Annotated in this window: 90 protein-coding genes and 2 tRNA genes (1 of these 92 running past the window's edge); 59 read left to right on the top strand and 33 right to left on the bottom strand. The window is 51.3% G+C overall.

Translation table 11 applies throughout. From position 1 onward, the window contains the following. The 6 genes from DEV76_RS02675 to DEV76_RS26250 form a co-directional block, all read left to right on the top strand. Positions 1-1237, top strand: the 3' portion of a protein-coding gene (locus tag DEV76_RS02675) for a TolC family protein (RefSeq protein WP_109694803.1). 128 nt of this gene lie to the left of the window's left edge; only the last 1237 of its 1365 coding nucleotides appear in the window; the start codon falls outside the window, past its left edge; the stop codon is at positions 1235-1237. 33 nt (positions 1238-1270) lie between these two features. Beyond that, positions 1271-2380 (top strand): efflux RND transporter periplasmic adaptor subunit, encoded by a 1110-nt coding sequence (locus tag DEV76_RS02670; RefSeq protein WP_109694801.1) that lies wholly within the window; start codon positions 1271-1273, stop codon positions 2378-2380. A gap of 25 nt (positions 2381-2405) precedes the next feature. Then, on the top strand, positions 2406-5951 hold the full coding sequence (locus DEV76_RS02665; protein ID WP_109694800.1) for an efflux RND transporter permease subunit: 3546 nt from the start codon (positions 2406-2408) through the stop codon (positions 5949-5951). 128 nt (positions 5952-6079) lie between these two features. Further along, complete coding sequence (locus DEV76_RS02660; RefSeq protein ID WP_198651920.1) at positions 6080-7177, top strand: SGNH/GDSL hydrolase family protein; 1098 nt, start codon at positions 6080-6082, stop codon at positions 7175-7177. Between the two features lie 42 nt (positions 7178-7219). Next, positions 7220-8005 (top strand): TIGR00266 family protein, encoded by a 786-nt coding sequence (locus DEV76_RS02655; protein ID WP_198651919.1) that lies wholly within the window; start codon positions 7220-7222, stop codon positions 8003-8005. Between the two features lie 716 nt (positions 8006-8721). Then, positions 8722-10083 carry a 2'-5' RNA ligase family protein gene (locus tag DEV76_RS26250; protein ID WP_262509818.1) on the top strand — a complete coding sequence of 454 codons (1362 nt, stop codon included), beginning with the start codon at positions 8722-8724 and terminating at the stop codon, positions 10081-10083. A gap of 318 nt (positions 10084-10401) precedes the next feature. Here the strand turns inward: DEV76_RS26250 and DEV76_RS02640 are convergent, their stop codons facing one another. From DEV76_RS02640 to DEV76_RS02625, 4 genes are all read right to left on the bottom strand, one after another. Then, positions 10402-11376 (bottom strand): FecR family protein, encoded by a 975-nt coding sequence (locus DEV76_RS02640; protein WP_109694795.1) that lies wholly within the window; start codon positions 11374-11376, stop codon positions 10402-10404. A gap of 64 nt (positions 11377-11440) precedes the next feature. Continuing rightward, positions 11441-12058, bottom strand: coding sequence for an RNA polymerase sigma factor (locus DEV76_RS02635; RefSeq protein WP_109694793.1), 618 nt, complete (start codon positions 12056-12058; stop codon positions 11441-11443). 16 nt (positions 12059-12074) lie between these two features. Continuing rightward, on the bottom strand, positions 12075-12836 hold the full coding sequence (locus DEV76_RS02630; RefSeq protein ID WP_157962685.1) for a head GIN domain-containing protein: 762 nt from the start codon (positions 12834-12836) through the stop codon (positions 12075-12077). A gap of 157 nt (positions 12837-12993) precedes the next feature. Next, positions 12994-13311 carry a carboxypeptidase-like regulatory domain-containing protein gene (locus DEV76_RS02625; protein WP_109694789.1) on the bottom strand — a complete coding sequence of 106 codons (318 nt, stop codon included), beginning with the start codon at positions 13309-13311 and terminating at the stop codon, positions 12994-12996. 538 nt (positions 13312-13849) lie between these two features. Between DEV76_RS02625 and DEV76_RS02620 the strand changes: the two genes are divergently transcribed. Together DEV76_RS02620 and DEV76_RS02615 are read left to right on the top strand one after the other, a co-directional pair. After that, positions 13850-15697, top strand: a complete 1848-nt coding sequence (locus DEV76_RS02620; protein ID WP_109694788.1) for a 2-oxoacid:acceptor oxidoreductase subunit alpha — start codon at positions 13850-13852, stop codon at positions 15695-15697. Positions 15698-15785: 88 nt separating this feature from the next. Next, positions 15786-16382, top strand: a complete 597-nt coding sequence (locus DEV76_RS02615) for a DUF6134 family protein (protein ID WP_157962684.1) — start codon at positions 15786-15788, stop codon at positions 16380-16382. Between the two features lie 535 nt (positions 16383-16917). Here the strand turns inward: DEV76_RS02615 and DEV76_RS02610 are convergent. The 7 genes from DEV76_RS02610 to gldA form a co-directional block, all read right to left on the bottom strand. After that, positions 16918-18108: a Gfo/Idh/MocA family protein gene (locus tag DEV76_RS02610; RefSeq protein ID WP_109694786.1), complete on the bottom strand. Its 1191-nt coding sequence runs from the start codon at positions 18106-18108 to the stop codon at positions 16918-16920. Positions 18109-18131: 23 nt separating this feature from the next. Beyond that, on the bottom strand, positions 18132-19319 hold the full coding sequence (locus tag DEV76_RS02605; RefSeq protein WP_232826855.1) for a nucleoside permease: 1188 nt from the start codon (positions 19317-19319) through the stop codon (positions 18132-18134). Between the two features lie 70 nt (positions 19320-19389). After that, on the bottom strand, positions 19390-20034 hold the full coding sequence (gene nth / locus DEV76_RS02600) for an endonuclease III (RefSeq protein ID WP_109694784.1): 645 nt from the start codon (positions 20032-20034) through the stop codon (positions 19390-19392). Positions 20035-20052: 18 nt separating this feature from the next. Next, positions 20053-20196 carry a hypothetical protein gene (locus DEV76_RS02595; protein ID WP_157962683.1) on the bottom strand — a complete coding sequence of 48 codons (144 nt, stop codon included), beginning with the start codon at positions 20194-20196 and terminating at the stop codon, positions 20053-20055. Positions 20197-20432: 236 nt separating this feature from the next. After that, positions 20433-20756: an FtsB family cell division protein gene (locus DEV76_RS02590; RefSeq protein WP_109694782.1), complete on the bottom strand. Its 324-nt coding sequence runs from the start codon at positions 20754-20756 to the stop codon at positions 20433-20435. Positions 20757-20850: 94 nt separating this feature from the next. Further along, positions 20851-22143, bottom strand: a complete 1293-nt coding sequence (eno, locus tag DEV76_RS02585) for a phosphopyruvate hydratase (protein ID WP_109694781.1) — start codon at positions 22141-22143, stop codon at positions 20851-20853. Between the two features lie 51 nt (positions 22144-22194). Beyond that, entirely contained in the window at positions 22195-23097 is a 903-nt protein-coding gene (gldA, locus tag DEV76_RS02580) for a gliding motility-associated ABC transporter ATP-binding subunit GldA (RefSeq protein WP_109694780.1), read from the bottom strand. Positions 23098-23427: 330 nt separating this feature from the next. On the opposite strand from gldA, the gene DEV76_RS02575 reads away from it, so the two are divergent. From DEV76_RS02575 to DEV76_RS02550, 6 genes are all read left to right on the top strand, one after another. After that, positions 23428-24090 (top strand): intermediate filament family protein, encoded by a 663-nt coding sequence (locus DEV76_RS02575; RefSeq protein ID WP_157962682.1) that lies wholly within the window; start codon positions 23428-23430, stop codon positions 24088-24090. Between the two features lie 6 nt (positions 24091-24096). Continuing rightward, a complete protein-coding gene (locus DEV76_RS02570; protein WP_109694778.1) occupies positions 24097-25083 on the top strand; it encodes a PspA/IM30 family protein in 987 nt (328 codons plus the stop codon). Positions 25084-25146: 63 nt separating this feature from the next. Next, on the top strand, positions 25147-26913 hold the full coding sequence (locus DEV76_RS02565; RefSeq protein WP_109694777.1) for an OmpA family protein: 1767 nt from the start codon (positions 25147-25149) through the stop codon (positions 26911-26913). Positions 26914-26976: 63 nt separating this feature from the next. Beyond that, a complete protein-coding gene (locus DEV76_RS02560) occupies positions 26977-27759 on the top strand; it encodes an ABC transporter permease (protein WP_109694776.1) in 783 nt (260 codons plus the stop codon). Continuing rightward, complete coding sequence (locus DEV76_RS02555) at positions 27759-28562, top strand: ABC transporter ATP-binding protein (RefSeq protein ID WP_109694775.1); 804 nt, start codon at positions 27759-27761, stop codon at positions 28560-28562. Before DEV76_RS02560 ends, DEV76_RS02555 begins: the two co-directional genes overlap by 1 nt. Positions 28563-28643: 81 nt before the next feature. Next, positions 28644-29462, top strand: a complete 819-nt coding sequence (locus DEV76_RS02550) for a hypothetical protein (RefSeq protein ID WP_109694774.1) — start codon at positions 28644-28646, stop codon at positions 29460-29462. Positions 29463-29517: 55 nt separating this feature from the next. Here DEV76_RS02550 and DEV76_RS02545 read toward each other — a convergent pair whose 3' ends face one another. Beyond that, positions 29518-29925 carry a DUF4332 domain-containing protein gene (locus DEV76_RS02545; protein ID WP_109694773.1) on the bottom strand — a complete coding sequence of 136 codons (408 nt, stop codon included), beginning with the start codon at positions 29923-29925 and terminating at the stop codon, positions 29518-29520. A gap of 121 nt (positions 29926-30046) precedes the next feature. Between DEV76_RS02545 and DEV76_RS02540 the strand changes: the two genes are divergently transcribed. Both DEV76_RS02540 and bcp read left to right on the top strand, forming a co-directional pair. After that, on the top strand, positions 30047-31744 hold the full coding sequence (locus DEV76_RS02540; protein ID WP_157962681.1) for a M23 family metallopeptidase: 1698 nt from the start codon (positions 30047-30049) through the stop codon (positions 31742-31744). Positions 31745-31751: 7 nt separating this feature from the next. Next, positions 31752-33116: a thioredoxin-dependent thiol peroxidase gene (bcp, locus tag DEV76_RS02535; protein ID WP_109694771.1), complete on the top strand. Its 1365-nt coding sequence runs from the start codon at positions 31752-31754 to the stop codon at positions 33114-33116. Between the two features lie 172 nt (positions 33117-33288). On the opposite strand, the gene DEV76_RS02530 is transcribed toward bcp, so the two are convergent. Further along, positions 33289-34839 carry an SUMF1/EgtB/PvdO family nonheme iron enzyme gene (locus DEV76_RS02530; protein ID WP_109694769.1) on the bottom strand — a complete coding sequence of 517 codons (1551 nt, stop codon included), beginning with the start codon at positions 34837-34839 and terminating at the stop codon, positions 33289-33291. Positions 34840-35011: 172 nt separating this feature from the next. Here DEV76_RS02530 and porU point away from each other — a divergent pair, with 172 nt between their 5' ends. The 7 genes from porU to DEV76_RS02495 all read left to right on the top strand — a co-directional run bounded on the left by porU (position 35012) and on the right by DEV76_RS02495 (position 44824). Next, on the top strand, positions 35012-38380 hold the full coding sequence (gene porU, locus DEV76_RS02525) for a type IX secretion system sortase PorU (RefSeq protein WP_109694767.1): 3369 nt from the start codon (positions 35012-35014) through the stop codon (positions 38378-38380). Between the two features lie 117 nt (positions 38381-38497). Further along, positions 38498-39667, top strand: coding sequence for a type IX secretion system outer membrane channel protein PorV (porV, locus tag DEV76_RS02520; RefSeq protein WP_157962680.1), 1170 nt, complete (start codon positions 38498-38500; stop codon positions 39665-39667). Between the two features lie 95 nt (positions 39668-39762). Beyond that, positions 39763-40245 (top strand): 2-C-methyl-D-erythritol 2,4-cyclodiphosphate synthase, encoded by a 483-nt coding sequence (ispF, locus tag DEV76_RS02515; RefSeq protein WP_109694763.1) that lies wholly within the window; start codon positions 39763-39765, stop codon positions 40243-40245. Between the two features lie 31 nt (positions 40246-40276). Then, a complete protein-coding gene (dut, locus tag DEV76_RS02510; protein ID WP_198651918.1) occupies positions 40277-40720 on the top strand; it encodes a dUTP diphosphatase in 444 nt (147 codons plus the stop codon). A gap of 2 nt (positions 40721-40722) precedes the next feature. Next, positions 40723-42465, top strand: coding sequence for a tetratricopeptide repeat protein (locus tag DEV76_RS02505; protein WP_109694761.1), 1743 nt, complete (start codon positions 40723-40725; stop codon positions 42463-42465). A 32-nt stretch (positions 42466-42497) separates the two neighbouring features. Next, positions 42498-43331 carry a DUF4292 domain-containing protein gene (locus DEV76_RS02500; RefSeq protein ID WP_157962679.1) on the top strand — a complete coding sequence of 278 codons (834 nt, stop codon included), beginning with the start codon at positions 42498-42500 and terminating at the stop codon, positions 43329-43331. Between the two features lie 50 nt (positions 43332-43381). Further along, positions 43382-44824 carry a murein hydrolase activator EnvC family protein gene (locus tag DEV76_RS02495; RefSeq protein WP_109694757.1) on the top strand — a complete coding sequence of 481 codons (1443 nt, stop codon included), beginning with the start codon at positions 43382-43384 and terminating at the stop codon, positions 44822-44824. Positions 44825-44896: 72 nt separating this feature from the next. Here DEV76_RS02495 and bshA read toward each other — a convergent pair whose 3' ends face one another. Then, positions 44897-46036: an N-acetyl-alpha-D-glucosaminyl L-malate synthase BshA gene (bshA, locus tag DEV76_RS02490; protein ID WP_109694755.1), complete on the bottom strand. Its 1140-nt coding sequence runs from the start codon at positions 46034-46036 to the stop codon at positions 44897-44899. A gap of 80 nt (positions 46037-46116) precedes the next feature. Here bshA and DEV76_RS02485 point away from each other — a divergent pair, with 80 nt between their 5' ends. The 3 genes from DEV76_RS02485 to DEV76_RS02475 all read left to right on the top strand — a co-directional run bounded on the left by DEV76_RS02485 (position 46117) and on the right by DEV76_RS02475 (position 48904). Then, positions 46117-47490: a M20/M25/M40 family metallo-hydrolase gene (locus tag DEV76_RS02485; RefSeq protein WP_198651917.1), complete on the top strand. Its 1374-nt coding sequence runs from the start codon at positions 46117-46119 to the stop codon at positions 47488-47490. Between the two features lie 8 nt (positions 47491-47498). After that, on the top strand, positions 47499-47894 hold the full coding sequence (locus DEV76_RS02480; protein ID WP_109694753.1) for a hypothetical protein: 396 nt from the start codon (positions 47499-47501) through the stop codon (positions 47892-47894). 233 nt (positions 47895-48127) lie between these two features. After that, the gene (locus DEV76_RS02475; RefSeq protein WP_109694751.1) at positions 48128-48904 is read left to right on the top strand and encodes a hypothetical protein; all 777 of its coding nucleotides are present in this window, start codon (positions 48128-48130) and stop codon (positions 48902-48904) included. 527 nt (positions 48905-49431) lie between these two features. Here DEV76_RS02475 and DEV76_RS02470 read toward each other — a convergent pair. Further along, the gene (locus tag DEV76_RS02470; protein WP_109694749.1) at positions 49432-50142 is read right to left on the bottom strand and encodes an SAM-dependent methyltransferase; all 711 of its coding nucleotides are present in this window, start codon (positions 50140-50142) and stop codon (positions 49432-49434) included. A 33-nt stretch (positions 50143-50175) separates the two neighbouring features. Beyond that, positions 50176-50955, bottom strand: a complete 780-nt coding sequence (locus tag DEV76_RS02465) for an EI24 domain-containing protein (protein ID WP_109694747.1) — start codon at positions 50953-50955, stop codon at positions 50176-50178. Between the two features lie 92 nt (positions 50956-51047). Between DEV76_RS02465 and DEV76_RS02460 the strand changes: the two genes are divergently transcribed. Then, a complete protein-coding gene (locus tag DEV76_RS02460) occupies positions 51048-51659 on the top strand; it encodes a DNA-3-methyladenine glycosylase (protein WP_109694744.1) in 612 nt (203 codons plus the stop codon). An 82-nt stretch (positions 51660-51741) separates the two neighbouring features. On the opposite strand, the gene DEV76_RS02455 is transcribed toward DEV76_RS02460, so the two are convergent. The 3 genes from DEV76_RS02455 to DEV76_RS02445 form a co-directional block, all read right to left on the bottom strand. Continuing rightward, positions 51742-52758: a PorP/SprF family type IX secretion system membrane protein gene (locus tag DEV76_RS02455; protein ID WP_109694742.1), complete on the bottom strand. Its 1017-nt coding sequence runs from the start codon at positions 52756-52758 to the stop codon at positions 51742-51744. 195 nt (positions 52759-52953) lie between these two features. Beyond that, entirely contained in the window at positions 52954-53607 is a 654-nt protein-coding gene (gene upp / locus DEV76_RS02450; protein ID WP_109694740.1) for a uracil phosphoribosyltransferase, read from the bottom strand. 169 nt (positions 53608-53776) lie between these two features. Continuing rightward, positions 53777-54490, bottom strand: coding sequence for a carboxypeptidase-like regulatory domain-containing protein (locus tag DEV76_RS02445; RefSeq protein WP_109694738.1), 714 nt, complete (start codon positions 54488-54490; stop codon positions 53777-53779). Positions 54491-54583: 93 nt separating this feature from the next. Here DEV76_RS02445 and DEV76_RS02440 point away from each other — a divergent pair, with 93 nt between their 5' ends. After that, entirely contained in the window at positions 54584-55672 is a 1089-nt protein-coding gene (locus DEV76_RS02440) for an anhydro-N-acetylmuramic acid kinase (protein WP_109694736.1), read from the top strand. Here DEV76_RS02440 and ade read toward each other — a convergent pair. Continuing rightward, positions 55669-57309 carry an adenine deaminase gene (ade, locus tag DEV76_RS02435; protein ID WP_109694734.1) on the bottom strand — a complete coding sequence of 547 codons (1641 nt, stop codon included), beginning with the start codon at positions 57307-57309 and terminating at the stop codon, positions 55669-55671. The two genes, DEV76_RS02440 and ade, sit on opposite strands and share 4 nt — an antisense overlap. Before the next feature lie 106 nt (positions 57310-57415). Here ade and DEV76_RS02430 point away from each other — a divergent pair, with 106 nt between their 5' ends. Next, a complete protein-coding gene (locus DEV76_RS02430) occupies positions 57416-58138 on the top strand; it encodes a LolA family protein (protein ID WP_109694732.1) in 723 nt (240 codons plus the stop codon). A gap of 70 nt (positions 58139-58208) precedes the next feature. Here the strand turns inward: DEV76_RS02430 and DEV76_RS02425 are convergent, their stop codons facing one another. Next, positions 58209-59213: a helix-turn-helix transcriptional regulator gene (locus DEV76_RS02425; RefSeq protein ID WP_157962678.1), complete on the bottom strand. Its 1005-nt coding sequence runs from the start codon at positions 59211-59213 to the stop codon at positions 58209-58211. A gap of 97 nt (positions 59214-59310) precedes the next feature. On the opposite strand from DEV76_RS02425, the gene DEV76_RS02420 reads away from it, so the two are divergent. Further along, positions 59311-59898, top strand: a complete 588-nt coding sequence (locus DEV76_RS02420) for a hypothetical protein (RefSeq protein WP_157962677.1) — start codon at positions 59311-59313, stop codon at positions 59896-59898. Between the two features lie 709 nt (positions 59899-60607). Beyond that, positions 60608-61243 carry a peroxiredoxin gene (locus DEV76_RS02410; protein WP_109694725.1) on the top strand — a complete coding sequence of 212 codons (636 nt, stop codon included), beginning with the start codon at positions 60608-60610 and terminating at the stop codon, positions 61241-61243. A 267-nt stretch (positions 61244-61510) separates the two neighbouring features. Here DEV76_RS02410 and DEV76_RS02405 read toward each other — a convergent pair whose 3' ends face one another. The 4 genes from DEV76_RS02405 to rlmN form a co-directional block, all read right to left on the bottom strand. Further along, positions 61511-63088, bottom strand: coding sequence for a S41 family peptidase (locus DEV76_RS02405; RefSeq protein WP_109694723.1), 1578 nt, complete (start codon positions 63086-63088; stop codon positions 61511-61513). Positions 63089-63182: 94 nt separating this feature from the next. After that, entirely contained in the window at positions 63183-63917 is a 735-nt protein-coding gene (locus DEV76_RS02400; protein ID WP_109694721.1) for an RluA family pseudouridine synthase, read from the bottom strand. 12 nt (positions 63918-63929) lie between these two features. After that, positions 63930-65549, bottom strand: a complete 1620-nt coding sequence (locus DEV76_RS26150) for a pseudouridine synthase (RefSeq protein ID WP_109694719.1) — start codon at positions 65547-65549, stop codon at positions 63930-63932. Positions 65550-65584: 35 nt separating this feature from the next. Beyond that, positions 65585-66625 carry a 23S rRNA (adenine(2503)-C(2))-methyltransferase RlmN gene (rlmN, locus tag DEV76_RS02390; RefSeq protein WP_109694717.1) on the bottom strand — a complete coding sequence of 347 codons (1041 nt, stop codon included), beginning with the start codon at positions 66623-66625 and terminating at the stop codon, positions 65585-65587. 106 nt (positions 66626-66731) lie between these two features. On the opposite strand from rlmN, the gene DEV76_RS02385 reads away from it, so the two are divergent. Together DEV76_RS02385 and DEV76_RS02380 are read left to right on the top strand one after the other, a co-directional pair. Continuing rightward, positions 66732-67931, top strand: a complete 1200-nt coding sequence (locus DEV76_RS02385; protein WP_109694715.1) for an acetyl-CoA C-acyltransferase — start codon at positions 66732-66734, stop codon at positions 67929-67931. Positions 67932-68005: 74 nt separating this feature from the next. Beyond that, positions 68006-68905: a DMT family transporter gene (locus DEV76_RS02380; RefSeq protein WP_109694713.1), complete on the top strand. Its 900-nt coding sequence runs from the start codon at positions 68006-68008 to the stop codon at positions 68903-68905. 58 nt (positions 68906-68963) lie between these two features. Here the strand turns inward: DEV76_RS02380 and DEV76_RS02375 are convergent, their stop codons facing one another. Then, positions 68964-69545: an RNA polymerase sigma factor gene (locus DEV76_RS02375; protein ID WP_198651916.1), complete on the bottom strand. Its 582-nt coding sequence runs from the start codon at positions 69543-69545 to the stop codon at positions 68964-68966. 198 nt (positions 69546-69743) lie between these two features. Here DEV76_RS02375 and uvrA (DEV76_RS02370) point away from each other — a divergent pair, with 198 nt between their 5' ends. Beyond that, positions 69744-72569, top strand: a complete 2826-nt coding sequence (gene uvrA, locus DEV76_RS02370; protein ID WP_232826854.1) for an excinuclease ABC subunit UvrA — start codon at positions 69744-69746, stop codon at positions 72567-72569. 302 nt (positions 72570-72871) lie between these two features. Here the strand turns inward: uvrA (DEV76_RS02370) and DEV76_RS02365 are convergent, their stop codons facing one another. Beyond that, positions 72872-73321, bottom strand: coding sequence for a DUF4293 domain-containing protein (locus tag DEV76_RS02365; protein WP_109694707.1), 450 nt, complete (start codon positions 73319-73321; stop codon positions 72872-72874). Positions 73322-73436: 115 nt separating this feature from the next. Here DEV76_RS02365 and DEV76_RS02360 point away from each other — a divergent pair, with 115 nt between their 5' ends. The 15 genes from DEV76_RS02360 to DEV76_RS02285 all read left to right on the top strand — a co-directional run bounded on the left by DEV76_RS02360 (position 73437) and on the right by DEV76_RS02285 (position 91015). Continuing rightward, entirely contained in the window at positions 73437-75743 is a 2307-nt protein-coding gene (locus tag DEV76_RS02360; RefSeq protein WP_109694705.1) for an NADP-dependent malic enzyme, read from the top strand. A gap of 87 nt (positions 75744-75830) precedes the next feature. After that, positions 75831-76262: a DUF2059 domain-containing protein gene (locus tag DEV76_RS02355; RefSeq protein ID WP_109694703.1), complete on the top strand. Its 432-nt coding sequence runs from the start codon at positions 75831-75833 to the stop codon at positions 76260-76262. A 33-nt stretch (positions 76263-76295) separates the two neighbouring features. Beyond that, complete coding sequence (locus DEV76_RS02350) at positions 76296-77327, top strand: hypothetical protein (RefSeq protein WP_109694701.1); 1032 nt, start codon at positions 76296-76298, stop codon at positions 77325-77327. 83 nt (positions 77328-77410) lie between these two features. After that, positions 77411-78112 (top strand): MlaE family ABC transporter permease, encoded by a 702-nt coding sequence (locus DEV76_RS02345; protein ID WP_232826853.1) that lies wholly within the window; start codon positions 77411-77413, stop codon positions 78110-78112. A gap of 24 nt (positions 78113-78136) precedes the next feature. After that, the gene (locus tag DEV76_RS02340) at positions 78137-78952 is read left to right on the top strand and encodes an ABC transporter ATP-binding protein (RefSeq protein ID WP_109694697.1); all 816 of its coding nucleotides are present in this window, start codon (positions 78137-78139) and stop codon (positions 78950-78952) included. A gap of 94 nt (positions 78953-79046) precedes the next feature. Continuing rightward, on the top strand, positions 79047-79928 hold the full coding sequence (gene sucD / locus DEV76_RS02335; RefSeq protein ID WP_109694695.1) for a succinate--CoA ligase subunit alpha: 882 nt from the start codon (positions 79047-79049) through the stop codon (positions 79926-79928). Positions 79929-80015: 87 nt separating this feature from the next. Further along, positions 80016-81041, top strand: a complete 1026-nt coding sequence (locus tag DEV76_RS02330) for an NAD(P)/FAD-dependent oxidoreductase (RefSeq protein WP_109694693.1) — start codon at positions 80016-80018, stop codon at positions 81039-81041. Positions 81042-81097: 56 nt separating this feature from the next. Continuing rightward, complete coding sequence (gene aspS, locus DEV76_RS02325) at positions 81098-82849, top strand: aspartate--tRNA ligase (RefSeq protein WP_109694691.1); 1752 nt, start codon at positions 81098-81100, stop codon at positions 82847-82849. A 25-nt stretch (positions 82850-82874) separates the two neighbouring features. After that, entirely contained in the window at positions 82875-83276 is a 402-nt protein-coding gene (locus tag DEV76_RS02320; protein ID WP_109694689.1) for a hypothetical protein, read from the top strand. 160 nt (positions 83277-83436) lie between these two features. Then, positions 83437-83946, top strand: a complete 510-nt coding sequence (locus DEV76_RS02315; protein WP_109694687.1) for a glucosaminidase domain-containing protein — start codon at positions 83437-83439, stop codon at positions 83944-83946. 50 nt (positions 83947-83996) lie between these two features. Beyond that, complete coding sequence (locus DEV76_RS02310; RefSeq protein WP_109694685.1) at positions 83997-85370, top strand: SGNH/GDSL hydrolase family protein; 1374 nt, start codon at positions 83997-83999, stop codon at positions 85368-85370. Beyond that, positions 85360-86556, top strand: a complete 1197-nt coding sequence (locus DEV76_RS02305) for a GDSL-type esterase/lipase family protein (protein WP_198651915.1) — start codon at positions 85360-85362, stop codon at positions 86554-86556. Before DEV76_RS02310 ends, DEV76_RS02305 begins: the two co-directional genes overlap by 11 nt. A gap of 3 nt (positions 86557-86559) precedes the next feature. Next, positions 86560-88044 (top strand): MBOAT family O-acyltransferase, encoded by a 1485-nt coding sequence (locus tag DEV76_RS02300; protein WP_109694682.1) that lies wholly within the window; start codon positions 86560-86562, stop codon positions 88042-88044. Positions 88045-88169: 125 nt separating this feature from the next. Further along, entirely contained in the window at positions 88170-89432 is a 1263-nt protein-coding gene (gene fabF, locus DEV76_RS02295; RefSeq protein ID WP_109694680.1) for a beta-ketoacyl-ACP synthase II, read from the top strand. Between the two features lie 563 nt (positions 89433-89995). Further along, a complete protein-coding gene (locus DEV76_RS02285) occupies positions 89996-91015 on the top strand; it encodes a hypothetical protein (RefSeq protein WP_157962676.1) in 1020 nt (339 codons plus the stop codon). 299 nt (positions 91016-91314) lie between these two features. On the opposite strand, the gene DEV76_RS02280 is transcribed toward DEV76_RS02285, so the two are convergent. Further along, positions 91315-92178 carry a hypothetical protein gene (locus DEV76_RS02280; protein ID WP_109694674.1) on the bottom strand — a complete coding sequence of 288 codons (864 nt, stop codon included), beginning with the start codon at positions 92176-92178 and terminating at the stop codon, positions 91315-91317. Between the two features lie 440 nt (positions 92179-92618). Between DEV76_RS02280 and uvrA (DEV76_RS02275) the strand changes: the two genes are divergently transcribed. The 3 genes from uvrA (DEV76_RS02275) to DEV76_RS02265 are packed head-to-tail and all read left to right on the top strand — an operon-like array spanning position 92619 to position 96676. Next, complete coding sequence (gene uvrA, locus DEV76_RS02275) at positions 92619-95498, top strand: excinuclease ABC subunit UvrA (protein ID WP_109694672.1); 2880 nt, start codon at positions 92619-92621, stop codon at positions 95496-95498. A 25-nt stretch (positions 95499-95523) separates the two neighbouring features. Further along, positions 95524-95994: a DUF6452 family protein gene (locus DEV76_RS02270; RefSeq protein ID WP_157962675.1), complete on the top strand. Its 471-nt coding sequence runs from the start codon at positions 95524-95526 to the stop codon at positions 95992-95994. Continuing rightward, entirely contained in the window at positions 95966-96676 is a 711-nt protein-coding gene (locus DEV76_RS02265) for a DUF6048 family protein (RefSeq protein ID WP_109694668.1), read from the top strand. Before DEV76_RS02270 ends, DEV76_RS02265 begins: the two co-directional genes overlap by 29 nt. A gap of 127 nt (positions 96677-96803) precedes the next feature. Here DEV76_RS02265 and DEV76_RS26070 read toward each other — a convergent pair whose 3' ends face one another. Beyond that, positions 96804-97964, bottom strand: a complete 1161-nt coding sequence (locus DEV76_RS26070) for an SMI1/KNR4 family protein (protein ID WP_198651914.1) — start codon at positions 97962-97964, stop codon at positions 96804-96806. A 25-nt stretch (positions 97965-97989) separates the two neighbouring features. Beyond that, positions 97990-98466, bottom strand: coding sequence for a GNAT family N-acetyltransferase (locus DEV76_RS02250; protein WP_232826852.1), 477 nt, complete (start codon positions 98464-98466; stop codon positions 97990-97992). A gap of 99 nt (positions 98467-98565) precedes the next feature. Between DEV76_RS02250 and DEV76_RS02245 the strand changes: the two genes are divergently transcribed. The 3 genes from DEV76_RS02245 to pbpC are packed head-to-tail and all read left to right on the top strand — an operon-like array spanning position 98566 to position 108060. Then, the gene (locus DEV76_RS02245; RefSeq protein WP_232826851.1) at positions 98566-100023 is read left to right on the top strand and encodes an ATP-binding cassette domain-containing protein; all 1458 of its coding nucleotides are present in this window, start codon (positions 98566-98568) and stop codon (positions 100021-100023) included. A 39-nt stretch (positions 100024-100062) separates the two neighbouring features. Beyond that, on the top strand, positions 100063-105612 hold the full coding sequence (locus DEV76_RS02240) for an alpha-2-macroglobulin family protein (protein ID WP_109694662.1): 5550 nt from the start codon (positions 100063-100065) through the stop codon (positions 105610-105612). Between the two features lie 57 nt (positions 105613-105669). Next, on the top strand, positions 105670-108060 hold the full coding sequence (gene pbpC / locus DEV76_RS02235) for a penicillin-binding protein 1C (RefSeq protein ID WP_109694659.1): 2391 nt from the start codon (positions 105670-105672) through the stop codon (positions 108058-108060). On the opposite strand, the gene DEV76_RS02230 is transcribed toward pbpC, so the two are convergent. Further along, complete coding sequence (locus tag DEV76_RS02230) at positions 108054-109313, bottom strand: replication-associated recombination protein A (protein WP_109694657.1); 1260 nt, start codon at positions 109311-109313, stop codon at positions 108054-108056. The genes pbpC and DEV76_RS02230 overlap by 7 nt on opposite strands. A gap of 10 nt (positions 109314-109323) precedes the next feature. After that, a complete protein-coding gene (locus DEV76_RS02225; protein WP_157962674.1) occupies positions 109324-109794 on the bottom strand; it encodes a hypothetical protein in 471 nt (156 codons plus the stop codon). 166 nt (positions 109795-109960) lie between these two features. Here DEV76_RS02225 and DEV76_RS02220 point away from each other — a divergent pair, with 166 nt between their 5' ends. Together DEV76_RS02220 and DEV76_RS02215 are read left to right on the top strand one after the other, a co-directional pair. Then, positions 109961-111997, top strand: coding sequence for a M13 family metallopeptidase (locus DEV76_RS02220; RefSeq protein ID WP_232826850.1), 2037 nt, complete (start codon positions 109961-109963; stop codon positions 111995-111997). A gap of 503 nt (positions 111998-112500) precedes the next feature. Then, positions 112501-114306, top strand: coding sequence for an alpha-L-fucosidase (locus tag DEV76_RS02215; RefSeq protein ID WP_109694650.1), 1806 nt, complete (start codon positions 112501-112503; stop codon positions 114304-114306). Here DEV76_RS02215 and DEV76_RS02210 read toward each other — a convergent pair whose 3' ends face one another. After that, the gene (locus tag DEV76_RS02210) at positions 114307-114951 is read right to left on the bottom strand and encodes a LysE family translocator (protein ID WP_109694648.1); all 645 of its coding nucleotides are present in this window, start codon (positions 114949-114951) and stop codon (positions 114307-114309) included. It abuts the gene before it with no gap. Positions 114952-115042: 91 nt separating this feature from the next. Between DEV76_RS02210 and DEV76_RS02205 the strand changes: the two genes are divergently transcribed. Continuing rightward, positions 115043-115131 (top strand) — tRNA-Ser (locus tag DEV76_RS02205). Positions 115132-115171: 40 nt separating this feature from the next. Beyond that, a tRNA-Pro gene (locus tag DEV76_RS02200) sits at positions 115172-115246 on the top strand. Positions 115247-115343 lie beyond the last annotated feature (97 nt).

Below are 115343 nucleotides of genomic sequence, written 5' to 3'. Positions count from 1 at the left end.
TTATGCGCTCTCCCATCAGTACGACATTCGTAATGCAAAGCTGGACGAACTAAACCAGCTCGCGGTTAACCGCGAAGTGAGCGGCCTCGCCCTGCCGCAGGTAAGCGGTACGGGGATGTTCCAGCATAATCCTGTTATCCAGAAGCAGCTGGTAGATATCAGCAACTTCGATCCCAGCGCCCCCAAGGGAACAACAGTTCCTATCGCATTCGGACTGGCCTATAATGTATTAGGCCAGGTGGATGTGAACCAGACCCTCTTCGACCCCAGTGTGCTGGTAGCACTGCAGGCCCGTAAAACCCTCGAAACACTGGCCCGTAAAGGCGTAGAGTATTCCGAGATGGAAGTAAAGGCTGCGGTTTACAAGGCGTATTTCAACGTAGTGGCTGCTGATAAGGCCCTCGTTATCCTGGACTCCAACCAGGTACGCCTGAAATCCATGCTGGAAGAAACACGGGAGATCTACAAAAACGGTCTCGTAGAAAAGCTGGATGTGGACCGCCTCGTAGTGCAGGTTAATAACCTGGAATCGCAGGTAACGCGCCTCCGGGAAATCCGCGAAGTAGGTATTGCCGCCCTGAAGTTCCAGATCGGTATGCCGGTGAAACAGTCCCTTCAGCTGACGGATACGCTGGGTAACAATTCACTGAAGGCTGATATTCAGGGTCAGGATGGTTTCAGCTATCAGAACCGTATCGAATATCAGCTGCTGGAAACCCAGCGCCAGGCTAATGAGTATAACCTGAAAAGGTACCGCCTGTCTGCCTGGCCATCACTCTACCTCTTTGGTCAGGGTGGTGCTTCGCGCGCTTCGGGTAAGTTTGACTATTTCTCCTCTCAGAGCTGGTATGGCTATGTGTCTTACGGCCTGAATCTTAAAGTGCCCATCTTTACCGGCTTCCAACGCCTTCGTAAAGTAGATCAGGCACTTATAGCCGTGAAAAAGAACGATATCGATCTCGAAAAACTCCGTGGCTCCATTGACCTGGATCAGGCTAATTCCGCCACCAGTTTGCGTAACAACCTTTCCACACTCAGCAACGAAGAAGAAAACATGCAGCTGGCGAAGGAAGTATTTGAAACAACCATGATTAAGTACCGCGAAGGCGTAGGCTCCAGCGTGGAAATGATCAATGCCGAATCGGCCCTGCTGGTTGCACAGAATAACTACTTCTCCGCCCTCTTCAATGTAATTGTGGCAAGAGTAGATTACCTGAAAGCATTCGGAAAACTCTAACCTTCAACTTTATCTCCCAAAAATCAACATAAAATGAATAAAAGATATTTCGTTCTTCCGCTGATCTCCCTGATGATTGCCTGCGGCGGCGGAGAAGAAAAGAAACCTGAGAAACTCGCGCGCCTCAAGCAGGAGAAAGCCAAACTGGACGCGGAGATCAAAATCCTTGAAAAGGAAATGAAAGCCGGTGATTCCACTGCGGTTAAAACCAAGACAGTGACTATTGCCGATGTGCAAACTTCAGTTTTCGAACATTTCATCGATATCCAGGGAGATGTGGACGCACGTGAAAACGTACAGGTGTCTGCACAGTCGCCCGGCATCATCAAAGCTATCCTCGTCCGTGAAGGGCAAACTGTCAGCAAAGGCCAGACATTGGCTCAGGTAGACGATCAGGTGATGCGGTCTAACCTCGCCCAGCTTCAGACACAGCTGGACCTCGCTACCACCCTCTACAACAAACAGGCTAACCTGTGGCGTCAGAAGATCGGTTCCGAAGTACAGTATCTCACCGCCAAATCCCAAAAGGAATCGCTGGAAAAGAGCATTGCTACTATGAGAGATCAGATCAACCTCACCCGGATCATTTCTCCCATCAACGGTACCGTAGATCAGGTGATTGCCAAGATCGGTGATGCCGCCTCTCCAGGGATGCCAGCCTTCCGCGTAGTGAATGTATCTAACCTCCGTGTAGTGGCCAATGTGGCGGAAGCTTTCGCCGGGAAAGTGACAACTGGAGACGAAGTAGAAGTGACTTTCCCCGATATTCAAAAAACCTTCCGCACTAAAATCGGTTTTGCATCCCGCACGATTGATCCTCTCAGCCGTACCATTCGCGTTGAGATCCCCGTATCCGGTAACAAGGATCTGCATCCCAATATGCTGGCTCAGATCCGCATTGTAGACTATCGTGCCAATAATGCGGTGGTTATACCGGTAAACGTTATCCAGTACTCACTGGGTAAACCTTACGTACTGACCGTAAAAGGTTCGGGCGATAAAATGCAGGCCTCACGCTCTTACATCGAACTGGGAAGGACTTATAACGATAAAGCTGAAATCAAAACCGGCCTTAATACCGGGGAAAAGATTATTACCACCGGCTTCCAGGGCCTGAACGACAACGACTTTATCAAGCTGTAACCGGCCAACTTTAAAAAATTAACCGATGAAGGACTTAGAAAAAGAATTCCGGCCGACCAGTTGGGCGATCGACAACAAGGTGAGCATTTATGTGATCACCCTGATCCTCACGATCACCGGTATCCTCACATACAGGAGCCTGCCGAAGGAGCAATTCCCCGAGGTAGTGTTCCCCCAGTATTATATTTCCACAATCAACGATGGTACTTCCCCAGAAGACATGGAAACCCTCGTGACCAAGCCCCTCGAGAAAAAACTTAAGTCTATCTCCGGCGTGCGCAAAATCACGAGCACCTCCATCCAGGACTTCTCTGCTGTTATCGTAGAGTTCAACCCGGATGAAGATCTGCTGGAAGCTGGTATTCAGGTGCGGGAGAAAGTGGATGCTGCCAAGAAGGATCTGCCTAAAGATCTCACTGAAGATCCGATGATCACCAAAATGGAGATCTCCGAAGTGCCTATCATGAACGTAAACATGTCGGGCGATTTCGATCTGCAGACACTGAAAAAGTATGCGGATGAAATGCAGGACAGGATCGAAGGTCTTACAGAAATTACCCGTGTAGACATTGTAGGTGCCCTCGAACGTGAGATCCAGATTAATCTGGACAAATACAAAATGGATGCGGCAAGGATCAGCTTCGGCGATGTGATTATGGCTGTGCAGGGAGAGAATAAAACTGTGTCCGGTGGTCTCGTGCGGATAGACGGTATGAAACGTACGCTGGCGATCAAAGGAGAGTATAAAGATCCCAACTTGATCCGCAACATCGTGGTGCGTGGTACTTCCGGTGCGGTAGTTTACCTCCGCGATATCGCAGAAGTGGTAGATTCCCATAAGGAACAGGACAGCTATGCCCGTCTCGACGGTAAAAGTGTGGTAACCCTCAACGTAATCAAGCGTAGTGGCGAAAACCTCATCGATGCGTCTGATAAAATCTTCCAGATCGTGGAAGATGCGAAACAGGACCTCCTCCCTAAAGATCTGGAAGTGACCATTACGGCAGACCAGAGCGAGTCTACCCGTATCACGCTGCACGACCTGATCAATACCATTATTATTGGTTTCATCCTTGTTACCGTAGTACTAATGTTCTTCATGGGGGCTGTGAACGCCTTGTTCGTAGCAGCCTCAGTGCCGCTGTCGATGTTCATTGCTTTCCTTTTCATGCCGGTAATGGGATTCACCCTCAATATGATGGTGCTGTTCTCCTTCCTGCTGGCGCTGGGGATTGTGGTGGATGATGCCATTGTGGTTATTGAAAACGTACACCGTATCTTCTATGAACGGAAAGATCTCGGTATCGTTAAAGCCGCCAAGATAGCTGCCGGGGAAGTGTTCCTTCCGGTATTCTCAGGTACTATGACGGTATTGGCGCCATTCTTCCCGCTGTTGTTCTGGCCGGGCATTATCGGTAAATTCATGTTCTTCCTGCCGGCGACGCTGATCGTTACCCTGATGGCGTCCCTGTTCGTAGCATATATTATCAACCCTGTATTTGCGGTGGATTTCATGGATCGTCATGAAGGCGATGCACATCCCAAGCCGAAATGGGACCGTAAATACACCATCCTGACCCTCGTTTTCGGTGCAGCCGCACTGATCGGGTATATTGGCAGCATGGGTGCGGGTAACCTGGTTGTTTTCATCTGGCTGCTGATCACCATCGAGCGCTTCTGGCTGGGCGTAGTAGCACGGAAATTCCAGACAAACATCTGGCCCCGTGTTCAGAACCGCTACCGCCGTATCCTGGAATGGTGTATCGTAGGGTGGAGACCTGTAAAGATTCTTTTCGCTACATTCGGTTTGCTCGTGTTTAGCATCGTGCTTACTGGTATCCGTAACCCGAAAGTGATCTTCTTCCCGACCGCAGATCCGAACTTTATTTTTGCATACCTGGAATTACCAAACGGTACTGATGAGAAGACGACGGATTCCGTGACCAACATCGTTGAGCAACGGATCGTCAAAGTAGTGGGCAAAAACAATCCGCTGGTTAAATCCATCATCTCCAACGTAGCGAAAAGTGCTACCGATCCTTCCCAGATGGATGGAGGTACTTATCCCCATAAAGGAAAGGTAACCGTGGCGTTCGTTGAATTCTCCAAACGTAACGGACAATCTACCCTCGAATATCTGGATAAGATCCGTGATGCCGTAAAAGGCATCCCTGGTGCAGATATTACCGTGGAACAGGAGCAGGGTGGCCCCCCTACAGGGAAGCCCATCAATATCGAAATCTCCGGTGATGAATTTGAGCAGCTTGCTTTGACTTCAGATAAACTGAAACGTTATCTTGACAGCTTACAGATCGGTGGTGTGGAAGAACTGAAAAGCGATTTCCAGAGCAATAAGCCGGAAATCGTGGTAAATATCGACCGCGAACGTGCTAACCGCGAAGGCATCACTACAGATCAGATCGGTACCGCTCTGCGTATCGCACTGTCTGGCTACGCGCCCACCAAATTCCGCGACGCGGATGATGAGTACGATATTACCGTTCGCCTCCAGGAAGATCAGCGCAACAACATCAACACCCTGATGAACCTGAACCTTACTTACCGCGACATGAATATGGGTGGTGCTATCAGGCAGGTACCTCTGAGCGCAGTGGCTGATATCCGCTACAGTAATACCTATGCAGGTATCAAGCATAAAGATGAGAAACGTGTGGTGACGCTTTACTCCAACATCCTCACCGGTTTCAACGCGAATGAGGTAGTGGCAGAAATCACCTCGGCAGTACAGGAATTCAATCCGCCGGATGGTATCACGGTGAAGATGACTGGTGAACAGGAAGACCAGGCAGAAACCATGAACTTCCTGCTGCTTGCAATGGGCGGAGCGGTAGGCCTCATCTTCCTGATCATGGTTACGCAGTTCAACTCGGTTGGCCGTGCCTTTGTGATCTTCCTTGAGATCCTCTTCTCCATCATCGGCGTATTCCTTGGTTTCGCCATCTTCGGTATGGATATCTCCATCGTAATGACCGGTGTAGGTATTATGGCCCTCGCAGGGATCGTAGCCAGGAATGGTATCGTACTGGTGGAATTCATCGACCTGCTCGTAATACAGGGCGTGCCCTTTAACGAGGCGGTGGTAGAAGGTGGTCGTACCCGTATGACCCCTGTAATCCTTACCGCCATCGCTGCCATCCTTGGTCTTATCCCGCTGGCAGTAGGCCTCAATATCGACTTCTGGAAGATGTTTGACGAGTTTAACCCTCACCTTTACTTCGGTGGCGATAACGTGGCTTTCTGGGGCCCGCTCGCATGGACGATGGTGTTTGGCCTGATCTTCGCCACTTTCCTGACGCTGGTTCTCGTACCCGTGATGTACGCTATGAACAAGCGCTGCATCGATGTTCTCGACCTTTACAAATTACCCCGTGCGCTGAAATATGTTCCTTTCCTCGTGCTGATTCTCAAAATGTTCCTGAAAAGGGAAACTGTGAAAAAACTGCACCAGCCGGACTATATTTCTCCACGCCCATATCATTTCTTCAACCATCCGGAAGATGCGCATGCAGAAAAGCATGTAAAGCCAACGGATAAGGTTTCGATGAATTAAGAAACTGTTTTTATCAGAGCAAACAGTGTAACAGTTGTAGGTTAACTAGTACCGTCCCGATTCTTCGGGACGGTTTTTTTTATGCCCGGGTCTTCCTTTCCCGGAGGCTTATGCTTATTTTTCGAATTATGAAGAACTGGATGATTGCCCTGCTGCTGGCAGGCACTACTTTTACCTGGGCCCACGGCCAGGATAATACACGGTACACGGATGCGCGCCAATTCCAGATTGTCGGGAAAGGGCTGCCCACCAGCCCGGTGTATCAGCGTTTCGATTCCCTGCTTGATAAGGAACTGACTCCCGCTGTGAAGCATCTTTCCAAGCATAGTTCGGGAATAGCCGTATTGTTTGAAACGAACAGTACGTACATCAAAGCCAAATGGACGCTGGCGAACGGATTGTTCTATAACAACATTGTTCCTATTTGCCACAGTGGTCTTGATTTATACGCCTGGAACAACGGGAAATGGCAGTGGGCCGGAGTAGGAAGGCCGGGTGATAAGGAAACCGCTAATGCCGGCACGCTCGTGAGTAATATGGACGGAGCCATGCGGCAGTACATGTTGTACCTGCCTACCTATAACGAACTTACTTCGCTGGAAATAGGCGTGGCGCCGGAAGCGCAGCTGGGAAGGCCCGCCAGTCCTAAGATTGATACCACACACCGCATCGTGATATACGGGTCCAGTATCCTGCAGGGTGCATCGGCCAGCAGGGCCGGAATGGTTTACTCTTCCATCCTGCAGCGCAAAACCGGCTGGGATGTGGTAAACCTCGGTTTTAGCGGGAATGGAAAGATGGAGTTCCCGGTAGCGGAGCTGCTCGCAAAAATGCCTGCGTCTGTATTTGTGCTGGATTGTATCCCCAACCCTTCCCCGAAAGAAATTAAGGAAAGAGCCTATCCCTTCATAAAGCACCTGCTTGATAAGCGCCCGGAAGTACCCATCCTGCTGGTGGAAACCGTTATACGCGAAAACGGATATTTTGACCGGAAGATAGATCAGGATTCGAAAGATAAGAACGCAGCTATCAGGGAGGCTTACACGAAACTGAAATCGGAAGGATACAAACAACTGTATTACCTGCCTGCTACTAACCTGATCGGGAGCGATCATGAAGGTACTATTGACGGTGTGCATCTGACCGATCTGGGCTACCTCAGGCAGCTGGAAGCGATGTGGCCGCAGCTGAAAAAGCTGATGAAAAAAAGCCTTCCCATAAGGTAAATGTGATGTAATTTGCGGGAAGACAAAAACGCCAATAAACCTATGCTGAACAATCACGAGATCGATTACAAAATACACGGGGAGGAAATGCAGATCGTAGAGATCGAGCTGGACCCCAATGAGAGCGCTGTGGCCGAGAGCGGCAGTTTCATGATGATGGATCAGGAGATTAAAATGGAGACCCTTTTCGGGGACGGCTCCGGTGCAAAGCAGGGCATCTTCGGAAAGCTCATGTCTGCCGGTAAGCGCCTGATCACAGGGGAGAGCCTGTTTATCACCTGTTTTACGAATACCGGCCACGGCAAGAAGCGGGTGAGCTTTGCTTCACCATATCCGGGCAAAATTATCCCGATGGATCTCCGGTTACTGGGAGGGAAGATTATTTGTCAGAAAGACGCATTTCTCTGTGCAGCGAAAGGAGTGAACGTAGGGATCGAATTTCAGCGCAGGCTGGGAACCGGCATCTTTGGCGGCGAAGGCTTCATTATGCAGAAGCTGGAGGGCGACGGGCTGGCCTTTGTGCATGCAGGCGGGTATGTGATCGAAAAGGAGCTGGCTCCGGGCGAGGTGCTGAAGGTGGATACCGGTTGTATCGTAGCTTATACCCAGCAGGTGGATTTTGATGTTGAGTTCGTACGCGGGGTAAAGAACATGGTTTTCGGTGGTGAAGGGCTGTTCTTTGCGGTGCTGAGAGGACCTGGAAAAGTATGGCTGCAGAGCCTGCCGATCAGTCGCCTGGCAAGCCGTGTACTGGCTTACGGTACCGGTGCGCGGAAGGAAGAGGGGAGCATCCTGGGAGGGATCGGTAACCTGCTTGATGGAGATTGATAATCAATTCGTTAATATGGGCGCCTGTGGGGAAGGGGAAACCTTTTACCGGCAGGCGCCTTTTTTAGGCAATACATTTCGAAGTTAAAATCCTTCCGTTTATACCATTTTTGCAAAAAATTAACGAATGGATTGGTAGTATTGTACTAATATTGCCCGGAGGCTTGACCGGATACACCGGATTTTTTGTATATTACAAAGGAAACATAAAGCGTTTGGCACTGTGTGGGTGCCAATTCAGTGAATACTCACTGGCGCATTAAAAGACAATTTATCCTAGGTGCTATGAATAAGAATTGAAAAACTTACTCATTAAATGAATTCAGGTGTATCTCAAGGCAAAAACAATTACCAGGTCTTATATCGGTAGCCCTATAAGCGGTTTGGATGAAATCCAGTTAACCATTTGCCAGAACTACCATTAATATCCTGTCGAGACGGACGTGAGGATTAATTTGAAAATATCCGCGATAAAAGTTATCACGCAATGCGGCGCTAAATTATCTTTGCGATTCCCGAATTACAAACAGAGAAAATTATTAGCATTAAACGGAAGCCGGTATATATTGAACATAATCAATCATCCTGACGTTATGCAGGTTACGCGCCGGCAGCTGAAAGAATAAAATTTTAATCATTTTTAGTTAAACAAGTAGGTGAATTTCATTTTCATGAAATCATTGAAAAATTGCTTCAAACACGCTTAATTAAGTAAGATGAATTTTGAGAGAAACGAACGCCCCCGAAAGTATTCTCCTGGCTACAACAGAGATCCACAAGAACCCAACCAAGACCAGGACGGCGGTTATTCCAAGAAACCCGAATTTGGCAAAGACGAAGAACGTCCTTACAACAACCGATTTGAAGGCGGCTATCGTCCCCGTAACGAAGGCAGCAGTGGCTACACTCCCCGTAGCGAAGGCGGTGCAGGCGGAGGTTACACTCCCCGCAACGAAGGCGGTACAGGTGGTGGTTACACTCCCCGTGGTGAAAGCAATTTCAACCGCGAAGGTACCTTTAACCGTGAAGGTGGCGGATTTCCTCCCCGCAGCGAAGGCGGTGGCGGCGGATACCGTGACCGTGACTTCAATCGCGACCGTGGCGAAGGCGGCGGTGGCGGAGGATTCAATCGCGGCGGCGGCGGTGGATATGACCGTGGCGGCGGAGGATACGACCGTGGTGGAAGCGGCGGCGGCGGATATGACCGCGGCGGTGGCGGATACGGCGGCGGCAACCGTGGCGGAGGCTATGGTGGTGGCGGCGGCGGTTACGACCGTGGTGGTGGTGGATATGACCGCGGTGGCGGAGGCGGTGGCTACGATCGTGGCGGTGGAGGCGGTGGCTTCAACCGTGGCGGCGGAGGCGGCGGCTTCAATCGTGGCGGTGGAGGCGGTGGCTTCAACCGTGGCGGTGGCGGCGGTGGATATGACCGTGGCGGCGGCGGTGGATATGGCGGTCGTCCCCAGGGCGGCGGCGGTCGTCCCCAGGGTGGTTTCAGAGGCGGTGCCCGTCCCCCCAAACCCGATAACAAGATTTACTTCATCGCCTTACTCCCTACTGCTGAAGTAGGTAAGGAGATCATCAAGATAAAACAGGAATTTGCCGAACAGTACGGCCCGATGTACGCACTGAAAGTACTCCCGCACATTACCCTGCAGGTACCCTTCACTGCCGATCCCAGCCTCGAAAGAGCTTTCTGCGAAGAACTTACTGAGTTTGCAAAAACACAGGCACCCTTCGAAGTAGGTCTCAACGGCTTCGGTACATTCCCGAATAAACAAAACCGCGTCCTCTTCATCAACGTAGAGAAATCAGAAACAATGAGCGCCATGCACCGCCAGCTGATTAACTTCCTCCGGAAGGAATTCGGCTTCAGCACCATGCTTGCACGTACCGGTTTCACCCCTCACGTTACCGTGGCCTTCAAAGACCTCGACGACGCTACTTTCGAAAAAGCCTGGCCCGAATACGAAAACAAAGAGTATCAGGCTTCCTTCAAAGTAAACAACCTGTACTTCCTCCGCCACAACGGCAAATCCTGGGAAGTACTCCAGAAATGCAAACTCGGCGGCGTTTAATTAACGGCCCCCGTCAATAAAAAGAATCCGGTCCTCATGGGCCGGATTTTTTTTGTGCCCTGGCAGGTCATCTCATGTATTCACATTTACCACCGGTATACTGCTGCCTGTTACCCAACCATGGTTTCGAATAAGTTACTGTCGCCACTCTGTTTACTTTCGCCTTCTCCTGTTTTTCCCAGGCGGAATGATTGGCCAGCCTCATTTTGACGTTCACATACCCATTCCCTAAAGCCCTCTATCCTTACGCTAACAAAAAATCCGGACCAATATGGCCCGGATCGTTTTGGTTTCCAGTTGTGTATGCTTATGGCAAGGTTATGGCCGGACTACGTAAATGCCTTTACTCTCTTCCACGATTTTCACGCCGGTTGTCTGCGAGATCACTTTCATCATGGTGTCAAGCCCCGGATTGGAGAAAGAAGCGTTGTATTCGATGCCGGAAAGTGAACTGTCTTCGATCCGGATCTCGATGCCGAAGTATTCTTCCATGGCGGAGAATGTGGAGGCCAGGCTGGAGCGGCGGAATACCAGCTTGTTATCTTTCCAGGAAGTAAAGTTAGGATCGGCTTCTGTAATGGCTTCCGGATCTTCGTTTGCTTTCACAACGGCGGAATGGCCGGCGGTTAATACAAGGGCGTCTCCCTTTTTCTCCTGATTGGAGAAGGCCACTTTACCCGTTATCACATTGAGGCGCACGGGTTGTGCATCGTAAGCTTTGATCCCGAAAGAGGTGCCCAGTACCTTCGTTTGCGAAGCACCCGCATGCACGATAAAAGGATGTGCTTCGTTTGGCGCCACATCGAAAAAGGCTTCTCCTTCGAGGGTGATATCGCGGTTGTTTTGAGCAAAGCGTTCGTTATAACGGAGGGTGGAGTTGCGGTTGAGGTACACCTTGCTGCCGTCGGGAAGCGTGAATGTCTGCTTCTCGCTGGTGGCAGCGAGGGTAACGGTGTCGCTGCTGCGGGTAAGGAAGAATGCGATGCCTGAAGCAAGGATGGCGGCTACGCCTGCGGCGGCGAGCCATCGCCCCCGGCCACGGTGCACCACTTCCATAGGCGCCGGTTCAGCGATCTTTTGGGAGAAGCGCTCCCAGTTGGCGGCGGTATCCGGCTCGGGCATTTCATCCCAGGCTTCTGCCGTCAGGTCCCAGGTATCTTTCAGCGCGTCGTAATACGCCTGGTTGGCAGGAGACTCCTGCAGCCAGGCGGCCAGCTCGCGCTTTTCGGCCCCGGAGATCGTACCCTCGATATCCCGGGCGATCAGTGTATCCATATTTTCGTTGCTCAACATGCTAGTTCTTTTTCTGATAGGAAATTCTTCATGACAATGGTGTGTTAGGTGTAGGGAAGCATCGTCATTCCAAATATTCCCTGAGGGAGTGCCGCAGCTTTTTAAGGGCGGTGATCATCTGGTTCTCCACTGTTTTGACCGATATCTGCATTGCCAGCGCAATTTCCTTATAACTCAGTTCCTCGTACCGGCTCAGCATAAACACCTCCCTGCATTTTTCCGGCAGGGCATCCACCGCCTGGCGGATGCGGGTCTGTGTTTCGGCAAGGTGAACCACAGGAGCTGTGGCCTGTTGTTCTTCCGCCGCGGGCCCTATTTCTACAGGCGGGCCACCCCGGCGTTTGTGCTTGTCAATATGATCGAGGGCCATGTTAACCGCGGCGCGGTGAAGGTAGGCCTTGAAGTAGACTTCCCCCAGCTGATCGCGCCGGTTCCAGACCTTGATGAACACCTCCTGTGCCAGGTCTTCCGCCGTTGCCATGTCGGGTACCAGGCGGTAAATCGACTTGCATACAAGTGGAAAATAAGTCTGGAAGAGGGCTTTCATAAACTGTTGCTCATCTTCCCGTAATAGTTGCAATAAACGGTCGTTGTCGGACATGCTGCAAAAATAACCAGTTTGGGCTTTCGCAAACAGCCTGTCCGGACGAACGGCGGTTGACAGTATAGCGGTTACTTTCATTTGATCCTTTCGGGTACTACTGCTTGATGACTTTTCCTGATCCGGTTACATTCACGGTAAGTGCAGGGGGATTGCCCCAGTAGCGGATGTTACCGCTTCCGCTGATGCGTGCGTTCAGGCGGTCGGCCACGGAAATAGACTGGTTGCCGGAGCCGCTGATGCGTACATCGGCATTCAGGGATTTTACATTTTCGGCACTCACATCGCCACTGCCATTGATTTCGGAGAAGTAATCCCGTGTTTTACCTTCTACGTTTACGTTGCCGGAACCGTTTACATAGAGGCGCACTTCATTGGCGTCTACCTTCAGCCGGGCGTTGCCGCTACCGTTCAGTTCAGTGATAAACTGGTTGGTCCGGATAGTATCGGGGGCAGTTACGCCGCCGGATCCGGAAAAGACGATTTTGCGATACTGTTCGCTCTGGATATGGACAATGATCTGTTTATGTCTTCTGAGGTTGAGCCCGTTGCGCATTTTGATGCGGAGGGTGGTGCCGGCCACATAGGTTTCCACGTAGCGCATTACATTGTCTTCCGCTTCGATGGTGAGGGGGATGGCGGGGCCCTGTTTAACGATTACATCCATGGAACCGTCGATGGTCACATCTTCAAAGCGGCCTACAGACCTTTCTTCGGAGATCATGCGGCCTGAGCCGTTTACATTTTCGCGGCTGCAACCGGTAAGGATGAAGCCGAAGATTGCCAGGAGGCAGAGGATGAGGGAAGCGCTGAGGCTGCCGATGGTGAGTACTGATTCGTTTTTTGCCGTCATTTTCATTACTGTCATTTTTTTTAGGGGTAATTCCGCAATGGTGGCGGATGTAATTATGACGGCGAACAGGGAGCCTACCCCCAGAAGGGCTGAAAAAAAATAAGCCGGCCGCCTGAGTAAGGCGGACCGGCTTGATTAACCCCTATGAAAACCAACTATTTACTTATTGTGCAAGTTTGATTTCGCCAAGGTCGGTAGATTTACCGTCCTCAACCTTTACGTCGGTGATGGTAGCATCCTTGAAAGGTTCTTTAGCGTCAATTACCACGGTGTAAGTGCCGGCTTTAGCTTCTGCGAAAGAGAAAGCACCATCAGCAATGGGAGCTTTCAGTGTGTCTGTTCCGGAAACTGCCCAGGCTTCAGTAGCACCATCTGCAGGAACTACTTTACCACCGATGGAACCGCCTGCGATACCTTTGAAGGCGAATGCGCCGAATGCAACGGCCGCAACTGCTAACAAACTCATTTTTGCTCTTTTCATAGCATACAATTTTTAAGGTTTAATAATAAAGAATGGTTTAAGTAATAATCGATTCTATAAGCAAATCTTTTAGTGCTGAAATACTGTGTGCTGTTGAGTTTTTTGCAATTACCATGCCACTTGATCAAAATTCGCCTCTTTAACAATTCTTTATAAATCCTTTAACAGTATGGGTTTGCGGCGAATTAAAATACTACTTATTTACGTAGTGTCGTAGACGTTAGTTCAGTTATTTCCCACCCTGTAAAGGGTTTCAACGGAATGTTTACTGTTGTTTACCGTCTTTTTCTCACGCCGGATAAAATAACAAATACCTTGCCGGAAAAACTGCCGTAGCGGTTTTGGAATGCCCCATTCCATTTAGTTATGGGTAAAGTCTACTTGTTTTGTGTACTTTTAAAGCCGGAAATTACAGGGGAATTACCCGTCTATTCTGTAATTTTACAGATTAGTAAAAAGCCTGCAGGAACCGGACTGGCACCCGGGCAGCAGGCCAACGTATTTGTCCATTATATATATTATCATAAAGCAAACATCAATGTCCGATAGAACGATTCAACAGATAGAGGATGTAGTGATAAAATTCGCGGGCGACAGCGGCGATGGTATGCAGCTGACCGGAACGCAGTTCTCCAATAATACGGCCCTGATCGGGAACGACCTCAGTACCTTCCCGGACTTCCCGGCAGAGATCCGTGCCCCGCAGGGTACACTCCCCGGGGTGAGCGGCTTCCAGCTGCACTTCTCATCTAACCGCATCTTTACCCCCGGCGATGCCTGCGATGTACTCGTAGCCATGAACGCTGCTGCCCTTAAAGCCAACCTGAAAGGACTGAAGAAAGGCGGTATCATCATTGCCAACACCGATGGCTTTGATGCCAAGAACCTCCGCCTCGCCAATTATCCCGATGGCATCAATCCCCTGGAAGACGGGTCCCTCGTCAATTACCAGCTCCATACCATGGACGTCACTAAAATGACCCGGGAAGCCCTCAAGGAAAGCACCCTCGGTATGAAAGAGAAAGACCGCGCCAAAAACATGTTTGTGCTCGGTTTCCTCTACTGGCTCTATGACCGCGACATGCAGAGCACCCTCAACTTCCTCAACGACAAATTTGGTAAGAAGCCCGATATCCTCGACAGCAACGTGAAAGTACTGCAGGCTGGGTATCACTTCGCAGAAACCGTAGAAGCCTTCGCCTCCAGGTTCAGAGTGGAGAAAGCCCGCATGGAACCCGGTACCTACCGCAGTATCACCGGCAACACCGCCCTGTCTTACGGCCTCGTGGCGGCAGGACAGCAATCCGGTCTGCCTCTTTTCCTCGGTACCTACCCCATCACTCCTGCGTCAGACATCCTGCATGAACTGAGCCGCTACAAGAACTTCGGCATCCGCACCTTCCAGGCGGAAGATGAGATTGCCGGTATTGCCTCTGCCATTGGAGCATCTTATGGCGGGCATATGGGTATTACCACCACCTCCGGACCCGGCGTTGCCCTGAAGGGTGAAGCCATGGGACTGGCCGTAATGCTGGAAATTCCCCTGCTGATCATTGATATTCAACGTGGCGGCCCCTCAACCGGGTTGCCTACCAAAACGGAACAGTCTGACCTCCTGCAGGCTTATTACGGCCGTAACGGCGAATGCCCTATGCCCGTAGTTGCTGCAGCCACCCCGTCCGACTGCTTTAATATGGCGTTTGAAGCCTTCCGTATTTCCGTACAGCACATGACGCCTGTAATCCTCCTCAGCGATGGTTATATCGCCAACGGCGCAGAGCCATGGCGCTTCCCCAAACAGGCCGATCTGCCTAAGATTGAAGTGAAATTCAAGAAAGGCCTGGCGGAAGACGAAGAAACCTTCCTGCCTTACCAGCGGGATGAGAACCTGGTGCGCCCCTGGGCGGTGCCCGGTACACCCGGACTTGAGCACCGTATCGGCGGTCTGGAAAAGCAGAACATCACCGGTAACGTAAGCTATGATCCTGAAAACCACCAGCTCATGGTGAAGATCCGTCAGGAGAAAGTAGATAAGATCGCTGATCATATTCCGCTGCAGGATATCGAAGTAGGACCGGAAAAAGGTAAAGTACTCGTGCTGGGCTGGGGTTCCACCTTTGGCGCCATCAAAAGTGCTGTACTGGAACTGCTGGCAGAAGGGCATGAAGTGGCGCACGCACACATCAGGTACCTGCGCCCATTCCCCCGCAATCTCGAAGAGATCCTTCACAGCTACGACCATGTGCTGATCCCCGAGATCAACAATGGCCAGCTCATCAAGATCATCCGCGAGCAATTCCTCATCCCCGCCAAAGGTTACAATAAGGTAATGGGCGTGCCCATTACCAAAGGCGAACTGGTGGAAAAGATCCGCGAATTACTGTAAGTAGATATAGTCATGATAAAAAAGGGCGGTTGCTGCGAAAAGCGGTAACCGCCTTTTTCGTATATTGTTTTACGTAACCCTTTCCGCTATGAACCTGAGCCTCCCGTTTAACCGAATAAAGATCCTTGCGCTGGTGCCGGTATTTTACCTGACTACCGCGTTCCAAAGTCCTCATTCACAGATATATGACATCTACTTTGGCAATAATGCCAATCCCATCGGCACCCTCACCGTTAAACAGGCAAAAACCGCTGAGGGGAGAACCAACTCCATGTCCAGCAGGATACAATCTAAGCTGATGGCCCGGATGGAAGTGGATATTACCTCCGTTTTCCGGAATAATGTGCTGCATGAATCGAGGGCGGAACGTAAGGGCGAGTTACTTACTTCAGTAAGGCAGTCGGGAAAAAAATATGTGGTGGTACATAAAGGGGAAACCAGAACCCTTGATCTGTCAGGGATTATTTTTAGTGTAGGTGACCTTTACTTCACGGAGCCGGAAGGAGTACATTCCGTTTTCAGCGAAACGCTGGCAAGGGAACTGGTGATCCGCCACCTCGGGAACCATCTGTATGAGCTGCAGCTGCCGGAAGGTAAAAGGAATGTATACCATTACAGCAAAGGGAAATGTACGGAAGTGGAGGTGAACCACTCCTTGGGTAAGGCCCGTTTTGTTTTGAGATGAATGTGGCCATTTTATCGTCATCATGCTCATTTTGAATAACCTCCAGATATCCTCCTGCTATCCTTCAGTGGCGCTCAGTGATTGTACAGGTTTGAGGGTGTTGGACTGAAGGATCGGCCGGTTAAGATATCCTCCTTCTTTACAGCTTTAAAAATTACCATTTACTTATCGTTTACTGTTGTCTTACTTAAGGTTTACTTTATGGTAGCTGAAAGTATATTCTTTCTATGTTTATAGTATACATACTTGTATATAAGCCGCTACAGCACTGCATTTGTTCCCTGTTAATATGCATTTACCCTGCTTTACCCCTACTTTAACCCTGCAGTAACCCATAAGTACCCCTGAAGTCAACGTGAAGTTGGGCTGGGTTTGTCTCGTCCTGAAATTGCGCTGAAGGTTCCTGAATGAGCCCTGCATCTGCCAATCTGTGAGACTTCTTCCTTCTTATCAGAATAGGATTGGCCGGATAGGCCGAAATAAAAAGCCGTCCCGGGTAGATGTGGGACGGCTTCTCTTTGTAGAGCTATCTGGCTTACAGTACTTTTTCGATGATCTGACCGGTTTTCTTGTCTTTCAGAATCAGTTTCTGACTGCCGAAGTGGGTCATTTCTTCTTTAATGAGGTAGAACTGGTCGTTGTAGCTGGTAAGTGCTTTTTCTTTCTGCACACCTTCCTGTCCGCGCCAAACGGGGAGTTTCACGGGTTCCCATTGTTTGGAAGTGGAGGAGCGGTAGGCGGCATCGAGGATGGCGTTTACCACGTATCCGTCGTAGAATGTTTCCTGGGGCGCTTTACCAGCTTCCAGGGCATTGAACATATCTGCGAACATGTGGTTGTAGCCCAGCTCGTTCAGCTCATCGCCCACGGGGAAGAGCCATCCGGAATTGCTTTCTGCTTTTTCTGCCACATAATCAGCTCCCTTGCCGGTGGTGAACATATCGAAACCGGTACGGAGGAAGCTGTTGAGCCAGATGGTGCCTTCTGAACCCATTACTTCGTCGCGGAGATCGAGGCCGCCGCGGAAGGTCCAGCTCACTTCGAACTGGCCAATGGCGCCGTTTTCGTATTTCACGAGGCCGATGGCATGGTCTTCCGCTTCGATGGGTTTCACCTGCGTATCGGCCCAGCACATTACTTCAACGGGCTTAATGTCTTTCCCGATGAAGCTGCGGGCAATTTCCACGCAATGACATCCGAGGTCGAGCATACAGCCGCCACCTGCCTGTTCCTTATCCCAGAACCATTCTGAGTGGGGGCCGGGATGCGTTTCGCGGGATTTAGCCCAGAGGATTTTACCCAGTGCTCCGGCTTTTACGCTCTGGAGCGCTTTAAGGAATTTGGGCGTATACACCAGATCTTCGAGGTAACCGTTGAAGATGCCTGCTTTTTCCACTGCTTCCATCATGCGTTGCGCCTCTTCGGCATTACGGCCGAGGGGCTTGGTACACATCACGGCTTTTTTAGCCTTACAACAGGCCAGCACAGCGGCTTCATGAAGATTGTTGGGAAGAGAGATGCAAACCATATCCACATCAGGATGGTTGATCGCTTCTTCCATGTCGGTTGTCCAGTGGTCGCATTTGTAATCTTCCGCGAACTTCTTCGCGCTTTCTTCGCGGCGGGAATAGATACTTACGATCTTATCCCGGCTTCTTTGTCCCTGTAGAGAATCTGCATAGAATCGTCCGATAAAACCGGACCCCAGCATTGCAATTTTCGCCATAGTATGATTGATTTATACGTTTATCAGATAGTTTTTTTATCCCTGAAGGCAATGATGAAATAAATAAGTACGGCTGCAGCGATATAAACCGGTACCATCCAGATGTGGCTCCAGTCGCGCTGGCCGTTGGTTACATAATGATCGGCCACCATTCCCGAGAAGAGAGTTCCGATCACCATACCAAGGCCATAGGTGGCGAAAGTAAACAGTCCCTGTGCGGCACTCTTGATCTTTTCACCGGCTTTCTTTTCCGTATAGAGGTAACCGGTAACAAAGAAGAAATCGTAACAGATACCGTGCAGGATAATGCCGGCATACAGCATCCAGAGGTTGGAGTCGTTGTCGCCATTGGCGAAGAAGATATAGCGGATGATCCAGGCCGCCATACCGAGGATGAGCATCTTTTTAACACCGATCCTGTTCAGTAATAAAGGGATGGCGAGGATGAAGACGGCTTCGGATATCTGACCGTAGATCATTTTACCGGCCGCATTTTCCATCCCGGCTTCGTTCAGGAACAGATTGGCGAACCCATAGTAGAAGCTCAGCGGGATGCAGATGAGTACCGCGGCGATGAAGAACACGGCGTAAGACCGGTCTTTAAATAATACAACGGCTTCTGCCCCCAGCGCCTGAGAGGCAGTCATGGAAGTATTTTTTGCAGGCGGCGGCGTATCCGGCAGGGTAAAGCTGAATAGCCCCAGCAGGGTGGATGCACCGGCTGCAATGATAAAGATGAAATGCGTTTTCTCCACACCAAGGTAGCTGATGAGGATGCCTGAAAGGATCCAGCCAACGGTGCCGAACATGCGGATGAGGGGGAATTGCTTGGTGGGATCCTGCATCTGGGTGAATGCCACGGAATTGCTCAGGGCAATTGTGGGCATATATAATAAGGAATAGAAGAGGACGATACCGATGAAAACGGTGTTCGAGGTGGTAGTGGTAGCCAGCAGGAGGCATCCTGCTCCCAGGAGGTGCAGCACCCCCATGATCTTTTGCGCCGAAAAATAGCGGTCTGCGATCATGCCCACAAAAAAGGGCGAAATCATGGTAGCAACGGCCAGGGCCATGTAGGCGTAGCTGATTTGCTGACCGGAAGATTGAAGGTTGGTAGCCATGTAACTGTTCATGGACACATACCATGCTCCCCAGATAAAGTATTCTAGGAACATCATGAAGGATAGCTGAAAGCCTTTACTAGTATTCACGTGGAGAATTTTTAAATTATTTTAATTTCTCCAATATAGAAAAAAGTATTTCTCCCTGCAATCCGTTTTTTTATGATTTCATCAACTTCTGATAATATTTGCACACTTTCCTCAGTCCGCATTCCCCGCATTTGGGATTACGGGCGATGCAGATGTAGCGGCCATGGAGGATGAGCCAGTGGTGGGCGATATGAACTTTATCTTCCGGGATATATTTCAGGAGCTGCAGTTCTGTCTGGAGCGGGGTTTTTGCATTGGTGGTGAGGCCCAGGCGTTCGGAAACGCGGAACACGTGTGTGTCTACCGCCATATTGGGTTGCTGGTAAATAACGCTGGTGATAACGTTGGCGGTTTTGCGCCCTACCCCGGGGAGTTTAACGAGTTCGGGCACGGTGGATGGGATTTCGCCGTGGAAATCATCCATGACCATATTGGCCATGCCGATGAGGTGTTTCGTTTTGTTGTTGGGATAGCTGATACTCCGGATGAGGGGAAAGAGCTCATCGAAGGTGGCCTTACTGAGTGCCGGGATGTCCGGATACTGCTGGAATATGGCGGGAGTGGTGAGATTGACCCGCTTATCGGTACACTGGGCAGACAGGATTACGGCAACCAGCAGTTGATACGGATTGTCGTAAAGCAGTTCTGTTTCTGCATCGGGCGCATGGTGTTCAAAGTAATCGATTACGTACTGGAATCGTTCTTTTTTCGTCATGCCCGCAAAATAATAAAACTAGCGGTCTTTAGCGGCGTCTTGCGCGTAATCGAAGATGGCGGTAAGTGAAGACGTGCGGGGGCTGTACCGGATGGTATCCAGCGCCTGGTGTGTTTGCAGATGCAATTGCTTTTCTTCACGCACCAAATCTTGCTCTGGCATATGCATGGTTTTTTGTGTAGGATCGGTTAATGCGCCTTGACGGGCAGAAAAAGGCAGGGTAGAATTGCTCATGCGTTTGATGGTTGTGTTAGTTGTTAAATGGATTAAACAAATCCCGGTCACGAAATTCAGATACAGATAGATAACGGAGAATGGCTGGACAGTATTGTTAAACTAGGCTATTTTTTTGATTTTAGCAAGTTTTTAACAAATGAAGTGGGGTGATATTCAGGCGGTTAACGTTTTGCGTCGGGAGGAGTGGGTACAACGTAGATATCTTCATCATCTTTTTTCATCATGTATTGCTCGCGGGCAAACTTCTCGAGTTTATCGGGGCTGGAGAACAGGTCCTGGTGGTTCTGCCTGTCCTGTTCGATTTCTTTGAGATAGAAGGCTTTCTGATCTTCCAGCTGGTTTACTTCGCGGTAAAGCTGGAACTGGTAAAGGACGTTATTACGGTCGAGGAAGATGAGCCAGCCTCCGAAAAGGATACAGCTGATGATGTATTTGTTCCGTGCCCAGCGGGGGAATTTAAACCCTTTCTTCTTCGTCGTCTCCATAATCGCACCAGTTTACTTATAAAATCCGGGCACTGAAGACAGTGCCCGGAATGAATTGTATGTGACCACTAATTAAACGCAGTGGAAAGAATAATTATTTCTTACCAAATTTAATGGAATTTTTCGGATAAATGGCGCTGCTGTCCAGCAGTTCCTCGATGCGGAGGAGCTGATTGTACTTGGCCATACGGTCTGTACGGGAAGCGGAACCGGTTTTGATCTGACCGCAGTTCAATGCCACTGCCAGGTCGGCGATGGTAGTGTCTTCGGTTTCGCCGGAACGGTGGCTCATGATGGAAGTGTAACCAGCTTTCTGCGCCATGGATACAGCGTTGATGGTTTCGGTGATGGTACCGATCTGGTTTACTTTCACGAGGATGGAGTTAGCGATATCCTGATCGATACCCTGTTTCAGACGTTTCACGTTGGTAACGAACAGATCGTCGCCTACCAGCTGAACGTTAGAACCGATAGACTGGGTAAGTTTTTTCCAGCCGTTCCAATCGTCTTCAGCCATACCGTCTTCGATAGAAACGATGGGGTATTTCTTGCTCCATTCAGCCCAGTAAGCTACCATTTCGTCGGAGGAGATTACTTTCTGGGAGGATTTGTAGAATTTGTAGGTGTTGTCTGCCTCATTGTACATTTCGCTGGAAGCGGCATCGAGCGCGATGGCGATCTGGGAGCCGGGTTTGTAACCAGCGGCTTCGATAGCCTGGAGTACGGTTTCGATAGCTTCTTCGTTAGACTGGATTTCGGGAGCGAAACCGCCTTCGTCGCCAACGTTAGTGCTGTAACCTTTTTTCTTCAGTACGTTTTTGAGGTGGTGGAACACTTCCACGCCCCAGCGGAGGCCGTCGGAGAAAGTATCTGCACCAACGGGAACGATCATGAACTCCTGGAAGTCGATCTTATTGTCGGCATGTGCGCCACCGTTAATGATATTCATCAGGGGCAGCGGCAGGGTGGTGCCGTTAACGCCGCCGAGGTAGCGGAAGAGGGGAAGGCCGTAAGCTTCTGCAGCTGCTTTGGCTACTGCCATAGAAACAGCGAGGGTGGCGTTGGCGCCCAGTTTGGCTTTATTATCGGTACCGTCCAGTTCGATCAGCAGTTTGTCGATACCGGCCTGGTCGGAAATGTCCCATCCAATCAGCTCGTCAGCGATCACTTCATTGACGTTTTTTACCGCTTTGAGAACACCTTTGCCCATGTAGGCACCTTTGTCGCCATCACGCAGCTCAACGGCCTCGTGTTTCCCGGTAGATGCACCTGAGGGTACGGCTGCGCGGCCGAGGTGACCGTCTTCCGTAGTTACGTCTACTTCTACCGTGGGATTGCCGCGGGAGTCTAAAATCTGTCTGGCATGGATCTCTGAAATGATACTCATGGGTAAAATTTTTATTGTTTAAATGCTAGAAAAGGTGACCGATTCTTACCACTAGTTTGTCAGTTCCCTGAACACGTCTTCGAGCGACAGTGAATTGCTCTGCAAAGAAAGGATGTTCCTGTTATTTATCAAAGCGAATTGCAGGAGGTTTTTCCTTACTGTTTCGGGTTCTGTCGTGTAAAGGCGCCAGGTATTCCCTTCCGCCGGGGTTACTTTCTGAACGCCGGGGAGGTTTTCAAGCTCTGCGGGGGTGGTTTCTTCCGCAAAGGCTACCTGTATAAACCCGGAGGCTCCCTGCCGGAGGGTGCTGATAGCGCTGTCGGCAATTATATGCCCTTTATTGATAATGATCGCGCGGCTGCAGAGGGCTTCCACTTCCTGCATAATGTGGGTGGAGAGCATCACCGTCTTGTTTTCTCCCAGTTCCCGTATCAGTTGGCGGATATCGGCCAGCTGATTGGGATCGAGGCCGGAGGTGGGCTCGTCGAGGATGAGTACTTCCGGGTTATGCAGGAGGGCCTGTGCAAGTCCTACCCGTTGCTTATAGCCTTTGGAGAGGGTGCCGATCTTTTTATGACGTTCGGGAGTGAGGCCTGTACGGGCAATCATTTCATCGATCCGGGCGGATGTGCCTTTACCCATTTGATGCATGCCGGCGGCAAACTCGAGGAACTCACGGATGTACATGTCAGGATACAAAGGATTGGCTTCCGGGAGGTACCCCACACGGCGGCGTACTTCCAGCGGAGCAGTGGCCACGTCATACCCGCATACAGATGCGCTGCCCCCCGTTGGCGGCAGATATCCCGTAATAATCTTCATGGTGGTGGATTTTCCTGCGCCGTTAGGCCCCAGGAAGCCGACGATCTCACCCTTTTGCAGGCTGAAAGATATACCGTCCACCGCTTTTTGCTCTCCATACTGCTTCAGCAGCTGCGATACGTTGATTGACATGCGTCGTTTTTGCGGTGACTAAATTAGGTTAAAAATATAGTAAACCGCTAATCCGCAGGCATCCTGCTTATAAATTTTCAAATCCGGAGCCCTCCGTGTTTTCGGATTTTCGTTAAGAAGGCTTCCAGATTATTGTTTATCAAAGCAGAACGCGCTTCCAAACAGGCCTGATATTTTGCATATGACGAAAAATGTGTAATTTTACGTCTTCAATAACACACCGATGTAGAATATAATTTCTGCGACATACCTTCTCAATTAAATATATAGATTTACACTCAACTGTGTAGATTGGTATTCAGCCGACTTTCTTAAACCCATCACCTGTCAATGTCGAACTTTCTAAAGAAGGCATTGGGTCTTTTCGTGGAATTTGAACCCAATGAACCTTTGCAAACGGGCAGCTCTCCCGCACGGGATGCACTTGCCCAAAAATTCCCCCTGTCCAGTCCGAAACAGGCTGCCGCCGGTATATCGGATGAGGAGCTGGATAAGTTTGAAAAGCACTTCACAAGCCTATTCGAGTCATCTAACCTGCCCGGTCCGGATTACTTCGAGTTCTGGCGCATGATGGAAACGCTGGAAGCCCACGTGCCTGACGAAAAAGCGCGTATCGCTGCTGTATTCGCCACGCTCAGCATCCAGGGCCTGTCACGTGAAAAGCTGCTCGAAACTGCCGCGCTTTACCAGGCCATGGTAGAAAAGGACAGGAATGAATTCCTGAAAGCTGCCGAAGACAAAGCATCCCGCGAAGTGGAAGGCCGCAAAAAGGAAATAACGGACATGGAAAAGCAGATCGCCGACCATTCCAGCGAAATCCAACGCCTCTCAGCAGAAATCACGAAAGCTCAGACTGGTATGAAAGCACTACAGGCACAGGTGGCCGAACAGGAACAGAAGATCGCTGCCAGCAGGCAGGGGTACGATATTGCCTGCCAGGCCATGATCACCAAGATTCAAACAGACATTCAAAAAATCCAAACATCCCTCTAACCGATTATGGAAACAAACATCTTCCCCGCCGCGGGCAATGAAAAATTAAAATCATACTGGCAACGGCCAGGCGGCAAATTTGGCATCATGATAGGCCTCGGCCTCCTCATCGCCGCAGGATATTTCATCATCCCTATCCTTGCCGCCGTGGTATGGAGCACGATCAACTTCGGTATTGCGCTGGTAGTACTCGGTGTGTTCCTCTATTGCGTTACCCACCGCAAACTCCGCCTCAGCTTCTTCTATTTCTATGAATGGCTGATGAAGAAACTCGTAGGTGTGGTAATCGAACTCGACCCCTTCATTATCGCGGAAGACTATATCGGCGATATGGAAGAACAGCGGGAGAAACTGTATAAACAGTCTATAGACGTGGACGCGCAGAAAGAGCGCATCGACCTGAAGATCGGTGAGAAAGAGAAAGATATGGCACAGCTCATGAGCCGCGCCAAAGCCGCACAGACCAACAACATGATTCCCGAGCTGGGTAATGCCACCCGCCACATTGCGCGGATCAAGGAATACATCCAGCAGCTGACCCCCATCCGCGATAACCTGGCCCGCATCGGTGACTACCTCACCAAAGTGCATAAGAATAGCGGGTACATGATCGAAGATGCGCGTAACGAACTTGAGCTGAAAAAGGATCTGTATAAATCCGTATCGTCCGGCAACAAGGCGCTGACCTCTGCCCTGAAGATCTTCAACGGTGATCCGGAAAAGAAGCTGATGGTGGAACAGTCGATGGAATACCTGAAGGAAGACATCGCCACAAAACTTTCGAGCATGAAAAAGGCCATCAACTATTCTACAGATTTTATGCGCTCCATTGACCTGGATAACGCTACCTATGAGCTGCAGGGCCTCCAGATGCTGGAATCTTTTGATCCGGACAAGGAATTCCGCCTCGACGTATCGAAGTGGGAGCCTTCCACTACGCCGCGTACGCCCGGCACGCTGCCTAACGACAGCTACAATAATCTGTTAAGCTAACCGCATAACCCAAGTCAAATCTCATATTCCGAACAAACATCAAAAATTAAAACAATCCCAACTATGGCAATTAAAGTTAAACCTGGTGGTAAAGTAGTAGGTATCCTTATCCTCCTCGGCGGACTGTACGCCGGTAAAGTATTATGGTGGGACAAGCGCCCGCAGGAAGCAAAGGCTTCCACAGAAATCGGTAAAGTAAGTCTCCCCGATGCGCCAGAGGCTTCGCTGAGCGGTAACGCAGCCAAGCTGGAGCTGCCTTCCACAGATGAATCTGCCAACGGCGGTACCCGCATCATCTGGAAGATCATGGCCTGGAACTCGCAATTCCCGCTCATGTATGCCAACGGCGGCCCTAAAACAACGAAGAACTCCCTGATCGATAAAGCTTCACTTCAGGTGGAGGTAGTGCGTCAGGACGATTGCAACAAATCCATCGCTGATATGGTGAAGTTTGCACAGGATTACAAATCAGATCCCAACACGCCCGGTGTGTTCGCATCTTTCATGGGCGATGGTATGCCGATGTTCTTTGCCGCACTGTCGAAAGAACTGGAGCCGCTGGGTCCCGAATATCAGCCTGTCGCTTTTTACTCCATGGGTAAAAGCTATGGTGAAGATAAACTGATGGGCCCCGCAGAATGGAAGCTCAATCCTAAAGCGGCTCTCGGTAAAACCGTTGCCTGTGTGCTCCGCGACGGGGACATGAACATCCTCGTGAAATGGGCCGGTGATAACGGTCTCCGTGTGAACCCGGACGAAACTTCCTTCGACCGTAACGCCATCAACCTCATTGCTGCCAACGACTTCCTGGATGCTGCCAACAAGTACATCGCAGGTTATGCCGAAACGCGCAAGTTCGTGGAAAATGGTAAGAAGGTTGCGAAAGACACAACAGTAGGGGTAGACGGTGTTGCCACCTGGACGCCCGGCGACGTGAATATCGCCCAGAAGAAAGGCGGCCTGATCAATATCGCTACCACCCGTGAGTATGCTGCCCAGATGCCGAACATCACGATCACCATCAAGAAGTTCGCCAACGACCACCGTACGGATATAGAGAACCTCATCATGGCGCTTGCTCAAGCCGGCGACCAGGTACGCTCTTTCAACGATGCCAAAGCGTTCGCTGCTAACGTATCTGCCAAAGTGTACAATGAGCAGGACGGTGCTTACTGGCTGAAGTATTACAACGGCGTGGAAGAAAAAGATGCGCAGGGTACTACCCTCCACCTCGGTGGTTCCATGGCCTACAACCTGGCAGACGCTGCCAATATGTTTGGCCTGGGCGACGATAAGCTGGACCGCTACAAGGTAGTATACGGTACTTTCGGCGACATCCTCGTGAAAATGTATCCTGAGCTGGTACCCAGCTACCCGGTATACAACAAGGTGATCGACAAATCGTTCCTCGCCAGCGTGGTAAGCAACCATCCCGAACTGCTGACAGGTGCAGCCATTAAGGTGCAGTATGCCGATACGATTACTTCCGAGGTTTCTTCCAAATCCGTACAGGTGCAGTTTGAGACCGGCAGCGCTGTGATCCGTGCTGAATCCTATGCTGTGCTGGACGATATCCTGAAGAGTGCCGTGGTGGCTGAAGGGCTGAAGCTGGGCGTATATGGCCATACCGACAATGTGGGTAATGACGAAGCCAACGTGAAGCTTTCTAACGAGCGTGCTGCTTCCGTAGTGGCTTACCTGCAGGGTAAAGGGCTTTCCGCTGCCCGCCTGGAGTCTAAAGGCTACGGTGCTTCCCGTCCTGAAGCGAGCAATGCTACTGCCGAAGGCCGTGCGAAGAACCGCCGTGTTCAGATCGTACTGGGTAAATAATTGCTGTATCCCCGGGGTGGCTTGCCATTCCGGGGATTTTCTTATCCCTTAAACCGGAAACCATTGAATAAAATCAAATCCATATTCGAGCCACTGCGCACCATTAACCCGCGCACGATGCTGTTGCTGATTGTTGCGGAAGCAGCGGTGGCACTCATTGCCTGGCAGCTGTCGGGCGGCGGGCTCATACCTACGCCGGATAAAGTGGTGGGTGCTATAGGACGGATATTTACCATGCCCGACTTTATCGATAACCTTTTCGCCAGTCTTACGCTTACCGTGAAAGGGATGGTTATTTCCATCCTCATCGCGCTGGTGATCAGTTATCTGTCGATCGTGCCGTTTTTTCAGCCCATAGCAAGGTTTATAGTCAAATGCCGGTACCTCACGCTCACGGGGCTCATCTTCCTGTTTACGCTGCTTACGCAAAACGGGCATCAGCTGAAGATCAGCCTGCTCATATTCGGTATCGTTCCTTTCTTCGTGACCTCGCTGTTATCGGTGATCGAAGGGATTAACAAGCAGGAATATGAACTGTGTACCACCCTGCGCATGAACAGCTGGAAGACCCTGTGGGAGGTGATTATCATCGGCCGGCTGGATCAGGTGTTTGAAGTGATGCGTCAGAACTTTGCCATCGCCTGGCTCATGATCACATCTGTGGAAGGCCTTAGCATGAGTGAAGGGGGGCTGGGCGTGATGCTCATAAAAGCCAATAAATATGTGCAGCTGGACGTGGTGTTCGGTTTGCTCGTCATCATTTTCATACTGGGTATGGCCTTCGATTACATCCTGGGCCAGTTCCGCCACTGGTTATTTCCTTACACCAAATTGCAAACACGATAATGAACGCATATACAAAAAGCCATGTACTGCTGAGTGCGGAGAACATTCATTTGCAGTATGGTGAAAAGGTCATTCTCCGCGACATCAATTTCCAGATACGGAATGTACACCGTGAAGGCGTGCATCAGGGGCAGGTAGTTGCGCTGATAGGGCGCAGCGGGCTGGGTAAAACCCAGTTGTTTAAAGTGCTGTCAGGGCTCGTGCCTCCTACACAGGGAACAGTACGGATAGGGGCCGACCAGCATCCCGTGAAAGCAGGTCAGGTAGGTATTGTGCCCCAGAACTACATCCTGTTCCAGCACCGCACCGTTTACCAGAACCTCCGGATTGGGCTCGATCATTCCGGAGTGGCACTGAGTGAGGCGGAGAAGAAACGCATTATTGAAGATTATGCGAACACGTTTGAACTGATCGACCATCTGAAGAAATATCCGGCTCAGTTAAGCGGCGGCCAGCGCCAGCGCGTGAGCATCATCCAGCAGGTACTTACCGGCAACCGGTTTATCCTGTTAGACGAGCCTTTTTCCGGGCTTGATATCCTGATGATCGATAAGGTGATCGAACTGCTGCTGAAAGTTTCCACTTTGCATGAAGATAATACCCTCATTGTGGTGAGCCACGATATTGAGAATGCCGCAGCCGTGTCGGACACAGTGTGGCTGATGGGGACGGAAGAAGGTAAAGTGGGGGCTACCATCCGGAAGGAGTACGACCTCTGCGAAATGGGCCTCGCCTGGAAGCCCGATATCCGGACCGATCCGAAGTTCGTAGGGCTGATAGATGAGATACGGAAGGGATTATAAGTATTTGATTAAGAGAGCTGGATATCCGGACCTCTTTTTATTTTAAAACTTTATCTTGCGTCCTGTTAATCACTTATATCTATGAAAAGGTTTTTTTTATTATTGTTTGCAATCAGCCCGATTATTGCAAAAGGACAGGCTCCAACTACACAATGGGAAGGGCAAGGCCGTTTTAAAGACTGGTATCTGAGCGGAGGCACTGGGCCTGCTACAGAAATTGGAGTAATAACTCCTGGCACGAATCCCATTGCAGGGATTATCGGATTTAACAGGACCACTAATACTTATATTCCGTTATCGTTGTCAGGCGGGGTCGGTTCAAATTCTACACAGATTTATCTTTCCGAAACGGGCATGGCCATAGGCTATGGAGGCGCTACTTTCCCGGGAAAACTTTATGTTTATGATCTCATCAACGGTAAATCCACGATCGCCCTGCAATCAGCCAGCAATACCCGTTTCTGGATTCAGGAGGAAAGCAGTATTATGAGGATTGGCGGACGGGGTACGGCTGCGCCAGCTTCGGGGGCGATCAATGTAACCAGTACCGGTTTGGTTGGTATTGGTACGCTCGCCCCGCAATCGGAACTCTCCGTCAACGGCACCATCACCTCTAAAAAAGTAAAGGTACTCAGCACCGGATGGGCGGATTATGTATTCAGGAGCGATTACCGGTTGCCTTCCTTGCAGGAGGTAGAAAAACATATCCGGGAAAATGGCCACCTGAAGGATATACCTTCAGAAAAAGAAGTTGAGAAAGAAGGGGTTGAACTGGGAGAGATGAACAAGAAACTATTGGCGAAAGTAGAAGAGCTAACCTTGTACCTGATCGAACAGAACAAGAAGCTGGAGGCGCTGGAGAAGTGGAAGGCAGAGCAGGAAGCGAAAGCTGGTAAATAAATTAAAAAGGGCGGGGAAAGTTCCCCGCCCTTTTCGTTGACGTTGGTTTGAGATTTTAATAAGCGACGGCAGGCTCCAGGTCGCGGGCCTGGTCAATCATGCTCTGGATTTCTGAGAGCGAAGGGGGCCGGCCACTGAGATTTTTCAGCTGGTTCAGTTCAGTTACCTTGGCGTAAAGGTTTTCTGCATTACGGTTGCGCAGCTCTTTAACGGTATCTACGCCGGCTGCTTCTAGCAGCTCGGCAAACTGGTCGCCCACGCCGTTCAGGCGCATAAGGTCTGCATGGTTCACCCATGTGAGGATGAGTGTTTCGGGGATTCCGGTAGATTCTGCAATGCGGGAACGGCCGCTTTTAAGGCTGCCATCCTGCAGCAATTTAGACACGGTATCGATGCCAATGCCTTTCAGTTTTCCTGCGTAGTTGGGCCCTATGCCCTGGATCTCTTGTATCGGGTAGCTCATATGCGGATGTTTTGGTGAATGGAAATTAAGGAAAAGTGCAGAGCTGTTGACAAAAAATATGTTAATTCGCTGTCAATCATGGAAGATGGCTGTCTGTCACTTCTTTAACCATTACATTTGCATGATGAAAAGATCGATCGCACTTTTGCTATTGCTCCCGCAGCTTGTGCAGGCGCAGTCGCTGCCGGAGAAGCATTACCCGAAAGGCTATTTCAGAAACCCGTTGAATATTCCCATGGAGCTGGCCGGTAATTTCGGTGAATTACGGCCCAATCACTTCCATTCCGGGCTGGATTTAAAGACGCAACAGCGCGAGAATCTTCCCGTACACGCGGCTGCCGAGGGCTATGTGAGCCGTGTGGGCGTTTCGCACACCGGTTTCGGAAATGTGCTTTACATCACCCACCCCAACGGATATACCACCGTATACGCCCACCTGAATAAGTTTACCCCCCTGCTCGAGGAATACCTCGAACGGAAGCAATACGAGCAGGAATCATGGGCTGTGAGCCTGGATATCCCCGCTAATCTTTTCCCGGTTAAAAAGGGCGATTTCATAGCCTGGAGCGGTAATACTGGCGGCTCTGCCGGTCCGCACCTCCACTTCGAGATCCGCGATACACAAACGGAAAAGCCCCTGAACGGGATGCTTTTCGGTTTCAATATCCCCGATACCCGCGACCCGGAGATTTCCCGCGTGGTGGTGTACGACCGCAACCGCAGCATTTTTGAACAAACACCGGTGGTAGTACCCGTAAAACGTACGAAGGAAGGTGGTTTTGTAGCCGCTAAACCCCTCGTTCAGGTAGCTACCGATAAAGTAAGCCTGGGCATCAGCGCCCTCGACCGCCAGAGCAATTCTGCCAACCCCAATGGCATCTACGAAGCCATGCTCATCCGCGACGGGGCGGTAGATATGGGCTTCCAGCTGGATAATATCGGATACGACGAAACGCGGTACCTCAACGCGCACATCGACTATAAAATGAAAAAAGGCGGCGGCCCGTATGTGCAACTGCTATTTGCCCTCCCGGGGAATCAGCTGGGCATTTATCACGACGTGGAAGGCGATGGTACGATCGACCTGTCTGACGGGCAGCCTCACCCTGTAACTCTCCGGGTAACGGACGCATACGGTAACAAATCTGATGTAAAGCTCACGCTGCAGCAAAGCGGCAGTAAGGCTGCAGAAGCGGCCTGCGCCAACAGGATGTTCCCTGAATCCATGAATATATTCGAGAACAACCAGGTGGAGTTTAGTCTGGATGAAGGGCTGCTGTACGACCAGATCTGTTTCCGGTATTCTGAGATCGCTTCTGCCGGCGGGTATTCCAATATCTTCAGGCTGCATTCCGCACTGGTACCGCTGCATACGGGTTTCAACCTCCGTATTAAGCCATCGAGGCCCGTTCCGGCACATCTGCGCGACAGGCTGGTGCTGCACAGGCAGGGATTTGGGGAAAGTGTAATGGCGGTTACGGCAGAAGAAGACGGCTGGTACCGCGGTACCTCGCGGGATCTGGGAGATTTTCAACTGCTGGCAGATACCACAGCACCTAAAATCACGCCGCTTGGGGGAATTAAACAGGGCGCAAATCTTGGCGGGGCAGGCCGTATTGCATTCAGTATGAGCGACGGGAGCGGGATAAAATCCTACCGTGCGGAACTGGATGGAAAATGGTTACGCTTTTCGCGAAAAAGTAACGTAGTTTCTTATAATTTTGATAAGCATTGCCCTCCCGGGACGCATACCCTTACGCTCACCGTGACGGACATCGCGAACAACTCATCCACATATACATTGACGTTTAAACGCTAGTTAAACCATGACGCATCTGCAACCTGGGGCAAGCGCCCCCGACTTTTCCGCCGTGGACCAGCATGGTAATACCATATCGCTGGCCGATTTCAGAGGAAAGAAAGTCATCCTCTATTTTTATCCCCACGACATGACGCCAGGCTGCACAACCCAGGCCTGCAATCTTCGTGATCATCACACACAGCTTCTGAACAGAGGCTATGCGGTGATCGGTGTAAGTGAGGATGACGAAAAAAGCCATAAGAAGTTTAGCGACAAGTACGACCTGCCGTTCCCCATTCTCGTGGATACCAGCCACGAAATCCTGAATGCCTATGGCGTTTGGGGAGAGAAGACATTTATGGGCCGTACTTACGACGGAACCCACCGCACCACATTCCTCATCGATGAAAACGGCATCCTTGCCAACGTAATCGAAAAGCCCGACACCGGAGACCATGCCCGCGAGATTATTGCACTGTGGGAAGGGAATACCGATGGCTGGGAAGATGTGAAGCCCGCTGAGAAGGAAGAACCTGCTCCGGCTCCTGCTGAAGTGGCTGCACCTGCCGCCGCAACGGAAACCGCTGAGCCTGCTCCTGCAGCTCCCGCTCCCGCAAGGAAAGTGGTTAAGAAAAAAGCTGCGGCTCCTGCTGAGAAGAAAGCAGAACCCGTAGCAGCCCCTGCCGCAAAGAAGCCCGCCGTTAAAGCAAAGCCCGCTCCCAAAGCGAAGGCCGCAACCAAGGCTAAGCCCGCTGCTGCCAAAAAAGCTGCTGTGAAGGCTGCACCTGTTGCTAAGAAAGCTGCCGCCAAAGCCGCTCCTGCTGCTAAGAAGGCTGCTGCCAAAGCAAAGCCCGCTGCTAAAAAAGCTGCTGTTAAAGCCAAGCCTGTAGCTAAAAAAGCTGCTGCTAAAACGAAACCAGCCGCTAAAGCTAAACCTGTAGCTAAGAAAGTAGCCGCTAAAGCGAAACCGGTGGCTAAAAAGGCTGCTGTGAAAGCGAAGCCCGCTGCTAAGAAAGCCGCTGTTAAAGCAAAACCGGCAGCTAAAAAAGCAGCCGTTAAAGTGAAACCAGTAGCTAAAAAAGCAGCTGTTAAAGCAAAACCAGCTATAAAAGGAAAAGCGAAAGCCGCAGTAAAGGCTAAGCCGGCACCTAAGGCAAAGGCTAAAGTGGCAGCAAAAGCTAAACCCGCTCCCAAGGCTAAAGCTAAAGCTGCAGTAAAGGCTAAGCCGGCACCTAAGGCAAAGGCAAAGGTGAAAGCAAAACCGGTAGCCAGGAAAGCTGCCGCTAAAGCAAAACCCGCTGTTAAGAAGAGCGCTTCCGAGCCCAGGCCTGCCGGATGGGGTACACCTAAAAGAAAACCAGCTCCCAAGGCTAAAGCTAAAAAACGCTAAACGGGAGTAGTTTGAATATTACGAAGGAAAGGCTGACCAATAAGGTCAGCCTTTCCTTTAATGAACATCTGTAACGTACCAGACAATCGCTGAGGGAAATACTTTAACCTGGCTTAAAAGAGAAAGGCTGACCAAATGGTCAGCCTTTCTCTTTCGTATGCTATTGATCGGATTAGCGTTTCTGGCGCTGTGCGCGGAAAGCCTGACCCGTTTTAAACTTGTTGCCTTCGGGGCTGCCTACACGGTCCATCGCACAACGGAAGCCTACTGTATTGGTAGCCATTTCTTCCTGCATGTAGCGGCGTGAGCCGGGAGAGAGCCAGTATGCACGGTCGTTCCAGCTACCACCTTTGATCACACGGGATTTATCGTTGATCAGGGTAGTTACACCGTAACCATATTCAACCAGTGAAAGGGAGTCACCATCAAGGTAGTTGATTACGTCACCTTTCTGGTAGTTGAGGCGGCTGGCAGACTCTTCGTCGGTTACATCACGCATCTTCAGTACACCCAGGCTGTCTTTCTCGAATTCCTTATCACTATTCTGGTATACAGTCTGGAATTTGTTACCGCGGAAGTAGTTGAAGTCGTCACCGTCTATGGTAGTCAGCGGTCTGTAAACGTCATTCACCCACTCACTCACGTTACCGGACATGTTATATACACCGAAGTTGTTGGGGAAGAAGGAGCGAACGGGAGCAGGAATGGAAGCCCGGTCGTTAAGACCACCGGCCATACCCATGTTGTCACCCGATCCGCGTTTGAAGTTCGCCAGGAACTGGCCCTGCCAGTTACCGCGGCGGATATCGCGGAGACCGCTGTTATTGGTGCCCCAGGAATAAATCTGTTTGTTGAGGATCAGCTCTTCCCCGCGTTTACCTTCTTTCTTGGAAGGGTTGGGGTTCTGACCGATATATCCGAGTGCTGCGTATTCCCATTCCGCTTCTGTGGGGAGGCGGTAGTTAGGCAGCATGATACCATCTTCGAACTGAGCGCCGCGGGGAGATCCGTCGGCATTAGAGAATTGCTTCTTGGCGCTTTTAGACATCTTGCCCGGAGTGCCTTCGTAAAGGCCGGCCAGGTAGGCTTTGGAATCAAACGTGTTGTCGTCTGCCTGGTTCATGATGTCTGCCTGGGAAAGCAGGCCGGCGTCGATGAGCAGTTTTTCGTTTACACGGTTGGAGCGCCATTTAGCGTAATCGGTGGCTTGTTTCCAGGAAACACCTACTACCGGATAATCGTTGTAAGCAGGGTGGCGGAAGTAGTACTCCACCAGCGGCTCGTTATAAGCCAGCTCACTGCGCCATACGAGGGAGTCGGGCAAAGCGCCGCGGTATACGTCCGGGAAGGATTCCCCGTATACACGGTTCAGCCAGAAAAGGTATTCGCGGTAATTAATGTTGGAAACCTCATTCTCGTCGATATAGAATGAAGAAACCGTGATACGGCGGGGAATATTGTTCCAGTCGCCCATCACATCTTGTTCCGTGGCGCCCATGGCGAACGTGCCGCCCTGAACGAACACAAGGCCCGGACCGGTGAACTGGTCCTTGCTCTTGGCAACGGAGAAACCACCCATTTTGGGGTCGTTATACGCCCAGCCTGTAGCAGAAGAAGATTCTTTCTTCTTGCCGAACAGCCCGCCGCCGTTCTTGCTGCAGGCAGACATGGACATTATCACGCCAGCGCCCACAATCAAGGATAAGGAGGTTAATCTATGCATGCGAAATCAGCTTTTGATCGATACAATTTAGGTATTCAAATAGGTAAACGCAAATGTAATTCTTTTTATTTTATAGCAAAAATAAATAATCTGTAAATAAGTGCTTGTAACGGGCGTTGCGAAACTCACTGATATATATTAGGTTTGTATAAAGTACAAGCTTTCCGCCTTTATGCGAACCGCCTCCCGGAAAATCCGCTTTCTCCTCCTTTCTGCCTGCCTTTTACCCACCCTGAAAACCGTGGCCCAAAGGCAATATACCACCCATTCGGTATTGGCAGAAGGCCAATGGCGAAAGCTCTCCGTACCCCGTGCCGGCGTGTACCGCATCTCCCTTCAGCTTCTCCGCAACTGGGGGCTGCCCGCAGAAGGGCAACCTTCCTCTTCCATCCGCCTCTTCGGTACCGGAGGTGCCACCATCCCGGAAGATAATGCCATCCCCCGCCCCGATGACCTCCCCGAAATCGCTGTCTCGGTGATCGATGGGGGCGACGGTATCTTAAACGGTAACGATCATATTTTATTTTACGCCCCCGGCCCACTCCGGTGGCAACGCTCCGGCAGTACATGGGAGCATTTGCCTAATATCTACGCCGATTCCACCTGTTATTTTATTACTGTAGGTAACCAGGGCCTGCGCGTGGCTGCTGATCCTGCTAAGCCGGTGGTCGCCATCTGGGAGAAAGAATACAGCTTCCGGGGAGTGTATGAGGCAGACCGGCATAATATCCTCTCCGGAGGCAGGCAATGGATGGGAGAACGTTTTTCCTCCCTCCCGGAAGATGCCCTTACGCGGACGTTCCGCATGGACGCTCCGGAAAACCTCCGCCAGGGAGTACTCCATGCCCGTTTCGCCGCCAGATCCACCTCGGCTACTAAATTTGACCTCTCCGCTAACGGACAGTTGCTGGGAACCCTCTTCCCGCCAGCCGTTCCCGGTAATATATTTGATACTTACGCCTCCACGGTAACCGGTTCCTTTAACGTTATTGCCCCGGCCGACCTCTCCGTTACCTTCGCCGGCAACGCAAGCGCACAGGGCTGGATCGATTATTTTACAGTGGAAGGCCTGGCGCCGCTAAGGCTCCCTGCACAGGGAGCGCTCCTCTTTCGGGACCATCGCAATTACGGGGCCGGTAAAATCACTGGTTTCGAAGTGGCGGGTGCCGATGGGAATACGGTTGTTTGGGATGTAACGGATCCCCGGCGCCCCGTAAAGCTGTCAACAGATCTCATTGCAGGTAGTCTCCGCTTTTCCCGCGATGCGGGTATATTACGTGAATTCGCGGCCTTTAAGCCGGATGCAATACCGGAGCCTGATTATATCGGTTCGGTTGAAAACCAGGACCTCCACGGCCAGGAGCCTGTAGAAATGCTGATCATCGCCCCGCCGGCATTCTTACCGCAGGCAGAAAAGCTGGCAGCCTGGCGCCGCAGCCATCAGGGCCTCACCGTAGCCTGTGTACCTCCCGCTCAGATATGGAACGAGTTTGGCAGCGGAGTGGCAGACCCTTCCGCTCTTCGGGATTTCCTGAAAATGCACTACGACCGTAAAAAGCTGCGCTTCGTGCTGCTCATGGGGCGCGCCGGTTACAGGTATAAAGGTGCGGGAAGCACACTGGTTCCCGTCTGGCAAAGCCCCGTTTCCCTCCATGGCCTCAATACCCACCCCTCCGACGATTTTTACGCCTTCCTTGATGATAACGACGATATTTCCCGGCACGGCTCCCTGCTCGATGTTGCGGTAGGCCGGCTCCCGGTTTCCACACCCGAAGAAGCCGCGGATGCCGTGGAGAAGATCATCAGGTATCAATCCGCTGCCACTTACGGTCCCTGGCGGCAGGAGATAACCTTTGTAGCAGACGATGAAGATAATAACCTGCATCTCGAAGATGCGGAAGCGGTAGCGCATATGCTGGCAGAGGAAGTGCCTGGTTTTCATATCCGTAAAATCTACCTCGACGCCTTTCCTCAGGAACCCGGAGCCTCAGGGAGCAGGTATCCGGCAGTAAACGATGCCATCCGGGAACGGATGAACAGCGGTAACCTTATCTGGAACTACAGTGGCCACGGCAGTGCATCGCGGCTGGCAGAAGAAGTAATACTGAGCGAAGCTTCGGCCGCACAATGGGATAATACGGACCGGCCGCCGTTGCTGATTACCGCTACCTGTGATTTTGCCCCGTTCGACCAGCCGGAGATACAGCCGCTGGGAAGCCAGTTGCTCCTGCGTAAACAGGGCGGTGCAATCGCTTTGCTTTCTACTACCCGTGCCGTACTGGCTGCATCCAATAAAGTGATGAACGCCAATTATTTCAGGGAGGCACTACGGCCCGATGCTTCAGGGAAAATGCCATTGCTGGGAGAAGGCGCCATGCGGGCAAAGAATGCAACTTATGTACAGTCTCCCGATGTAATTAATAACCGGAAGTTTCAGCTGCTGGGCGACCCCGCCATGGCCATCGCCTTCCCGGAAGAACGTGTATTCCTCGATTCTGTTAACGGTGCAGTAGCGCGTGAAACGGATTCCCTGAAAGCAATGGGGTTCTACCGATTATCGGGTAGCGTACGGAATGGAGCCGGTTCAGTACTCGGGGATTTTAACGGCAGGGTGAAGATCACGGTGAGTGATGTGCCGGGCCTGCAATATACCCGTGGTAATGATGCCGGAAGCAGCCGTGTGCCATTCGTGGAAGACGACAGGGTGCTGTATCGCGGATCAGATACTGTAATTGCAGGGCGCTGGAAATCGGGGTTCATAGTCCCTAAAGATATGTCGCAATCAGGAGGTCAGGCAGTGATGCGTTTTTATGCAGAAAGTGATACCCGCGATGCAGGAGGTGCCTGGAAAGGGATGCGCCTTTCAGGAACTGCAGAAGGACAGCAGCAGGATACACAAGGCCCGAAAATCGGCGCATGGATGGATCATGAAGGATTTACGGACGGAGGGAGTACTTCAGCTTCACCCGTATTATTACTGCGGCTGAAAGATGTTTCCGGGATCAATGTATCGGGTAATGGCATCGGTCACGATCTGACGGCAGTACTGGACGACAGCACACAGTTTTTCATACTCAATGATTATTACAACGCCAGCCTGGGAACCTGGCAGGAAGGTACGGTCCGCTTCCCGCTGGCCGGACTGTCTCCCGGTGTTCATACCCTGCGGATAAGGGCCTGGGATACCAGGAACAATGCCTCAGACCGGGTACTGCGTTTTATGGTGGGCGGTGCGGAAAGCGGGCCGGAGGTCTGGAATTACCCCAACCCGGCAAACGGATTCACCCGGTTTATGATCAGGGCGCCCTGGGAGCATGTTGATGTTGACGTGGTTATCACTATCTTTACAGCCTCCGGACAGCCAGTGAAACGATTGAGAAGCACAATAAATACAGATAACGGCCGTTTTGGGGATATACCTTGGAATACGAGCGCCAGTTCGGGAGCAAGACTGACCCCTGGAATCTACTTCTATCAAATCAGCTTGAGCAAAAAGGATGGTGGCCAAAGGTTTTTGGGCGGTAAGCTAATATTATATTAAATTGTATACTGTAAAATGAATATATTTAAGCAAATAATATTATGCGCTTTACCGCCGTTTATTGCTTTTAATAAATTAGACATTATTTTTACATTTAAGCTAACTAAATAGTATTGCATGTTTTCTAGGATAACGACAGCTGTTATTTGCATTTCTTCCCTGTGCCTAAGCTCTCAGCGCTCGTTTGCCCAACTCGACCCCGGACCGGGACCTGTAGATGGCAGGGTGAATGTGATCAGCACGGCTGTTCCATTCCTGCGAATCTCCCCGGATGCCAGGAGCGGTGCAATGGGCGACGCAGGCGTTGCAATTTCCCCAGACGCCAATTCAGTTTACTGGAACCTTTCCAAACTTCCTTTCGCAAAAAAGAAGACATCAGTTGCCGTAACTTATACCCCCTGGCTGAAAGAGCTGGTGAGCGATGTGTTTCTCGCGCAGTTAGCGGGATATACGCAGATAGATGAAAACCAGTCCATTGGCGGTTCTCTCCGCTATTTCTCACTGGGAGATATTGAGTTCCGGAACAATAACGGCCAGTTCGATGGTAATTTCCGCCCCCGGGAATTCGCCATTGATGGTGGTTATGCCCGCAAACTGAGCCCCAACTGGTCTATTGGTGTTACCGCCCGGTATATCCACTCCAGCCTGGCCAGCGGTACTATTAATGACCAGACCATCCGCCCCGGGCGTTCCATTGCTGCAGACCTTTCGGCTTTCTATACAAAAGATATCGAGAAAGATAACGGTGTAATGAACAACTTCAGCGCTGGTATCGCCATCACCAATATCGGTAACCGTATCTCCTATACGCAATCCGCGCAGAAAGATTTCCTCCCCACCAACCTCGGGCTGGGTGCGGCTTACATGATAGGGATCGATGAATATAATAAAGTGACTTTCACGGCAGATATCAATAAGCTGATGGTGCCCTCTGTTCAATATGTGGGAGACTCTGCTTACCTGCCCAACAAAAGCATGCTGGAAGGGATGTTCAGCTCTTTCGGTGATGCGCCCAACGGCTTTAAGGAAGAATTACAGGAGCTGATGTATTCCGTAGGTGCAGAATACATGTATAACGAGCTTTTCGCGGTACGCGCCGGTTATTATAACGAGCACGCTACCAAAGGAAACCGCAAATACTTTACAGCCGGTGTTGGTGTTAAATACAATATCTTCGGCCTGAATTTTTCATACCTCGTGCCTTCCGGCACCGGGATACAGCGGAATCCGCTGTCCAACACGCTGCGGTTCTCGCTGACGTTTGATTTGGGCGCTAATGAGGAATAGTACAGTATATTTGCCATAATAACTTTAAGATGCAATAAATCCTCCGGTCTTTAGGGGGATTTATTATTTTACGGAACTGCAAAAAAAACAGGATAATGAGTAAGTTAAGGATTGGATTGGGAGTAGATTTTCATCAGCTGGTACCCGGCCGTGATTTCTGGCTGGGAGGTGTGCTGGTGCCTCATACGCAGGGCGCCCTCGGGCACAGCGATGCGGATGTACTGCTCCACGCCATTTGCGACGCCATGCTGGGTGCTGCTGCCCTCGGTGATATCGGAACACATTTCCCCGATACGGATAATACCTATAAAGATATCGACAGTAAAATATTGCTTTCCCGCTGCGCTGAACTTATCAAAGAGAAAGGCTACAGTGTGGTGAATGTAGATGCAACCCTCTGCCTGCAGGCTCCTAAGATCAGGCCATATGTTCCGCAGATGCAGGAAGTAATTGCAGGAAGACTGGGGCTCACGGTGGAAGAGATTTCCATCAAAGCCACCACCACCGAAAAACTCGGTTTCGTAGGACGGGAGGAAGGCGTTGTAGCTTACGCCAACGTGCTCCTCGAAAAGCAATAACCTTTTTATAGATAACTGTTACCTTTGTTCAATGGCTGATATTCAAGTAAAAATCATCAACCGTTCCGGCAACCCACTGCCCGAATACGCAACGGCCGAAGCGGCCGGTATGGACCTCCGCGCTAACCTGGAAACTGCAGTTACACTGCAACCCATGGAGCGTACACTCATCCCCACAGGGCTTTTTATGGAACTGCCTTCGGGCTTCGAAGCGCAGATACGCCCCCGCAGCGGGCTGGCCATCAAACAGGGCCTCACTCTCCTCAATACACCCGGCACGATTGATGCAGATTACAGGGGAGAGATTAAAATCATCATGATCAATTTATCTACCGAACCGCAAACCATCCAGCATGCCGACCGTATCGCGCAGATGGTGATCGCCCCTTTCGTTCAGGCTACACTTACGGAAGTAGGGGAGCTGACGGATACTGAAAGGGGAGCCGGCGGATTCGGGCATACAGGTAAATCCTAATAATGCGTATTACCGGCATATTGATCCTGGCCTTATCGGGGCTGATAGCAGTTTCCTGCGGCAGTCAACGCAAAACTGCTTCCTCGATACCCGCACCATTGCAAAAGGAAATCCTGGCGCAACGGGCGGACAGTCTCTTTTTTGCCGCACAGCGCTCTAAAATGCTCGGGGATTATAAAACTGCCATCACCCAGTATTCCGATTACCTGCGCCTCAACCGCGATAATGCTGCCGTGTATTACGAACTGAGCCGCCTCTTCCTCGAAGGGCGTAATGCGCAGTATACACTCGGCTTCGCACGGCGTGCGGCATCTATGGATTCTTCCAACAAATGGTATCAGCTGGCATTGGCCGAAGCCTTCACCGTTAACGAGATGTTCGACAGTGCTGCGTATGTATACGACCGGCTGATGGTACAAACACCGCAGGATGATGACCTGCTGTTCAATAAAGGGCTTTCCCTTTCCAAAGGCAGGCATTTCTCCGAAGCCCTCCGCATATTCGATACCCTCGAAGCCCGCGTAGGAATCAATGATGAAGTCGTATTTCAGAAGCAGCGCATTTACATGCGGCTCAATATGCCTGATGAAGCAGCCTCCGAAGTAAGGCGCCTCATTGCCCAGCAACCGGAAGAACTCCGTTACTGGGGGCTACTGGCAGAGATCTATGAAGCGGTAGACAGGCCGGCGGCTGCCAAAGCAGTCTACGATTCCATTCTCATGATCGATCCGCAGCAGCCACGTGCCCTTATCGCCGTGGCCAATATGGAAAAGAAGAATGGTAATGAGGAACGCTACCGCGCATTCCTGCTGAAAGCATTTAATAATCCTGAATTCAGTATCGACGAAAAGGTATCTTTTGTTTACCCCTACCTCCAGATGCTGGAAACCGATACCACCAAACGTGGCGAAGGTATTATGCTGGCCAACCTGATCGTGGAATCACATCCGGCAGACGCCAAGGCATATGCCCTCCGCGCCGATATGTACTCCCAGGCAGATGTGCCGGATAGTGCGCTCATCAATTACCATCACGCCCTTTCACTGGACTCTACCCGCTTCAGCGTATGGTACCAGCTCATGTACCTTTACTCGCGTACCGATCAGCCCGATTCCCTCCTGCGTGTCAGCAACAAGGTGATGCAGCAGTTCCCCCGCGAGTTCATGGGTTATTACTTCAACGGGCTGGCTAACTATTTCAAACAACGGTATGATGCCGCGGCTTCTTCCCTGAACGGAGCATTGGGCATCGGTGGCGAAAAACGCTTCGTGGCCGATGTATATGCCCTGCTGGGAGATACCTATCACGCCAGTGGCCTGCATTCCCGTAGCGACAGCTGCTACGAGATCGTGCTGGGCATGCGGCCGAAGGATCATATTGTCATGAATAACTACAGCTTTTACCTGTCTATGCGCGGTGAGAAGCTGGATAAGGCGGAAGCCCTCAGCAGAAAGTCCATCGAGCTGAAGCCGGATAGCCCTACTTATCTCGACACTTACGCATGGATCCTCTTCCGCCTCGGCCGTTACCGGGATGCACGTGTATGGATCGAGAAAGCACTCGAGTTCAGTGATGCGCAGCAGGACCCTGACGTGCTGGAACATTATGGAGACATCCTTTTCAATCTGAACGAAAAAGAGAAAGCCATGCAATACTGGCAGATGGCGAAAGCCAAAGGCGCCAATTCTCACGGGCTGGCCCGTAAGATTGCGGAGCGGCGCTACATCAAAAATATGGACCGTTAAATGGCGGGCACTAAAAATCGTTGAACAGTATCATGAATCGTAAAATAGTACTTACAATTGTTGCACCACTGATCAGTCTGGCATTCTTCTCCTGCCGCTCCACACGGATAACCCGTGCCACTTTCCCGTCTGACAGCACTGCCCCTGTTACCCGGCCTGATTCGGCGGTTAATGGTAAAGCTGCTGCTGAAGCGATAGAGATCCGCGATAAGGTGAAAGCCAACCGTGTTACCTATGAAACCTTTACTGCGGATGTGAAAATGGATTTTGAAGACGACAGGGGCAAAAAAGGCAATAACCTCGGTGTGAACATCCGGATGCAATACGACAGTGCCATATGGGTTCGCATTGGCGGCCCCCTCAACGTGGAAGGCGCCCGCATCCTCATTACCCGCGATAGTATTAAAGTCACCAATAAACTTGAAGGCACCGTGATGCTCCGCAGCACCAGCGAAGGCCAGGAGCTGATGAAGCTGAACCTGAGCCTCACCGAACTGCAGGACCTGATCGTAGGAAACCCCGTGTTCCTTGGCGATTCTGTTGGCCAGGTAGTACGCACGCAATCCATCGTATCGTTCGTATCCAGAATGCAGGAACTGGTGAGCCAGTTCAATGTGTTTGCCGACGATTATTCCATTCAGCAGGTAAAGATCACGGATGCTGACGGCTCGCGGCCAACCCCCAGGGTAGTTGAGCTGACTTACGGCGACTTCCGTACCACAGACGGCCGCAAACTGGCCTTCCAGCGGAAGATCTATGTGGAAGAAAAGAACGTAATGAAGGTGGCGCTCGACTTCCGGAAAATGGAGTTTAACAAGCCCGTGAGCTTCCCGTTCCCCATTCCGGCATCCTATACCCGTCAGTAAATACAATTTCGTTGTATATTTAACGTTAATAAACATCACTTCAGAATAATATGATGCAATTGAAAAAGTTCATCCCGCTATTGATTTTGGCACTGGCATTGGCGCCGGGGCTGCTGCATGCGCAGAACCAGAGCCGGGAAGAACTGGAGCGAAGGAAACGTGAGCTGCAGAAAGAAATGGAAGAAGTGCAGGCTACCCTGAAAGAAACAAAGAAGTCGAGCCGGGAAAACCTTGGCCAGCTGCGCGCACTCCGTAATAAGATCGACGTACGCTCCAGGATGATCCGTAACATCAACGAAGAGATCAATTTCATCAACGGCGATATCAATTCCGCCCTGCGCGATGTAAAAACCCTCCAGCGCGATCTGGATACACTGAAAGAACAATACGCCCAACTCATCGTGTCGGCCTACAAAAACCGGAGTTCCTACGCATTGCTGAACTTCGTGTTTTCCGCCAAAAGCTTTAACGATGCAGTTAAAAGATATAAGTACCTGCAGCAGTACCGCGATTTCCGCCGCCGCCAGGCCGATAACATTGTGGAAACACAGGAACAGCTGCGTATAAAAGTAAAGAACCTCCAGGATCAGAAAGATAAACGTTCCACAGCCCTCACAACGGAGCAGAAAGAACGGGAGACACTTGAGAAAGACAGGAAAGAGAAAGACGAAGTGCTTAGCAAGCTGAAAGGCCGTGAAAAGGAACTGGCGGCAGATATAGCACAGAAACAAAAAGACCAGAAGAAAGTACAGGACCTCATCCGCGCGGTTATCCGTAAAGAAATTGAGGCCGCGCGTAAGAAGGCGGAAGCAGAAGAGCTGGCCCGCAAAAAAGCTGCAGCAGAAGAGAAGAAACGAAGGGAAGAAGAACGCCAGCGTGCTCTGGCAGCAGCACGTGAAGCCGCGAAAGCTGCAGCAGCTAACAATGCCGCAAATAACAATACTGCCAATAACAACACGGCTGCTCCCACACCTGCAGCACCGCCCCCGGCTCCCAAACCGGAGCCTCCGGCACCTACACCGGAAAGACCAACACGCGTTGTGAGTGTACTGGAAGCATCGCCGGAAGCTGTGGCCCTGTCAGAAAATTTTGAGATCAACAAAGGCAAACTCCCCTGGCCTGTAGAGTCCGGCTCCATTATCGGATTCTTCGGCCCGCAGCGCAACCCGGATATCAAGATCGTGCAGGATAACGACGGTATGATCTTCGCCACCCGCAAAGGCGGTAATGTAAAAGCCTTGTTTAAAGGGGAAGTACGTATCGTATTTGCCATCCCCGGCGGCGGGTATGCTGTGATGATCCGCCACGGTCAATACTTCACTAACTACGTAGGCCTCAGCTCCTTCAACGTGAAAACCGGCCAGCAGGTATCTACCGGTCAGGTGATAGGCACTGCCCGTACCAACGAAGAGGAAAGCGCTGGTGTGGTGGAAGTACAGATCTATAAAGGTGATAAGCTCCAGAACGCAAACGGCTGGATCAAACAAAGATAAACACCGGTAATACGGCAAAAAGAAAGAGCGGCAGGGGTAACCTGCCGCTCTTTCTTTTTAAGCACACATCCGTCAGATGCGTACTGCTGCCTGTTGAAGCACGGTATCGTACAGGGCTTCGTATTGCGGAATGATATTATCGATATGGAAGCGGAGTGCCTGCTCAAGCGCTCCTTTACGGAGTGTGGCAAGCAGCTTTTCATCCTGCAGGATGGTAATGGCATGGGAAGCCATCTGGTCAACATCGCCAACAGGACTGCTGTATCCGGTAACACCATCAATATTGATTTCAGGAAGGCCGCCTGCATTAGACGATAGTACGGGAACCTGGCTGGCCATAGCTTCCAGTGCTGCAAGACCGAAGCTTTCGTATTCAGACGGGAGGAGGAACAGGTCGGAGATAGACATCACATCTTCCAGCTGCTCCTGTTTACCCACGAACCGGATATCGTCGCACAGGCCCATTTCGCGGCACATGCATTCGATCATAGGCCGGTCGGGCCCGTCGCCCACAAGCAAAAGCTTGGCAGGCATCACATCACGTACCTGGCGGAAAACCTTCACTACATCCGGCACGCGCTTCACTTTCCGGAAGTTAGACACATGCAGGAGGATCTTTTCTCCGTTAGGTGCAATAGCCTGGCGGAAATGCGGAAGCTCGCGGCGCTTGAAGCGTGCCGTATCCACAAAGTTGTAGATCACCGAGATATCCTTTTCAATAGGGAACGATTTATAAGTTTCGTCCCGCAGGTTGTTGGATACCGCCGTAATAGCATCGGATTCATTGATGGAGAAAGTGACTACGGGAGCGTACGTCTTGTCTTTCCCTACCAGCGTAATATCCGTACCATGAAGCGTGGTGATGAACGGGATATGACGGCCCTGCTTTGCCACGATCTGCTGTGCCATATACGCGGTAGAAGCGTGTGGAATGGCGTAGTGTACGTGAAGAAGGTCGAGTTTCTGATTGAGGATCACGTCTACCATCGTACTGCTGAGCGCACTTTCATAGGGAGGAAAGTCGAACAGCGGATATGTGGGAACCTGAACTTCGTGATAATAAATATTGGCGTGGAAGGCATTCAGTCTGACGGGTTGCTGGTAAGTGATGAAATGTACCAGATGACCTTTGTCGGCCAGGGCCTTGCCCAGTTCCGTCGCCAATACGCCGCTACCGCCATAAGTTGGGTAGCATACAATTCCAATGCGCATCCGAGAAGTGGATTTAATGAGTTGCTAAGGTAAGTATTTTAAAATTAGTTAGCTTTAAAGCCGAAAATCCGGATCTTATCATGATGAAGCCAATTTTAGCAGTCCTGGCCTGCCTTACGGTACAAACCGCATGGGCCCAGGAGTCCGACTCGCTGACCATCCGCCGGATGGCAGATGAAGTGCTGACCCGCAGCACCGCTTACGAAAATTTACGTGTACTCACCAAACAGATCGGTGGCCGGCTGGCCGGCTCCCCGCAAATGGTGAAAGCAGAAAAGTGGGGCGCTGAGGTGTTAAAAGCGGCAGGGGCAGATAAGGTATTTACACAGGAATGCATGGTGCCGCATTGGGTGCGTGGCGAAAAGGAACAGGCAAAGATTATTAGCCGGCGCCGCGATTTTGTACCGCCGCTGAATATCATTGCACTGGGCAATTCCGTTGGTACTGGCAGCAAAGGTGTTACCGCACCTGTACTGGAAGTAAGCTCTTTCGAGGAACTGGAAGCCCGGAAGAGCGAAGTGAAAGGGAAGATCGTGTTTTACAATTATCCCTTCAACCCGAAATTCATTAAAACCTTTCATAGCTATGGCGATGCGGTGAAATTCCGCAGTCAGGGGCCCAGCCGGGCAGCTAAATACGGCGCACTGGCCATCATTGTACGATCTATGAGCCATAGCATGGATAATCATCCGCATACCGGCAGCACCCGTTACAACGATTCTTTCCCGAAGATTGCTGCCGTAGCCATCGGCCTGAAAGATGCCGGGCGGCTGAGCAAGCGGATCGTGAACGACCCGTCTATGCAGGTTTTCCTCCGCACCACCTGCCAGATGCTGCCCGATACCATTGGCCATAACGTGATTGGCGAACTGCGCGGAAGCGAGTTTCCGGATGAGTACATCACGGTAGGTGCGCATCTCGATTCGTGGGATAACTGCGAAGGTGCCCATGACGATGGCGCCGGTGTGGTGCAGAGCGTTGAAATACTGAGAGCGTTTAAAACCATGGGCCTCCGCCCAAAACGGACCCTGCGCGTAGTACTTTTCGCAAACGAAGAGAACGGTGTACGCGGTGGTGCCAAATATGCAGAGCTGGCAAAAACGAATAACGAAAAGCACCTATTCGCACTGGAGAGCGACGCCGGTGGTTTCACTCCGCGTGGCTTTATCATGGAAATGACGGATGCGCAGCGTGCAAAAGTGAAGAGCTGGGCACCATTAATGATTCCATATGGCTTGTATGACTTCGATGAAGTTGGTTCCGGAGTGGATATCACACCGTTGGGCCGTGCGTTCGGCATCCCTATGGCTGAACTTTCTCCTGACTCACAGCGTTATTTTGATATTCATCATGCCGCATCCGATGTATTTGAATCCGTGAATAAGCGGGAACTGGAAATGGGTGCCATCGGCATGGGGGCATTGATCTATCTTGTTGATAAATACGGTTTATAATCCTGACCATGAAGAAATTTGTACTGATCATTATCGCAATCATCCTGGTAGTACTGGGAGGCTTCTTTTACTACCGGTATTACTTTGTATTTGGCCGCGGGGCCAAGGCGGGTGAGCTGAACTATTTTGTGCAGAAGGGGTATATCTGGAAAACGTATGAAGGCAGGCTGATCCAGACGGGCTTTAAACCCCAGAACATGGGCGGCATGCAGTCGAACGAGTTCCAGTTTTCCGTAACGGATGAGAGGGTGGCACAGATGCTGATGAGCAGCAGCGGGAAGATTCTGGAATTACATTACAAAGAGTACCTCGGCGCCCTGCCCTGGCGCGGGTATAGCAGCTTTATAGTAGATAGTGTGATATCAGTGACGGACCCTGGTACGGGTAAACGAACGACATTTTAAGGCAAAAAGCCGGGTGGAAACACCCGGCTTTTTTTATTGGAAGGGGAGCCATTGTATTTTTCGAAAACTTCTAACCCCCGTCGAAGTGACTTTCGAGAATATTCAACCTTACTGCTATTGCCATTGGACAACCGCCAAAATGTACTGCTGCACCATTAAATATCCGTCAATTCACCCCGGATACCCCTCTGGTGCGTCTTACGTATATTTCAGTACAACTAAATATTAAAGTAATGGCTATTTTAGATTCCATCATTCCATTTACCGGTAAACTCGGTAATATCATTTCTTACAAGCGCAACGGAAAACACTGTTTGCGCACTAAGCCCGAGCAAGTCAGGCAAACGGCCAACACACGCCAGGCTGCCAAATGGTTCGGCGCTGCCAGCCGTAAAGGTGCCCTTATCCGGAGTGCCATCACTCCCGAACTGGACATTTACCCCGACAGCTACCTCGTAAACCGGCTGAACAGTTACATCATGAAGGCAGGGAGGAACAACCATGCCGGCCTGAAGAACTTCCGTTTCAATGGCTACACGGGCCTTGACAAGCTATTTCCTCAGCTGCCTGTTTTCTCTAAAGACGGTACGCTGCACATACCCGCGCAACGGTTGGAAGCCTATGGCAACAACTATGGCACCGCAAAGCAGATGGAGGTGAAACTGATCGCCACCCGTATCGACTTTGCCACCCGCAGCATTACCGGCACCGATGCAGTAGTGATGACCATCGACCTGGAGCAACCTTTCAATGGTGCAGAAATGTCTATTGAAGTCCCCGGCAAGGGCACACTGCTGGTAGTTGTACAGGTAAGGCAGATTGGGGAAGACGGTGATTACCGTGACCGGAACTGGTTTGCCGCCGATATCGTGGCGGTTGTCGAAGATCAGCAGCCTGAGGTTTCGCTTGCAAAAAACAAATCCCATAAGAAACTAGCCGGCATACCTTCAATGCCGCCCCGTAAGGCCGCTTCCACTCAAAACAGGCAGGCTGTCAATCAACGGGAATAGCGTATCGCCATTACTGGATATTTAGTTGTAAGAAATTCATAATCAAACAATAAGGAACCCCAATCTACACGGCAGGCCACTCTTCCGCCAGCCATTGCCATGGGCTGCAGGCGCCCGATCTTCCCTTTATATGCCTGTTACCTGCTTCCCCTCTCCTCCAACACAATTCCGCATCACCTGCACATCACCTCCGCATCAAGTCCACGTTATCGACGTACTTAACTCGTATTTAAGCCGTAGTTACTCCTGAGTTACTTAATACTTACCTGCTTCTAACTGCATTCATTACAGTTTCATTATACTTTCAGCAACCTCCTTTTATGTATGGAATAGCTAATCTTTAAAAGAGAAGAACTGGCGTGAGCGGCCTTCAGGAGCCATAGGTTTGACGGGCAGCAACGATGGTATTATGAACTGGGATATCAACACAATACATTGTATTGCGCGGAAATGCAGCATCGTCCGGGATGAGAAAGTTATTGTTGCATTCTTGAATTGAAACCGCTTATCGGGCAGTATCAGGAAACTTATTGTCCTGCGTAGAGCAGGAAGATAGCGGGCCTTTTGTGGAAGTCCTGGTTATCCTTTTTCCATTGTGCAATGGTTTGGGTACGGATAAATTCCGTAGGCGCCGTAAGGTCTGCAGCCACACAAAGCAGAGTACTGTCGCTGGCGTGCTGGAGTATATCTCTCAGAAGAGGGTTATTGCGGTAGGGGGTTTCTATGAAAAGCTGTGTTTGTTTCTTTTGGGCAGAAGTAGCTTCCAGCTCTTTGATGGCCTGCATTCTTTCCAGATTCTTAATGGGCAGGTACCCCACAAACTGGAAGTTCTGGCCATTCATGCCGGAGGCCATGAGGGCGAGGAGCATGGAGTTAGGACCAACCATGGGCACTACGGTAGCCTGTACCTGGTGGGCGACCTGCACAACGATGTTGCCGGGGTCTGCCACTGCGGGGCATCCTGCTTCGCTGATCACACCGATGGAGTGCCCTTCCTGCAGGAGCTTCTTTACAAGCGCTGTATCAGGCGGGTTTTGCTTGTTCATGGGGTGGAGCTGCAGTGCATCGATATTTATGCTACGGTCGAGGGCTTTCATGAACCGGCGTGCCGTTCTTTCATCTTCCACGAAGAAAAAACGAAGCTGCCGGATGGTATCAGTGATATACGCAGGAAGGCTGAAAAGCGCATCTGCACTGAGAACCGTTGGAATAAGATATAATTTGCCCTTTTGTGCCATAGTAATTGATGAATTCCGGCAAAGATAGGTTTTCTAGGCTTCCGTTCCTTCCGGCAGGCGCTGCGCCTGCAAATGGATCGTTGCCGCTATTACTGCATAGCAGGGCGCAAGTAGCCATCCCAGTACCGGGATGAACAGGAAAAGATAAAATACAACCCCATTCCCTAATGCCATGCCTTTATGCTGACGGATGTACCGGATACTCTGCGCCATAGGCCAGCGGCGGCGCTCAAAGCTGTAGTCCATCATCGAAAATCCAAAGTAATAGCATTCCACCAGCAAGGCTATCAGCGGCGTGAGCCATCCGAGGATAGGAACGAATGCGAGTATCGCCAATACCAGCATCAGCCCCGTCTGATACAGGAGGTTCCGGAGGGAAAGGCGGATCCCCCGCCAGAGGTCCTTCAGCAGCTGTGCGGCATTAAACGGATAATCTTTGCCCTGCATAATACTTTCCGTTTTCTCGGAGAGATATGCGAAAAGCGGGGCGCCTACTATTAAGAACAAATATTTGAAGAAGGAGAAATACATGATCAGGAAAACCATGCGCACGGCGAACCCTACCAGCAAAAACAGGAAATTGACAAAGCCGTTCTGCAGCTCCTCTATCCAGGTTTTTAATGTGAGCAGGTTGAGTACATAATCAATGAAAACGCCGGAATAGTCCCATACATAAATGATCCCGGCCACAAACATAAGGCAGTACACGATCCCCGGTATAACGATCCACTTCCACAACCTGTGTGTTGAAATGAAACGATGGGCAGCGCCATAAGACTGTATGGCGCCTATAACTTCTCTTAGTGAAAACAACGTTCGCTTTTTTTAGATATGAAGCAAAAAATGTACTGGAGTTTTGCTCAACCAACGGATGGGTCGAACGTAAATTAGTATTATTTTTCAGTATGCCTAAACTGGAACGCGCATTTTATCTCGAGAAAAATGTACTGAAAGTAGCCAAAGCTTTGCTGGGAAAGGTTTTGGTGACAGAAATAGATGGTGTCCGCACATCCGGGAGAATTGTGGAAACGGAAGCTTACAATGGCGGGGCAGACAGGGCATCGCATGCCTGGAACAACCGGCGTACGCAACGTACCGAAATCATGTTTGCCGAAGGAGGTGCTGCATATGTTTATCTCTGTTACGGTATTCATCATCTCTTCAACGTAGTCACCAATCTGCAGGAAGTGCCGCACGCCGTACTGGTTCGCGGCCTTGAACCGCTGGAAGGTATTCCGGATATGCTGCACCGCACCGGTAAGCAAAAAGTGGATTACACCCTTACTGCGGGCCCCGGCAGCCTTTCGCGCGCACTGGGCATCAGTACTGCCCTCACGGGCCAGAGCCTTCTTGGAAATCAGATCTGGATAGAAGATGCTCCCGCCATACCACCGAAGGATATTGTTGCCGGTACCCGCGTAGGCGTGGCCTATGCCATGGAAGATGCTTACCTGCCGTACCGGTTCTGGATCAGGGGGAATAAATGGGTGAGTAAAGGGAAAGGACTAACCAGGTAGTTGCAACGGCACTTCCTGAAAACGAAACAGGCCCTTGCGGGCCTGCTGTATTGAAAGAGAGATAAAGTAATGTGCGGGGGGATCAGAACTTCGGGCAAAGCGTGCCGTTCTTGTTGCTGTCGCCTTTCTTGCCGATGTAGATCACGGAAATCTCCATACCACCGCGGTAGTTGGAGGCCGGCTTCAGGGTAGATACGTTCATGTCGTAGCTCAAACCTACCTTGAAGCTGTTGAACTCAAGGCCTACATAAGGATTCACGGCATCTTTCAGACGGAACCAGGAACCTACGTAGAAAATGGTGGGACTGTCGGGCATATCGTTCAGCAGGAAGCCGTAAGCCGCACCCATGGTGGTTTCTACAGCCTGATTCTGCCGCATGTAGTGTGCGGAAACGTGAATGCGGTTGCCGCCGTTAACCGGGAAAGAACCGCCGCCATGCACGGTATAGCGATAGCTCAGGCGGTTGTTATTATTATCAAGGAAAGTTTCTGTAGGCTGTGTGAAGTGATAATAGGAAGCACCGAGGTAAATGTTGGACGATTCCCCGATAAGGCCGCTGTACAGCAGGCCCACGTTATAATCAAGATAAGAAATGTTTGTATTGGAAATGGTTTCGCCACTGGGCAGGGAAGGGTCGTACCCGTTGTCTCCTATCTGCTGCTCGAAAATAAGTTTACTCTGATCTACCCGCTTCTGTACCAGCGCCATCTGTACGCCAAGCCCTAAAGTATGGTTCCCTTCCACATCCAGGCCTTTGTGGTATGCTGTGCTGGCGGCTATGAAGTTGGAAGTGAGTGCACCTGCACCGGTTTTATCATACAGTGCAAGTATACCCGCACCCCAGGTGTCTGTATAAGGAATTGAATTCTTTAAAATACCGAAATCCGCTGCCAGCGTACCTGTGATATAAGGAGAAGCAATACTGCGCCATTGGCTGCGGTAATTGCCGGATAAACGAAGGTCGCCGGAGAAGTACCCCGTAAATGCCGGATTCAGCGTCATCGGAGACGCAAAGAACTGCGTGAAATGCGGATCCTGCGCTTTAACAGGGCTGAATGCATAAAGGGCTATGGTTAATAGGAGTAGTACTTTTTTCATTTCAATACTTCATCGGTTAAAGGCATATAGGGACACTATATAATGCTAAGGTAGAAAATCAATTTTATATTTCAAATTAAATCTATATATATAGCAGGAGGTATTGATATAGATTTAGTTAAGCATGGCCACGCTAATTCTGGTTGTTTTTACTGTTATAGTGCCTTTCTTTAGAACGCGAAATCTGCTCATTTGTTACTGCTGCACCTTTTCCCCGAAAGCCAGATCTCCCGCATCGCCCAGTCCGGGTACGATGTAGCCTTTGGCAGTCAGCTCATCGTCGATATCGCCGGCCCAGATGCTGATATTGGCATCGGAGTGGCGCTGTACGTACTCGATGCCGATAGTACAGGCAATAGCTGTAACGATGTGGATATGAGCGGGTTTACCGAATTCGGCGATGTGCTCGATGGTTTTTACCAGCGAAGCACCGGTTGCCAGCATAGGGTCGGAGAGGATGAGGACTTTCCCGTCCAGCGGAGGACAGGACACATATTCGAGGCTGATGTCGAAAGATCCGTCGCGGTTATGCTTGCGGTACGCGGAAACATAGGCATGATCGGCTTTGTCGAAGTAGTTAACAAGGCCCTGGTGCATGGCCAGTCCGGCCCGGAGGATGGTACCTATAACCGGCTGGTACTTGAACACCTGCACATGGGCGCTTCCCAGCGGGGTTTCAACTTCCTTGTCTACATACATCAGCGTTTTGCTGATTTCGTAGGCGGCAACCTCGCCCAGTCTTTCCAGGTTACGGCGAAACCGCATCCTGTCTTTCTGGATCACTTCATCCCTTATCTCGCTCATCCACTCGCTTACCAGTGAGTTGGTGTCACTCAGATTGATTATCATAACCCTGCTGTTTTGCGTACGCCGCCAAAATAGCATTTTTTTCGCTACCAGACCGCTTTTTCCCGCCCGATAACATTTGCCCGGGTAACGATATCCTTCAATACCACCGGCTGTTTGATCAACTTTCAGCGCCTGCTCCGCAGGTTACGGTACAGTAGTTTAAGCGCCATTAAGGGAGCAGGCACTTTCCCGCAGTAGTATCCCCTGTTGCGCCACGCCCGCGGATAAACGGAAGCGCACCGGTCAGCCGATACTTTTCCGGACACCGGCTGTCATTGATCTTCCTGCCGGCCCTGCCATCGGGGGCCGGTATTACGGAATAAGTGGTCTCGGTTTTTCTCAATACGCAGTTGACAGGGTATCCCCTCACCACCATTTCCTTCAGGAGGTATGCCCGTGTTTCCGGTGGTGCTTTCAGCACGGTATCCTGGTGAGTGAGACTTTGTGACTTATTACACCGCGCGGGCCCCGGCTTCTTGCTCATTTGCAGTGCAGGTTTGGCAAGGTCCCGGCAATCGATAATTAATGTACGGCGGACCGGGCCTTGCCCTGTCACCACCATTTCCTTCAGGTAGTATGCCCGTGCTTCCAGATATACTTTCAGCACGGTATCCTTCTTTCTGAACGTTTTCTTAACAGTAGTATACCCGATATATCGGAATTCCAGCCCGTAATGCTTTTCCGCTTTGATTTTCAACAGGGTAAAGCGCCCGGCAGAGTCCGTAACCGTGCGGTTAGGTGTACCCGTAATTAAGACCGATACCCCGGCCAGCGGTTCATCCGTTGCCGCATCATAGACGGTACCTGTAACCCGGATCGTTTCCTGAGCGGCAAGTGTACCGCTGATCAGCAGGAAAGCACAGCAAAGGAGATAGCGTTGCATAGGCGGGAGGTTTGTTTACCCCATGATGCATATCATCCCCTCTATTCCATAAAATAAGCGGGCCTTCCATTATCTTTGACCAAAATTTTCGAAATGGTATATCACGTAATCGGTTTAATGTCGGGCAGCTCGCTGGATGGTTTGGATATTGTGTATGCGGAACTTACAGAAGTGAGAGGACAATGGTCTTACCAGATCCATGCCGCCGAATGCATCCCTTATGCCGATGAGTTGAGAAACTCCCTGCGCGATGCCATCCACATGAACGCCCGTGATTACCAGTTACTTCATACCGCTTACGGCCGCTTTACCGGTGAGCAGGTGAACGCTTTTATAGAACGGAACGGACTGAACCATAAGGTCCATTTCGTTGCATCGCACGGGCATACCACTTTCCATATACCCGAACAGCGGACCACAGCCCAGCTGGGCGATGGTGCTTCCATTGCCGCGGTAACAGGCCTCCCTGCCATCACAGACCTCCGAGCTATTGACGTAGCCCTCGGCGGACAGGGCGCTCCCATCGTACCCATCGGTGAAAAATACCTCTTCCCTGACTTTGCCTACCTGCTCAACCTGGGCGGTATCGCCAATATCTCCGCTAAAAACGGTGAATCTTACCAGGCTTTTGATATCTGTCCGGCTAACCGGGTGCTGGATACGCTGGCACAGGGGCTGGGTAAGGCTTATGATGAAAACGGCAGTCTTGCAGCTGGCGGAGTAACCGACGAAGCATTGCTTTCAGCCCTCAACGCCCTGCCCTACTACGCGCTGCCTTCTCCCAAATCGCTTGCAAACGATTTCGGTACCGATACCGTGCTGCCATTGATAGCAGGCCACACCCTTTCCGTACAGGGTAAGCTGCGCACTTATGTGGAACACATTGCCACGCAGATAGAAGCTTCCGTAAAAGGCCTGGGGCTCCCCACGCAGGGGGCGCAAATGCTGGTTACGGGCGGCGGCGCTTTTAACCGCTTCCTGATAGAAACCATTGATGCCCGCCTCGACCCGCTGGGTATCACCCTCGTAGTGCCGGATGAGCAAACGGCCGCTTACAAGGAGGCCCTTGTAATGGCGCTCATCGGTGCGCTCCGCTGGCGTCAGCAGCCTAATATTCTTTCTTCCGTTACCGGCGCTCCGCGCGATAGTGTGAACGGCGCCCTCTGGGTAAGTGAAGACTAGGCCTGTACCAATTCCGTAAAAGAAAAATTATCTCCGTCGAAAAGCCCTCTGTCGCTGAGTTTCAGCCGGGGGATGACGAGCAGCGCCATGAACGATAAGGTCATGAAAGGCGCATCCAGCTTACTGCCCAATGCTTTCGCCGCTTTATCGAGCTGGCTGTAGCGGAGTGCGGTATCATAGCCATCGCCTGCACTCATAAGGCCGGCAACCGGCAATGGCAGGATGTATTCCTTCTCTCCGTCGATCACGCAAATACCACCTTCTGCACCTATCAGCGCATTCACTGCACGGCGGATACTTTCATCATCAACCCCTACGGCTATGATGTTGTGACTGTCGTGTGCAACAGTGGAGGCGATAGCGCCGGAGCGGAGGCCGAAGCGGTGAATGAAAGCACAGGCCGGAGGAGCGTCTTCATAACGGTTCACGACCGTAATCTTCAATACGTCCTGCGCAACATCGCTGTTGAGCAATCCGTTTTGTGCGGTGAGCTGAAAGGTAAGTGGCTGGGTGATGAGCTGACCATCCAGTGCTTCGATCACTTTTACATTGCAGGTATCTGCCGGTGCGGGGATGTGGAAATCAGTTACCGGTTTGGCGGTGCAGTGGAAGCGGTTGATGGGCGTTACGGGTACTGCGGAAATGAGTGTTTCACCTTCAAGGGCTACCTGCCTGCCGCCGATCCATGTTTCGAGGATATTGAAATCGCTAAGGTTATCTGCGATAATGAAATCTGCGTGGTCGCCTACACGGAGCAGTCCTGCGGGTATGTTGTAATGTACCACCGGATTGATGCAGGCTGCCTGCAGGATGTTGTACAGGTCGTGCCCTTTGGCGAGGGCTCTTTTTACAAGAAGGTTGATATGTCCTTCTTCGAGATTATCCGGATGCTTATCATCACTGCAGAACATAACGCGCTGCGGATGTGTGGAGATCAGTGGTTCGAGGGCTTCGAAATTGCGTGCGGCGCTGCCTTCACGGATGAGGATGTGCATGCCTGCGGCAAGTTTGTCGAGCGCTTCTTCCAGTGTGAAGCATTCATGGTCGGTAGAGATGCCTGCGGCTGCATATTGCGCGGCAAGGTTGCCACGAAGGCCGGGAGCGTGGCCGTCTACCGGCTTACCGTATTTCTTCGCCGCTGCTATCTTTTGCATTACTTCCGGATCGTGATGCAGTACGCCGGGGAAGTTCATCATTTCTGAGAGGTAGTATATATCGGGCCTTTGCAGCAATCTGTCTACCCCTGCAGCATCAATGGCATCGCCTGCGGTTTCGAATACGGTGGCGGGTACGCAGGAGGGAGCGCCGAAGCAGAAGCGGAAGGGTACCTGCCTTCCGTTATCCAGCATAAATTCCACGCCTTTTTCGCCGCATACGTTGGCGATCTCATGCGGGTCGGATACACTGCCCACCGTACCATGAACAACGGCCATACGGGCAAATTCTGAAGGAACCAGCATGGAGCTTTCCACATGCACATGGGCATCAATGAAGCCGGGAAGGATAAAGCGAGCGGGAACCGGCGCTGTAGCCGGCTTTACTGCGGTTATTTTGCCCTCTTCCATAGAAACAACAGCGGGAAAGGTTCTTCTGCCGGGGATGTCCACTACATGCCCTGCAATATGCAATGCGTTCATGTGGCTAAACTCGGGAAAAACTGTTAAAACTGCGTGAAATGATTTTGCCAGTTTCCCGGAAAAGATACATTTGTACTCTATTCGTCTATCATTTAAATCCTCATCAATGAAAAGATTCCTCGGGTTAGCCATTACTATAGCCCTTTCCGGAGCAGCCATCAGTTCACAGGCCCAAACGGCCGACGAGATCATCGCCAAACACCAGGCAGCAATGGGTGGCGATGCCAAACTGAAATCCCTCAAGTCATTATACTCCGAAGGTACCATGTCTGTTCAGGGCATGGATTTTCCCTTCAAAATCACAGTACTCAGCAATACCGCCATGCGGGTGGAGTTTGAAGCCATGGGCACTACCAACATCCAGGTGGCTACCCCCACCGGCGGATGGTTCCTCCTCCCGGTTCAGCAACAGACAGAGCCGGTAGATGCTAATCCTGATGATATGAAAGACATCGGTTCCGAACTGGACCTCGAAGGCGAACTGGTAGATGCCAAAGCAAAAGGCCATACCGTGGAGCTGGTAGGTAAAGATGCGTCAGACGGGCCGGAGCAATACAAGTTCAAACTCACCCGTAAAAACGGTTCTGTAGCGCATTACTTCATCGATCCCGCCACTTTCTTCATCACCAAGCGTGTCACCACCGGTAATGTACAGGGGCAGGAAATGACGCTGGTAACCAAACTGAGCGATTACAAGAAAACCAGCGATGGGTATTCCTACGCCGCAAAGATCGAGCAGTCGCCCATGGAAACCGTTGTTGTACTTACCAAAGTAACTGCCAACCCGCCCGTTCCGGACAGCACTTTCCAGAAGCCGGCCGCGAAATAACCGCAGCTGCAGCATAAAAAGAAAACCGCCCGGAAGCGAAAGCCCCGGGCGGTTTTTTTATGTGGATACGTTACTGGTAACGGCCCAGCATCTCCGTAGCCTCGCGCCTCACCCTGTCTGCCAGGTGCTGCGGTGCAATTACTTTCACACGGCTGCCGCTGCTCAGGATGAGCATTACCAGCTCATGGTTTACTACTATCCGGAGGCGCACCCTGCACTCTTCTTCATTATCGGTTATGATTTCCTGCGAAGCGTGCATGGGCTGCGTTTTCACGTATTTACCCTGCAGTGGCGTATAAGAAAGAATGATCTCTTCCGGCTCGCCTTCCGCTACGGTTATACCGATGGCGTTTTTAAAATAGGCAGCGTCGTCGAAGTTCTTGGCGTCGAACTTATCGTTGGTAGGCCAGTGCTTCACGATACGGTCGAGCGCGAAAGTGAGCACGGTACCGCCTTTGGCTTTCTGGCTTTTACCGATGAGGTAGAAGCGGTGGTTATATTCCCGGAGGTGGTAAGGTTCCACCCAATGTTCTTTAGGCTCGGTGCGGTCGAAGGTCTGGTAGGCGATACGGATCACTTCGAGGTTCTTGATGGCGTCTACGATCTCGGGAATCAGCTCGGCTCCTTTGTACTGGGCACCGCGGCTGAACTTCACCAGCCCTTTGTTTTCAAGGTCCTGCCGGTTCATTTTCACACTGGCGGCAATTTTCAGGATGGCATCTTCGAAGCGCTGTATAACGGGCAGGCTGCGGAACTGTTCGAGGATGCCGATAGCTACCTCCAGGCCCTGGAGGTCGGCTTCATCGATTGGACTGTTACCTATGGAATAGTTTTCGTCTTCATATTGATAAACGCGGGAGCTGCGGTTGTAAACGATGGGAGCGAAGTAATTCAGCTCGGGATCGTTGCGCATGTCCTCGATATCTTTCTGGATGGTGCGTACAGCGATGGTTTTGTCCATTTTCTCCGACACGAATTCCACGAGGTTCTCGAGGCTGGGCTTGGGGAGGCGCTTGTTGCGGAGGCGCTCGTCGAGCCAGCGGTAACGGGAAAGGGCGTCTTTGTTCTTGGGCATGTTCGGATATTTTTCGGGATAAAAATAAAACATTTTCACTACGCATATCCCATGCGCAGGCCCCGGGTACTTTTGTATTGTTATCAATATCCAAACTATGAGAAAGGAATCAGTAACAACCGCAGCCCATCTGGAAGCCACAGCCATTAAGGTAGGACAAATAATCCTGGACGACTCGCATTATCTCACCTGCTGGGGGTATTTGCAAACGCCTGAAGGATGGCGGAAGTGCGACTTCGTAACCAATTACGATGTGCTGAACACCATGCTCCGTGCTATCGAGGATAAGAGTGAAGCGGTGCAGATGGCCATTGTTCAGAAGCTGGAGCATATGGAGCAAATTCCCGAGATCATTGATTTCGAAGCCCAGCTGGGCGAAGCCGTATTGTTCGACAATATCGCTTTCCGCCTCGAGCGCCCGCAGTTCAGCAGCGGCGAATGGGCAGATTACACGAACGATGACTGTTATTACATCCGCCAGGCCGAGCCTGTAACCCCTGCAGAAGCTTACGCCCGTGGCGTAGAGCATTGCATGCAGGCACTGGGCAAAAGCTACGAGCTGTACCTGGGCTACCTGGAACTGGAATTCGATGAGGATTCTGCGCGTAAACAGGCCGATCTGGCAGACGATATGAAATACACCCTGGCATACTACGCATACCGCCAGGCTGCAGAAGATAAATAGGAAGTTTTGGGGAAGACAGGGCGCTGTCCCCCCCGTCATTCGCAGCGATCCTGATCTTCCCTGCTATCCGTTCGTTTGAAAACCCACCCTCGGTCATCCATTGTGACCCCGAAGTACCGCGGAAAGCGCGGGCTGTTTATCCCGAAACCGGCGAAAAGCACCGGCCATCCGGCCTTTCGCTCCTATTGTTAACCCGAAAACAGGCCTGTTGCCTGAGTTAACCCACAGATGCGGACTGTTGTAAGAACAGCCCTTCATCCATTGTTGTCTCCCGGCGGCGCTGCATTTAGCTACTGCCGCAGTTTTGCCTGATGTGAGCACCGGAGGCGGGCTATTGAACCCCAATAGCCGTAAGCCAACCTTCCGGGCGATTAACCCGGCGGCGGCCCCCGCATTTTCTAATGCGGGGCCGTCCGCGAGGCAAAATGCCCCCAAAATAACCTGCACTACCCCAAACATTCCCAAAGCATATACCCAGACAATTATCCCGGCCAAAGGTCTCGTCCTGACCCCTATACCTGTTATTCCCCGCTCATTTTCCCGTGGGTGGCAGCGGCTTCCACTGCCGTTTTCACCGGAACAGGCTCGTTCTCCAGGCCTGTTCCGGCCGCCACCTGCTTAAAATCTCATTAAACCATAAAAAAAATTCCTTAAAGTCTATAAAAATTGTAGGAAAATGGTATTTTTGAATTCCTTAAAGAGGAAAAATATGAGTTTAAGATTAGGGGACGCCGCTCCCAATTTCACCGCAAAGACCACCATTGGAGAAATAAACTTTTACGAATATCTCGGCGACAGCTGGGGCATCCTTTTCTCCCACCCTGCAGATTTTACCCCTGTTTGCACTACCGAACTCGGTAAAACTGCCCTTCTCAACGGAGAGTTCACCAAGCGTAACGTGAAAGTGCTCGCACTCAGCGTAGACCCGCTTGATAAACATAAAAGCTGGATCGGAGATATCAACGAAACGCAGAACTGCCACGTTGATTTCCCCATTATTGCCGACGAAGATAAAACGGTGGCCAACCTCTACGGTATGATCCACCCCAACGCTTCCGAAACTTTCACCGTGCGTTCCCTCTTCGTGATCGGACCCGATAAGAAAGTAAAACTGACCATCACTTACCCCGCCTCTACCGGCCGCAACTTCCATGAAGTGCTCCGCGTAATCGACTCCCTGCAGCTGACGGCCAACTATAGCGTGGCTACCCCGGCAGACTGGAAAGATGGCGAAGATGTGATTGTGGTGCCTGCCGTGAAAACGGAAGACATCCCGGCTAAATTCCCGAAAGGCCATAAAATCATTAAGCCTTATCTGAGAACTACACCGCAGCCTAATAAATAATCTGACGTATCTTTGCCGCGAAACGGAGCTTCCGTCTCAACCTGCGAAAGCAATTCTCTTCCGGCAAGGAAGTAAAAATATTGGAGGATGAAACCCGCAACTTACATGGTTGCAAGTATCTTACTCCTTACTGTTTTTTTTAATGGTTGGTTTTTGATTTTACGAAACGGGGATTTTTCCCCGTTTTTTTTATGCCTCACCACCCCCCAAAAAAAAGAGGCTGCCTGCCGGCAACCTCTCCAAATTATATCGCAATTAAGTCTTTTTTTACTGCTGGCGTACCCGGCGCCTGTCTTCCACCATCCCATTAAAATCATTAGGCTCAATGGTTTGTGTACGGATGGAGGTAGTGGTCATCTCCCGGCCGTTAGACATAAGTGTGGGTACAGAGGAAGTGCGCCCGCCCGTAACACCTGAATTGATGAAACCCAGTGCTGCTTCCAGGCAGGTTTCCTGCGGGTCCCCGAAATCACGGGTCACATTGTCCTGCGCAGCAATATCAGGCGTCATACCGGCGTAGTAGTCGCCCTGCCCGAGGGCATTCCTGCTGGAAAACTGGGCCATATATACCGTAAACTTATCAATCCCAATGGCAAAGAAGCCCACCGGTTTACCATAGGTTTTGCTGCCTACGGTGCGTACCGTAACATTACCCGGCCATGCTTTTAAAGAGTTGACAGTCAGCTCACTGGCCGATGCCGAGCTGCCTGACACGATGAATACGATCTTTTTAACACCGGTTAAAGGACCGGCTTTCTCAAATTGAAACGTATTGCCGGCTTCCGTAAAATCAAGGTCAGCGTAGGTAAGTGCTTTCCCGTTCTGGTACACCTGCTTGTAATTGGCATCCAGGTAAGGGATAGTTTTGAGGATGGGCGCTTTATCATTGCGTACCAGCTCGTTATACACCTGTTTGTACATCACCTTTCCCTGCAGGGCGGAGGGAGCCAGCAGGTTCATGAGGAATTCGGCCGTAGACACATATCCGCCGCCATTGTAACGGAGGTCTACCACCACAGCGTTCACCCCTGCAGCATTGAAATCTGAAAATGCCGTATTCAGAGAGGTTTGGGCTACGCTCTGGCGGGTGAAATGGGCGAGGGCGAGGTAACCGGTTTTATTCCCGTTCTGGGCGGGGAATACCTTCCAGGTAACTACGGGGTCGCTTTTATATGTGGTTTTGGTAATGGTAGCGGTGATATCAACACCCGGGTTATCAGGCCGGCGGAAAGTAAGTTTAGCCTCGCTGCTGTTCATCAGCGCGGTAGCCGCAGCCACTGTAGCGGTAGCGGGAGCATCGTTTACCCTGGTGATGAGGCTGCCGCGGGTAATACGCGCCAGGTCTGCCGGAGAACCTTTTTCCACGTTGCGTACATACAGATAAGCCTTTGGATCGCCCCCGAAGGTTACTACCACGGGTATCAGGCCAAGATCGTTACCATCACCTTCCAGATTAACCGCTGCTTTGATCCCTCTTGCGAGGTTACCTTTCTCCACATAGGAGAATTTGGCGTGGGAAGGGTTGGGAATATAGTATTCATAAGGCTTCCCTGTAGCAGGGTCGTTTTTCAGCTGGGTGATTTTGAACAGGGCATTGGTAAGACTGCCAAACTCATCATTTCCCGCATATTGCCGTGGGTTGAAGGCGTCGTAAGAAGGAATGGCATCGTACCAGAGGTAGGTTTCTTTTGCGTAGAGGTACAGGGAATCGAGGCTTAGCTGCAACCTGGTACCCGTTGTGGGCGTGGGGTTGCCATCGGATGGGGAAGGATTGCCGCTTTTCTTACAGGCAGCAAAAGCCGCTATCCAAATAAGGGCGGCTGCTGCGATCCGGAGCTTAATCATATATACAAAGCAGTTTGACAGTAATTTACGTGAAAACACCCAAATGTTGCCACATCCGGGTGTTAACGTAAAGTAAAACGGTAAAATCTAAGTATTAGTTGCCTTGCGGCTTCTTATGTTTCCGCAATTGCTGCAGCACAGCCTGGAAATCTTTCGGCAGGGGGGCTTCCAGTTCTACCGGCGCTCCGTCCATACCCGTAAATTTCAGCTTCCAGGCATGGAGTGCCAGGCGCTGGAGCAGGGGGCGCTCTTCTTCGGTGAATTTGCCCAGCCTGAACTTCTTTTTGATAGCAGACAGAAGGATGGGGGTGGCGGTGCCATACAGTTCGTCCACTGCAATTGGGTGTCCGAGCGATTTCATATGCACGCGGATCTGGTGGGTACGGCCGGTATGGATCCTGAATTTCACAAGGCTGTACAGGGTATAAGCTTCCTGCACTTCATAATCCGTCAGCGAAGGGCGGCCCTTGGCATTGGTAACCATTTTGCCGCGCTGTACCGGGTGCTCCATAATCCCTGCGTTCACACTCCCCGATTCCTGCGCCAGCTCACCATTCACAATACCCATGTAGTACTTCTCCACATCTCTCGATTCGAATAGCTGGGACAAATATTTATGGGAAGCTTCATGTTTGGCAAACAGCACCAGGCCGCTGGTATCCCGGTCTATCCGGTGCACGGTGAAGATCTGGCCGTATTTCTTTTTCAGGAGGCCTGAAAGGGATAACAGCTCATTATCGTGCCGGTCGGGGATGGTCAGCAGGCCCGAAGGCTTGCTGACCGCCACAAAATCATCGTTCTCGAATATAATGAGAGATTCAATTCGCATGTTGCGCAGCCGTTATTTGAAATGTTTGAGCAGGATCACTTCCTTCTCGCTGAGGAAGCGCCATTTGCCGCGGTTGAGGTTCTTTTTGGTAAGGCCGGCATACATTACACGATCCAGTTTTTCCACGCGGTAATCGAGGTGTTCGAATATACGGCGTACAATACGGTTTTTACCGCTGTGGATCTCGATTCCGATCTGCGCTCTGTCTTTGGTATCTACCCAGGCCAGGCTGTCTACAGATGCAAATCCGTCTTCCAGCTCCAGGCCCGCCAGGATGCGGTCGAAGTCTGCTTTAGTAAGGGGTTTATCCAGCTCTACGTGGTAGATCTTCTTGATGTTATGCTTGGGATGAGCCAGCTTCTGTGCCAGCTCGCCATCGTTGGTAAGCAGCAGCAGGCCTGATGTATTACGGTCGAGGCGGCCTACAGGGTAGAGGCGCTCTTCAGCTGCATCTTCCACCAGTTCCATTACAGTCTGGCGCCCTTCCGGATCATCAGTGGTAGTGATGTATCCTTTGGGTTTATTCAGCAGTACATACACCAGGTTTTTCTGGATGTGGATGCGCTTATCGTTCAGTTTCACGGCTTCTTTACCGGTTACTTTGAAAGCAGGCTCCACAATCACTTCACCGTTCACGGTCACTTTACCTTCCTTGATATAATCTACTGCCTTACGGCGGCTGCAGATACCGCAATGCGCGATGAATTTATTCAATGGCATTTCTCCGCCTTCCAGTTCGGCTGAAGGAGTCTCTACTGCAATACGCTTGCGGGTACTCTTGGGTTTATTGGATTTGGAACCGTGAATGGCTGCCTTACGCTCGCTTTTACGCGGACGGGGCTTATCGCCACGAAGTTCCTTGTAAGACTTCTCGTCGTGGATTTCGCCGAACGACTTGTCTTCCACAATATCTTTCGGGTCTTTAGGTTTGCTTTTGCGGGAGCGGAGTTCCTTGAAGGGGGCTCCATCTGCGAAGGCGTGCTGGAACAGCTTATCGCCGGGTTTTACTTCGCGTTCCTTTTTAATCCTGGGATCGCGGTCGCCATCAGTTTTGGCGGATTTATCGAATGGCTTACCATCCTTTTTAGCACGGAAAGGCTTGTCTCCTTCTTCACGGGGGCGGAAGGGCTTATCGCCGAAGGGTTTACCTTCCCTGTCTCCGTATGTGCGTTTGGGTTTATCACCGTAAGGCTTATCGTCCCGGTCGCCACCGAAGGAGCGTTTGGGCTTATCTCCGTAAGGCTTATCGTCCCGGTCGCCACCGAAGGAGCGTTTGGGCTTATCGCCAAAGGATTTGTTGTCTCTGTCGCCTCCGAAAGTTCTTTTGGGCTTGTCTCCGAAGGATCTGCCTTCCTTATCGCCACCGAAAGTGCGTTTGGGCTTATCGCCGAAGGATCTGCCTTCTTTGTCGCCGCCGAAAGAGCGTTTAGGTTTATCGCCGAAGGGTTTGCCTTCTTTATCGCCACCGAAGGTCCTTTTGGGTTTGTCGCCGAAGGGTTTGCCTTCTTTGTCGTCCCTGTCGCGGAAGCTTTTACCTGCCGGTCTGGAATCGCCGGACCGGGGTGCTGCTTTGCCGCTTTTGTTTTCCTTGAAAGGGGAGAAGCCTTTACGGGGCGGTCTGCTTTGTTTCATGTGTTATGATTGTTTGCTGCATTCCTGCAGTATGTTTATGCTTTGTTGGCCAGTTGTCCGCAGGCAGCGTCAATATCCTTACCACGGCTTCTGCGGAGGCGGGCATTCACACGGTTTTTGCCAAGGTATTCCATGAAAGCGGCCACTTTCTCTTCGGAAGGCTTGCGGAATTGTGCTTGATCGATCGGGTTGTATTCGATGATATTCACCAGGTCTACAGGCACCTGCCGGTAAATTTTGATCAGTTCGTCGGCATCTTTCAGCGAATCGTTAAAATCTTTGAAGAGGATGTATTCGAAGCTGATTTCGTTTTCGGTGGCTTTGTAGAAGTAGTTGAGGGATTCCACGAGCACTTTCAGGTTGTTGGAATCGTTGATCGGCATGATCTCACTGCGCTTCAGATCGTTGGCGGCGTGGAGGGAAAGGGCGAGGTTGAAACGCACTTTATCGTCTCCCAGCTGTTTGATCATTTTAGCAACGCCGGCGGTGGATACCGTGATCCTTTTAGGACTCATGGCCAGCCCGTCGGGCGAAGTGATCCGCTCAATGGATTTCAATACGTTAGAATAGTTAAGCAGGGGTTCACCCATGCCCATATACACGATATTGGTGAGCTTTTTCCCGGAAGATTCTATGGATTGCTGGTTGATGAGGGCTACTTCGTCGAAGATCTCATCAAAATTGAGGTTTCTTTTACGGTCCATGAACCCGGTAGCGCAGAATTTGCAGCTGAGGCTGCAGCCTACCTGGGAGCTTACGCAGGCGGTTTGCCGGTTAGCAGTGGGGATGAGAACGCCCTCTACGAGGTACCCGTCGTGCAGGCGGAAGCGGCTTTTGATGGTACCGTCTTCACTGATCTGGGTGGCGTCCACTTTTACAGACGGGAAGCTGAATCTTTCTTCCAGTGCGGCCCGGAGTGTTTTGCTCAGGTTGGTCATGGCGTCGAAACCAGGTGCCTGTTTGGCCCAGATCCACTCATAGACCTGCTGGGCACGGAACGCCTTTTCCCCCATCTCACCAAATACCTCTTTCAACTGGGGGAGCGTCAGTTCCCTTATATTTTGCTTCCTCGTCATCCCGCAAAGGTACATCCGATTTTCGGATTGGAGAATTGTAGATTCGTTTGTGTAGCTGGTTATCCGGCCCGGAAGCCATAAATTCGCAATTCTTAACCATTCACCCATGCAAACTGCTTATATCGCGGACGCAGTCCGGAGCCCTATAGGCCGCTATGGTGGCGCTTTGAGCTCCATCCGGCCCGATGATCTCCTGGCCCTTATGCTGCGCTCGCTCCTGACGCGGAACCCTTCCCTCGACCCCGCGGCAGTGGAAGACGTGATCGCCGGGGCTGCCAATCAGGCCGGGGAAGATAATCGCGACGTAGCCCGGATGGCCGTACTCCTCGCCGGGATGCCCGTTTCCGTAGCCGGGAACACCGTTAACCGCCTCTGTGCATCAGGCCTCCAGGCCATTATGGACGCTGCCCGGGCTGTTATGGTTGGGGAAGGAGACGTTTACATGGCCGGCGGCGTTGAAAGCATGACCCGCGCCCCCCTCGTAATGCCTAAGGCCGACGGGGCTTTTAGCCGTAAAACCGAAATCTACGACTCCACCATCGGCTGGCGCTTCACCAATAAGAAACTGGCAGACGTGTATTACCCCTTCTCCATGGGGGAAACCGCCGAAAACGTAGCCCGCGAATGGAAGATTTCCCGGGAAGATCAGGATCTTTTCGCCTTCAACAGCCAGGTCAAATACAAACAGGCCCTCCAGTCGGGCATCTGGCAGGAAGAGATAATTCCTGTGGAGATCACGCCCAACAAGGAAGAGCAGGTGGTTTTCTCGAAAGATGAACACCCCCGCGAAACTACTCTCGAAAAGCTGGCCGGCCTCCGCCCTGCCTTCGCTAAAGACGGGTCGGTGACGGCAGGTAACTCTTCCGGGATTAATGATGGCGCTTCGGCCGTGCTGATCGTGTCGGAAGCAGCCCTGAAGCGCTTCAACCTCACACCCATCGCCATGATCCGCGGGATGGCCGTTGCCGGGGTAGACCCTGCCATTATGGGCATCGGTCCCGTACCCGCTACCGTTAAAGCCCTCAAACGCGCTGGTATCCGTGCCGGAGATCTCGACGCCATTGAACTGAACGAGGCTTTCGCATCGCAGGCCCTCGCCTGCATCCGCGAGCTGAAGCTGGACCCCGCTAAGATCAACCTGAACGGTGGCTCCATCGCCATAGGCCATCCGCTGGGTTGCAGCGGCGCCCGCATCACCACCACCCTTATGCACGAACTGAAACGCCGCGCCGGTGTTAAATACGGCCTGGCTACCATGTGCGTTGGCGTAGGGCAGGGTGCGGCTGTTGTTTACGAAAAAGTGTAGCTCCGGAGCATCCGGGCTTCTCCCCATACCCGGTCCTGCCGGCGCTCCAATCCGGCAGGGCCTTTATTTACACCATGAACAGGTCTGATTACGCCCTTGGCTATGCCATGGCCCTCACCGGCGCCATGATGTTCAGTGCCAAGGCCATCTATGTGAAGCTCATTTACCGTGTGGAAGCCATCGACGCCATTTCCATGCTGGCGCTGCGGATGGCTTTTGCCCTCCCGTTTTACATCGCTACGGCCGTGTACCTGTACCGGCGTACAGACAATGTGAAACTGACCCCCATGCAATGGGGCTGGGTTGCGGCACTGGGGTTGCTGGGGTATTATATCAGCAGCCTGCTCGATTTTATGGGCCTGGCCTACATTTCTGCCGGCCTGGAGCGGCTCATCCTTTTCCTGTACCCCACTTTCGCCCTGCTCATAGGGGCAATGGCCTTCAAACGGAAGATTACCCGTACGCAGGCAATTGCGCTGGGTATCGCCTATGCCGGGATGCTGGTGGTTTTTGGAGGAGACGTGCGGCAGGACTGGAACCCGGGTATGATTACCGGGTGTTTGCTGGTGCTGGGGTGCGCGGTAACTTATGCTTTTTACATCGTAGGCGGAGGAGAGGTGATCCCGAAAGTGGGTTCCATGAAGTTCACGGCTTATGCGCTGTGCTTTGCTTCCATCGGCATATTTGCGCAATACTTCGTGACCCATGGGGCGGAGGTACGGCATTTCAGCGGTGAAACCTACTGGCTGTGCTTCCAGATGGCCATTGTGTCTACCGTTATTCCTACTTTCCTTACCAGTGAAGGCATCCGGAAGATAGGGCCGGGTAATACGGCGATTGTAACGAGTATCGGGCCGGTGGCAACAATTGTGCAGGCGTATATTTTTCTGGGAGAGCCGGTAACCTGGGAGCAGCTGGCGGGTACTGCGCTGGTGCTTACGGGGGTATTGATGATCGGGAGGAAGGGGAAATAAAAAAACGAGCGGTAGACTTACATCTTACCGCCCGTTCATGGCAAGCAAAAAAAGGGCATTACAAACAAATCTGTTTTTCCGTCATCATCTTCCGGAGATTGATCAGTCCGTACCGCATACGGCCGAGGGCGGTGTTGATGCTCACCTGGGTGAGGTCCGCTATCTCCTTGAAGCTGAGGTCCGCATAATGGCGGAGGATAATTACTTCGCGCTGTTCTTCGGGCAGGAGGTCGAGCATACGGCGCACGTTGTGGTGGCTTTGCCGCGTCATCATCGCCTCTTCGGCACTGGGCTCGCTGAAGTTCAGCACATTGAAAATATCTTTATCGTCGCCGGTTTTGATAACCGGGGTACGTTTTACTTTCCTGAAATGGTCTACACAAAGGTTGTGCGCGATGCGCATGGCCCAGGGTAAGAACTTCCCTTTCTCAGTATATCGCTCTGCACGGATGGTATCAATGATCTTGATGAAGGTGTCCTGAAAGATATCTTCAGCAAGGAAAGTGTCTTTAACGAGCAATACGATGGATGTGAAAAGCTTGTCCTTATGACGGTAAACCAACTCTTCCAGAGCGGAAGCATGGCCCTTTTTAAACAGCGTGATGAGTTGCTCATCGTTCAGCTTGTACATTACTTGCATATACGTCTACCAATAGCGGTTAGTAAATAGTACGGACTTAATCGTCAGTAGGTTGTTTAGTAGCGTAAAAGTTGAGCTATAATGTACTGTTTAAGTGATTGAATTTGTAACCGGGATTATCAGGTATAAGAAGTCGGTCAATGCAAATATAACGGAATAGTTGAATAAAACAACAAGCTTCCTGTAAAATAACCGTTAATGCGTACATTTGTAATCCTTATGTGCGCAAAAGTAAAATCCAAGGAAAAAACCGTTGAACGTGAACCAGTTATAGCTCCTGATCATATCTACATTAAAGGAGCGAGGGTGCATAATCTCAAAAATGTCAGCGTTTCCATTCCACGAAACCAACTCGTGGTAGTAACCGGCGTAAGCGGTTCGGGAAAGTCGAGCCTGACGATGGATACCCTCTATGCCGAAGGCCAGCGCCGCTACGCGGAAAGCCTCAGTGCATATGCCCGCCAGTTCCTCATGCGGATGAACAAGCCCGACGTGGATTACATCAAAGGCATCTGCCCCGCCATCGCCATCGAGCAAAAAGTGGTAACCCGCACCCCCCGCTCCACCGTAGGCTCCATGACAGAGATCTACGACTACCTGCGTCTCCTCTTTTCCCGCGCCGGCCAAACCTTTTCACCCGTATCAGGGCAACTCGTTAAGAAACATGAAGTGGCCGATGTGGTGGATTACATCTCCAAACTCCCGCACGGAGCCAAAGTTCAGATTCTGGTACCCTTCCGCCAGCATGCCAACCGCAAGCCGCTGGAAGAACTGAATATACTCATGCAGAAAGGCTTCTCCAGGCTCTATACCGGCGGCTCGCTCGTCAGGATAGAAGAACTCCTGGAACAGAAAGCCCCTGCCATCGCCCCCGAAACATACGTGCTCATCGACCGTATCGTGGTGAAGAATTTCGAAGAAGACGATAAGCACCGCATCGCCGACTCCGTTCAGACCTCTTTCTATGAAAGCGAAGGCGACTGTACCCTGGAAGTAGACGGTAAGCTGGGGCCCGTTTTCTCCAACCGCTTCGAGCTGGATGGCATCCAGTTCGAAGAACCCGTTCCCAACCTCTTTTCCTTCAACAACCCCTTCGGCGCATGCCCCTCCTGCGAAGGCTTCGGCCAGGTACTGGGTATCGACCGCGACCTCGTGATCCCCGACAAACGCCTCAGCGTTTTCGAAGGCGCCGTGGCTCCGTGGAGAGGAGAGAAGATGGGCGAGTATAAGGAAGCGCTCATCAAAGCCGCCCGCAAGTTCAACTTCCCGGTTCATAAACCGGTATCCGATTTAACGGATGAACAGGTGGAGCTGCTGTGGACCGGCAACGAGCACTTCTACGGTATCAACGAGTTCTTCAAAATGGTAGAGCAGAACCTCTACAAAGTACAATACCGCGTAATGCAGGCCCGTTACCGCGGCCGCACCATTTGCCCCACCTGCCATGGCGCCCGCCTCCGCAAGGAAGCCACCTACGTGAAAGTAGCGGGCGCAGGCATCTCCGAGCTGGTGGATATGCCCGTGGAAAAACTGAAAGTATGGTTCGATAACCTCGAACTTAGCGAATACCAGCAGCAGGTAGCCAAAAGGATCCTCATAGAGATCAACCACCGCCTCAAAACCCTCCTGGATGTAGGCCTTGGCTACCTCACGCTGAACCGCGTGGCCAACACCCTGTCCGGCGGTGAAAGCCAGCGTATCCAGCTCACCCGTACCCTCGGCAGTAACCTCACCAATTCCCTTTATATCCTCGACGAGCCCAGCATTGGACTGCATGCCCGTGATACCCACCGGCTCATCCGTGTGCTGCACGAACTGAGAGATCTCGGAAATACCGTGGTGGTGGTAGAACACGATGAGCAGATGATGGAGAAAGCCGATTACATCATCGACATGGGGCCGCTGGCCAGCCATCTCGGTGGAGAAGTCATCTTCGAAGGCACCTATCCCGCCATTCTGAAAGACGATAACAGTCTTACCGGTAAATACCTCAGCGGACAATACCGCATTGAGCCTCCCGCAAATGTCAGGAAGTGGAAGCGTTCCATTGTACTGGAAGGATGCCGGCAGAATAACCTGAAGAACGTGGATGCGGAGTTTCCCCTCGGCGTGTTTACCGTAGTGAGCGGCGTTTCCGGCTCAGGTAAAACCACGCTGGTGAAGCAGATACTCTACCCGGCGCTTATGAAGCTGAAAGGAGAGTTCACCGACCGTGTGGGCCAGCATCGCGTCATGAAGGGAGACCTGGATTACATCACGCAGATCGAGATGGTGGACCAGAACCCCATCGGTAAATCCAGCCGTTCCAACCCCGTAACCTACATCAAAGCATACGACGAAATCCGCGACCTCTTTGCAAAACAACCGCTGAGCAAAATGCGCGGCTTCCAGCCCAAACATTTCTCGTTTAACGTAGACGGCGGCCGCTGCGATACCTGTAAAGGCGAAGGCGAAGTGATTGTAGAAATGCAGTTCCTCGCAGATGTTCACCTCACCTGCGAAACCTGCGGTGGTAAACGTTTTAAAGACGAAGTACTCGAAGTTCAATACAAAGGCAAAAACATTTTCGATATCCTCGAACTGGGTGTAGACGAAGCCATCGAATTCTTCCGCGATGAGAAAGACGTGATCGCCAAGATCAAGCCGCTCAGCGATGTGGGATTGGGATACGTGAAGCTCGGCCAGTCCAGCGATACATTATCTGGTGGTGAGGCGCAGCGTGTGAAGCTGGCATCTTTCCTCGGCAAGGGGAAAGCGCAGGGCCACATCCTGTTCATCTTCGATGAGCCTACCACCGGCCTCCACTTCCATGATATCAAAAAGCTGCTGGATTCTTTCAACGCGCTGATTGATCAGGGGCATACCGTGCTGGTGATCGAGCATAACCTCGACGTAATCCGTTCGGCCGACTGGGTGATAGACCTTGGCCCCGAAGGCGGCGAAGGCGGAGGAACACTCCTCTATGCCGGAGTTCCCGACGGACTGAAGAAAGTTAAAGAAAGCTACACAGGGAAGTTCCTGTAAGCAATATCATATTCGTGAAAAGGCCGGTTGAATACTCAGCCGGCCTTTTGCGTTAATATCGTACCGAAATTGGGATATTCATCCTTCAGTCATCCTTCGGTGATCCTTCGGTCATCTTCAGTAAAATAGGGGCTTCACCGAAGGTTGACCGAAGGATCACTGAAGGATGGCCGGTAACTGATTGAAAAAGAATGACTTCTGAAATGCCCTTTCACAGCGGTAAAGCGGCGGTTCTGATGGTATATTGACGCATAAAAAAGCCCCGGTTTATAAGCCGGGGCACAATATCATAAGGGGCAGGATCAGCGGAGGCGGTCCAGCGATTTGATGAGTTTCTGGTCTTTATAGATCCCACGGGCGGCCAGGAACAGGAGTACGATCATGACCACGGGCAGGAATGCCGGGATGAGGTAAGAGCCGCGGAGGCTCACTGCCCCTTCGGCGCTCAGTTTCTGGGCACTTTCCTGTATTTTGAGATAGATAAGCGCGAGGATGCCTATGGAAAGGAGGATGTTCACGACAGTAAGGCGGAACTGCAGCTGGCGGTTCTTATAGAGAAAAATACAGCCAACAGAAAGGAGGATGCCTATGATCAGCACAATGAACACCATGTAGTTCGATGTAGCGTTAAACGTATCCACACCGGCAACGTTCCCTTTCGTGTAGGTTGCTTTCCAGAGATCGAAGCGGGCAACAGCGACGCCGGCCAGGGCGGCGAGGAGGAGATAAAGGCTTTGTATGCGTTGTATCATATTAAATACGAATGTTTAACAGGGTAAAAGTAAGCAATTTTAACCAACAATGGGGAGGCATTTCAAGCCCGTTCGGCGCGAAGTCCGTATATTGCAGCCCCAATTACAATCTTATATGGCCAAGAAACTGAACAAACAGGACGCGCTCGATTACCATGAAAAAGGGCGGCCTGGCAAAATCGAAGTCATCCCGACCAAAGACACCAAGACACAATGGGATCTTTCGCTCGCCTATTCCCCTGGCGTTGCGGAGCCTTGCAAAGAGATCGCGAGAGACGTGGAGAATGTTTACAAATACACCGCCAAAGGCAACCTCGTAGCCGTTATCAGTAACGGTACCGCAGTGCTCGGCCTCGGCGATATCGGCCCCGAAGCCGGTAAACCCGTGATGGAAGGGAAAGGGGTACTCTTCAAAATATTCGCCGATATCGACGTTTTTGACATAGAACTCAATACCAAGGATGTAGACGAATTCGTACGCGTGGTAAAAGCCATGGAGCCCACCTTCGGAGGCATCAACCTCGAAGATATCAAAAGCCCCGAGTGCTTCGCCATCGAAGACCGCCTGAAAAAGGAACTGAAGATCCCCATCATGCACGACGATCAGCACGGTACCGCTATCATCTCCAGCGCCGCCCTGCTCAATGCACTTGAACTCGTACGGAAGAAAATCGATAAAGTGAAGTTTGTGGTGAACGGCGCAGGCGCCGCCGCCATGGCCTGCGTACGCCTGTACGTATCCCTTGGTGCAAAGCCCGAGAACTTCATCATGTTCGATAAAGACGGGGTGCTCAACAAGCAAAGGGTAGACCTCGACGAAATGAAACAGGTATTTGCCACCAGCTCCAAAGCCACCACCCTCACAGAAGCCCTCAAGGGGGCAGACGTGTTTGTAGGCCTCAGCGTGGGCAATGTGGTAACCGAGGATATGGTGAAAAGCATGGCCAAGAACCCCATCGTTTTCGCCATGGCTAACCCCGATCCGGAGATCGCCTACGAAGTAGCTATCGGTGCAAGGAAAGATGTGATCATGGCCACCGGCCGGTCCGACTATCCCAACCAGGTAAACAACGTACTGGGCTTCCCCTACATCTTCCGCGGTGCGCTGGACGTGCGCGCCACGCAGATCAATGAAGCCATGAAACTGGCTGCGGTACATGCTTTGGCTGACCTCGCCAAATCACCAGTTCCCGATATCGTAAACCTGGCCTACAACGAGCGCAACCTCGTATTCGGCCCCACCTATATCATTCCCAAACCCCTGGACCCGCGGCTGCTCAGCACTGTAGCCCCCGCAGTGGCGAAAGCTGCCATGGAAAGCGGCGTGGCACAGGCCGGTATTACCGACTGGGAAGCCTACGGCGTAGAACTGAATAACCGCCTCGGCCTCGATAACCAGCTGTTCCGCGTAATCGGTTCCAAAGCAAGGAAAGACCCCCGCCGTGTAGTGTTTGCGGAAGCAGATAATATCAAGATCCTGAAATCGGCACAGGTAGTGAATGACGAGAATATCGCCATTCCCATACTGCTGGGTAACGAAAAGCGCATCCGTCAGCTCATGGAAGAAAACTCCATCGAGATCGATGATGTGATCATCGTAGACCCGAAGAGCGATGAGATGGCAGATAAGCGTCATCACTTCGGTGAGCTTTTCTTCAAAAAACGGCAGCGTAAAGGCCTCAACCTTTATGAAGCAAAGAAGATCATGCGCGAGCGTAACTACTTCGGTTGTATGATGGTGGAAACCGGTGAAGCAGATGCACTCATTTCCGGCCTTACCCGTAAATATCCCGATACCATCCGCCCTGCCCTGCAGGTGATAGGTATGGAAGATGGTGTGAAGCGTGTGGCAGGTATGTATATCATCCAAACCAAGCGCGGCCCTATTTTCCTCGCGGATACTACGGTGAACTTAAATCCCACAGCAGAAGAGCTGGCGGAGATCACGCTGATGGTAGCCAAGGAAGTGAAGCAGTTCAACATCACTCCGCGTATTGCGATGGTGTCGTATTCCAACTTCGGCTCCAGCCAAACCCCGGAAGCAATTCTGATGAGCCGTGCGCGGGAGATCGTGAAGCAACGGGAACCGACGCTTACCGTAGATGGTGAGATCCAGGCGGCTATGGCTTTCAACAAAAGCGTACTGAAAGAAAATTACCCCTTCTCCGAACTGATCGGTGAAGATGTGAATACCCTCATCTTCCCCAACCTGGCAGCGGGTAACGTGGCGTACAACCTGCTGCAGGGCGTAGCCGGCTTCGATGCCATCGGGCCTATCCTGCTGGGTATGAAGAAACCGGTGCACATCCTTCAGCTGGGCTCTACCGTGAGGCAGATCGTGAACATGGTGCTGATCGCAGTGGTAGACGCACAAACGAAGTGCTGCAAAATGGAAGACGATAAAAAAGGTAAGAAGAAATAAAAGCGAAAGCGGGCCAATCGGTCCGCTTTTTTTATTTTACTTTTCGTCTTCTTACCTTACACCCGAATCATTACCGGTATTGCTGATATGAAGAAATTACTGTTCATACTGATGTTCGTGGCTGCTGCCTTTAGCGCCTCCGCACAGGAATCCGCCAAAACGATTAAGATCCGTATCCTCATCAGCCTCAATGGCGCTTCCCGGGCAGGTATGAGCGCGGTAAAACAGATGCTGGTGCAATATCAGAAAGCTTACCCTTCCGTGGATACCGCCGTCTGGACCCGCATCGCCGGCTATTACAATGAAAAAGACCTCACCAACCTCCTCGTTCCCATTTACGAACGCCATTTCTCCGAAACAGAAGTAGACGGGATGATTGATTTCTATAAGTCGCCCGCCGGCAAAAAGATGGTGGAAAAACTGCCCCTGTTCACCAGCGAATCGCAGGCCGCAGGCAAAATCTGGGGCGAGCATATTGCCGCTAAAATCCAGAAAGACATAGAGGCCGCATCGAAATAGGCCCGCAAAACCGGATAATTCGTAATTTCCGGCATGCAATCCATCTCCCGCAAAAAGATATTTTTCCCCCTCAACCCCGCTTTCCGGAACTATCTGAAAGCGTACGAGCGGGAAATTAAGCTGCCGGTAACGTATGAAGAGCTGAAGTATTACGAATACGGCATTCCGGTATACGATAAGGAGGGTAAAGATACCCTCTGGGAGTCGGTTTTGTACCCGCAAAGCATGACGCCTTCCCTGCACGCCGGGCTGAAGCGTATCTATTCCATCCTGAAAGCCGGTGGCGATCAGGCGGCGGAAGAGCACCTTCACATAGAGCGGATCGATTACTGCACCTTCGGGAATTCCCATCCTTTCCGCATCAAGATCGTCAACAATTACAATGAGGTTTACGATTATTTCTATATCAAGATAGCCGATGCTTCCCGCATTTACGGCCTGGAGCTGGAGCATATCCTTTCCCCTTACTGGATGAACTTCCTCGTAGATGGTAATACCCTGGTGGAAGAACATATCGCCGGTGTGCCGGGAGATCAGTTTGCCAAAGACTGGCTGCACCGGCCGGAGTTTAACCCCCGGCGTATCGCCAAAGAGTTCGTGAAATTCAATGAGCGCTGCTTTGTGCGGCTGCTGGGCGATATGCGGTCGTACAACTTCATTTTCGACATCACCCCCGATTTCGACGACGTGCAGTTCCGCATCCGCGCCATTGACTTCGACCAGCAGTTTTACGAAGGGAAGAAAACCCTTTACATGCCGCAGTTCTTCAAGGAAAACCGGGTGTTTGTAGAGCTGGCCATGAAGCACCTCAACGCTGAAGTGGTGAAGCAGTACCAGCAGGAAGAGCGGTCGCTCATTGCCCGGAGGATAAAAGTACAGCGCCACCGGATAAAAGACCTGCGGGATGTGATCATGAACGACCGTGTATCGTTCCCCGGGAAAATCAAACAGTTAGGGGAAGAGCTGGCCGAGCATTACCATGATAAAGTATTTGCCCGCTGTACCACCATGGGCGAAATTATCGAGCGCAGCCTCAAGCGGTTGCTGGTAGGCAGTTTGCGATAATAGGACGAAACAATTCATTTTCCCGTTATCTTTGACAAGTTATGGAGTTCAGGTTTTTTTACCATTTCGGCAGATTCTTGCTGATGTTGACAGGAATGTTTTCCCGCCCGGAAAACTTCAGGATGTACTGGAAGGAGTTTATGAAACAGTGTGTGGATATCGGGATCGGCTCCCTGGGCATCGTAGCTGTTATTTCCACTTTCCTTGGTGCCGTTACCACGGTACAAACTGCTTACCAGCTGACGAGTTCGCTCATCCCCAAATCTACCATTGCGATGGTGGTGCGCGATACGATGATCATTGAACTGGCGCCTACCCTGATATGTATCGTACTGGGCGGGGTTGTAGGTTCCAAGATCGCGTCGGAGCTGGGGAATATGCGTATATCCGAACAGATCGATGCGCAGGAAATCATGGGTATCAATACCAAAGCATACCTCATAGGCCCTAAAATTCTGGCGGCATTACTGACGATCCCCGCACTGGTGGTGATCGCAGCATTTCTGGGGATCTTCGGCGGACTGGAAGCAGGTAAGCTGAGCGGCATCCTGTCGCACGAGCAGTTCATGGAAGGCCTCCGCGGACAGTTCGACGGGTACAACGTATTCTTCGCCCTCAGCAAATCCTACACATACGCATTCATCATCTCCAGCGTTCCTGCTTATTACGGATACCATGTGCAGGGCGGTGCCCTGGAGATCGGTAAAGCAAGCACCACCGCCGTGGTAGTAAGCTGTGTGATGATCCTTTTTGCTGACTATGCCCTCGCTGCCATACTCCTGTAACCCTCAAACTGAGAAGAACGATCTATGATAGAACTGAAAAATATCCGCAAAAGCTTTGGAGAAAAGGAGATTCTGAAAGATGTGTCGGCCACCATGGAGGCAGGTAAAACCAACCTCATCATCGGCGCCAGCGGCAGCGGAAAAACGGTACTCATGAAATGCATGGTAGGCCTCATCCCTGTCGATAGCGGGCAGGTACTCTATAACGGTGAGGACTTTACCGCCATGGACGATAAGGAGAAAAAGCCCATCCGCCAGGCCATCGGCATGCTGTTCCAGGGCTCCGCCCTTTTCGATTCCATGACCGTTGAGCAAAACATCCTCTTCCCCCTCGATATGTTTTCCACCATGAGCTATAAGGAGAAACGTAAACGGGTACAGGAATGCCTGGACAGGGTGGAGCTGAAAGACGCGAATAAAAAGTATCCCGCCGAGATCAGTGGCGGGATGAAAAAGCGTGTGGGCATTGCCCGCGCCATCGTCCTGAACCCTAAATACCTCTTTGTAGACGAGCCTAACTCAGGGCTTGATCCGCAAACCTCCCTCGTAATCGATAAACTCATCAAGGATATTACCGTCGACTACAACATTACCACCGTGGTAAACACTCACGATATGAACACCGTTATGGAAAGCGGGGATCATATCATTTACATGCACCAGGGCAAAAAACAGTGGGAAGGCAGTAATGAAGACATCATATTCAGTGAAGACAAACTGCTGAACGACTTTATTTTTGCATCCGAGTTCTTCCAGGATATTAAGGAAATGCGGAAAATGGAGATGTTCCGGGATAAGAAGTGGCGTTCCAAAGGGGGAGAGGCGCCAACAAATAGTTAATATTCCTCAACTAAAAAGCCTTTCCTTTACTTTTTAGCCATTATCCGTTATTTTTGCCCCACCTTATCTAAAAAAAATAAATAAACCAAGCGCGATGAGTGTTTTAGTTAATAAGCATAGCAAAGTGATTGTGCAGGGATTCACCGGTACCGAAGGTACTTTCCACGCCACACAAATGATTGAATACGGCACCAACGTGGTAGGTGGCGTAACCCCTGGTAAAGGGGGAAGCTCCCACCTGGAGCGCCCTGTGTTCAATACCGTGGCAGACGCGGTGAACGCTACCGGAGCGGATGTATCCATCATCTTCGTTCCCCCGGCATTTGCAGCAGATGCTATTATGGAAGCTGCTGACGCAGGTATAGCCCTGGTGGTTTGTATCACCGAAGGTATTCCCGTACAGGACATGGTGAAAGCCAAGAACTACCTCAAATCGCATAATACTCGCCTGATCGGACCTAACTGCCCCGGCGTTATCTCCGCAGAAGAAGCCAAAGTAGGCATCATGCCCGGCTTCATCTTCAAAAAAGGTAAAGTAGGCATCGTTTCCAAATCCGGTACCCTCACCTACGAAGCTGCCGACCAGGTAGTGAAAGCAGGTCTCGGTGTATCTACCGCTATCGGTATCGGTGGCGACCCCATCATCGGCACCACCACCCGCGAAGCGGTTGAACTGCTGATGAACGATCCCGGAACCGAAGCCATCATCATGATCGGTGAAATCGGTGGCTCCATGGAAGCAGAAGCTGCTGAATGGATCAAGGCTAACCCCCGCAAACCAGTTGTAGGCTTCATCGCTGGCCAGACTGCGCCTCCCGGCCGCCGTATGGGCCACGCCGGTGCCATCATCGGTGGTGCAGACGATACTGCTGCTGCTAAAATGAAGATCATGCGCGCCTGCGGCGTTCATGTGGTAGACAGCCCGGCTGATATCGGAAAACGTATGGCAGAAGTGCTGAAAGGCGTTCCCGCTTAATCTTTAAGATTATCATCACAAGATATATCCCCGTTTCGGTACTCCCGGAACGGGGATTCTTTTTGCCCTTACCTTTGCAGCGGATTTATGGAAACAGTTGATTACATATTAGTAGGCCAGGGGGTGGCCGGTACCCACCTTGGCTGGGAGATGCAGCAGGCAGGGCTGAAGATCGCCGTGTTTGACGATGGCAGGGCAGATGCCGCTTCCCGGCTGGCAGCAGGGATCATCAATCCCTTATCAGGCCGGAAGTTCGAAGTATCCTGGTTATACGATATGATTTACCCGATGGCGGCAGAAACATACCGGGCTATGGAAGCAGCCATGGGCATTTCCGTGTTTACGGAGCGCGATATCTGGAACGTATGGCCCTCAGAACAGATGCGCGATGCTTTTGCGGAATACCCCTCGCCTTACAGTGAAAGTCCCGCCGCGCCGAGGTATGAAGGATTTCTCAAAGCCCCCTTTGGCGCAGGGATCGTTAAAGGCGCTAACGTTGACCTGGCCACGCTGCTGCCCGCATGGGCCGGCCATATCGGTACGCGCCGCGAAACACTGGACCCCTCAGCGATCAACATTACCGATAAAGGCGTGGAATACAAAGATTTACAGGCTAAGGCCGTCATCTTTTGCGAAGGCGTAGCATCCCCGAAAAACCCCTGGTTCGGCAAACTGAAATTCCATCCCAATAAAGGGGAAGCCCTCATCATCCGCCTCCCTTTCGATACCAAGGATATCATCAAGAAAGGCGTAACGCTGGTGCCTATGGGGGATCAGACCTTCTGGGCGGGCGCCACATTCGTATGGGATTACAATAACGTGGAACCCACAGCCGAAGCCCGTGCCCAGATAGAATCGCAGCTGGAACAACTGTTGCAGGTGCCTTATGATGTACTGAGCCACAGGGCAGCGGTGCGCCCCGCAGGGCCAGACAGAAGGCCCATGGCCGGCCTGCATCCGCGGATCCCGCAGATAGGGATTTTCAATGGCATGGGTTCCAAAGGCTGCTCCCTCGCCCCGTGGGCCGCCCGGAAATTTGTGGGCAACCTCCTGAAGGGAGAAAGCATACCGCCGGAAATAGACATTAAACGCTTTTTTAATGCCTTGCGGTAGCAATTCCCGTGGGCTTTCTTATCTTTGACCTCCTTTATTTAAAAGAACAGCAAACAATGTACAGATCGCATACATGTGGAGAATTGCGCATGGAACATGCTGGCCAGCCGGTAACCCTGGCCGGTTGGGTACAAACCGTCCGCAAGTTTGGTAGTATTACTTTCGTAGACCTGCGCGACCGTTACGGCATCACGCAGCTCCTGCTTGGCGAATCCCTTAACGCTCAGCTCGATCAGCAGCCCCTGGGCCGCGAATTCGTGGTTCAGGTGAAAGGCACCGTTACCGAACGCACCGCTAAAAATAAAAACATCCCCACCGGAGATATCGAAATCACCGTATCGGAGTTTTCCGTGCTCAACGGTTCCAAAACGCCCCCCTTCACCATCCAGGATGATACCGATGGCGGCGATGAACTGCGCATGAAATACCGCTACCTCGACCTCCGCAGGAATATCGTAAAACAAAACCTGGACCTCCGCTACAAGGTGAACCGCGCCGTGCGCAATTACCTCGACAGCCGGAATTTCATGGAAATTGAAACGCCTTATCTCATTAAGTCTACCCCCGAAGGAGCGCGCGACTTTGTGGTACCCAGCCGTATGAACCCCAACCAGTTCTACGCCCTGCCCCAATCGCCCCAAACCTTCAAACAACTGCTCATGGTGAGCGGGTACGACCGGTACTACCAGATCGTGAAGTGCTTCCGGGATGAAGACCTCCGTGCAGACAGGCAGCCCGAGTTCACCCAGATCGACTGTGAAATGAGCTTCGTGGATCAGGAAGATGTGCTGAACAACTTCGAGGACATGACCAAACACGTGTTCCGCGAAATCAAAGGCATCGAGTTCAACGAACCATTCCCCCGCATGACCTGGGACGATGCCATGAAATACTACGGTAACGATAAGCCCGATATCCGTTTCGAAATGAAACTGGTAGATCTTGGTGAAACCGGCCGTGGTAACGGATTCAAAGTATTCGACGATGCAGAACTGGTAGTGGGTATCAACGTAACAGGATGCTCCGAGTACACCCGTAAACAAACCGATGAGCTGACCGACTGGGTGAAACGCCCGCAGATCGGTATGAACGGTCTCGTATATGTGAAACACAATGCCGACGGTTCCCTCAAATCATCTGTAGATAAATTCTTTAACGAGCAGGCCCTTAAACTGATCGCTGATCAGTGTCAGAGCCAACCGGGCGACCTCATCCTCATCCTCGCAGGTAAGGAAGAGCGTACCCGTAAGGCTATGAGCGAGCTGCGCCTCGAAATGGGCGAGCGCCTCGGCCTCCGCGACAAGAACGTGTATAAGCCACTCTGGGTGATCGACTTCCCGCTGTTCGAATACGCGGAAGAAGAAAACCGCTGGGTAGCGCGCCACCACCCGTTCACCGCTCCCAAGCCTGAACATATTCACCTGATGGACGATCTTTCGCAATACGCGAAAATCAAAGCCAACGCATACGATATCGTACTGAACGGTACTGAGATCGGCGGCGGCTCCATCCGTATCTTCCAGCGCGACCTGCAGGAGAAAATGTTCTCCGCACTGGGTATGACGAAGGAAGAAGCAGATCATAAGTTCGGCTTCCTGCTGGGTGCATTCGAATACGGAGCACCTCCGCACGGTGGTATCGCTTTCGGGTTCGACCGCTTCTGCTCCCTGCTGGGCGGCAGCGAAACCATCCGCGACTTTATCGCCTTCCCGAAAAACAACTCCGGCCGTGATGTGATGCTCGATGCGCCTGCTGCCATCGATCAGGTGCAACTGGATGAGCTGGCGCTGTCGCTCGTGAAGAAGTAATCATTGAATTAACAGCATTTACCTAATGAAAGCCATACCCGCACAGGGTATGGCTTCTCTTTTCAGCATACAGAAAATGGATACGACATTACAAACTATTGCCGCCATACAACAGCTGGACCTGCAGGACGAAGGGATATTTCAGCTGAAGATCAACTTTGAAGACGAAACCATCGCCATCACCTTCGCCGTGTACGACGAAGCTTCCGATGAAGACAGATTATACCCGTTTGTGTTCGACCAAACTGCTGACCTCCAGATGGATATGGACCTGCGGGCATTTTATAACATGCAGATAGAGACTAATGATGTAGCCGTACTGGACGACGGGCGTTACTGGCTGAAGATGGTGTTGTACCAGGGGCACGGGCTCCGGACCGGGCATCTCAACTTCACTTTTGCCGCCTGCGCACAGGACGAAAACTAAGCCGGATGAGAATATAGTACAGATGATATGTTAATTTGATATTAGAATAGTCATGAATTATAACATATTAACATATCACTTACATATAATCTTTGAGAAAGGCGTAATATTGCCGGGTGAACAGGATCATTGTGCAGATGGGTTCATCTAATAGAATCGCATGTTTTTATCCAAGAAAAGACTGTTGCTCGGCGGATTGCTGATTACCACTCTTTCCGCCTCCGCGCAGCGCACCCCCAAAAAGTATCTCGAGCAATTTACCCCCGTTGCTGTTAATCTTTCCCAGGAAACCGGAGTGCCGGCCAGTGTCATCCTCGGCATCGCCATGCTGGAATCAGGGATGGGCACCAGCAAGAACGCCCGTTTGCTGAAAAATCACTTTGGTATCGTCGGGAAAAACAACCTGGCAAAACGCGGCCTTACCTACCGCAGCATGTACCGCGAATACACCACAGACACTGCTTCTTACCGTCATTTCACCAAAGTAATCATGAAGAAGAAATGGTTCACCACCATGAAAGGGAATGACGATTACGATCAGTGGCTCAACAAGCTGATCCGATCCGGATATTCTACCGCAGGACAGGTTTGGGTGAGCAGGGTCCGGTCCATGATAAAAAAATACAAATTATACGAACTGGATGATGCAATGAATCTCGCAAAACGATAGATTTGCGCTGATTTCAGCGGGAAGACCGCTTTTTTCGAATATGCCGACTTATGTCTTCCGGAAATAAACATCCCTATCCGCTCCTTATTACGATAGGCGCTATCGTAGGCCTGTCCGTCGTTTCAGCGCTTAAGCCTGCTGTTAACATCGGCGGGTACGAACTTCGTCCGCTCGACGTTTATGCAGACCTGCGTACGCCCGGCCCCGTTAGCATACCCGATACGGTATTGCTGGCCGCGGCCGATACAGCACAGGGTGCCGATTCATTGAAAAAGAATCCCCTGCCGGCCAGAGATTTTCTGACCTACAGCGGAATCCTCGATTACGGATACACGACGGGCCCCCAGGGCGCAGGCATGCACCACTTCATGGAAGCCCTGCGCCAGCTGCGCACCGGCTCCCGTAAGAAAGTACGCATCGCGTATTTCGGGGATTCCATGATCGAGGGCGACCTCATCACCCAGGATCTCCGCGACAGTCTCCAATCCTTCTTCGGAGGCGAAGGCGTTGGCTTTGTGCCGGCCACTTCCGTTGTATCAGGATTCAGGACCACTATTACCCACAGCTTTTCTCCCAACTGGACCGACTACCATTTCAAGAACTCCCCGCCCGCAGGCGTGGAACTCGGCATTTCAGGGCACGCCTTCGTACCCTCTCCCGAAAGCTGGGTCCGCTTTCAGCCTGTAAGGCATAAGCGGCTTGACGAGTTTGGAGAAGTAAGCCTGCTCTTCGGCAAAGGCGCGGGACAGGTACGCATCAACGATCGTCCTGCCACCCTCGAAGGCATTGGTAAACTCAATGCCTATTCGTTCCATGCCGATTCTTCCACACGCTCACTCACTTTCAAATTCTCCGGCGACCGGCCTCTGCCTTTGTATGGCGTGTGTTTCGAAAGCCGGGAAGGCATCTTCCTCGATAACTATTCGTTCCGTGGCATCAGCGGCATTGAACTGGGAAAGCTCAGCAGCGACATGCTGAAACAGGTACAAACCGTTCGGCCATATGACCTGATTGTACTCCATTATGGCGCCAACGTATTGTTTAAACCGGAGAATACCCGGTTCGACTGGTATGAGCGGCCTATGGAAAAAGTAGTGGATTCCCTTCGCAAGCACTTCCCGCAGTCGAGCTTCCTCATTGTGGGCACAGCGGATAAGTCTTACCGGAAAGACGGGCGTTACGTAACCGCTCCCGGCGTAAAGGCGCTGCTGAAAGTGCAGCACCAGTTTGCAGAAGAGAAAGGACTGGCGTATTGGAACCTGTATTCCGCCATGGGCGGAGACGGGGCTATGGCGCGCTGGGTAGAAGGGGAGCAGGCGCTGGCCAATAAAGATTATACACACTTCAATTTCCGCGGGGCCTCTAAAGTAGGTGCCCTGTTGTATAAAGCGATCATGGATGAATATCAGCACGATGCTATGTAGGCGGGCGATCGCAGTGATGCTGTTAACCGGCAGCTGGATGGGCACTTCGGCCCAGAAGCTGCTCAATGATACCGGCTTGTACCCTGTGTACGAAGCCATGGATACCAGCACAAACGCGGTATCCGTACTTCACCTCGGAGATTCTCACGTGCAGGGAGGCTTCTTCCCGGATGCCGTGCGCAAGGAACTGCAGGATAAATTCGGATACGCAGGAAGGGGATTTGTATTTCCTTATAACCTTGCCGGTACTAACGGACCGCACGATTATCGTTGGAGCAGCTTCTTCCGCTGGACCAGCGATCGGATGGTAGACCGTAACCTCAGCGAATCACCCGGGCCCGGTGGAATTGTGCTGAAAAGCCCGCAGGATCGTCAGGCAGCATTGCTGGTTTATCATAACGATAGTACAATCGGTAAGCTAAAAGTATGGTACCGTGGGAAAGGATTACCTGAAATACGCCCCACGGAAAATGAGCGGCAGGATGTAAATGAAAGCATCGTTTACGAAGGCAATAGTAATCTGCCTGTTCAGGAAGCGATTATCCTTGCAGGAAGTGGCATGAGGACTTTGTCGATCACCTTCCCGGATATCAGCCGGATGTATGGAGCTTTAGAAGTTCGTGACGCAAAAGGGATCTTGTACAGTGCTATTGGAATCAACGGGGCTCAATTCCAGCATTATAACATTTTTGAAGGCAGCGTGGCTGGTGAGGCAGCAATTATGACGAAGCCGTCTCTGGTGATTTTGTCATTGGGGACCAATGAAGCTTTTGGCGCTGTTACACCGGATCAGTTGAAAGCAGAAATGGAGAAAACGGTAGTAGTAATTCGTGAACAAGCACCAGGGGTACAATTCATTTTCACCACACCGCCATCCGGTATGATGAAGAAAAGGCAGGTAGCTTACCGCCCTAAAGGTTCCAAACGCACGAAGTACCGCACTAAATTTACTGCGGTTCCACAGGCAGCTGTACTCCGCCAGGCTATCATGGAGTTCTGCCGTGAAAATGGCCACGCCTGCTGGGATCTCTTTGGTGATATGCGGAACGACAGCCGTTTCAACCGCGCCTGGAGCCATGATCATGTACATTTCAATGCCTACGGCTATCAGCTGCAGGGCGAATTACTGGGCAAAGCTATTCTCAACGGATATAATAACTGGCAACAAAACATACGGAAAAACTGACGCATGTCTTTTGAAAACCTACTCTCCCTGCTTGTTTATAACAAAGAGTCACCCATACTTTTTAACAGTGGCTTCTTTCTATTTTTCTTCGCCGTTTTTTTATTGTGCTATCAGGTGGTACGCAATAGTGAACGGGGGCGCGTAGCGGTTTTCTGTTTCTTCAGTCTGTACTTTTTTTACCTGGCCTGCGGTTATTATGTTGGCCTGGTGATACTCTCCGCCATCGTGGATTTTTATCTCAGTAACCGCATATACCGCGAAACGAACGAAAAGTTAAGGAAAGGGTTACTGTGGTTCAGTGTACTGATCAACATCGGCATGCTGTTTTACTTCAAGTACACCAATTTCTTCATCAACGCCATTAACGATATTTCCGGCGGAAACATACATCCGCTGCATATTCTGCTGCCTATCGGTATTTCCTTTTACACATTTGAAAACCTCAGCTATACGGTGGATGTGTACCGGAGGGAAATCAAGCCGGTGGATAAGTTCATGGATTATCTTTTCTTCCTGTCGTTTTTCCCGAAGCTGATGATGGGGCCAATTGTAAGGGCAGCAGATTTTATCCCGCAGATTCGTAAACCATACGTACTGTCGCAGGAAGATGTGGGGAAGGGGATGTTTCTTATCATCAACGGCCTGTTCAAAAAAGTAATCGTTTCGGATTTCATCTATCAGCATTTCGTACAATACATTTTCGATGATCCCACCCGGCATACGGGTATCGAATGCCTGTTGGGTGTGTATGGTTACGCACTGGTGATCTACTGCGACTTCTCCGGGTATTCCGATATGGCGATTGGTATTGCACGTTGGACGGGTTTTGTGATTCCCCCGAACTTTGATAAGCCATACCAAAGCAGTTCCATAACCGAATTCTGGCGGCGCTGGCATATTAGTTTGTCCAGCTGGCTGCGCGATTATATCTACATACCACTGGGCGGCAACCGTAAGGGGAAGTTCAGGCAATATGTGAACCTGCTGCTGACGATGCTTATCGGCGGCTTCTGGCATGGAGCCAGCTGGAACTTCATATTCTGGGGCGGAGTGCATGGGGGATCGCTGGCGGTGGATAAACTATGGATACAGTGGCAGAAAGGATTATCGTGGTTAAAGGCTGGTCCTGTGCGTGCGGGGCTATGGAAGATCGGGGGGATCCTGTTTACCTTCCATCTTGTTTGCTTCTGCTGGGTATTCTTCAAAATGGAGACATTTGAGGGCGCCTGGGCGCTGCTGCACCAGGTAGCAGGGAATTTCCAGGGGCATCTGGCAGGGGAAGTGATTGCGGCATATCCGCAGGTATTTATGCTGATGGGGCTGGGTTATGTATTACATTTCCTGCCGGCAAACTGGGATAGCAAACTGGTGAACGGGTTCACGAAACTGCATTGGGCAGGCGCAGCAGTGGTGATGATGCTCTTTATATGGGTATTGAATGAGATGAAGACGCTGGAGCCTATGATTCCCATATATTTCCAGTTTTAAAGGTTTTTTGCAATGGGGGCATTTAAAAATCAAACTATATGCATCTTTTTTCACATGCGTATGCACAAACCTGATAATAAACGAGTAACTTTGCGTCCTAACTTTTGTCATTCAAAGTAAAATCTATGCGTACTGTTACACTGAAGAGAGTTGTAGTCACAGGGATGGGGGCCATCACACCGCTTGGTCTGGATGTAAACTCTTTCTGGGAAAACATGAAAGCCGGTAAGAGCGGCGCAGGTCCTATTACCCGGTTCGACACCACAGCATTCAAGACTAAATTCGCCTGTGAACTGAAGGGATTGGATATTGAAACATATATAGAAAAGAAGGAAGCGCGGAAGATGGACATGTTTACGCAGTATGCGATGATTGCCGCACAGCAGGCGATCGAGAACTGTGGCGTGAACCTGGAAACGGTAGACCGTACTAAGTTTGGCGTGATCTGGGCATCCGGTAACGGAGGTATGCAAACCTTCGAAGACCAGATCGTGGAATTTACACAATCCAACTTCATTCCTAAGTTCAATCCGTTCTTCATTCCCCGTCTGATCTCCGATATTGCCGCCGGGCAGATCGCGATTAAGTACGGGCTGATGGGTATTAACTATTGCACGGTGTCTGCCTGCGCTTCTTCTAACAGCGCACTGGTAGATGCATTCAATTATATCCGTCTGGGTAAGGCCAACATGATTGTGGCTGGTGGCTCAGAAAGCCCTGTAACCCGTGCGGGCATTGCGGGCTTTAATGCGCTGAAAGCATTGAGCACACGTAATGATGATGCGGAACATGCTTCCCGTCCGTTCGATAAAGACCGTGATGGTTTTGTAATGGGCGAAGGAGCAGGAGCTGTTATTCTGGAAGATTACGATCACGCGATTGCACGCGGAGCAACCATCTACGGTGAAATGGTGGGTGGTGCGATGAGCTGCGATGCTTATCACCTCACTGCAACGCATCCCGAAGGCGCCGGCGCACAGCTGGGCATGAAGGAAGCGCTGGACGATGCAGGGCTTACGCTGACAGATGTGGATTATATCAATGCACACGCAACATCTACCCCGCTGGGTGATGTGAGTGAGCTGAAAGCGATTAAAGCGCTGTTTGGCGACCATGCATCTAAACTGAACATCAGTGCCACTAAATCGATGACGGGTCACCTGCTGGGTGCTGCCGGGGCGATTGAGGCCATTGCCTGTATCATGGCAGTGAAGGAAGATATTGTACCTCCTACCATCAATACCACTGAGATCGGTGATGATATCCCTGCAGGTTTGAACCTGACGCTGGGACAGGCGCAGAAGCGTACGGTGAATGTGGCGCTGAGCAATACGTTTGGCTTCGGCGGGCACAATGCCATTGCGGCTTTCGCGAAGTTCAAGGGCTAATACAGAACAACAGAAAATTCATAAAAAAAGGGCAGAAGTATAACTTCTGCCCTTTTTGCTTTTTATACATTATGAAATCAAATATCCGGATTTCTCTTCTTTTTTGCTAAAATTTTTAGTAATTTTACACCCGTTAACCTTCAATTCGAATGCGATGTAGGGCTATATTATCACAACTTATCTGATTTCCGGTTTATTGTCATTGTCCGGTGGCGGCTGTACTGAGAAGCAGTACGGGCGGTAGTTCCGGGTGAATCCTGCGGGAAGGGCTGTATACAGTTCCGACGTGCTGCTGATGTGGCCGTCAATACTTTCATGCGCAGGTACCGGGATGTAATCGCGGATGTTTTGTTTGCGGCATGTAACAGCCGTGGGCAGGCAGTGTATTGCGTCTCTTAATGGGCAGAGATGCTGCTGCGGGAATGGGGCACCGGGATAACTGGTGAACGGTTCCGGTTGCCGGCCGGGCGTGGCAAATTTCTCCAATTAGCCGGAAGTGGGAATGAGATAGGATGGCTGTCATTTATCGGATGTGTTATCGAAAGAAAAACAAACCTCAAGAGATGAAACCTTGTAAAACCCTTTATTTGCTGGCAACAGCAACCATTGTTATGTTGACTGCGGGATGTGCCCGGCAGGCGGTAAAACCGATACCGATACGGTATAATTTCCTGGAGCATATCCCTGATTATGATCCCATGTTGCTTGATACGGAATCAGTAAAGGAAGCTGTTCCCGCCCCGCGGGATACTTCGCTGGCGGCAGCTTCCGGGGATTATTTCACACCACGGCCTTTCATTCATTTTCAGTTTCCGGTGAATGAAACACCGGATCGTGACCCCATGTTGCTGTGCGATGAAATCGTGGCTGATGCGCAAAAGCCTTTGCTGGCAACAGCTTTCAGCCAATCCCGTTCACATCGGTCTTCCATCCGTTACCGGTTCCCGGTGAATGAAGTACCGGATGCAGACCCGATGTTAGTAAACGCAGGATCAGTAAGTGAAGCGCGTAATACTACACTGGTGGCGGATTACAGCCAACCATCTGTGCAACGGCCTTCCATCCGTTATCGGTTCCCTGTGAATGAAGTGCCGGATGCAGACCCGATGTTAGTAAACGCGGGATCAGTAAGTGAAGCGCGTAATGCTACACTGGTGGCGGATTACAGACAGCCTCCTGTGCAACGGCCTTCCATCTGTTACCGGTTCCCTGTGAATGAAGTACCGGATGCAGACCCGATGTTGGTGAACACTGGATTAGTAAGTGAATCAAGTAATGCTACACTGGTGGCGGATTACAGCCAGCCCCCTGTGCAACGGCCTTCTATCCGTTATCGGTTCCCGGTGAATGAAGTGCCGGATGCTGACCCGATGTTAGTAAACGCGGGATCGGTAAGTGAAGCGCGTAATGCTACACTGGTGGTGGATTACAGACAGCCTCCTGTGCAACGGCCTTCCATCCGTTATCGGTTCCCGGTGAATGAATTGCCGGCACCAGACCCCATGTTAAGTAACACAGACACTATTCATGCAAAACGGGAAGCTACAATAACTGCTTCCGCCCGCATGGTAATGTATCGCTGACAGAATCCCTATCCCCCGGAAGCTAAGCGGAGGTACTTCTCCGCTGATGCTTCCGGCCCTTTTACAGTCTTCCCTTGTTTTATCCATCAGGAAGCTCCCAATTGGTATTAGCCGGCCCAAACCGGCAGGAAAGTAAGCAAACAAGGCCGCCCCTTTCAAGGGACGGCCTTGTGCTATTATTGAGGTGCTGTCTGCAAGGCGGAAGATGAATTCATACAACCTACCCCTCCAGCAACAAGAGTTACGATGTACTTTGTCACAAAGTGAGTTCGAGGGCGGTTACCATGTAATGCAGCAGCTTACCACTTACCTCCTCCTTTACCGCAATCCCATGTCATCGCAACAGAATAGATAGTCCAGCCGGAACCGCCTTCATAGGCATCCGTCACATCATAGGAGAGAATCTTATCTCCGGAAACCACGATGTTTTTAAAATCAACCGTAGCAAACCGGTACGAGCCGCCCCAGCTTTCTGAGTGGCGGGGAAGATGTTTGGAATTGATCTGCAGGAAGCCCAGGTACTCCAGCACGATGGGCATCGTCCAGGAAGGGGAGAAATAATGGCAGTGGTGGAACTTGGCGCCCTTCGCCGGCTTCGTTAGGTCATACTCATAAGAGATATAATTCTGATCATTGCCGAGTCGTTTTACGTTGCCATGCTGATCGCGGTCCACGGTTACTTCCACCGGAGGATTGTCGAAGAAATACTCCGTCCACCCCGTAATTTGCTTGTTGTGGTAGTGGTACTTAGCCTTGTGGGGAGAGAGGTTATTGTGCGGATAATCAGGAGCGTAAACAACAGATGAATCCGGCTGGCCGCAATCGTTCAGCCAAACGTCGGCAAAGCGTTGGCCGCTAACGCTGTCGATAAATTTCACCAGCCGGCCCTGGTACTGGATGAGGCAGTTCATTGGGCCCGTCCAGTGAGTGGAATGGCCTTTAAACCATACGGGCTTCCGCTGACTGTCGCGCCGTACCCGGGCGTTGTAAGTAGGGCCGTTTACATAAGGGTAACCTGTCCAGTTGGTGAGGTACATGGATTCCAGCTGGCAATCCGCTATTTCAGGGCATTTACCATGGCCGCCGGGGTAAGGGTAGGGATGTTTTTTGCATGCTTCCAGGAATACGATGATGAGAAGCAGCGAGCAAAGGGCATGTTTCATTTTTGATGGGTTTGTTTGGGTTAAGGGATTTATTGTGAAGAGATGAAGAGCATGGCGCAGCAGGGATGTTTCAAATAGTCATAAGCATTTAAGGTGCATACCTGCGGAATGCTGCAGGGTGCCGCCGGAACAGGGATTTGCGTTTCATTCGTTCTGGATGTTATAGGGCGCTGAAAAATAGGGTGTATTGGGTTAAAAGGCAGGCGCTGGGTTAATAAGCCGTAAATCTATCCCGATTTTGCATTACTGGTATACGGCATTAAACATATTTGATTTAACAATATGCGAAAACCTGTAATTGGAAATAATGGTTAATGCGTAAATGTCAGTCCTTTGGCAGCAGTGGCGGAAAGGAGGGCTCCGGGCGGGCGGCTTTTTATTTTTCCATCCCTTCACAAATCCGTAGTTTTATACCTTCTAATTTGCGTTCGGGATCTAATATGGCAAAGCAAAAGCAAAAAACAACGGAACAACCGGCTCCAATTGTACAGGGCGATGAAATGATCGAAGTGTACGGTGCCAGGGAACATAACCTGAAAAACCTGGATATCCACATTCCGAAGAACAGTCTGGTCGTTATAACAGGGATCAGTGGCAGTGGCAAATCGTCGCTGGCATTTGATACTATTTATGCGGAAGGCCAGCGCCGTTATATGGAAAGTTTTGGTGCCTATGCCCGCCAGTTTATCGGCGACATGGAGCGGCCAGACGTGGACAAAATAACCGGGCTTTCACCGGTGATCTCCATCGAGCAGAAAACGACCAACAAGAACCCCCGATCCACCGTTGGTACCATCACTGAAATTTATGACTTCCTCCGCCTGCTGTATGCACGCGCCAGCGAAGCATATTCCTATAACACTGGTAAGCGTATGACCCGCTTCTCCGAAGAGGAGATCATGGCGCATATCTTTGCCCAGTTCCCGAAGAAGAAACTGGTTATCCTCGCTCCGCTCGTACGTGGCCGTAAAGGGCATTACCGCGAGTTGTTCGAGCAGGTCCGCAAACAGGGATTCCTGAAAGTGCGGGTGGATGGTGAGGTGCTGGATCTGAAAGAGAGGATGCAGGTAGACCGTTACAAGATCCACGACATCGAACTGGTGATCGACCGCATCCAGGTGCAGGAAGATGCCCGCGTGCGCATCAGCCAGAGCGTTCAGAAAGCGCTCCAGCTCGGAAAGGGTCTTATGTTCGTAATGGATCACGACAGTGGCAAGGTAAACCAGTACAGCCGGCAGCTCATGTGTGAAGACACTGGTATTTCTTACGAAGAGCCTTCACCCAACAGCTTCTCCTTCAACTCGCCTTACGGCGCCTGCCCACGCTGCAAAGGCCTCGGCACTATTTACCAGATCAATATGGATGATGTGCTGCCCGACCGCAGCAAGTCCATCAACGAAGGTGGCCTTGTACCGCTCGGTGAAGCGCGCGACACTTTTACGTTCAAACAGATCCAACAGCTTGCCAAGAAATATAAATTCTCCCTTTCTGCTCCCATCGAAAAGATCCCCGAGAAAGCCCTTAACGTGCTCCTTTTCGGTGATGAAAACGGAATGCTGGAAGTGGATATGGGCTTTGAAGAAAACGGCGGTTCAGAAGCCTACGCTACCGAATACGAAGGTGTGGTGAACATGGTACGCCGCTATTTCAACGATACCACTTCCGATCACGTGCGCAACTGGGCCGAAGGCTTTATGCAGCTTTCTGCCTGCCCCGAATGTAACGGCACCCGCCTGAAGAAGGAAAGCCTCATGTTTAAGGTAGACGGGATGAATATCGCCGAACTGGGCGAAATGAACCTCGCCGGCCTGGCTGTTTGGTTTGGCGATATCGAAAAGCGGTTAGACAAAAAGCAGAATGTGATCGCTAAAGATGTGCTCAAGGAAATCCGTGAGCGCCTGGGCTTTCTGCTGGATGTGGGCCTTACTTACCTAACGCTCAGCCGTGCCACACGAACCCTCTCCGGTGGAGAAAGCCAGCGCATACGCCTCGCTACACAGATAGGCTCCCAGCTCATGGGCATCACTTATATCCTTGATGAGCCCAGCATCGGGCTGCACCAGCGCGATAACATGCGCCTCATCGACGCACTCCGTAACCTCCGTGAAATGGGGAACTCAGTGCTGGTGGTGGAGCACGATAAAGACATTATGCTGCATGCCGATCACCTGATCGATATTGGTCCGGGTGCAGGTGTACATGGCGGACAGGTGGTTGCCCAGGGCACGCCTGCCGAAATGCTCAAACTTAAAACTGCCACGGCAGGTTATCTGAACGGCATACACGAAATTCCTGTTCCTGCAGAACGCCGTAAAGGCAACGGGAAGTTCCTGGAACTGAAAGGTGCCACTGGTAATAACCTGAAGAACGTCAGCGTGAAGCTGCCCCTCGGTACGTTTATCTGTGTAACCGGTGTATCGGGCAGCGGTAAGTCTACCTTAATCAACGAAACACTATATCCTATTCTTTCCCGCCACGCCTACAACTCCAAGCTTACCCCCATGCCTTACAAAAGCGTGAAGGGACTGGAGGAGCTGGACAAAGTGATAGAGATAGACCAGTCGCCCATCGGGCGCACACCGCGCAGTAACCCCGCTACCTATTGTGGTTTCTTTACCGAGATCAGGCAGCTTTTTGCGGCGGTTCCGGAAGCCAAGATCCGCGGGTACAATGCAGGGCGCTTCTCTTTCAACGTGAAAGGCGGGCGCTGCGATGTTTGTGAAGGCGCAGGTGTTCGCGTGATTGAAATGAACTTCCTGCCGGATGTATATGTACATTGCGAAAAATGTAACGGCCGGCGGTATAACCGCGAAACACTGGAGATCCGTTATAAAGGCAAATCGATAAGTGACGTGCTGGATATGACGGTGGAAGAAGCCGTGGAATTCTTTCAGGCTGTGCCGTATCTTCACCGCAAGATCAAAACTTTGCAGGACGTGGGGCTGGGATATATTACCATCGGGCAATCGGCGGTAACGCTCTCCGGCGGCGAGGCGCAACGGGTGAAAGTGGCTACCGAACTGTCGAAGAAAGACACGGGTAAAACCATTTACATCCTCGATGAGCCTACAACAGGTCTTCATTTTCAGGACATTCAGCTGCTGCTCAATGTGTTGAATAAACTGGTAGACCGTGGTAACTCCGTACTGGTGATCGAGCATAACCTGGATGTGGTGAAGGTGGCAGATTATGTGATTGACCTTGGCCCTGAAGGCGGGGAAGGCGGTGGCCGCATCCTGGCTGTAGGAACGCCCGAAGAAGTCAGCAAATGCAAGGAAAGCCATACTGCATTATTTTTGAAGAAAGAACTCAAGCAATAGGCCATCCATGCCAACAGCCCGCTATATGAAATATCTGATCCTGTTACTTTGTTGCATCACGGCATTTGCCTCGTGCGACGATGATACCAAGATATGCGATCAGGACACGCGTACCTTCGCGAACCTGCGCTTCCGGTATCCCAATCCCAATAACAACAACATTGAGAAAGATACCGCTTTGCCCAAGGTGACGGTTTTTGCCCTGAATAAGGACAGCCTCATCAAAAAGCGGGTAGGCATCACCGGGTTGCAGCTCCCGCTGGATCTGGGGAATGATACCAGCCGGTTTTATTTCCAGACCGATAGTGCGCGGGTGGCCGATACGCTTACCTTCGCATACAAGCGCCAGCCCCATTTCGTGTCGGCCGGTTGTGGTGTGGTGATGTATTTCAATATCGACTCCGCATGGTCTACCAATCATATCATAAAATCTGTGCAGCTTTCTGTCAAAAACATAACAACGATTAATGAAACGCACATTATCCTCCATTTTTAGCGCCTGCTTCCTGCTCCTGACTATTGGTGCCGGTGCGCAGGACAAAAAGAAGGATTCCGTAAAGCCACTGGTGGTAGAAGTACCGGCAGGCCTGCGCATAGGTACCGACCTTACGCGTATTGCCATGCATTTTTTTCAACCATACCGTACGGATGCAACCATTACGCTGGACGCCCGGTATAAAGACCGTATCTTTTTCGCATCAGACATCTCCTGGAACCGGACCTCACATTCCGACACCAGCTATACTTATAAAGGCAACGGCCTGGCTATTGCACTGGGTGTAAATTATAACCTCCTGAAAAGGCAGGTGCCCAAGGAGAACTTTATGCTGTTTGGCGGTATGAAGTATGGGTTTGCCCTTTTTAACTACGAATTACCTGCCTACCAGGTGCCTGGCAGTTACTGGGGAGATTATCACGGCGCTGTGCCTTCCAGCAGCAAAACCGCTCACTGGATAGAATTATCGGTTGGCGTGAAGGTGGAAGTGCTGAAGCATTTTTACCTGGGCTGGAGCCTGCACGACAGGCTGTTGCTGACGAGGAAATTGTCTAAAGGCGATTATCCGCCCATGGTGATTCCCGGTTACGGCAAAGGCAATAAGGGAAACGTGTTTGATATGCAGTACACGGTTTCTTACCTGATACCAATGTATAAAGTAAAGCAGAAGATGAACCTGTAAAGGGTACCAGATAAATCAGTGATCCCGGTTGGCGAAAGCAGGCCGGGATTTTTTATGTGCGGGAATTGATGGAAAAAGAAATCCCTCCGGTTGGCCGGAGGGATTTTCATATGCTGTAATGAGCAGATTATCTGTTGAAGTCGCGTTCTTCGCCACCGCCTTCGGCGCCCCTGTCGCGGTCGTATCCGCCACGGTCGCTTCCACCGGCGCCTCTGTCGTATCCGCCGCGGTCACCACCTCTGTCGTAACCACCGCGTTCGCCATAACCGCCACCGCTGCCACCACGGTCGTATCCACCGCCGCCGCCGCTTCCGCGATCATAACCGCCTCCGCCGCCACGGTCGCCATAGCCACGGTTTCCGCCGCCGCCATAACCACCACCGCTGCCACCGCGGTCGTATCCACCACCGCCGCCACGGTTGCCGCCGTAGCCGCCACCGCCACCACGGTTTCCACCACCGCCGTAGCCTCCGCCACCGCGGTTACCACCGCCATAGCCTCCGCCGCCACGGTTGCCGCCGCCTCCGCCGAAACGGCCACCGCCGCCACCGCCAAAGCGTCCGCCGCCACCGCCAAAGCCACCGGGCCGGGGTGCTTTCTTTTCCAGCCCCCAGAGGTAACCTTCTTTGAAGCGGATGATACCACGGGAGTCAGGGCTGAATTTACCCCAGGCAAAGCCTGCTCCTACTTCAGCGGTACGCAGGTCGCCCAGCATATAATAATGCGGGAGGCGGCGTGCGAACTCTGCCAGTTCGGTATCTTCGGAATAGCTGGCTTCGTCGCGTGTGATCAGGCCGTCTTCACGGTTCCAGATGTCGTTCACAACGATTTCGTGTACCAGTCCGATGTTGGATTTGCGGGGATCTTTACCATATTCGTGGAGTTGCTCCAGGAAACCGGTAAGGGAATCCGCCTGTTTTACGATTACTGCGGGAGAATGGCTCACGTAAAATACGCTGCCCCAGTCGCCTTCAGCGTCTACGTCCAGCACCCAGCTGTTGCCATAGCCGTCGCCGGCGATACGGATAGAGCGGGGCAGGAGGTTCGGTATTTCGAATTCGTTCACCGCATCAAAAGTGATAGCGTCCAGGCCGTAAAACAGGAAACCACTGGAAAAGGCCAGGAGCTCTCTGATCTCGTCCGGGATATAATTGGAGCGAAGTTGCGTGCCGATATCGTCTATTTCTTCTTCGGAAAGACCCGGGAATAATTCTACCGAGTAATTTTCCTTTTGTTGGGTACTATACTGCTCGTCCAGCATTGTACGCAGCTGTTCAAGTGGCGTCATTTGATGTATTACTTTATATAATATATTATGCTCTAATCATTTCGATATGGGGAATGTTGTCCTCCATGTACATTGCACTGCTCTGTACGAACCCCAAAGATTCATAAAATTTCTGTAAATATTGCTGTGCTCCTATCTTAATAGGCATTTTTCCCCATTTATCGTGCAGAACAGCGATTGAAACGTTCATTAATTCCCGGCCAAAACCATGGCGCCGTGCCGATGGGGAGGTTACTACACGACCTATGGAAGCCATGTCAAACTTAATCCCCGGCTGAAATAAACGGGTATAGGCTGCCAGTCCGGCTTCAGTTATGCCCATTACATGCAGTGCCTGCTGGTCATAATTATCCAGATCAAGATAGGCACAATTCTGTTCTACTACGAAAACTTCGCTGCGGAGCCGCAGGATTTGGTACAATTCCTCATTGCTCAGGTCCCCGAACGACTTAATTTCCCACCGGATGTCCATTTTTATACCTCTTTTATATAAAATTCTCATTTTGGGGTTTGATTTCAGGGAGAGGATACCGAAATTGCCCCCGGAAATCATACAGCCGTTAAATTAAACATGAGCAGCCATCCTCACCCATTCCTTTTAATGGACCATATTACGGTCCGCAACCAGCAGCATACCCTTTTGCGGGAATTCACCTGGCAGGTAAACACCGGTGAGCACTGGGCCATAGTTGGCAGGAGCGGGGCTGGCAAATCCAGCCTCCTTCACACAATTATCGGCAAAAATAATGTGATCGGCGGGAGTATCCGACATTATTTTTACGAGCGCTACCGCGAAACGCATCAGATCAGCGATCCTTACTTCAATTACCGCCGCCTGGTAGCCCTCGTAGGCCATCATAACGATTTCAGGAACAAGTCTAATATGGCTGATTTCTATTATCAGCAGCGTTTTAACTCCATGGACTCGTCGGACGCGCCAACGGTAGACGAATACCTGGAGAACAGGGCTAACGATCCCCTGCTGGATCCCCTCAGCATTGGTGCTCTCCATCATAAAGAGCTGATAAAGCTCTCTAATGGTGAAACCCGGCGGGTAATGATTGCCAAAGCGCTCCTGCGCAAGCCGTCGCTTTTGCTGCTCGATAACCCTTTTATAGGGCTGGATGTGCAGGCAAGGCAGACTTTCCACGGTATCGTAGACCACGTGGCCGCTTCCGGCACCACCGTGATCCTCGTTACCACCCCGCAGGAAATCCCCGCCGCCATTACCCACGTACTGGAACTGGAAGAAGGACGTATTGCCGGAAAGTGGACCCGTGAAGGGTACCTGGCGCAATACCGCCCCGAGGCTCCCGAAGCTGCCACTAATACGATGGATGCCGAACTGGTAGGCCGCCTTACCCAAAATGCACCCGCTTATTCCTTTGAATCCATCGTTCAAATGGAACAGATCCGGGTTAAATATGGAGAGAACACCATCCTCGACGGCATTAACTGGACGGTACTTCCCAACGAGAAATGGGCGCTGCTGGGCCCTAACGGTTCCGGCAAAAGCACCCTGCTCAGCCTCATCACCGCCGATAACCCCCAGTCGTATGCCAACCGCATCCACCTGTTCGGACGTAAAAGAGGCAGCGGCGAAAGCATCTGGGACATCAAACGGAAGATCGGCTTCGTTTCTCCGGAGCTGCATCAGTATTTCCAGTCGAACGCTACCTGCGTACAGGTAGCCGCTTCCGGATTCTACGACACCATCGGTTATATGAAGCCCGCAACGCCGGAGCAATTGGATACGGCGGCCGGATGGCTGCAGTTACTGGAATGTGGTGCCTATGCAGGAGAGCTGTTTAAAAATGTTCCGGCAGGCATCCAGCGGTTAACGCTGCTGGCCCGCGCACTTGTCAAGAATCCGCCCCTCCTGATTTTCGACGAACCTACCCAGGGTCTCGACGATCATCAGCGCAACCACTTCAAAAGCGTAATAGAAATGTTATGCCGCCATATGGAAGTAACCATGATATACGTTACCCATTACGAAGAAGAACTACCTGCACCGGTTAACCGCTATTTACGGCTCCGGAATGGGAAAATGATATAAAACCGATACCTTTATTTCGTCCAATTAAAAACCTACGCTATGTACCCAAACAACCGGCTACTGCCCCTGGCCAGTCTGTTAACTTTATTCGCAGCAGTCATATTCCAGATCGGATGCAGCACCAAGGCGAAAGAAGTGAACCCCGCCTTTGCCCGTTATATCGGTGCATATACAACGGGTATTATCTCCAAACAGAGCGCCATCCGCATTCAGCTGGCGGGAGATGTGAATGTTACGCACGCAGTTAACGAACCTGTTGCGGAAGATGTATTCTCTTTTTCGCCTTCCATCGACGGCAAGGCTTTCTGGGTAGATGCTACCACGCTCGAGTTCAGGCCTGAGAAAAACCTGGAACCGGGTAAGCGCTATACCGGGAAGTTTAAACTGGGTAAAGTAATGTCGGTACCCTCCGACCTTAAAGTATTCGAATTCAATTTTGAAGTCATAAAGCCTTCTTTCGAAGTAGAGCTGCTTGGCCTTAAAACCGCAGGTAACAGCCGGGAGAAGATGCAGTACACCGGTGTTGTACGCACTTCTGATGCAGAAGAAGTGCAGGCCGTGGAGAAACTGGTTACCGCTCAGTACGATGGTCCTAAAACCAGCATCTCCTGGCAGCACGATGTGGCCAACCGCACTTATCGTTTCACCATCGGAAACATTATCCGTAAATCAGTAGCCGCCAAACTCCACATCCTTTGGGATGGCTCACCCATCCGCTCCGATGTTAAAAGCAGCCATGAAGTGGAAGTGCCCGCTATCGGTGATTTTAAAGTACTGGATATACAACCCCGGTACGAACCGGAAGAGCATGTGCTGGTGCAGTTCTCCTGTCCGCTCCTGCCAACACAGCCGCTGGAAGGGCTTATCAGCATCAGCGGCCAGACCGATCTGCGGTATACCATCGAAGGCAGTGAAGTAAAAGTATTCGCTCCCGGAAGGCTCGAAGGGAATTATACCGTAGTAGTGAATGAAGGCATTCAAAGTACTTTCGAAGACCGGCTCGATAAATCTTTCACCGGCGCCGTTAATTTCGAAAACCGTTTACCATCCGTAACCATCCCCGGCAAAGGTGTGATCATGCCGCAAAGCGGGAAGCTCGTAATGCCTTTTGAAGCCGTGGGCCTCAATGCGGTAGACGTAGTGGTGATCCGGATTTATGAAAACAACATCCCCCAATACCTGCAGCGCAACAGCCTCAATGGCGACAACGAGCTGCGCCGCGTGGCAAGCCCGGTAGCAGAGAAAACCATCCGTCTCGATACCGACAAATCGCTCAACCTCCGCCACCGTAACCGCTTCAATTTAGATCTCGAACAGATCATCAAAGCGGAACCAGGCGCCATTTACCGTGTACGCATCGGGTTCAGGAAAGCATATGCACTTTATACCTGTAAAGAAGGAGAAGGCAGCAGTGAAGATGAAAGCACCCGTGAATACTACGGAGAAGAGATTGATGAAGACGATGCTTTCTGGCGCCGCTATGAAGATTATTACCCTTATGGATATAACTGGGATGAAAGGGAATCGCCCTGCACCAACAGTTACTACAACCACAACCGCTGGGCTACCCGAAATATTATTTCATCCAACATCGGCCTCATCGCCAAACGCGGGAACGATAACAGCATGGTGGTAGCCGTTACAGATATCCGCGATGCCAAACCGATTTCTGGTGTAGATCTGAGCCTGCTCGACTATCAGAACCAAGTCATCTTCACCACTAAGAGCGATGGCGACGGCTTCGCGAAGTTTGATCTTAAACGCAAACCTTTCCTCCTCGTAGCCAAGCGCGATAATGAGCGCGGTTACCTCAAGCTGGACGATGGTTCTTCTCTCCCTCTCAGCCGCTTCGATGTGAAAGGGGAAGAAGTGCAGCACGGCATGAAAGGATTCCTGTATGGAGAAAGAGGTGTGTGGCGCCCCGGGGATTCTTTGTTCCTGACCTTCCTGCTGGAGGATAAAGAAGGCAAACTGCCCGCCAATCACCCCGTAACCATGGAGCTGTTTAATCCGAAAGGACAACTCTACAAACGCATCAATCAGCACGTTTCCCTGAACGGGTTCTATAATTTCAATACCGTGACGGATGCCGATGCCCCTACCGGCAGCTGGCTCGCAAAAGTAAAAGTAGGCGGTGCTGAATTCAGAAGGAATGTACGCATCGAAACAGTGAAGCCTAACCGGCTGAAAGTAAAGCTCGACTTCGGCAGTCAGCAGTCGCTCGTGAAAGACCATCAGCCAAAAGGTACCCTCACAGCCGCATGGCTCTTCGGTGCCCCGGCGCAAAGCCTGAAAGCGAAAGTGGATGTATCACTCACCTCATCGCATACTACTTTCCCTAAGTTCGACAGCTATCACTTCGATGATCCGACAGAATCTTTCAGCACAGAAAATAAAACCATCTTCGATGGCAGTCTCAGTGAAGACGGTGCCGCGCCTGTATCTGCCAGCATTCCCGTTGGTGAACGTGCACCCGGTGTGCTGAAAGCGAACTTTGAAGTGAAGGTGTTTGAGCCTGGAGGAGATTTCAGTATCGACCATTTCTCCATGCCTTACCACGTATTTGATTCTTATGTAGGGGTGAGCGCTCCGGAAGGCAACCGCCTCACCGGTATGCTGGTTACCGGTAAAACACATTCCGTAAGCATTGTAAATGTAGACGCTGGTGGGAAGCTCAAAGGCGGCAGCAGCAATGTGGAAGTGCAGCTGTATAAAATCCGCTGGCGCTGGTGGTGGGATGAAAGTGATGATGATATCAGCAACTTTACCAACGATAGTTATAATCAACTGATATCTACCGACCAGGTAACCCTGCATGGCGGTAAAGGCAGCTGGAACCTGCTGGTGCATGAACCATCATGGGGCCGCTACCTCATCCGCGTGAAAGATCTGGAAAGCGGGCACATCACCGGTCAATCTGTGTATATCGACTGGCCGAACTACGAAGAAAGGCTCATGAAGGAAAACCCGACAGAAGCTTCCATGCTCGTGTTCACCGCCAGCAAAACAAAATATAATGTAGGAGAAGATATCGTGCTCACCATCCCCAGCAGCGAAGGCGGCCGCGGGTTGATCAGTATCGAATCCGGCAGCAAGGTGCTGAAAACCGACTGGGTGACTACCGAGAAAGGACAAACGGTGTACCGCTTCAAGGCAGAGCCGAATATGTCGCCCAATATTTATGTGAACGTAAGTCTGCTGCAGCCGCACGCCCAAACGGTGAACGATCTGCCTATCCGTATGTACGGTACTATTCCCGTGCTGGTGGAAGATCCGAATACTATTCTGAAACCGGTGATCGCATTGCCGGAAACATTACGTCCTGAGTCTAACGCTTCCATCTCTGTTTCAGAAGCCGGTGGTAAGCCCATGACATATACCGTAGCCATCGTAGATGAAGGGCTACTGGACCTCACCCGCTTCCGTACCCCGGATGCACACAGTGTGTTCTATGCAAGAGAAGCACTGGGCGTGAAAACATGGGATCTCTTCGATTTCGTGATAGGCGCATGGGGTGGCGATCTGGAAAGGATACTGAGTATTGGTGGAGACGAAGGACTGAACCGCGGCGCCAGCCAGGCTAAAGCCAACCGCTTTAAACCGGTGGTGAAATTCATGGGGCCTTTCTATCTGAAAAAAGGAGAGAAGCAAACACATACCTTCCAGCTGCCGCCTTATATCGGATCGGTAAAAGCCATGGTAGTGGCAGGCCAGGCTGGTGCATATGGTAACGCAGAAAAAACTGCTTCCGTGAAGAAGCCCCTGATGCTGCTGGCTACCGCGCCACGCGTATTAGGCCCCGGAGAAACCATTCAACTGCCGGTAACCGTATTCGGATTGGAGCCGCATGTAAGACAGGCCAATGTGACCCTTACTTCCAATCCGTATTTTGAAGTGGTGGGTGAAGCTACTAAAACAGTGAGCTTCCCGAAACCAGGTGAGCAACTGGTGTATTTCGATGTGAAGATCCGTAACCTCGTAGGCATCGGTAAGTTCAAAGTAGTAGCCACCAGCGGTAAAGAACGTGCGGAAGAAAATGTAGAGCTGGATGTTCGGAATCCCAATCCGTATACTACCAATGTAATCGAGAAAACCATGGAGCCAGGTGGCACATGGAGCGCTCCGTTTGCTCCGGTAGGCATGGCAGGCACCAATACCGGTGTACTGGAAGTATCTACCATTCCCGCACTGAACCTCGAGAAACGCCTGAAATTCCTCATACAATATCCCCACGGCTGTGTGGAACAAACCACCTCCGGCGTGTTCCCGCAACTGGCGCTTAATACCATCATGGACCTTAGCGACAAGCAGAAAGCCGAAGTGGATCAGAATATTAAATCAGGTATTAACCGGTTAAAAGGATTCCAGCTTACAGACGGCGGATTGTCGTACTGGCCCGGAAATACAGATGCCGATGAATGGGGTACCAACTATGCCGGTCACTTCATGATTGAAGCACAGGCTCGTGGTTATACCCTGCCTCCCGGATTCCTGGAAGGATGGCGTAAGTTCCAGAAAAATAAAGCATTGAGCTGGGCGCCAAGTACCACTAATTTCTACGGTGGTGATCTGGTGCAGGCATACCGCCTCTACCTGCTGGCCCTAGCTAAAACGCCTGAGCTGGGAGCCATGAACAGACTGAAAGAATTCCAGTACCTGTCTGTAGCCGCTAAATGGAGACTTGCCGCGGCTTATAAACTGGCAGGACAGGCGGAAGCTGCCAGCGCACTGGTACGTGGCCTCAGCACTACGGTGCAGCCGTATAACCAGCTGGGCGGTACCTTCGGCTCTACCCTCCGCGACAAAGCCATGATCCTCGAAACCCTCACCATCCTGGGGCAGCGCAATACCGCTGCGGGACTGCTGAAGGAAGTAGCTTTCGATCTGGGACAGGAGCAATGGTACAGCACGCAAACCACGGCATATGCACTCATCGCAGTGTCTAAATACTGCGGTACCAATAAGGGCAGCAAAATGGCATTCAGCTACAACCTCAGCGGTGCTGCCGGCAACATCAGTTCTGAATCTTACCTGTCACAGATACCGGTTGCGTTTAAAGGCAGCAACAGTGTAACGGTGCAGAACAAGGGACAGAATGTATTGTACGCCCGCCTGATCCTGCGCGGCCAGCCGGAAGCAGGACAAAATCCGTATGCAGAAAATCAGCCCGATGTTATGACGATGACCGTGCAGTACAACACCCGCACCGGTAAACCTGTCGGCATTGAGCAGCTGAAACAGGGTACAGACTTTGTGGCCACAGTTACCGTCCACAACCCCGGAAAGCGCGGCTATTACGAGCAACTGGCATTGTCGCAGGTATTCCCTTCCGGATGGGAGATCATCAATACCCGCCTGATGGGTAACGACAGTACCCTGCGCATGTCGCCCTACACTTACCGCGATATCCGTGACGACAGGGTGTATACTTATTTCAATCTCGAAGAAAGTAAAACCCATACCTACCAGGTGCTGCTGAATGCGGCATACCTCGGCAGGTACTATCTCCCCGCCACCAGTGTGGAAGCGATGTATGATAATACCATACACGCATTTACGCCGGGCAAATGGATAGAAGTAGTGAAATAATATTTTAGTAAAAATAAACGGAGCCGGCGCGGATACTGCGCCGGCTTTTCTTTCCTTATGTGGACGCGAATTAAAGCCTGGGCATACCGGAGACGATGGAGGCTCACCATAGCAGCAGTGTTGCTGACAGGATATTATTTCCTGCTGCCGCGCCAGCTGTTTACTGCGCCTACATCTTTTGTGATAGAAGATGAAAAGGGCGATCTGATGAATGCCACCATCGCGAAAGACGGGCAGTGGCGCTTCCCCGCAGATAAATCTGTACCGGATAAATTCGCCAAATGCATTGTGGCATACGAGGACAAAAGGTTTTACTACCACTGGGGCGTTGACCCCGGTGCTTTGTTCCGTGCGGTAAAACAGAATATTGGAGGCGGGAAGGTAGTAAGCGGGGCCAGTACCATTACCATGCAGGTGATCCGCCTGCACCGCAACAAGCCCCGCACGCTGTGGCAGAAGATGGTGGAAATGGTGATGGCCACACGCATGGAGTTCCGGTACTCTAAAAAATCCATCCTCGGTTTGTATGCAGGTAATGCACCATTCGGAGGGAACGTAGTGGGGCTCGAAGCAGCATCGTGGAGGTATTACGGGCGTAAGCCGGATCAGTTATCCTGGGCGGAAACCGCTACCCTTGCCGTATTGCCTAACAGTCCTGCGCTGATACACCCCGGCAGGAACCGGCAAAGGTTACTGGATAAGCGGAATGCACTGCTGAACAAGCTTTGGCTAAACGGAACCATCGACAGCAGTACCTGTGCCCTTTCCTGCATGGAGCCATTACCTGATAAGCCACATGCACTTCCCGAACTTGCGCCGCATTTGCTGAGCCGCTTCCGGCAGGAGTACAGGCTCCGCGGAGAAACTGGCAGTACCCGCCTGAAAACAACACTGGATGGCAGCCTGCAGCAAAGCGTCAACGATATCGTGTACCGCCACCACATGCAGCTCAAAGCCAATGGAATCAATAATGCCGCGGCTCTTGTGCTGGATGTGGAAACAGGGCATGCACTGGCTTATGTAGGCAACGTATACCGGCCTGAAGATCCGGAGCTGGAAGCGTATGTAGACATTATACAGGCACCCCGCAGCCCGGGCAGCACACTCAAACCATTACTCTACGCCGGCATGCTGAATGACGGACTGATGCTGCCGCATACGCTCCTGCCGGATGTGCCCACGCATATCTCCGGATACACACCACAGAACTATGATCAGTCGTACGACGGTGGGGTGCCTGCTTCCCGTGCACTGGCCCGTTCACTCAATATCCCCGCAGTTAAAACTTTACAGCAGTACCGCAGCGAGCGCTTCCTGAACCTCATACGCCAGCTCGGTATCAGCACCATGCGCAAGCCTGCAACGTATTACGGCTTGTCAATGATCCTTGGTGGCGGGGAAACTACTTTATGGGAACTGGGCGGTGTGTATGCCAGCATGGCACGCACGCTGCTGCACCAGGAGCAATACGATGGTAAATACGATGCAGACGATTATCATCCGCCGTTATACCGAGCAGATGCAACTCCCCCCGGCCGCCATAGCCTCACACGATTCGGGTTACTGGATGCAGGCGCTATCTGGTATACTTTCAATGCCATGGAAGAAGTGATGCGCCCCGGAGAGGAGATGCTCTGGGAGGCATTTGCCTCATCGAAAAGGATTGCCTGGAAAACAGGCACCAGCTTCGGCTTCCGGGATGGATGGGCTGTGGGTGTTACCCCACAATATGTAGTGGCAGTATGGGTAGGGAATGCCGATGGTGAAGGGCGACCGGGACTTACCGGTGTTTCCGCTGCAGCGCCATTGATGTTCGATATTTTCAGGTTATTACCGAATACACCTCCCTTCCCCGTTCCTGCCGGTCATCTTAAAACGATTACCGTATGCCGCCAGAGCGGTTACAGGGCAGGGGAGTATTGTACCGACCGCGATTCACTGGCGGTGCCCCTTGCAGGATTACGCTCAGCAGTATGTCCCTACCATCAGCTCATTCACCTCGACCCTTCCGGCAAGTACCGGGTTACGGCAGACTGTGAGCAGCCCGACAGGATGCTGCATAAGCCATGGTTCGTGTTGCCTCCAGCCATGGAGTACTTCTACCGCGCCACGCATGCCTACGATCCCCTGCCGCCATATCTCCCCGGTTGCGCAACGCAGGATTTGGGCCGCGCTATGGAACTGATTTATCCGCGTCCCAATGCGAAAATATACGTGCCTGTGGAAATAGACGGTACGTTAGGGGAAACGGTATTTAAGGCCACACATCGCGCTGCCGGTGCAAGAATCTTCTGGCACCTTGATGCGGAATTTGCAGGAGAAACAAGAGACTTCCATCAGCTGTCTATGCGGCCAAAGCCCGGCAAGCATGTGCTGACGGTGGTAGACGAAGAAGGGGAGCAGATAAGGCTGGAGTTTGAGATCCTCGATAAGTCGAAGGCTCAGTAATTGTATTTTTCTTTCCACAACGCTTTCAGATAGCGGCGCAACTCATCTTCCCGTGCATTCTTCCCGGGATCATAGAAGCGGGTGCCGGCAATAGCTTCGGGCAGGTATTCCTGTTCGGAGAAGTTGTTGGCATAATCGTGCGAATAACGGTAGCCCTGTCCATAGCCCTGTTGCTTCATGAGCTTGGTAGGTGCGTTGCGGATGTGCAGGGGAACAGGAAGATCACCGGTTTGCGCCACCACGCTTTGCGCAGTACCGATAGCCATATACGAGGCATTGCTCTTGGGAGATGAAGCGAGGTAGGTGGCACATTGCGAAAGGATAATGCGGGATTCCGGATTACCGATCACATTCACTGCCTGAAAACAACTGTTAGCCAGTAATAATGCATTGGGGTTGGCATTGCCGATATCTTCCGACGCGGAAATAAGCAGCCGCCGTGCAATGAACTTAACATCTTCTCCCCCTGCCAGCATCCTTGCCAGCCAGTATACTGCGCCATTGGGATCGCTGCCGCGGATGGATTTGATGAAAGCGGAAATAATATCGTAATGCTGTTCGCCGGTTTTATCATAAATGGCAACACGCTGCTGGGCAATCTCCATTACTTTCTCGTTGGTAACAACGATGGGTGATTCGTCCTGCAGGGTATCTACCACCAGTTCAAAGAGGTTCAGGAGTTTGCGGGCATCGCCACCGGCTATATTGAAGAGGGCTTCGGTTTCTTTGAGTTCGATAGACTTTTCTGCCAGCCAGGCATCTTTCTGCATGGCAATATGGAGCAGGTTGAGCAGTTCTACAGGGCCGAGTGGTTTCAGTACATACACCTGGCTGCGGGAGAGCAACGCCGCGTTCACTTCGAACGAGGGGTTTTCGGTAGTAGCGCCGATGAGGGTGATGATGCCTTTCTCCACTGCGCCCAGCAGGGCATCCTGTTGGGATTTATTGAAGCGGTGGATCTCGTCAATGAAAAGTACGGCGTGGCGGCTTTTGGCGAGGTCTATCACCTCCCGGATGTCTTTCACACCGGAGGAGATGGCACTGAGGGTATAAAACGGAACCTGGAGGGTATGCGCGATGATATTGGCGATGGTGGTTTTACCTACGCCGGGAGGCCCCCAGAGGATCATGGAAGGTACTTTGCCTGCGGTGATGGCTTTCCGCAGAATACTACCCTGGCCTGTCAGGTGTTCCTGGCCCACAAGATCGTCCAGCGTTTCCGGACGGAGCCTTTCTGCCAATGGTGCGCGCATGATTCAGTGCTTATATGTCGAAAAATTGATCGTTGTTCTCTGCCGTTGCATGCTCCTTTTTCCAATGGTTGAGATAGAAGCTCGACAGCACGCAGTTCACAGCAATTGCCGCGCCATGAATGCCAAGCAGTACCATCCAGATTTTCATGGCACCTATCAGTTGCTCGTTGGAAGCTCCGGTAGCACCCGGTATTTTCTGCTCAGAGAAATTCCGTATCCACTCTTCTTCAGGCACCATCTGCATTTTAATAGCAGTAAACAGGATGTAAACCCCATAAATAAAGGCCAGTACACTCATCAGGATGATCTGGGTAGGGAAGCCGGGTTGCAGCGGTTGCGCCGGGCGGAGGAGGCTCTTTTGCAGCCGGAGGCATAAAACGTTATGCATGATCACCGTACCGAACATTATCAGCATTACCAAAATCGGGGCGAAAGGCAGCACTATGGCGGCCATCAGCATAATCACCGAAAACAGGCCCAATACAATAATATTGCCCCATGTCAAGAATCGAAACAGTCCAAACAGAAAATTCATCCCTTTGCTCTTTATTTAGTCTCTGCAAACCTACGAATTTACCATTTAACACAAACGCCGCGCCCGGATTGACAAATCTTCGATAAATTTAATCATCTAAACCTTGATGCATATGCAATCTATCCACAGCACCGCCAGGCGCTTTACGGCCGGTATACTGCTGTCCCTCGCCGCGGCAGGGCCTGCAGCCGCCCAGAAAGTGCCGGCATTCGATAATTCATCTCTCGATAAGAACATTAAGCCCTGCCACGATTTCGACGGCTTCGCCAACCAGGGCTGGAAAAAGAACAACCCCATCCCCGGGACAGACAGCCGCTGGGGTGCCTTTAACGAACTCGATAAGGCTAACAAGGAAGTTCGCCTCAAATCCATCATCCACGAGATTGCCGGGAAATCCGGACTCGCTAAAGGAACGGAAGAACAGCAGATCTCCGACTACTATGCCTCCTTCCTCGATACCGTTACCATCGAAAAACGCGGTATCTCCCCCCTCAAAACATGGATCGATAAGATCAACAGCACTAAAAATCTCGGCGACTGGGCTAAAGTTACCGGAGAACTCCAGAACATTGGCGTTAGTACCTGGACGGGCTTTGCCGTGGAAGGTGACCTGAAAGACAGTAAGATCAACGCAGTATATGGCGGGCAGGACGGCCTCAGTCTTGGCGAGCGCTCCTACTACGAGCGTACCGATTCCAGCACACAGAACGTACGGAAGGAATTTGTAGCCCACGTAAACAAGATGTTCGCCCTCGCCGGTTTCCCGGAAAAGAACCCCGGCGAAACGATCCTTGCTTTCGAAACCGCCCTTGCCAAACTGCAGCTCACAAACGTGCAGCTCCGCGACCCGGTTAAAACCTACAACAAAATCGGCTATTCGGAGCTGAATACCCTCGCCCCGGAGTTCGACTGGAACGGTTTTACCAAAGTACAGGATATCCATACAGATACACTCGTATTGCAGGATAAGGGGTACATCACCAACGGTGCAAAGCTGCTGAAAGCTACCCCGCTTGCCACGCTCAAAACATGGTCGAAGTTCCAGCTGCTGACTACTTTCGCAGGCTTCCTGCCTAAGAAGTTCGATGATGAAAACTTCCGCTTCTTTGCCACGGTAATGACCGGCAGGAAAGCACAGCGCCCCCGTATCGACCGTGCCATCCGTTCTGCAGATGGAGTGCTGGGCATGCCGCTGGGTAAACTCTTTGCGAAGAAGTATTTCCCCGAGTCCAGCAAACAGAAAGTGTCTGACATGATCGAGAACGTACGTGCCGTATATGGCGAACGTATCGACCAGCTGGCATGGATGAGCCCGGAAACCAAACAGATGGCGCATAAGAAACTGAAAGCCTTCACCTATAAAATCGGCTACCCCGATAACTGGAAAGACTATTCAACCATCGACATCCAGCGCGATAAACTGCTGGAGAATGTAATCAGCACCACCAGATTCCGCACTGCGGAGAAAATAGGTAAGATCGGAAAACCGGTAGACCGCTCAGAATGGCTCATGACACCACAAACGGTGAATGCATATTACAATCCGCTGAACAATGAGATCGTGTTCCCGGCAGGTATCCTGCAGCCGCCTTTCTTTAATCCGGATGCAGACGATGCCATCAACTACGGCGGTATCATCGCAGTAATTGGTCATGAATTCACACATGGTTTCGACGATCAGGGTTCCCAGTTCGATGCAGAAGGTAATCTGCAGAACTGGTGGACGGAAGCCGACCGTAAGAACTTCGATGATCTCGCTAAGCGTTACATCGATTACTTCGGCAGCCTGGAACCCATCCCCGGATTTAAGATCAACGGGGCACTCACGATCGGGGAAAACATCGCTGATCTGGGAGGACTTACACTGGCCTATTACGCCCTGAAGAAATCTTTTGCAGGGAAGCAGGAGCCTGCTGCTATAGACGGGTTCACCTGGCAACAGCGCTTCTTCCTGGGCTGGGCGCAGGTATGGCATGCTAATATCACGGATGCCGCACTCCGCAACCAGATACAGACAGATCCGCATAGCCCGGCCCGGTTCCGAATAAACGGACCCATGCCGCACCTGAAAGAGTTCCACGATGCATGGCATTGTGGCGAAGGGGATGCCATGGTGCTGCCCCAGGCGCAGAGAGTGGTGATCTGGTAAAAAATACATCTAAAGCAATCGAAAAGGGCTGCCTCTAACGGGGTAGCCTTTTTTTATGGTATTTTATCTTTCGTTATGTATATGCATCCATAAGCATGTTAAAATATCGATAATTATAAGCCCGGAGCTTCCAGAGGCTACCCACGTTGCGTACTTCTACGTTTGGGATTTTCGGTATTAATACGCTTTCCTGACTTTCTTTAATTCATGACCTTTGAGACTGGATTTTTATTGGTCTATCCATCGATCCCAAGACCATCGGCCTGTCCACCGTTGTAACCCCAATTCCCCCCTGGAGGCCGGTGCAGGTTCCGTACTACCTGTGCCGGCGCCAACGGTCTCATCACCCGCCCGTAACCTTTTCCCTTCGTTTTAAGCTTTCGAGAGTTTGTTTCCCGCCCGTGCCGGAAACGTTTTTATCCGCGTAAATACTATCAGTAACCGGCAATTAACTGTTATTGCAGGGCAGGGGCTTTGTTATACTTGCAGTAAATTCCTCGGTTATGAAAATGGATATCAGGAAAGCGGTATTGCTGGCCGCCATGGCAATGGGGCCTGTGGCTGCTATCGCACAGCAACCCGGCGAGTTATGGGGGCAGCAGGGCGATGCAGGTAAAAGCGAAAAAACAAAATGGTTCACCGAAGCCAAATTCGGAATGTTTCTCCACTGGGGCCCGTACGCCCACTTCGGCGGAGAGATTCGCGGGAAGCGATACTACGGCATCACCGAATGGATCATGCACCGCGATAAAACACCTGCTGATGAATATGCCCGTCTTTCGCAGGGTTTTAACCCATCAGCCTTTAATGCGGAAGAATGGGTGAATATCGCCAAAGCCTCCGGCATCAAATACATCGTAATCACCTCCAAGCACCACGACGGCTTCGCCATGTTCGATTCCAAAGTATCGGATTTCGATATCGTGGATGCAACTCCCTTTAAGCGCGACCCGCTGAAAGAACTGGCGGCCGCCTGTAAAAAGGCCGGTATCAAACTGGGATTCTATTACTCCCAGTTCCAGGACTGGCACGAGCCTAACGGCGGCGGCAATGGCTGGGATTTCAACAAAGACAAAAAAGATTATAGCTCCTACTACCGCAACAAATCCCTGCCGCAGATCACCGAACTCCTCAGTAACTACGGCGATCTCGGGATCATCTGGTTCGATACGCCCGGTAATATGAGCAAAGAAGAATCCGCAGAATTTATGGCTAAAGTACACCGCCTGCAACCGGGTTGCCTCGTGAGCAGCCGCGTAGGTAACGGACTGGGCGACTTTAAAGATTTCGGGGATGGGGAAGTGCCAACCGGTGTGGTTAAAGGCGCCTGGGAGGCTATTTTTACGCATAACGACAGCTGGGGGTATTCCAGCTTCGACCAGAATTTCAAATCGCCCAAAGAGATCATCCGTTTACTTGCAGAGGTAGCATCGAAAGGCGGAAACCTCATGATGAACATCGGGCCGGATGGCATGGGGCGTATTCCCGGTCCTTCGGAACAATATTTCCGTGAAACAGGCAGGTGGCTCCAAAAGAATGAGGAAGCCATATACGGCACGGGTTATTCACCCATTGCACCGCAGCCATGGGGAGTGATGACAGCGAAACCCGGTAAACTTTATCTGCATGTATTTACCCGCCCGCATAACGGCAGGCTGCTGCTGCCCGCTTTCACAGGTAAGGCCACCAAAGCCCGTTTACTGGACGGAGGCGCACCGTTAAAACTACAGCAATCGGGAACAGACGTATGGGTAACACTGCCGGCCACATTACCTGATGCGCGCAATACCGTGATAGCGCTGGATTACAGTGGAACGCTGGAAGAAAGGCATGATATACCCTTTGTTGCCGGAACCCAATACGAAAGCCTGGCGTTGCCCTCAGAAAGAGCCAGGGCGTATGGAGCCACCGACGTGAAACGGATGACACACAGCTATTACTTCGGAGACTGGAAGCATGCCACCTGCGCAACAAATATGCGTGAGCCGGGAGATAGTATCAGCTACCGCCTCCGCTTCACCGAGCCGGGCGATTACAAGATTACACTGCAGTACGCTGCAGACACCTCGCATAAAAAGCGTGAAGGTATCCTTGAAATGAAACCTCAGGGCGGGGCACAGCAGGATTTTCGCTTCCAGGTGCTGCTGACGGGCAAATACGATTCCCACAAACCCCTGCTGTTTATCGACCAGACAATTGCAGTAGTGAGCGTTAAAGCACCCGGAGAATGGGCACTCCGCATAAGGCCCGATGCAGCGGGTAAGGAGTTATTCCGCCTGCGGCAGGTAATGGTGGAGCCTTTGCAGTAATTATTTTTTAGAAGTCTGTGGCTGGAACACGAAAGTGAGCAGTCCGAGCGAAATATAAATAATCCCGGAGATGTATGCCTCCAGGCGGCGGTACCAGGTGTTTTGCTTCATATATTTTCCAAGGCGGCCTGCCGCGAGGGCATAACTGCCATCGGTGAGGAAAGCCAGGAAGGTGAAGAGCAGGCCGAAGAACAATACCTGGAGGGCTACATTCCCGTTTTCGGGACGGATGAATTGGGGAAGGAAAGCGAAAAAGAAAAGTGCGCATTTAGGATTAAGCACATTTACGACCATGCCCTGCCAGAAAATAGTGGAGAGTGGCTGGGGAGGTGGGGCTTCCTGCTGACCGGTTTGCTTACGGGCATCCGCGATTTTTTTTACACCAAGGTATATGAGATAGGCGGCGCCAAGATATTTGAGGATGGAGAATGCCATGGCGGATGCCATCAGCAGGGCAGATACCCCGAGGGATGCTGCGGCTGCATGAACAAGCGTACCGGCCTGGATGCCGCAAACAGAAACGAGCCCGGCTTTGGTGCCCTGCTCTGTGCTGCGGGTGATTACGTACAGTACGGCAGGGCCGGGAATGATGAGCAAAATCAGTGCGGCGGTAATGAACGCGAGGAGGGTTGTTACGTCGGGCATAATAGAAAGGTTTAGAATAAATTTAAGCTTAATTAGAACTCTGTTTGGAAAATTCTAAATAATTCCTATTTTTGCAACCCCGCAAGGGAACGGTGAGGTGCCTGAGAGGCCGAAAGGACCGGTTTGCTAAACCGGCGTACGGGTCAAACTGTACCGAGGGTTCGAATCCCTCCCTCACCGCAAACTCAACCAGGTTTAACTTGGAGAGTGTTTGAAGGCTCGGGATGTAGCGTAGCCCGGTTATCGCGCCTGCTTTGGGAGCAGGAGGTCGCAAGTTCGAATCTTGCCATCCCGACTAGATAGAATTTGAATTTCCCAAGTTCAAAAAGAAATTAAAACCTGCCTTCCGGCGGGTTTTTTCTTTTATACTACATCCTCCCCCGATTACATGA

It is taken from the genome of Chitinophaga deserti, from assembly GCF_003149455.1.
GTDB classification, from domain to species: domain Bacteria; phylum Bacteroidota; class Bacteroidia; order Chitinophagales; family Chitinophagaceae; genus Chitinophaga; species Chitinophaga deserti.
The sequence above is the reverse complement of the archived record's forward strand: the minus strand, read 5'-3'. Positions and strand labels throughout refer to the sequence as shown.

What these genes read in the sequence shown, in the direction of transcription:
- DEV76_RS02300 (WP_109694682.1), top strand. Translation starts at nt 86,560, where the DNA reads ATGTCTTTTGAAAACCTACTCTCCCTGCTTGTTTATAACAAAGAGTCA.
- pbpC (WP_109694659.1), top strand. Translation starts at nt 105,670, where the DNA reads ATGTGGACGCGAATTAAAGCCTGGGCATACCGGAGACGATGGAGGCTC.
- DEV76_RS02620 (WP_109694788.1), top strand. Translation starts at nt 13,850, where the DNA reads ATGTCCGATAGAACGATTCAACAGATAGAGGATGTAGTGATAAAATTC.
- DEV76_RS02480 (WP_109694753.1), top strand. Translation starts at nt 47,499, where the DNA reads ATGAAGAAATTTGTACTGATCATTATCGCAATCATCCTGGTAGTACTG.
- DEV76_RS02350 (WP_109694701.1), top strand. Translation starts at nt 76,296, where the DNA reads ATGCAATCCATCTCCCGCAAAAAGATATTTTTCCCCCTCAACCCCGCT.
- DEV76_RS02340 (WP_109694697.1), top strand. Translation starts at nt 78,137, where the DNA reads ATGATAGAACTGAAAAATATCCGCAAAAGCTTTGGAGAAAAGGAGATT.
- DEV76_RS02355 (WP_109694703.1), top strand. Translation starts at nt 75,831, where the DNA reads ATGAAGAAATTACTGTTCATACTGATGTTCGTGGCTGCTGCCTTTAGC.
- DEV76_RS26250 (WP_262509818.1), top strand. Translation starts at nt 8,722, where the DNA reads ATGAATTTTGAGAGAAACGAACGCCCCCGAAAGTATTCTCCTGGCTAC.
- DEV76_RS02495 (WP_109694757.1), top strand. Translation starts at nt 43,382, where the DNA reads ATGATGCAATTGAAAAAGTTCATCCCGCTATTGATTTTGGCACTGGCA.
- DEV76_RS02660 (WP_198651920.1), top strand. Translation starts at nt 6,080, where the DNA reads ATGAAGAACTGGATGATTGCCCTGCTGCTGGCAGGCACTACTTTTACC.
- eno (WP_109694781.1), bottom strand. Translation starts at nt 22,143, where the DNA reads ATGAGTATCATTTCAGAGATCCATGCCAGACAGATTTTAGACTCCCGC.
- DEV76_RS02615 (WP_157962684.1), top strand. Translation starts at nt 15,786, where the DNA reads ATGAACCTGAGCCTCCCGTTTAACCGAATAAAGATCCTTGCGCTGGTG.
- DEV76_RS02285 (WP_157962676.1), top strand. Translation starts at nt 89,996, where the DNA reads ATGAAACCTTGTAAAACCCTTTATTTGCTGGCAACAGCAACCATTGTT.
- DEV76_RS02555 (WP_109694775.1), top strand. Translation starts at nt 27,759, where the DNA reads ATGAACGCATATACAAAAAGCCATGTACTGCTGAGTGCGGAGAACATT.
- fabF (WP_109694680.1), top strand. Translation starts at nt 88,170, where the DNA reads ATGCGTACTGTTACACTGAAGAGAGTTGTAGTCACAGGGATGGGGGCC.
- DEV76_RS02360 (WP_109694705.1), top strand. Translation starts at nt 73,437, where the DNA reads ATGGCCAAGAAACTGAACAAACAGGACGCGCTCGATTACCATGAAAAA.
- aspS (WP_109694691.1), top strand. Translation starts at nt 81,098, where the DNA reads ATGTACAGATCGCATACATGTGGAGAATTGCGCATGGAACATGCTGGC.
- DEV76_RS02475 (WP_109694751.1), top strand. Translation starts at nt 48,128, where the DNA reads ATGGCTATTTTAGATTCCATCATTCCATTTACCGGTAAACTCGGTAAT.
- rlmN (WP_109694717.1), bottom strand. Translation starts at nt 66,625, where the DNA reads ATGACGAGGAAGCAAAATATAAGGGAACTGACGCTCCCCCAGTTGAAA.
- DEV76_RS02595 (WP_157962683.1), bottom strand. Translation starts at nt 20,196, where the DNA reads ATGCCAGAGCAAGATTTGGTGCGTGAAGAAAAGCAATTGCATCTGCAA.
- DEV76_RS02330 (WP_109694693.1), top strand. Translation starts at nt 80,016, where the DNA reads ATGGAAACAGTTGATTACATATTAGTAGGCCAGGGGGTGGCCGGTACC.
- bshA (WP_109694755.1), bottom strand. Translation starts at nt 46,036, where the DNA reads ATGCGCATTGGAATTGTATGCTACCCAACTTATGGCGGTAGCGGCGTA.
- DEV76_RS02410 (WP_109694725.1), top strand. Translation starts at nt 60,608, where the DNA reads ATGAGTTTAAGATTAGGGGACGCCGCTCCCAATTTCACCGCAAAGACC.
- DEV76_RS02470 (WP_109694749.1), bottom strand. Translation starts at nt 50,142, where the DNA reads ATGGCACAAAAGGGCAAATTATATCTTATTCCAACGGTTCTCAGTGCA.
- DEV76_RS02245 (WP_232826851.1), top strand. Translation starts at nt 98,566, where the DNA reads ATGGACCATATTACGGTCCGCAACCAGCAGCATACCCTTTTGCGGGAA.
- DEV76_RS02445 (WP_109694738.1), bottom strand. Translation starts at nt 54,490, where the DNA reads ATGCAACGCTATCTCCTTTGCTGTGCTTTCCTGCTGATCAGCGGTACA.
- DEV76_RS02365 (WP_109694707.1), bottom strand. Translation starts at nt 73,321, where the DNA reads ATGATACAACGCATACAAAGCCTTTATCTCCTCCTCGCCGCCCTGGCC.
- DEV76_RS02565 (WP_109694777.1), top strand. Translation starts at nt 25,147, where the DNA reads ATGGCAATTAAAGTTAAACCTGGTGGTAAAGTAGTAGGTATCCTTATC.
- DEV76_RS02420 (WP_157962677.1), top strand. Translation starts at nt 59,311, where the DNA reads ATGAGAAAGGAATCAGTAACAACCGCAGCCCATCTGGAAGCCACAGCC.
- DEV76_RS02610 (WP_109694786.1), bottom strand. Translation starts at nt 18,108, where the DNA reads ATGGCGAAAATTGCAATGCTGGGGTCCGGTTTTATCGGACGATTCTAT.
- sucD (WP_109694695.1), top strand. Translation starts at nt 79,047, where the DNA reads ATGAGTGTTTTAGTTAATAAGCATAGCAAAGTGATTGTGCAGGGATTC.
- DEV76_RS02320 (WP_109694689.1), top strand. Translation starts at nt 82,875, where the DNA reads ATGAAAGCCATACCCGCACAGGGTATGGCTTCTCTTTTCAGCATACAG.
- DEV76_RS02345 (WP_232826853.1), top strand. Translation starts at nt 77,411, where the DNA reads ATGTTGACAGGAATGTTTTCCCGCCCGGAAAACTTCAGGATGTACTGG.
- DEV76_RS02640 (WP_109694795.1), bottom strand. Translation starts at nt 11,376, where the DNA reads ATGTTGAGCAACGAAAATATGGATACACTGATCGCCCGGGATATCGAG.
- DEV76_RS02425 (WP_157962678.1), bottom strand. Translation starts at nt 59,213, where the DNA reads ATGCCCAAGAACAAAGACGCCCTTTCCCGTTACCGCTGGCTCGACGAG.
- DEV76_RS02655 (WP_198651919.1), top strand. Translation starts at nt 7,220, where the DNA reads ATGCTGAACAATCACGAGATCGATTACAAAATACACGGGGAGGAAATG.
- porV (WP_157962680.1), top strand. Translation starts at nt 38,498, where the DNA reads ATGTTTTCTAGGATAACGACAGCTGTTATTTGCATTTCTTCCCTGTGC.
- ispF (WP_109694763.1), top strand. Translation starts at nt 39,763, where the DNA reads ATGAGTAAGTTAAGGATTGGATTGGGAGTAGATTTTCATCAGCTGGTA.
- DEV76_RS02270 (WP_157962675.1), top strand. Translation starts at nt 95,524, where the DNA reads ATGAAATATCTGATCCTGTTACTTTGTTGCATCACGGCATTTGCCTCG.
- DEV76_RS02670 (WP_109694801.1), top strand. Translation starts at nt 1,271, where the DNA reads ATGAATAAAAGATATTTCGTTCTTCCGCTGATCTCCCTGATGATTGCC.
- DEV76_RS02500 (WP_157962679.1), top strand. Translation starts at nt 42,498, where the DNA reads ATGAATCGTAAAATAGTACTTACAATTGTTGCACCACTGATCAGTCTG.
- gldA (WP_109694780.1), bottom strand. Translation starts at nt 23,097, where the DNA reads ATGTCAATCAACGTATCGCAGCTGCTGAAGCAGTATGGAGAGCAAAAA.
- DEV76_RS02430 (WP_109694732.1), top strand. Translation starts at nt 57,416, where the DNA reads ATGAAAAGATTCCTCGGGTTAGCCATTACTATAGCCCTTTCCGGAGCA.
- DEV76_RS02530 (WP_109694769.1), bottom strand. Translation starts at nt 34,839, where the DNA reads ATGCATAGATTAACCTCCTTATCCTTGATTGTGGGCGCTGGCGTGATA.
- DEV76_RS02400 (WP_109694721.1), bottom strand. Translation starts at nt 63,917, where the DNA reads ATGCGAATTGAATCTCTCATTATATTCGAGAACGATGATTTTGTGGCG.
- DEV76_RS02280 (WP_109694674.1), bottom strand. Translation starts at nt 92,178, where the DNA reads ATGAAACATGCCCTTTGCTCGCTGCTTCTCATCATCGTATTCCTGGAA.
- DEV76_RS02265 (WP_109694668.1), top strand. Translation starts at nt 95,966, where the DNA reads ATGAAACGCACATTATCCTCCATTTTTAGCGCCTGCTTCCTGCTCCTG.
- DEV76_RS02385 (WP_109694715.1), top strand. Translation starts at nt 66,732, where the DNA reads ATGCAAACTGCTTATATCGCGGACGCAGTCCGGAGCCCTATAGGCCGC.
- DEV76_RS02635 (WP_109694793.1), bottom strand. Translation starts at nt 12,058, where the DNA reads ATGAAAGTAACCGCTATACTGTCAACCGCCGTTCGTCCGGACAGGCTG.
- DEV76_RS02380 (WP_109694713.1), top strand. Translation starts at nt 68,006, where the DNA reads ATGAACAGGTCTGATTACGCCCTTGGCTATGCCATGGCCCTCACCGGC.
- DEV76_RS02210 (WP_109694648.1), bottom strand. Translation starts at nt 114,951, where the DNA reads ATGCCCGACGTAACAACCCTCCTCGCGTTCATTACCGCCGCACTGATT.
- DEV76_RS02550 (WP_109694774.1), top strand. Translation starts at nt 28,644, where the DNA reads ATGAAAAGGTTTTTTTTATTATTGTTTGCAATCAGCCCGATTATTGCA.
- DEV76_RS02590 (WP_109694782.1), bottom strand. Translation starts at nt 20,756, where the DNA reads ATGGAGACGACGAAGAAGAAAGGGTTTAAATTCCCCCGCTGGGCACGG.
- DEV76_RS02625 (WP_109694789.1), bottom strand. Translation starts at nt 13,311, where the DNA reads ATGAAAAGAGCAAAAATGAGTTTGTTAGCAGTTGCGGCCGTTGCATTC.
- bcp (WP_109694771.1), top strand. Translation starts at nt 31,752, where the DNA reads ATGACGCATCTGCAACCTGGGGCAAGCGCCCCCGACTTTTCCGCCGTG.
- DEV76_RS02305 (WP_198651915.1), top strand. Translation starts at nt 85,360, where the DNA reads ATGCTATGTAGGCGGGCGATCGCAGTGATGCTGTTAACCGGCAGCTGG.
- DEV76_RS02575 (WP_157962682.1), top strand. Translation starts at nt 23,428, where the DNA reads ATGTCGAACTTTCTAAAGAAGGCATTGGGTCTTTTCGTGGAATTTGAA.
- DEV76_RS02315 (WP_109694687.1), top strand. Translation starts at nt 83,437, where the DNA reads ATGTTTTTATCCAAGAAAAGACTGTTGCTCGGCGGATTGCTGATTACC.
- DEV76_RS02570 (WP_109694778.1), top strand. Translation starts at nt 24,097, where the DNA reads ATGGAAACAAACATCTTCCCCGCCGCGGGCAATGAAAAATTAAAATCA.
- DEV76_RS02240 (WP_109694662.1), top strand. Translation starts at nt 100,063, where the DNA reads ATGTACCCAAACAACCGGCTACTGCCCCTGGCCAGTCTGTTAACTTTA.
- dut (WP_198651918.1), top strand. Translation starts at nt 40,277, where the DNA reads ATGGCTGATATTCAAGTAAAAATCATCAACCGTTCCGGCAACCCACTG.
- upp (WP_109694740.1), bottom strand. Translation starts at nt 53,607, where the DNA reads ATGATAATCAATCTGAGTGACACCAACTCACTGGTAAGCGAGTGGATG.
- DEV76_RS02485 (WP_198651917.1), top strand. Translation starts at nt 46,117, where the DNA reads ATGATGAAGCCAATTTTAGCAGTCCTGGCCTGCCTTACGGTACAAACC.
- DEV76_RS02405 (WP_109694723.1), bottom strand. Translation starts at nt 63,088, where the DNA reads ATGATTAAGCTCCGGATCGCAGCAGCCGCCCTTATTTGGATAGCGGCT.
- DEV76_RS02545 (WP_109694773.1), bottom strand. Translation starts at nt 29,925, where the DNA reads ATGAGCTACCCGATACAAGAGATCCAGGGCATAGGGCCCAACTACGCA.
- DEV76_RS02375 (WP_198651916.1), bottom strand. Translation starts at nt 69,545, where the DNA reads ATGCAAGTAATGTACAAGCTGAACGATGAGCAACTCATCACGCTGTTT.
- ade (WP_109694734.1), bottom strand. Translation starts at nt 57,309, where the DNA reads ATGAACGCATTGCATATTGCAGGGCATGTAGTGGACATCCCCGGCAGA.
- DEV76_RS02665 (WP_109694800.1), top strand. Translation starts at nt 2,406, where the DNA reads ATGAAGGACTTAGAAAAAGAATTCCGGCCGACCAGTTGGGCGATCGAC.
- DEV76_RS02250 (WP_232826852.1), bottom strand. Translation starts at nt 98,466, where the DNA reads ATGAGAATTTTATATAAAAGAGGTATAAAAATGGACATCCGGTGGGAA.
- DEV76_RS02460 (WP_109694744.1), top strand. Translation starts at nt 51,048, where the DNA reads ATGCCTAAACTGGAACGCGCATTTTATCTCGAGAAAAATGTACTGAAA.
- DEV76_RS02440 (WP_109694736.1), top strand. Translation starts at nt 54,584, where the DNA reads ATGGTATATCACGTAATCGGTTTAATGTCGGGCAGCTCGCTGGATGGT.
- DEV76_RS02220 (WP_232826850.1), top strand. Translation starts at nt 109,961, where the DNA reads ATGCAATCTATCCACAGCACCGCCAGGCGCTTTACGGCCGGTATACTG.
- DEV76_RS02310 (WP_109694685.1), top strand. Translation starts at nt 83,997, where the DNA reads ATGTCTTCCGGAAATAAACATCCCTATCCGCTCCTTATTACGATAGGC.
- uvrA (WP_109694672.1), top strand. Translation starts at nt 92,619, where the DNA reads ATGGCAAAGCAAAAGCAAAAAACAACGGAACAACCGGCTCCAATTGTA.
- DEV76_RS02630 (WP_157962685.1), bottom strand. Translation starts at nt 12,836, where the DNA reads ATGAAAATGACGGCAAAAAACGAATCAGTACTCACCATCGGCAGCCTC.
- porU (WP_109694767.1), top strand. Translation starts at nt 35,012, where the DNA reads ATGCGAACCGCCTCCCGGAAAATCCGCTTTCTCCTCCTTTCTGCCTGC.
- DEV76_RS26150 (WP_109694719.1), bottom strand. Translation starts at nt 65,549, where the DNA reads ATGAAACAAAGCAGACCGCCCCGTAAAGGCTTCTCCCCTTTCAAGGAA.
- DEV76_RS02230 (WP_109694657.1), bottom strand. Translation starts at nt 109,313, where the DNA reads ATGCGCGCACCATTGGCAGAAAGGCTCCGTCCGGAAACGCTGGACGAT.
- uvrA (WP_232826854.1), top strand. Translation starts at nt 69,744, where the DNA reads ATGCGTACATTTGTAATCCTTATGTGCGCAAAAGTAAAATCCAAGGAA.
- nth (WP_109694784.1), bottom strand. Translation starts at nt 20,034, where the DNA reads ATGACGAAAAAAGAACGATTCCAGTACGTAATCGATTACTTTGAACAC.
- DEV76_RS02215 (WP_109694650.1), top strand. Translation starts at nt 112,501, where the DNA reads ATGAAAATGGATATCAGGAAAGCGGTATTGCTGGCCGCCATGGCAATG.
- DEV76_RS02540 (WP_157962681.1), top strand. Translation starts at nt 30,047, where the DNA reads ATGATGAAAAGATCGATCGCACTTTTGCTATTGCTCCCGCAGCTTGTG.
- DEV76_RS02505 (WP_109694761.1), top strand. Translation starts at nt 40,723, where the DNA reads ATGCGTATTACCGGCATATTGATCCTGGCCTTATCGGGGCTGATAGCA.
- DEV76_RS26070 (WP_198651914.1), bottom strand. Translation starts at nt 97,964, where the DNA reads ATGACGCCACTTGAACAGCTGCGTACAATGCTGGACGAGCAGTATAGT.
- DEV76_RS02455 (WP_109694742.1), bottom strand. Translation starts at nt 52,758, where the DNA reads ATGAAAAAAGTACTACTCCTATTAACCATAGCCCTTTATGCATTCAGC.